This window comes from Terriglobus albidus, assembly GCF_025685425.1.
Classification (GTDB): domain Bacteria; phylum Acidobacteriota; class Terriglobia; order Terriglobales; family Acidobacteriaceae; genus Terriglobus; species Terriglobus albidus.
The window spans coordinates 1-115,343 of record NZ_JAGTAS010000020.1; the positions used below are offsets into that span (position 1 = coordinate 1).

The 115,343-nt window shown below is 59.1% G+C and carries 87 protein-coding genes (1 of these 87 running past the window's edge); 51 read left to right on the plus strand and 36 right to left on the minus strand.

The genetic code is table 11. From position 1 onward, the window contains the following. Positions 1-204: 204 nt before the first annotated feature. The 7 genes from msrA to OHL21_RS01020 form a co-directional block, all read right to left on the minus strand. Entirely contained in the window at positions 205-681 is a 477-nt protein-coding gene (msrA, locus tag OHL21_RS00990) for a peptide-methionine (S)-S-oxide reductase MsrA (protein ID WP_263415380.1), read from the minus strand. 441 nt (positions 682-1,122) lie between these two features. Further along, positions 1,123-2,013, minus strand: a complete 891-nt coding sequence (locus tag OHL21_RS00995) for a pseudouridine synthase (protein WP_263415381.1) — start codon at positions 2,011-2,013, stop codon at positions 1,123-1,125. Between the two features lie 57 nt (positions 2,014-2,070). Further along, a complete protein-coding gene (gene scpB, locus OHL21_RS01000; protein ID WP_263415382.1) occupies positions 2,071-3,345 on the minus strand; it encodes an SMC-Scp complex subunit ScpB in 1,275 nt (424 codons plus the stop codon). A gap of 153 nt (positions 3,346-3,498) precedes the next feature. Further along, on the minus strand, positions 3,499-4,623 hold the full coding sequence (locus OHL21_RS01005; RefSeq protein WP_263415383.1) for a trans-sulfuration enzyme family protein: 1,125 nt from the start codon (positions 4,621-4,623) through the stop codon (positions 3,499-3,501). Continuing rightward, positions 4,620-5,801 carry a trans-sulfuration enzyme family protein gene (locus OHL21_RS01010; RefSeq protein ID WP_263415384.1) on the minus strand — a complete coding sequence of 394 codons (1,182 nt, stop codon included), beginning with the start codon at positions 5,799-5,801 and terminating at the stop codon, positions 4,620-4,622. The genes OHL21_RS01005 and OHL21_RS01010 overlap by 4 nt, the downstream gene beginning before the upstream one ends. 515 nt (positions 5,802-6,316) lie before the next feature. Then, a complete protein-coding gene (locus OHL21_RS01015) occupies positions 6,317-9,388 on the minus strand; it encodes an amidohydrolase family protein (RefSeq protein WP_263415385.1) in 3,072 nt (1,023 codons plus the stop codon). 84 nt (positions 9,389-9,472) lie between these two features. Beyond that, entirely contained in the window at positions 9,473-12,463 is a 2,991-nt protein-coding gene (locus OHL21_RS01020) for a TonB-dependent receptor (RefSeq protein WP_263415386.1), read from the minus strand. Positions 12,464-12,846: 383 nt separating this feature from the next. Between OHL21_RS01020 and OHL21_RS01025 the strand changes: the two genes are divergently transcribed. The 6 genes from OHL21_RS01025 to OHL21_RS01050 all read left to right on the plus strand — a co-directional run bounded on the left by OHL21_RS01025 (position 12,847) and on the right by OHL21_RS01050 (position 19,388). Then, positions 12,847-13,809, plus strand: coding sequence for a LysR family transcriptional regulator (locus tag OHL21_RS01025; RefSeq protein WP_263415387.1), 963 nt, complete (start codon positions 12,847-12,849; stop codon positions 13,807-13,809). 677 nt (positions 13,810-14,486) lie between these two features. Next, positions 14,487-15,440 (plus strand): sulfate adenylyltransferase subunit CysD, encoded by a 954-nt coding sequence (gene cysD, locus OHL21_RS01030; RefSeq protein ID WP_263415388.1) that lies wholly within the window; start codon positions 14,487-14,489, stop codon positions 15,438-15,440. Continuing rightward, positions 15,440-17,017: a sulfate adenylyltransferase subunit CysN gene (gene cysN / locus OHL21_RS01035; RefSeq protein WP_263415389.1), complete on the plus strand. Its 1,578-nt coding sequence runs from the start codon at positions 15,440-15,442 to the stop codon at positions 17,015-17,017. Before cysD ends, cysN begins: the two co-directional genes overlap by 1 nt. Further along, positions 17,014-17,706, plus strand: a complete 693-nt coding sequence (locus OHL21_RS01040; RefSeq protein WP_263415390.1) for a phosphoadenylyl-sulfate reductase — start codon at positions 17,014-17,016, stop codon at positions 17,704-17,706. Before cysN ends, OHL21_RS01040 begins: the two co-directional genes overlap by 4 nt. A 48-nt stretch (positions 17,707-17,754) precedes the next feature. After that, positions 17,755-18,837: an XdhC family protein gene (locus OHL21_RS01045; protein WP_263415391.1), complete on the plus strand. Its 1,083-nt coding sequence runs from the start codon at positions 17,755-17,757 to the stop codon at positions 18,835-18,837. Continuing rightward, complete coding sequence (locus tag OHL21_RS01050; RefSeq protein WP_263415392.1) at positions 18,834-19,388, plus strand: nucleotidyltransferase family protein; 555 nt, start codon at positions 18,834-18,836, stop codon at positions 19,386-19,388. Before OHL21_RS01045 ends, OHL21_RS01050 begins: the two co-directional genes overlap by 4 nt. Before the next feature lie 49 nt (positions 19,389-19,437). Here OHL21_RS01050 and OHL21_RS01055 read toward each other — a convergent pair whose 3' ends face one another. From OHL21_RS01055 to OHL21_RS01080, 6 genes are all read right to left on the minus strand, one after another. After that, complete coding sequence (locus OHL21_RS01055; RefSeq protein ID WP_263415393.1) at positions 19,438-19,905, minus strand: RES family NAD+ phosphorylase; 468 nt, start codon at positions 19,903-19,905, stop codon at positions 19,438-19,440. Positions 19,906-19,907: 2 nt separating this feature from the next. Then, the gene (locus OHL21_RS01060) at positions 19,908-20,330 is read right to left on the minus strand and encodes an antitoxin Xre/MbcA/ParS toxin-binding domain-containing protein (protein WP_263415394.1); all 423 of its coding nucleotides are present in this window, start codon (positions 20,328-20,330) and stop codon (positions 19,908-19,910) included. A gap of 133 nt (positions 20,331-20,463) precedes the next feature. After that, the gene (locus tag OHL21_RS01065) at positions 20,464-21,318 is read right to left on the minus strand and encodes an FAD binding domain-containing protein (protein ID WP_263415395.1); all 855 of its coding nucleotides are present in this window, start codon (positions 21,316-21,318) and stop codon (positions 20,464-20,466) included. A 3-nt stretch (positions 21,319-21,321) separates the two neighbouring features. Further along, the gene (locus tag OHL21_RS01070) at positions 21,322-21,795 is read right to left on the minus strand and encodes a (2Fe-2S)-binding protein (RefSeq protein WP_263415396.1); all 474 of its coding nucleotides are present in this window, start codon (positions 21,793-21,795) and stop codon (positions 21,322-21,324) included. A gap of 62 nt (positions 21,796-21,857) precedes the next feature. Continuing rightward, on the minus strand, positions 21,858-24,173 hold the full coding sequence (locus OHL21_RS01075) for a xanthine dehydrogenase family protein molybdopterin-binding subunit (RefSeq protein ID WP_263415397.1): 2,316 nt from the start codon (positions 24,171-24,173) through the stop codon (positions 21,858-21,860). A 95-nt stretch (positions 24,174-24,268) separates the two neighbouring features. Further along, on the minus strand, positions 24,269-24,769 hold the full coding sequence (locus OHL21_RS01080) for an O-acetyl-ADP-ribose deacetylase (RefSeq protein ID WP_263415398.1): 501 nt from the start codon (positions 24,767-24,769) through the stop codon (positions 24,269-24,271). A gap of 43 nt (positions 24,770-24,812) precedes the next feature. On the opposite strand from OHL21_RS01080, the gene OHL21_RS01085 reads away from it, so the two are divergent. Both OHL21_RS01085 and OHL21_RS01090 read left to right on the plus strand, forming a co-directional pair. Continuing rightward, positions 24,813-25,871 (plus strand): purine nucleoside permease, encoded by a 1,059-nt coding sequence (locus tag OHL21_RS01085; RefSeq protein WP_263415399.1) that lies wholly within the window; start codon positions 24,813-24,815, stop codon positions 25,869-25,871. A 10-nt stretch (positions 25,872-25,881) separates the two neighbouring features. Then, positions 25,882-26,460, plus strand: a complete 579-nt coding sequence (locus OHL21_RS01090) for a hypothetical protein (RefSeq protein ID WP_263415400.1) — start codon at positions 25,882-25,884, stop codon at positions 26,458-26,460. A gap of 323 nt (positions 26,461-26,783) precedes the next feature. Here the strand turns inward: OHL21_RS01090 and OHL21_RS01095 are convergent, their stop codons facing one another. The 4 genes from OHL21_RS01095 to OHL21_RS01110 all read right to left on the minus strand — a co-directional run bounded on the left by OHL21_RS01095 (position 26,784) and on the right by OHL21_RS01110 (position 29,874). After that, a complete protein-coding gene (locus OHL21_RS01095; RefSeq protein WP_147645828.1) occupies positions 26,784-27,416 on the minus strand; it encodes a CDP-alcohol phosphatidyltransferase family protein in 633 nt (210 codons plus the stop codon). Positions 27,417-27,522: 106 nt separating this feature from the next. After that, positions 27,523-27,996, minus strand: coding sequence for a GreA/GreB family elongation factor (locus OHL21_RS01100; RefSeq protein WP_263415401.1), 474 nt, complete (start codon positions 27,994-27,996; stop codon positions 27,523-27,525). Between the two features lie 97 nt (positions 27,997-28,093). Further along, positions 28,094-28,561 (minus strand): Holliday junction resolvase RuvX, encoded by a 468-nt coding sequence (gene ruvX, locus OHL21_RS01105; RefSeq protein ID WP_263415402.1) that lies wholly within the window; start codon positions 28,559-28,561, stop codon positions 28,094-28,096. A gap of 467 nt (positions 28,562-29,028) precedes the next feature. After that, the gene (locus OHL21_RS01110; protein WP_263415403.1) at positions 29,029-29,874 is read right to left on the minus strand and encodes a glycoside hydrolase domain-containing protein; all 846 of its coding nucleotides are present in this window, start codon (positions 29,872-29,874) and stop codon (positions 29,029-29,031) included. A 22-nt stretch (positions 29,875-29,896) separates the two neighbouring features. On the opposite strand from OHL21_RS01110, the gene OHL21_RS01115 reads away from it, so the two are divergent. Further along, positions 29,897-30,427, plus strand: coding sequence for a YfiT family bacillithiol transferase (locus OHL21_RS01115; protein WP_263415404.1), 531 nt, complete (start codon positions 29,897-29,899; stop codon positions 30,425-30,427). Between the two features lie 69 nt (positions 30,428-30,496). On the opposite strand, the gene OHL21_RS01120 is transcribed toward OHL21_RS01115, so the two are convergent. Beyond that, the gene (locus OHL21_RS01120) at positions 30,497-31,540 is read right to left on the minus strand and encodes a hypothetical protein (protein WP_263415405.1); all 1,044 of its coding nucleotides are present in this window, start codon (positions 31,538-31,540) and stop codon (positions 30,497-30,499) included. A gap of 61 nt (positions 31,541-31,601) precedes the next feature. Between OHL21_RS01120 and OHL21_RS01125 the strand changes: the two genes are divergently transcribed. From OHL21_RS01125 to OHL21_RS01135, 3 genes are all read left to right on the plus strand, one after another. Next, on the plus strand, positions 31,602-31,949 hold the full coding sequence (locus OHL21_RS01125; protein WP_263415406.1) for a hypothetical protein: 348 nt from the start codon (positions 31,602-31,604) through the stop codon (positions 31,947-31,949). 73 nt (positions 31,950-32,022) lie between these two features. After that, positions 32,023-34,536 (plus strand): TonB-dependent receptor, encoded by a 2,514-nt coding sequence (locus OHL21_RS01130; protein WP_263415407.1) that lies wholly within the window; start codon positions 32,023-32,025, stop codon positions 34,534-34,536. A gap of 180 nt (positions 34,537-34,716) precedes the next feature. Continuing rightward, positions 34,717-36,369, plus strand: coding sequence for a CTP synthase (locus tag OHL21_RS01135; protein ID WP_263415408.1), 1,653 nt, complete (start codon positions 34,717-34,719; stop codon positions 36,367-36,369). Between the two features lie 274 nt (positions 36,370-36,643). Here OHL21_RS01135 and OHL21_RS01140 read toward each other — a convergent pair whose 3' ends face one another. After that, positions 36,644-37,084 carry a hypothetical protein gene (locus tag OHL21_RS01140; protein WP_263415409.1) on the minus strand — a complete coding sequence of 147 codons (441 nt, stop codon included), beginning with the start codon at positions 37,082-37,084 and terminating at the stop codon, positions 36,644-36,646. Between the two features lie 94 nt (positions 37,085-37,178). Here OHL21_RS01140 and OHL21_RS01145 point away from each other — a divergent pair, with 94 nt between their 5' ends. The 9 genes from OHL21_RS01145 (at position 37,179) to OHL21_RS01185 (ending at position 48,902) form a co-directional block, all read left to right on the plus strand. Next, complete coding sequence (locus OHL21_RS01145) at positions 37,179-37,823, plus strand: DUF4230 domain-containing protein (RefSeq protein WP_263415410.1); 645 nt, start codon at positions 37,179-37,181, stop codon at positions 37,821-37,823. A gap of 422 nt (positions 37,824-38,245) precedes the next feature. Then, positions 38,246-38,572: an ArsR/SmtB family transcription factor gene (locus OHL21_RS01150; protein WP_263415411.1), complete on the plus strand. Its 327-nt coding sequence runs from the start codon at positions 38,246-38,248 to the stop codon at positions 38,570-38,572. Then, positions 38,569-38,997, plus strand: a complete 429-nt coding sequence (locus OHL21_RS01155; protein ID WP_263415412.1) for an SRPBCC family protein — start codon at positions 38,569-38,571, stop codon at positions 38,995-38,997. The genes OHL21_RS01150 and OHL21_RS01155 overlap by 4 nt, the downstream gene beginning before the upstream one ends. Continuing rightward, the gene (locus OHL21_RS01160; protein ID WP_263415413.1) at positions 38,994-39,395 is read left to right on the plus strand and encodes a DoxX family protein; all 402 of its coding nucleotides are present in this window, start codon (positions 38,994-38,996) and stop codon (positions 39,393-39,395) included. Before OHL21_RS01155 ends, OHL21_RS01160 begins: the two co-directional genes overlap by 4 nt. Positions 39,396-39,407: 12 nt before the next feature. Continuing rightward, positions 39,408-40,262, plus strand: a complete 855-nt coding sequence (gene purU / locus OHL21_RS01165) for a formyltetrahydrofolate deformylase (RefSeq protein ID WP_263415414.1) — start codon at positions 39,408-39,410, stop codon at positions 40,260-40,262. A gap of 347 nt (positions 40,263-40,609) precedes the next feature. Further along, positions 40,610-43,738, plus strand: coding sequence for a sensor histidine kinase (locus OHL21_RS01170; protein WP_263415415.1), 3,129 nt, complete (start codon positions 40,610-40,612; stop codon positions 43,736-43,738). Between the two features lie 192 nt (positions 43,739-43,930). Continuing rightward, positions 43,931-45,700 carry a gamma-glutamyltransferase gene (gene ggt, locus OHL21_RS01175; protein ID WP_263415416.1) on the plus strand — a complete coding sequence of 590 codons (1,770 nt, stop codon included), beginning with the start codon at positions 43,931-43,933 and terminating at the stop codon, positions 45,698-45,700. A gap of 236 nt (positions 45,701-45,936) precedes the next feature. Further along, a complete protein-coding gene (locus OHL21_RS01180) occupies positions 45,937-46,263 on the plus strand; it encodes a PadR family transcriptional regulator (RefSeq protein WP_263415417.1) in 327 nt (108 codons plus the stop codon). A 14-nt stretch (positions 46,264-46,277) separates the two neighbouring features. Next, positions 46,278-48,902: an ABC transporter permease gene (locus tag OHL21_RS01185; RefSeq protein ID WP_263415418.1), complete on the plus strand. Its 2,625-nt coding sequence runs from the start codon at positions 46,278-46,280 to the stop codon at positions 48,900-48,902. Positions 48,903-49,053: 151 nt separating this feature from the next. Here the strand turns inward: OHL21_RS01185 and OHL21_RS01190 are convergent, their stop codons facing one another. Further along, the gene (locus OHL21_RS01190; protein WP_263415419.1) at positions 49,054-49,794 is read right to left on the minus strand and encodes a TIGR03435 family protein; all 741 of its coding nucleotides are present in this window, start codon (positions 49,792-49,794) and stop codon (positions 49,054-49,056) included. 65 nt (positions 49,795-49,859) lie between these two features. Here OHL21_RS01190 and OHL21_RS01195 point away from each other — a divergent pair, with 65 nt between their 5' ends. Together OHL21_RS01195 and OHL21_RS01200 are read left to right on the plus strand one after the other, a co-directional pair. Then, positions 49,860-50,825, plus strand: coding sequence for an alpha/beta fold hydrolase (locus OHL21_RS01195; protein ID WP_263415420.1), 966 nt, complete (start codon positions 49,860-49,862; stop codon positions 50,823-50,825). A gap of 154 nt (positions 50,826-50,979) precedes the next feature. Continuing rightward, on the plus strand, positions 50,980-51,945 hold the full coding sequence (locus tag OHL21_RS01200; RefSeq protein ID WP_263415421.1) for an amidohydrolase family protein: 966 nt from the start codon (positions 50,980-50,982) through the stop codon (positions 51,943-51,945). A 4-nt stretch (positions 51,946-51,949) separates the two neighbouring features. Here the strand turns inward: OHL21_RS01200 and OHL21_RS01205 are convergent, their stop codons facing one another. Further along, a complete protein-coding gene (locus OHL21_RS01205) occupies positions 51,950-53,014 on the minus strand; it encodes an arabinan endo-1,5-alpha-L-arabinosidase (protein WP_263415422.1) in 1,065 nt (354 codons plus the stop codon). Positions 53,015-53,178: 164 nt separating this feature from the next. Here OHL21_RS01205 and OHL21_RS01210 point away from each other — a divergent pair, with 164 nt between their 5' ends. Both OHL21_RS01210 and OHL21_RS01215 read left to right on the plus strand, forming a co-directional pair. Next, positions 53,179-53,514: a PadR family transcriptional regulator gene (locus tag OHL21_RS01210; RefSeq protein ID WP_263415423.1), complete on the plus strand. Its 336-nt coding sequence runs from the start codon at positions 53,179-53,181 to the stop codon at positions 53,512-53,514. A gap of 9 nt (positions 53,515-53,523) precedes the next feature. Next, complete coding sequence (locus OHL21_RS01215; protein ID WP_263415424.1) at positions 53,524-56,052, plus strand: ADOP family duplicated permease; 2,529 nt, start codon at positions 53,524-53,526, stop codon at positions 56,050-56,052. Positions 56,053-56,084: 32 nt separating this feature from the next. Here OHL21_RS01215 and OHL21_RS01220 read toward each other — a convergent pair whose 3' ends face one another. Both OHL21_RS01220 and OHL21_RS01225 read right to left on the minus strand, forming a co-directional pair. Next, the gene (locus tag OHL21_RS01220) at positions 56,085-56,918 is read right to left on the minus strand and encodes a maleylpyruvate isomerase N-terminal domain-containing protein (protein ID WP_263415425.1); all 834 of its coding nucleotides are present in this window, start codon (positions 56,916-56,918) and stop codon (positions 56,085-56,087) included. 41 nt (positions 56,919-56,959) lie between these two features. Next, complete coding sequence (locus OHL21_RS01225; protein WP_263415426.1) at positions 56,960-57,604, minus strand: CGNR zinc finger domain-containing protein; 645 nt, start codon at positions 57,602-57,604, stop codon at positions 56,960-56,962. A 114-nt stretch (positions 57,605-57,718) separates the two neighbouring features. On the opposite strand from OHL21_RS01225, the gene OHL21_RS01230 reads away from it, so the two are divergent. The 4 genes from OHL21_RS01230 to OHL21_RS01245 are packed head-to-tail and all read left to right on the plus strand — an operon-like array spanning position 57,719 to position 59,931. Then, positions 57,719-58,567 carry an alpha/beta fold hydrolase gene (locus OHL21_RS01230; protein ID WP_263415427.1) on the plus strand — a complete coding sequence of 283 codons (849 nt, stop codon included), beginning with the start codon at positions 57,719-57,721 and terminating at the stop codon, positions 58,565-58,567. Positions 58,568-58,626: 59 nt separating this feature from the next. Continuing rightward, positions 58,627-59,322 (plus strand): alpha/beta fold hydrolase, encoded by a 696-nt coding sequence (locus tag OHL21_RS01235; protein WP_263415428.1) that lies wholly within the window; start codon positions 58,627-58,629, stop codon positions 59,320-59,322. 10 nt (positions 59,323-59,332) lie between these two features. Further along, positions 59,333-59,599 (plus strand): TMEM175 family protein, encoded by a 267-nt coding sequence (locus OHL21_RS01240; protein ID WP_263415429.1) that lies wholly within the window; start codon positions 59,333-59,335, stop codon positions 59,597-59,599. Then, positions 59,575-59,931: a hypothetical protein gene (locus OHL21_RS01245; protein WP_263415430.1), complete on the plus strand. Its 357-nt coding sequence runs from the start codon at positions 59,575-59,577 to the stop codon at positions 59,929-59,931. The genes OHL21_RS01240 and OHL21_RS01245 overlap by 25 nt, the downstream gene beginning before the upstream one ends. A gap of 672 nt (positions 59,932-60,603) precedes the next feature. Here OHL21_RS01245 and OHL21_RS01250 read toward each other — a convergent pair. After that, positions 60,604-62,148 (minus strand): ankyrin repeat domain-containing protein, encoded by a 1,545-nt coding sequence (locus tag OHL21_RS01250; RefSeq protein WP_263415431.1) that lies wholly within the window; start codon positions 62,146-62,148, stop codon positions 60,604-60,606. A 439-nt stretch (positions 62,149-62,587) separates the two neighbouring features. Here OHL21_RS01250 and OHL21_RS01255 point away from each other — a divergent pair, with 439 nt between their 5' ends. Further along, positions 62,588-64,804, plus strand: a complete 2,217-nt coding sequence (locus OHL21_RS01255; RefSeq protein WP_263415432.1) for a GH92 family glycosyl hydrolase — start codon at positions 62,588-62,590, stop codon at positions 64,802-64,804. A gap of 669 nt (positions 64,805-65,473) precedes the next feature. Here the strand turns inward: OHL21_RS01255 and OHL21_RS01260 are convergent. The 3 genes from OHL21_RS01260 to OHL21_RS01270 are packed head-to-tail and all read right to left on the minus strand — an operon-like array spanning position 65,474 to position 67,681. Continuing rightward, positions 65,474-66,718 carry an RNA polymerase sigma factor gene (locus OHL21_RS01260; protein WP_263415433.1) on the minus strand — a complete coding sequence of 415 codons (1,245 nt, stop codon included), beginning with the start codon at positions 66,716-66,718 and terminating at the stop codon, positions 65,474-65,476. Then, positions 66,715-67,107, minus strand: coding sequence for a YciI family protein (locus OHL21_RS01265; protein WP_263415434.1), 393 nt, complete (start codon positions 67,105-67,107; stop codon positions 66,715-66,717). The genes OHL21_RS01260 and OHL21_RS01265 overlap by 4 nt, the downstream gene beginning before the upstream one ends. Positions 67,108-67,150: 43 nt before the next feature. After that, entirely contained in the window at positions 67,151-67,681 is a 531-nt protein-coding gene (locus OHL21_RS01270; RefSeq protein ID WP_263415435.1) for a VOC family protein, read from the minus strand. Between the two features lie 122 nt (positions 67,682-67,803). Between OHL21_RS01270 and OHL21_RS01275 the strand changes: the two genes are divergently transcribed. Next, positions 67,804-69,663, plus strand: a complete 1,860-nt coding sequence (locus OHL21_RS01275; RefSeq protein WP_263415436.1) for a mechanosensitive ion channel domain-containing protein — start codon at positions 67,804-67,806, stop codon at positions 69,661-69,663. Between the two features lie 303 nt (positions 69,664-69,966). On the opposite strand, the gene OHL21_RS01280 is transcribed toward OHL21_RS01275, so the two are convergent. Both OHL21_RS01280 and OHL21_RS01285 read right to left on the minus strand, forming a co-directional pair. Beyond that, a complete protein-coding gene (locus OHL21_RS01280; RefSeq protein ID WP_263415437.1) occupies positions 69,967-71,973 on the minus strand; it encodes a M3 family metallopeptidase in 2,007 nt (668 codons plus the stop codon). A gap of 472 nt (positions 71,974-72,445) precedes the next feature. Continuing rightward, positions 72,446-73,345: an SDR family oxidoreductase gene (locus tag OHL21_RS01285; protein ID WP_263415438.1), complete on the minus strand. Its 900-nt coding sequence runs from the start codon at positions 73,343-73,345 to the stop codon at positions 72,446-72,448. 92 nt (positions 73,346-73,437) lie between these two features. Here OHL21_RS01285 and OHL21_RS01290 point away from each other — a divergent pair, with 92 nt between their 5' ends. Beyond that, positions 73,438-74,430 carry an AraC family transcriptional regulator gene (locus OHL21_RS01290; protein ID WP_263415439.1) on the plus strand — a complete coding sequence of 331 codons (993 nt, stop codon included), beginning with the start codon at positions 73,438-73,440 and terminating at the stop codon, positions 74,428-74,430. Here OHL21_RS01290 and OHL21_RS01295 read toward each other — a convergent pair whose 3' ends face one another. After that, a complete protein-coding gene (locus OHL21_RS01295) occupies positions 74,431-75,687 on the minus strand; it encodes an MFS transporter (RefSeq protein WP_263415479.1) in 1,257 nt (418 codons plus the stop codon). It lies immediately after the preceding gene. 138 nt (positions 75,688-75,825) lie between these two features. Here OHL21_RS01295 and OHL21_RS01300 point away from each other — a divergent pair, with 138 nt between their 5' ends. The 5 genes from OHL21_RS01300 (at position 75,826) to mtgA (ending at position 82,446) form a co-directional block, all read left to right on the plus strand. After that, on the plus strand, positions 75,826-77,814 hold the full coding sequence (locus OHL21_RS01300; RefSeq protein WP_263415440.1) for a hydantoinase/oxoprolinase family protein: 1,989 nt from the start codon (positions 75,826-75,828) through the stop codon (positions 77,812-77,814). Then, complete coding sequence (locus OHL21_RS01305) at positions 77,811-79,424, plus strand: hydantoinase B/oxoprolinase family protein (RefSeq protein ID WP_263415441.1); 1,614 nt, start codon at positions 77,811-77,813, stop codon at positions 79,422-79,424. Before OHL21_RS01300 ends, OHL21_RS01305 begins: the two co-directional genes overlap by 4 nt. Before the next feature lie 277 nt (positions 79,425-79,701). After that, the gene (locus tag OHL21_RS01310) at positions 79,702-80,991 is read left to right on the plus strand and encodes a DUF2252 domain-containing protein (protein WP_263415442.1); all 1,290 of its coding nucleotides are present in this window, start codon (positions 79,702-79,704) and stop codon (positions 80,989-80,991) included. 45 nt (positions 80,992-81,036) lie between these two features. Beyond that, the gene (locus OHL21_RS01315; protein ID WP_263415443.1) at positions 81,037-81,498 is read left to right on the plus strand and encodes an ankyrin repeat domain-containing protein; all 462 of its coding nucleotides are present in this window, start codon (positions 81,037-81,039) and stop codon (positions 81,496-81,498) included. Between the two features lie 156 nt (positions 81,499-81,654). Then, positions 81,655-82,446: a monofunctional biosynthetic peptidoglycan transglycosylase gene (gene mtgA, locus OHL21_RS01320; RefSeq protein WP_263415444.1), complete on the plus strand. Its 792-nt coding sequence runs from the start codon at positions 81,655-81,657 to the stop codon at positions 82,444-82,446. An 8-nt stretch (positions 82,447-82,454) separates the two neighbouring features. Here mtgA and OHL21_RS01325 read toward each other — a convergent pair whose 3' ends face one another. From OHL21_RS01325 to OHL21_RS01335, 3 genes are all read right to left on the minus strand, one after another. Then, the gene (locus OHL21_RS01325) at positions 82,455-84,473 is read right to left on the minus strand and encodes a hybrid sensor histidine kinase/response regulator (protein WP_263415445.1); all 2,019 of its coding nucleotides are present in this window, start codon (positions 84,471-84,473) and stop codon (positions 82,455-82,457) included. Between the two features lies 1 nt (position 84,474). Continuing rightward, positions 84,475-90,777, minus strand: a complete 6,303-nt coding sequence (locus tag OHL21_RS01330; RefSeq protein ID WP_263415446.1) for a HAMP domain-containing protein — start codon at positions 90,775-90,777, stop codon at positions 84,475-84,477. 171 nt (positions 90,778-90,948) lie between these two features. Next, complete coding sequence (locus OHL21_RS01335) at positions 90,949-91,314, minus strand: hypothetical protein (protein ID WP_263415447.1); 366 nt, start codon at positions 91,312-91,314, stop codon at positions 90,949-90,951. 284 nt (positions 91,315-91,598) lie between these two features. Here OHL21_RS01335 and OHL21_RS01340 point away from each other — a divergent pair, with 284 nt between their 5' ends. From OHL21_RS01340 to OHL21_RS01370, 7 genes are all read left to right on the plus strand, one after another. Continuing rightward, positions 91,599-92,564 carry an alpha/beta fold hydrolase gene (locus OHL21_RS01340; RefSeq protein ID WP_263415448.1) on the plus strand — a complete coding sequence of 322 codons (966 nt, stop codon included), beginning with the start codon at positions 91,599-91,601 and terminating at the stop codon, positions 92,562-92,564. Beyond that, a complete protein-coding gene (locus OHL21_RS01345) occupies positions 92,564-93,808 on the plus strand; it encodes a DUF4331 domain-containing protein (RefSeq protein ID WP_263415449.1) in 1,245 nt (414 codons plus the stop codon). Before OHL21_RS01340 ends, OHL21_RS01345 begins: the two co-directional genes overlap by 1 nt. Beyond that, positions 93,805-94,941: a tetratricopeptide repeat protein gene (locus OHL21_RS01350; RefSeq protein WP_263415450.1), complete on the plus strand. Its 1,137-nt coding sequence runs from the start codon at positions 93,805-93,807 to the stop codon at positions 94,939-94,941. The genes OHL21_RS01345 and OHL21_RS01350 overlap by 4 nt, the downstream gene beginning before the upstream one ends. 81 nt (positions 94,942-95,022) lie before the next feature. Then, on the plus strand, positions 95,023-95,883 hold the full coding sequence (locus tag OHL21_RS01355) for a helix-turn-helix transcriptional regulator (protein WP_263415451.1): 861 nt from the start codon (positions 95,023-95,025) through the stop codon (positions 95,881-95,883). 64 nt (positions 95,884-95,947) lie between these two features. Further along, entirely contained in the window at positions 95,948-96,760 is an 813-nt protein-coding gene (kdsA, locus tag OHL21_RS01360; RefSeq protein WP_263415452.1) for a 3-deoxy-8-phosphooctulonate synthase, read from the plus strand. 352 nt (positions 96,761-97,112) lie between these two features. Beyond that, entirely contained in the window at positions 97,113-98,474 is a 1,362-nt protein-coding gene (locus OHL21_RS01365; RefSeq protein ID WP_263415453.1) for an Nramp family divalent metal transporter, read from the plus strand. 143 nt (positions 98,475-98,617) lie between these two features. Then, on the plus strand, positions 98,618-99,379 hold the full coding sequence (locus OHL21_RS01370; RefSeq protein WP_263415454.1) for an alpha/beta hydrolase: 762 nt from the start codon (positions 98,618-98,620) through the stop codon (positions 99,377-99,379). Positions 99,380-99,779: 400 nt separating this feature from the next. Here the strand turns inward: OHL21_RS01370 and OHL21_RS01375 are convergent, their stop codons facing one another. Next, the gene (locus OHL21_RS01375) at positions 99,780-101,687 is read right to left on the minus strand and encodes a YXWGXW repeat-containing protein (protein ID WP_263415455.1); all 1,908 of its coding nucleotides are present in this window, start codon (positions 101,685-101,687) and stop codon (positions 99,780-99,782) included. Between the two features lie 150 nt (positions 101,688-101,837). Beyond that, positions 101,838-103,460 carry an inorganic phosphate transporter gene (locus tag OHL21_RS01380; protein ID WP_263415456.1) on the minus strand — a complete coding sequence of 541 codons (1,623 nt, stop codon included), beginning with the start codon at positions 103,458-103,460 and terminating at the stop codon, positions 101,838-101,840. Positions 103,461-103,686: 226 nt separating this feature from the next. Between OHL21_RS01380 and OHL21_RS01385 the strand changes: the two genes are divergently transcribed. The 7 genes from OHL21_RS01385 to OHL21_RS01415 all read left to right on the plus strand — a co-directional run bounded on the left by OHL21_RS01385 (position 103,687) and on the right by OHL21_RS01415 (position 114,867). Further along, positions 103,687-104,046 (plus strand): YciI family protein, encoded by a 360-nt coding sequence (locus OHL21_RS01385; RefSeq protein ID WP_263415457.1) that lies wholly within the window; start codon positions 103,687-103,689, stop codon positions 104,044-104,046. A gap of 6 nt (positions 104,047-104,052) precedes the next feature. After that, positions 104,053-105,303 carry an RNA polymerase sigma factor gene (locus OHL21_RS01390; RefSeq protein WP_263415458.1) on the plus strand — a complete coding sequence of 417 codons (1,251 nt, stop codon included), beginning with the start codon at positions 104,053-104,055 and terminating at the stop codon, positions 105,301-105,303. A 349-nt stretch (positions 105,304-105,652) separates the two neighbouring features. After that, positions 105,653-108,448 carry an aconitate hydratase AcnA gene (gene acnA, locus OHL21_RS01395; protein ID WP_263415459.1) on the plus strand — a complete coding sequence of 932 codons (2,796 nt, stop codon included), beginning with the start codon at positions 105,653-105,655 and terminating at the stop codon, positions 108,446-108,448. An 852-nt stretch (positions 108,449-109,300) separates the two neighbouring features. Beyond that, positions 109,301-109,681, plus strand: coding sequence for a hypothetical protein (locus OHL21_RS01400; RefSeq protein ID WP_263415460.1), 381 nt, complete (start codon positions 109,301-109,303; stop codon positions 109,679-109,681). 105 nt (positions 109,682-109,786) lie between these two features. Beyond that, complete coding sequence (locus OHL21_RS01405; RefSeq protein ID WP_263415461.1) at positions 109,787-112,036, plus strand: glycoside hydrolase family 31 protein; 2,250 nt, start codon at positions 109,787-109,789, stop codon at positions 112,034-112,036. 333 nt (positions 112,037-112,369) lie between these two features. Beyond that, positions 112,370-114,067, plus strand: a complete 1,698-nt coding sequence (gene rpoD, locus OHL21_RS01410) for an RNA polymerase sigma factor RpoD (RefSeq protein ID WP_263415480.1) — start codon at positions 112,370-112,372, stop codon at positions 114,065-114,067. Positions 114,068-114,129: 62 nt separating this feature from the next. Next, on the plus strand, positions 114,130-114,867 hold the full coding sequence (locus tag OHL21_RS01415; protein WP_263415462.1) for an endonuclease III domain-containing protein: 738 nt from the start codon (positions 114,130-114,132) through the stop codon (positions 114,865-114,867). Between the two features lie 426 nt (positions 114,868-115,293). On the opposite strand, the gene OHL21_RS01420 is transcribed toward OHL21_RS01415, so the two are convergent. Further along, positions 115,294-115,343, minus strand: partial view of a M16 family metallopeptidase gene (locus OHL21_RS01420; RefSeq protein WP_263415463.1) — the final stretch only. Its footprint extends 2,746 nt past the window's final position; 50 of the gene's 2,796 nt are visible here — the last part of the coding sequence; its start codon lies beyond the right edge, outside the window — the gene reads right to left on this strand; its stop codon occupies positions 115,294-115,296.

Sequence of the window (115,343 nt, forward strand, 5' to 3'; positions counted from 1 at the left end):
AGCGTCGGTCGCTGTGACCGCAGGATGAACGGGTGCCGTCCGCCCGCGGGGGAGACGATGCCTCGTCTCCCCCACCACAACAGTCTCTTACAAACTGCCGCTACCTCAGAGATACAAGGATGACACCCCTAGATAACAAAGAAGAAGGGCCGGTTTCTACCGGCCCTTCTTCGATTCGATGCTTGACTTGAGGGAGGCTGACGCTCAGATGTGACAGGCGACCATGCCGCGCTTTTCGAGATATTTCTGGTGATACTCCTCAGCTTTCCAGAAAGTCTGCGCCGGCTCAACGGATGTCACGATGGGGCGTGGGTAGGTTCCCGAGGCGGACAGGTCGGCGATCTTCGCCTGCGCTGCTTGGGCCTGTTGCTCGGAGTGGGTGAAGATGACAGAACGGTACTGGGTTCCCCAGTCCGGTCCCTGACGGTTCAACTGCGTTGGGTCGTGCAAGGAGAAAAAGGCATCGAGCAGGCGATCATAGCTGATGCGGCTTGGGTCAAAGGTGACCTGAACCACTTCGGCATGGCCTGTCCGGTCCGTGCAGACCTCTTTATACGTTGGATGTTCAAGGGCGCCGCCCTCATAGCCGACTGCTGTTTCTAACACACCGGAGAGCTCATCGAAGCGTGTTTGCACGCCCCAGAAGCACCCGGCACCAAATGTTGCTTTTTCAATTGGCACTGCGGTGTTCCTTTCTACAACTACGAACACGAATAAGATGCCAGCCGAGTATGGTTTGTCATCAACAATCTGATGAAAAATCGAAAGATAGTAACCGGTAGTTCCAGTGTTAACAACAGGTTGCGAGTTGTATGCACACGGGTGTACCCTGCCAGTCATCTGGGCTGCGCCGGACGTTGAAGACGTCCCGCTCTAGAACAATCGTCCGAATTTGAAGACGCTTTAGCCCGAAAGTTTGGTCACATCGAAAAGGCAAAAAACAAGCGAATCCGGGCAAATTCGTTTTTATGAATGATTCGGAATTCGAGGTTATGCCCGCCCACCCTAACTTCGTGAGGGTGGGGCACCCGGGCGGGGAAAGTACGTTAGTTGGGCTCCCGGGCAGGGAAATACATTCGTGGGGCGCCAGGGTAGGGAAAGTACCTCATTAAGCCGCTGGTTTTAGCGCGAGCGGCGTCTGGGGCCTGCCGGCTTGAAGCTGGATCTTGCGCCAGGCTTGCGCTTTGGCTTGGCCGGTTCCTTCAGCTTGGCGGCCTCCGGAAGCACTTTCTTGCGTTCCACCTTGCGGCCCTGGCTGGCACGGCCCAGAGCAGTCACCTCGCCTGGTGTCAGCTCCCGAAACTCCCCTGGCTCGACGTCCAGGACCAGGCCGCCGTAGGCGATACGGCGAATCTTTTCGACGTGGTGGCCTATCTCTTCAAACATCTTGCGGAGCTGGCGGTTGCGTCCTTCGGTCAAGGTGACCGAATACCAGGGATTCTCGCCGCCGCGGGTCAGCGTGATCTCTGCCGGCTGCGTCAGCACACGGTTGCGGCGGTCGCCCTCCTGCAGGCGGCCGCGCTCGATCATGATGCCGCCGCGAAGCTGGTTCAGCGCCTGCTCACTGGGCTGGCCGGAGATCTTCACCAGATATGTCTTCGCCACACCGCTGGAGGCCTTGGAGAGCGCATTGGCCAGCTCACCATCGTTGGTAAGGATCAGCAGGCCCTCGGAGAGGTAATCAAGACGACCGACCGGATATAAACGCTCGCGTGGAGCCTTTGGCGATTTGGCCAGAAGCTCCATGATGGTCGGCCGGCCCTCAGGATCGGAGAGCGTGGTGACGTAGCCGCGGGGCTTGTTCAGGACAAAGTACCGGTGGCGCTCCGGACCGTGCAGCAGCTTACCGTCGACTCGGATGTGGTCGCGTTCGGGGTCGGCCTTGGTGCCGAGTTCGGTGACGATTTCGCCGTTCAGGGTGACACGGCCGGTGAGAATCAATTCTTCCGCGGCGCGCCGCGAGGCGAGCCCAGCCTGGGCAATGATCTTCTGGAGACGTACGGGCTCGCTCATATCCTCCCCATTATCGCCTGTCAGAGCACAAAGAAAGGAATAACCAATTCCATCGGGTTACGCGGTCTCGATGCCGGCAGCGCTCGCCTTCTCCTCAGCCTCGACATCCTCAGGTTCCGCGGCAGAAGCCGGAGCTTCTTCAGCTACCGCAGCTTCCTGAGCCTCCTCTATCTCGGCGGATATTGCGCCTTCGGAGGCTTCCTTCGATTCGGCCTCTGAAGACTCGGGGCTCTTCGGGTCCTCGGCTGTTTCTTCCGCGACGGTCTCTTCCATCGCAGCTTCAGATCCAGGGGCTTCCTGGGATTCGGCCGTCTCTGAAATTTCCGAGACTTCGGAGCCTTCCACGGACTCACCGCTGCCATCGGCCTGCGGCTCGGGGGCGGGAGTTTCCGGCGTTTCCTCGCCTGCACCCTGCGGCTCAACGTCGGGGTTCGGCGTGCCTTCCGGGTTGGGATTCGTGTCCATCGGCAGATCCTCCTGCTCGGCGAGTTCGCCGGCCATCTTCTCGAACTCTTCGATGCTGGGAAGCTCGGAGGTGTCTTTCAGGCCAAAGCGGAGCAGGAACTCCTTCGTGGTCTTGTAGAGGATGGGGCGGCCGATCACCTGCTTGCGGCCGGCCGTGGTGATGAGCTTGCGGGTCATCAGGCCGCCGAGCACGCCGGCGGAGTCAACTCCTCTGATTTCAGAGACTTCCGCGGCCGTCACAGGCTGTTTGTAGGCGATCACCGCCAGCGTCTCAAGCGCGGGAAGAGAGAGCTTCAGCGCCGGCTTCAGGCTCTTGGCGAAGTCGCGGATGAGGTCGTGATACTCGGGCCGGGTGGACATACGGAAGCCGGAGGCAACCTCCGTAATGTAGACGCCACGGTCTTCATAGTTCTCCATCAGGGCGGCGATTTCGGCCTTCAGGAAGTCGCGCAGGCGGCGCTCGCGCTGCTGGGCAAGCTTCTTTTCATCGACCAGCAGAGGCTCGCTCTCGGAGGCAGCGGGCTCGGCCGGAGTCACCGATGCGATCTCCGCAGCTACCTCAGCTTTGCCTTCTTCCTGAGCCTGAGGTGCTTCACTCTCCTCTGCCGCTGCCGGGGCAATCGAAACGCTCTCGGCGTCCTGCGGGGCAACAGCTTCGACAGCCTCCGGAAAGGTCTCGATAGCAGCCTCCCCCGCAGCCGGCGCAGCCGCCTCCTCAGCGATGGGGAGCTCGGGCTGCGCTGCGGCGGCGTCCTGCTCCGCCAGCGCCTGTTCGAGGTCGGGACCGAGAAGAGTGATCAACTGGGCGAGCGTAACCGGCTCTTCCGCAGCGTAGATGATGGCTTCGATCTTGGCTTTAAGGCTCATTTCCTGTCCGTGACAGTGTAAATGGCGGGATTGAGTGGATTTCTTGGTCTTTTATTTGTTCACTACCTACATCGAGGCTGAAAGCGGTGGGAGCAGCGGGCTTCAGCCGCTGGACACCAAGAGTGTAGGTTCTCGAATTCGTCGAAATACCCGTTAGAGGCTTTGCTCGAGGGCAGCGATCAGGTCGTCCGCATCTTCGATCCCGAGGGACAGGCGGAGCAGGTCGTCCGGGATCGAGCGGTCGTGTTCGGCGGGGACGCTGGCGTGCGACATTGCCGCCGGAATGCTGATGGTGGAGTTTACCGAGCCGAAGCTGACAGCGATCTTGAGCAGGTCCGTCTGCTCGGCGATGCGCTTTGCCGCGGCGCGCGAGCCGGCGCGGAAGGTCAGCAACGAACCTGGACCATTCGCCTGGCGGCGCTGCAGCTCGTAGCCGGGATGCGACGGCAGTCCCGGATAGTTCACCTCGGCCACACGTGGGTGCGCTGCAAGAAATTCCGCCACCTTGCGCGCATTCGCCTGCTGCGCGTCGATCCGCAGCTTCAATGTCTTGAGCCCTCGCAACACCAGGTAGCAGTCGAACGGACCCAAGGCCGTTCCCTCAGCGTTCTGCAGAAAGTAGATCTCCTGCGCCAGCTTGTCGTCTTTTACGACGATGACACCGCCGGTGACATCCGAGTGTCCGCAGAGAAACTTTGTCGCCGAGTGCAACACGATATCGGCGCCCAGTGTGAGCGGATTCTGCAGATACGGCGACATCACGGAGCTGTCGACGCAGACCAGAGCTCCATGGCGATGGGCCACCTCAGCAACGGCAGCCAGATCCAGAATGCGCAGCAATGGATTGGTGGGCGTCTCGAGATAGACGAGCTTTGTCCTGGGGGTGATGGCACGGTCCAATGCCGCGAGGTCCTGCGCATCGACAAACTTCACGCTCAGGCCGGCCCGGCCAATCACCTTACCGAAGAGGCGTGACGCTCCGCCGTAGAGATCGTAATCAGCGACGACCTCATCGCCGGCGGAGAGCAGATGCGTCACCGTGGCGATAGCGGCCATGCCGCTGGCAAATGCGAAACCGCGCGTTCCCTGCTCGAGCGCCGCTATCTGGTCTTCCAAGACCTTGCGTGTGGGATTACCGGAGCGGGAGTAATCAAACTTCCCGAAGGCATCCGCCTCCTCCTGCGCAAAGGTCGCCGTCTGGTAGATCGGTGTGGCGGAAGGGCGCAGCGGATCGCCGGGAGCAGCGTCAAACTGAACCAGCTTTGTTCCGAACTTCACTCCTTGCTCCCAAAGACGGCGGCGAAGGCCTGCTCGAAGTCAGCGATGAGATCCTTTGGCGCCTCAAGACCGACCGAGAGGCGGATCAGGCGGTCGGAGATGCCCAATGCCTCGCGGGCTTCGCGCGTAAGATCGCAGTGCGATGCCGTGGCCGGATTGGTTGCAAGCGTCTCCACCGAGCCGAGGCTCTCCGCGCAGGTGCAGAGTTTGAGTGCGTTCATGAAACGCAGTGAATCTTCCGTGCTGGCGTCGAGCTCAAAACTCAGCATGCCGCCGAAGTCCTTCTGCTGCGAGGCTGCCAGTGCCTTCTGCGCGAAGGAGTCGAGACCCGGATAGTTCACCCTGGCAACACGCGGATGCGCTTCTAGCCATGCCGCAATCTGCTTGGCGTGATTGCAGTGCACGGCCAAGCGAGCCGGCAGGGTCTTAATGCCCTGTAACGCCAGCCACGAGTCGAAGGGCGTCTGGATAGAACCGATGGTCTTGCGGACGAGGCGCAGGCGCTCCACCAGCTTTTCATCGTTGGTCGCCAGCGATCCGCCAATGGTGGCATTGTGGCCGTCGATGTATTTCGTCGTCGAGAGCATGGAGACATCCGCGCCCAGCGCGAGGCAGTCCTGCAGCAGCGGCGTGAGGAAGGTATTGTCCACGGCGACGAGGATGTTCTCGTGCTTGTGCGCAACCTCGGAGACACCGCGGATATCGGAGATCTTCAGCGTCGGGTTCGCCGGCGACTCCAGAAAGATGAGCCTTGTGTTCGGTTTGATGGCGGCTTCTACTGGCGCGGCGCTGGAGGTATCGACATAGCTGTACTCGATACCGAAGTTGCCCAGCACCTGGTGGAAGAGGCGCATGGTGCCGCCGTAGATCACATCCGAGAGGATGACGTGATCGCCTGCTTTCAGAATCGCCATACACAGGGTGTGAATGGCTGACATGCCAGACCGGAAACAGAGTGCAGTAGCCGTGTTCTCAATCGCGGCGATGGCCTGCTCCAACGCATTCACCGTAGGGTTCGCGCCACGTGAGTAGCCGTATCCCTTGGTGACGCCGACACTCTCATGGATATAAGTCGCCGTCTGGTGAATGGGAAAAAGGATGGAGTTGGACTGCATCTCGTAGGAGCGATTGGAGTGAATAACGAGTGTAGATGGATCGAAGTCTGGGCGTTCTGACACGGTATGCTCCCTATGTTGATTGAAGCACAAGACGCTTGAATGGGGGTGTAGCGCGGGTTGGATGGGGAAAGACGGGGGTTGAAAGGAAGCAGTTGCCGGTTAACAGTTGCCGGTTGCCAGTTGGGACTGGGCGGACATAGCTGTTGGGGCTAACATGCCAGATCTCGGCGTGACTGAGTGATGGGCGGCCAGCTTGTCTGGGCACCCTCGGCACAGACCGCAGCGGCTGAAGCCGCTTTCTCTTTCCGGTTCGGTACTGCATGGCTGAAGCCATGCCCTTAAGCAAAACGGATCGCGGGCAGCGCGATAGCACTCCTTTCGCAAACAAAAGGAGTGGGTGAGAAGCAGGTCATTCGCTTTGCTCGGGATGACAAGTTCGTGGGCACGCCCTCCCACATCTCGGCCTAGCCGAGATATGGGGCACCCAAATTTGTGGCACTCAGATTGTGGCTCAACGGAAAGGCCGGCGGTTCGCCGGCCTTTCCAACTAGCAGCCAGGAACGAGCAACCAGCAACTATTTCGCTGGGCACATAGTTGCTCCTGTGGTCAGCTTCTCGAAGGGAGCTGCAATCTCCGCCACTGAACGCAGATGTCCGTTGGTCATGACGCACTGCACGTTGGTGACGTCGTTGATATTGGTCAGCGGGTTGCCGTCGACGATGATGAGGTCCGCGAGCTTGCCCTTTTCCAGCGTGCCCAGATCCTTGTCCAGCAAGGCAGCCTTGGCGGCGATGCTGGTCACCGTCTCCAGCGCCTGCCAGGGTTGCAGGCCGTACTTCACCTGGCTGCGCAGATTGAGATGCAATGAGGTGGAGGGCAGGTCCAGCGGTGAGTCGGTTCCACCTATGTACAGGCCCTTGCGATCGAGCACGCCCTTCACCGTGGACTCCTCGCGCATGACGCGGTCTTCGCTAGCCGTTGAAGGATTCTTCACCGCAGCGTTGCGCGCATTGACGAGGCGGTTCTTTTCCCAAGGCGGAGCGATGTTGTAACGGCTGTCATCGGCCATCGCAGGCCAGTTGCCGATGATGGACTGGTTCAGCAGCGTAGAGATAGTCCACATGCCGGACTCGGCCTCGAGCTGCTGCACATCCGAGTAGCTGAAGCCCGTCAGAGAACGGGAGTATGCCCAGCCAGTGCGAGCCGTCGCCGAGACGTGGCTCATGCCGTCGTTGCCGATCGCCACCGCAGGCAGCAGATAGTGCGAGGCCGTCTGCACTCCCATGACGTTATGCGCGAACTCATCGCCTTTCTTCATCCAGCTATAGGGCAGGCGCACATAGAGCTTGAGGAAGTCGAAGTCCAGGGCGTGCAGGCGCTGAAACTCGCGCTGCAACTGCGCTTCGCTGGTGGTTGCGATCATCATCGGGTAGTAGACGCGTTCGCCATCGACGGCCTCACCCGTAGCGAAGAGACGCGGGCCAACGGCAGCGCCGGAGACGAAGGCCTCTTTCTCTTCCACAGCGCGATAGGCATTGTCTGCCATGTCACGGAGCGTGGTGATACCGTAGGCCATCCACAGGCGGCCCATGCGATCGCCGTAGTAGATGGAGTTATCGGAGTTCGGGTGCGCATGGTTCTCCCAGAGGCCGGGCAGCACCGTCGAGTTCGGCGCGTCGATCGCCTTCGCGCCAGCAGGCACGGGCTTTGCGCCATGCGGTGTGACGGAGACCACGCGGTTGCCGGTCACCAGCACGTCAACGTCCGTCCGGACGTCCGGACCGCTTCCCTTCCAGAACCTGGCGGCATGAATCACGGTCGAGCCGGTGGGCTGCTCCGGCGTGTACTTCAGATTGACAGCCACAGGTGTAATGGCTTTGGTCTTGCGATCGATCAGCTTCAGCTTGCCGTTGTTCAGATAGAGAAGCTTTGATCCATCGCCGCTATAGGTTGGCGCATCGGTCACCTCGTTGTTCAGCGGCTCAGCTTTACCTGTCGGGACGCCGTTCTCATCCACCGGCATGGTGTAGAGCACGTCGCTCATGACGAAGGCCATCTCCTTGCCGGTAGGCGAGTAGATAGGCCCATCTTCCGTACGCGTCGTCACCGACTCAAACGGAGCCGGCTTATGCCAGGTCTGCTTCTTGGTCGCGATGTCGACCAGCAGGATATCGCTGGTGCCTTCGCGGAAACGCTTGGTATACGGATGAATCGTCGCAATGGCCAGGGTCTTGCCGTTGGTGGTGAAGCTGGCGCGGCCCGGGAAGAAGGTCGCCGGTGCAACGATCGAGTCCTTGCCGGTGGCGATCTCCGTCAGGTGTGTCGCTCCGGTCTGGTCCTGCGAGGTAAACCACTTGCAATCGGGCGAGAGCGCTGGGAAGATCTGCGCCGTGGTCTTCGAGGGAGACGGGTGCTTCTCTTCACCGGTCTTCGGATCGAGCAGGTAGACGTTCTCCACTCCATCTTTGTCTGAGACGTAAGCGATCCATTTCCCATCAGCCGACCACATCGGCCCCTGCTTGTAGAAGCTATCGCCGGTCAGCGCCTTGGGAACCGGATTGCCAATCGTTAGCAGATAGAGCTGATTCAGCGCAACGAACGCAACCTGCTTGCCATCCGGAGAAAGCGCCGGACCGTAGAGACCGAGCGCCTGGCGCGGCAGCTTTGAGTCGAAGCGGTAGTCCTTCGATTTGAAGATGGGACGGATGGACTTGATGTCAGCGGTAAATGGGATCTCCGTCTCTGTCTTTGCGGAGAGGTCGGTTTTCACCAGCTTGCCGTTGGTGGTGTAGAGCAGCGACGTTGGCGAGATCCACGCTGCCTCAAAGGGAAACGCGTCATCGTATTTGCTGGAAACGGGCTTGCCATCAACGATGAGCTTTGAAGGAAAGAGCGTCTGTCCTGAACCGGAGAAGTAGATATACGCCAGCTTGCCGTCAGGCGAGACCGAAGGTGAATCGATGCGGCCGGACTTTACCTCGACCAGGGTCTTCTTTTCGAGGGTCGAAGGATCAACCTGGATCACCTGGCGGCCGGTCGCAACCCGCAGGCCCGGAATTATCTCTTCATCGACGGCGGAGACATAAACGATCTTGCCATCAGGCGTCCATCCAGGTTCGTACTCGTCGTTCGTTCCGCTGGTGATCTGCTTGGGTTCTCCGCCGTCGATGCCGACGGTCCAGATGTCATAGGAGCCTTTGAAGTCGCGATCAGAGGCAAACGCGATCGTCTTGCCGTCAGGAGAGATGCGCGGCTCGCGGTCGTCGCCGTGGCCGGAGGTCACCTGTTTCAGTCCGGTCCCGTCCGCATTCATCTTCCAGACATGGAAGGTGCCGCCGGCGTACGACTGAAAGACAACGGTCTTGCCGTCGGGCGCAAAGCCCGGATAGGCCGCTTCATCCGTAGGCTGCGTAAGCTGCTTCGCTTTGCCGCCCTCGATGCCCAGAGAAAAGAGCATGCCCTGCAGATCGAGGATGACGGTCTTGCCATCGGGCGAGACCGTCGAGGCCATGTTGGTGCCTTCATGGATGGTGATAGTCCGGTTTTTGGGAGCGGAGGCGGGCTTTGCGGTGGCAGGTTTCGCGGGCTGGGAGAATGCCGGTACCGAGAGAAGCAGAGCAGCGGAGGCGAGAGCAGAGAGACGCATGAACCTTGAAAGCTCCTTCAACGGAAGAACGCAGTGCGTCCCCTTGGGAACGCACTGCGTGGATTTATGTGAGGCGGAAACAGTTTAGAAGCTAATGCGGCCGATGAATTGAAGCTGACGCGGAGCGAACTCCAGGTATCCGCTGCCGCCGGCCGCTGTTGGCGTGCCGTAGGCGGCGGAGTTGGCGTTGGTGTTGTAGCTGTAGGGATTGAAATGATTGAAAAGGTTGAAGACCTCGACAGCGACGATCCCCTTAATCTTTTCGCCTATAGGGAAGGTCTCCTGCAGACGGCTGTCGATGCGCTCGTAGGCGCGGCCGCGGAAGGCGTTGCGGGACATCACCCAGTAGCCGTAGCTCGTGTCGTAGTAGAACTTCGACATCGGAGCATAGACAGAGAGGCAGGGCGCGACGGCGCAGGTGCTGCCTGCCTGGATCGGTGTCGTACCGGCAGCGACTGTGCGGTTGTAGGTCGGAGTGCCGCCGTTTGGTGAAGCTGTACCCGTTGCCGTTGCGAAGGCCATGCCCGAACCGAAGCGGAAGAGTGAGGAGAGCGAGAGACCGTACTTCCACTTGTACTCACCGTTCAGGGTGAGCGAGTGGCGCTGATCGTCGGTGCCGTTGGCCCACTCATCCTTGATGCCTGAGGCAAAGGGCTTGTTCGGATAGTAGAACGGACCTTCCGTCGAGTTCTTGGTCCGTGCCCACGTATAGGCAAGAGCTCCGGTGAATCCTGCGGTCGTGGAGTGCTTGAGGCCGACCTGCAGGCCATCGTAGATGGAACCCGCTCCGCCCGGCGTGAAGAACTGCGAGACCGAGGTGAAGGACTGGTTGCAGACCTGGCGGGTGGTGCTGCTATAGCTGGAGATGGTGTCCACAGCCACCGAGCCGTTACCACAGACGCGGGCAGTGGTGGATGCGAGCGTCGTGTTTGGGTTCAGGTTGCGTTGCGCATTGGTTGGATCGACCAGGAAGTTGCCGTTGAGGCGGATCCAATCGTCGTATGCGCGAGTATGGACGAAATCCACGTTGAGGACGTTCTTCCAGGGCAATTCACGCTGCACACCGAAGGAGAGCTGCAGCGCATAAGGCACCTTGGCATCCTTGGCCAGCGGCTGTACTGCCTGCGAGTACGCTGAGGGATTGGCCGCCGGGTTGCCGCCCTTGAACGGATCGGAGAAGTTGATCGGGCTCGCCGCCGTACCGCTGACTGAAGCCTGAATGGTGGAGACACCGTTGAAGATCTGCTGGTCGATGATCTGGTTTGCGGAGATATCGGCAAAGTAGAGACCTGCGCCGCCACGGATGTTGGTCTTGCCGTCGCCCATCGGATCCCAGGCAAAGCCAACGCGCGGCGCGAAGTTGTTATTGTCGTTCCCCTGTGGCACCAGCAGGCCATTGCTGAGCTTCGGTCCACCGGTGAAGGCGCCGAAGTCGTTGTCGTAACGAATACCGAGGTTCACGGTCAGGCGTGGAAGGATCTTCCAATCATCCTGGAACCAGAAACCGTAGATGGAACGAGGCACGTCGACGGTGAAGTTACCGAAGCCCTTGATGAAGGTTGAAGCACCGCCGCAGACCGAGTTGATCGCCGTGTAGTTCCAGCTCGACGCGTCCGCAGCGCCGTTGGGGAACATGGCGTTGTACTGGGCTGCCGTGATGGAGGCGCTGCAGGGGTTGATGCGCCCGCGCACGTTCTGCTGGAAGTAGCCGCCGTGACCGGTGTAGATGTACTCAGCGCCGAACTTGACCGCGTGCTTGCCCTTCAGCCAGAAGAGATCGTCACGGTAGTCCTGGTTATTCTGGGCGAAGATTTGCGGATAGTTATAGGGGCCGCCGACCGTGATGTTGGAGAAGATGATCTCCATCGACTGGGTGTAGGGCAGGTTCTGCCAACCGAAGTGGTGATAGCCGCCGTGGAGATCGTTCACCAGATTGGGCGTGAGATTCGAGTTCCAGTCGGCGACGAAGCCGTAGCTGGTACGGGTTCCCTGATAGGCGCGCGATGGATCGGCGTTGCCGCTTACGCCCAGGTAGTCGCTCTTGTAGGTAAAGCCATCGCCACGCACGAAGATTCGGTTGGTCGCGTTGATCTGGTAATCGCCACGGCCCAGGTACTCGTTCACACGCAGTGTGTTCGGATGCGAGAACGCGGCGTTCGTGACCAGGTTGGTCGTGGTGGCGGTATCAGGCTTGCGCTCGCCTTCATAGGAGCCGAAGAACCAGAGCTTGTCTTTCTTGATCGGGCCGCCCATGCTGCCGCCGAACTGCTGGTCGCTGAAGGGCAGCACCTTCTTGGCCACAGGGTCCGGAGCATTCAGGGAGTCGTTGCGGAAGTAGCCGAATGCGCCGCCATGGTAGGAGTTCGATCCTGACTTCGACTGCGAGTTCACATAGACACCGGCGGAGCGGCCCAGCGTGGCGTCGAAGCGGTTGGTAATGATCTGGAACTGTGAGATCGCATCCTGGGAGAAGCGGGGCTGACCAAAAGCGGCGCCGGCGGTGTCCTGCGAGACCTGCAGACCGTCCATGGTGATCATGAACTTGCCCGACTCCGATGCGGAGCCGACGGGAACATCCGAGGTGACGGCGTTGATCTTGATGCCTGGTACCAGTGTGGCCAGCGACATGTAGTTGCGGCCGTTGATCGGTACACCCTGAACCTCCTGCGGGGTTACGTTTCCAGCTACGACCGACGAGGTCGTATCGATGGCAACCGATTCGGCCTCGACGACGATTGAGGTCGTTGTGGAGGCGACGGGAAGCTGCAGATCGAGGGTCACGAGCTGACCGACGAGCAGCGTGACCGGTTTCTTAACCGGTGTAAAGCCGGAAGCGGAGGCGGTGATCTCGTAGTCGGCCGCGACCAGCGAGGGAATCAGGTAGATGCCCTCCGCGTTCGTGGTGGCGCGAAACGCAGCACCGCCGACGCGAAGGGCCTCGACGGTGACGCCTGGGATCGCAGCGCCTTGCGTATCCGTGACCTTTCCGGTGAAGCCGGTTTGCTGGGCGCGGCCGACCATGGTGACCACGGAGAGTGCAACAAGGAGAAGCAGGGAGCGAAGGAACATCTTCATGCCAAGTGACCTCACAAAAACAAATTCAGAGAGGACCTCCGCCCCGCGATATCGATAACGGGATATCGCGGAAATGGGCCCTTGTATGTGGTTTCTTTGTGTGCCTGTACTGCTGGGTGGCGGTGACTCAGGGAGCTGATCCGCCGAATGCTGCAAAGGGGCGGAAGGAAGACCATCCCCGGAAACAGCACATTTTCGATCGTGTGTGAGAGCAGCGTAAAAGCGGAGCGGCAGGATGTCTAATCGAAAAATTTTCAGACGTGATTGATAAAAGGAGAATTCATCTTTTATTGACAAGCGGGAAATACGAGGCAACACTAAGACTCAACCGCAACCACAAGCACGACAACCAAAGCAGAAATCTGGACTGGGAGAAGAGGGTTTTGGACTTTCGTATCCGGCAGTTGCAGTGTTTTCTCACCCTGGCCGAAGTGTTGAACTACGGTAAAACCGCACGTTCGCTCTACATCAGCCAGCCGACGCTGACCTTCCAGATCAAGGGTCTGGAGCACGCACTCGGCGTGAAGTTGTTCGAGCGGACACGGCAGCACGTGCGTCTGACCGAGGCCGGTGCGGCTTTCCGTGAATACGCCAAATCTATTCTGGACACGGTTGACTCTGCCCGTGACTGTCTGCAATCGCTGGACTCTCGTCTGCGACTGACCATCGCCTGCGGCCCGGTTGGGCAGTTTGTCCTGTTGCCGAATGTGATCCGCATGCTCGCGGACGAATATCCGACCTTTGAGCTGGAAGTCGTCGAGATGACGACTGAGCAGCAGATGGCGGCGCTACCGGAAGGCAAGGTCGACGCTCTGCTGATGATGCCTGCGCTGCCGATCGAGGGCATCCATTTCGATCCCCTGCGGCAGGAGAAGATGATGGCCGTGGTCAGCGCTGAGAGTCAGTTGGCACGGCAGAGCGCGATCAGCGTGCAGGTCTTCCGCTCGACACCGATCATTGCCTCGCGATTAAAGGATTGCCGCTTCCATCAGCCTGCGCTGCATAGCATGCTGGCGCCCTTCGGCATTACACCGAAGTTCACAGAGAGCCCGCAGTCCTGCTCGGTGCAGTTCGCGTATGCATCCGCAGGCGAAGGAATTGCCATCACGACCGAAGGTATCCGTACCTGCGTGGTGCCTGGAGTGACGATGCTTCCGATGGAAGAAGAACTTCCTCCGGTGACACTCGGACTAGCGTTTCTGGAGAGCAATCTGTCGCCGGCGATGAAGATCTTCCGTAAGGTAGTGCTGGTGGCCAGCCGCAGACTGGCCGCCACGGCGCGCACGTCACGCCTGGCTCCGGTGGTGGTGAAGGAGTTCGCTTCGCGGCGCGAGATGGCTGTTTAGGGGTAAGTCGACGTATTCAGTTTGAGGCTTGTTTGAACCTGAGATAACCCTAGCCCAGCCTAGCGTTGCGAGCGTTCACCCCAACGAACAAGTTCGTTGGGGACCCCGAGGGTGGGGCACCCCGGTAGAGAAAAAGGCAAGCATCGTCGCAAAAGAATTGGCAGGGATGTAATCGCGTTTTGCGGTGTGTCGTCTCTCACCTGCGGGGGGATTTTCGGGGATCTCTGAAGACCTCCTGAGTGGGTGGTGTGTGGCCGTTCGTGGGGGACGAGCGGCCCCCCGCCATACAGCGTTACGGCAGCTTCCCTGTCGCTTCCCTATCCATCCAACAACCTCATTGTGGTTGTCCCATCGCGGCAAATTCCTGCCAGTCATTAATAGCGATTCGACCTACCCGGGAACGTATACCGTGACGGTGAGGGCCATCGATGGCGGCGCCTTGACGAGGCCGGCCTCCTACACCATGACCGTAACCGCTAAGTGGCTGTCAATACGAGCTTTGTGAGCAGACGGGGTGGCCTGGCGTGCCGGTTGCCCCGTCCTTTTTTGCTAGAATAAAGACGTGATGCGCCGCGTCCTTACCGACCGCTGTTGTTGTCTCCTCTAGCGCCCTCTTCCTTCGCGCTCGCGCATCGTTCTCTTGTCCCACATCATCTTTTCTGGAAGTACCGGAGTCTATGAGTACCCTTCTTCCCACTGACGCTACATCGTCCGTCGCCGAGCTTCTGACGCCGCGCAAGATGGACCACCTGCGCGCGTTGGAGGCCGAAAGCATCTTCATCCTGCGTGAGGCCGTCGCCGAGTTCGCACGGCCGGTCATGCTGTATTCCATCGGCAAAGACTCGAGCGTCATGCTGCGGCTGGCGCAAAAGGCCTTTTACCCCGGCAAGATTCCCTTCCCTCTGCTGCACATCGATACGAGTTACAAGTTCCCGGAGATGATCTCCTTCCGCGATAACTACGCGAAGGAGATCGGCGCCGACCTGATCGTGCACCGCAATGAGAAGGCCATTGCCGACGGAGCGAATCCGCACGACCTGGGAACACAGAACTGCTGCGGCCTGCTGAAGACACGTGCTCTGCTGGACGGCCTGGAGGCGGGCGGCTTCGATGCAGCCTTCGGTGGAGCGCGCCGCGATGAAGAGAAGAGCCGCGCCAAGGAACGGGTTTACAGCTTCCGCGATGGCAACGGACAGTGGGATCCGAAGAACCAGCGGCCTGAGCTCTGGCAGATCTACAACTCACGTCTGAGAAAAGGCGAGAGCATTCGCGTCTTCCCGCTCTCGAACTGGACCGAGCTCGACATCTGGCTCTATCTCTACACCGAGCAGATTCCCATCGTGCCGCTCTACTTCGCGCGCGAGCGTGAAGCCGTCATTCGCGCCGGACAGATCACACTCACCTATCCGGAGACGCGCCTGCTGCCTGGAGAAAAGATTGAGACAGTCATGTGCCGCATGCGCTCGCTGGGCTGCATGCCCTGCACCGGAGCAATCCGCAGCGAAGCGGACACCCTTGAAAAGATCATCGCGGAGCTGATCAGCTTCCGCCGCTCGGAGCGCGAGAACCGCGCCATCGATCACGACGAAGAGGGTTCCATGGAGACCAAGAAGCGGGAGGGCTACTTCTAATGGCCACCGCATCCGCAGTTACTGACTTCCGCGCATTTCTGGACTCGCATCTCGACCGCGAGCTGCTGCGCTTTACCACGGCAGGTTCCGTTGATGACGGCAAGAGCACACTCATCGGCCGTCTGCTGCACGATACCAAGAGCGTCTACGAAGACCAGCTCGCCTCTGTCGCCAAGAGCCGCGTTAACCGCGCCGGCAGTGGACGCGTCGATCTTTCGCTGCTGACCGACGGCCTGCGCGCGGAACGTGAACAGGGCATCACCATCGATGTGGCCTACCGCTACTTCGCCACCGCGAAACGCAAGTTCATCATTGCGGACACGCCCGGCCACGAGCAGTACACGCGCAACATGGCTACGGGGGCATCGACGGCTGACGTTGCGATTGTGCTCGTGGATGGAAGCAAGGGAATTCTTCCGCAGTCTCGCCGCCACAGTTTTATCGCGTCACTGCTAGGCATTCCGCACGTCGTCGCCGCAGTGAACAAGATGGATCTTGTGGGCTATGACGAGGCGAAGTTCCGCGCCATCGAAGCCGACTTCCGCACACTGGCAAAACGGCTGGGTCTGCGCAGCGTGCAGATCATCCCCGTCTCGGCTCTGGAGGGCGACAATGTCGTCACCGCGTCGGCCAACATGCCGTGGTACACCGGACCGACGCTGCTCGATTATCTGGAGACTGTGCCGCTGCGCGAGCATGTCGCCGACCAGCCGCTTCGTTTCCCGGTACAGCTCGTCGTTCGCCCTGACCGCACCTTCCGCGGCTTTGCAGGACAGGTGGCCAGCGGTATTGTCCGCGCCGGCCAGCACGTCGTTGCGCTGCCCAGCGGCCGCCGCACCCAGGTGAAGCGCATCGTGACCTGGGATGGCGACCTGAAGGCCGCCGGCCCGGGTGAGAGTGTCACGCTGGAGCTGGCGGACGAGATCGATCTCAGCCGCGGCGAGATGCTGATCTCGCCCGACGCGCACTCCAACTCCGTTCCGACGGTGAGCACTGCCTTCGGGGCGAAGGTAGTGTGGATGCACGAGGAGCCGCTCGAGGTGGGCAAGACCTACCTTCTGAAGCAGACCTCGCGCGTCGTCCGTGCCGAGGTGAAACGCATTTCCTATCGTGTCGATGTCAACTCGCTGGAGCATCTGGACGCCACTGAGTTGAAGATGAACGACATCGCGGAAGTAGAGTTTGAGACCAATCTGCCCCTCTTCTTCGATGCCTATCGCGAGAACCGCGTAACAGGTGCGGCGATCCTGATCGATCCGCTCTCAAACGCGACCGTCGGCGCGCTGATGATCGACCGTGCCGTAAGCACGGCAACGCGCAGCGATCTGCCTGCGCTGCTCGCCGCCGCTCACATCGATCTGGCCGAGCGCCTGCGGGAGATGCTGGCCGCTGCCGGGCATCGTGCGGTGGTGCTGCATGGCTTCTCTCCGGAGGAAGTTCCGGTCGCCGTGCGTGCCCTGCAGCTTGCGGGTGTATTGGCAATCGTCGCCGGAGCAGTCGAAGGCGCCACTGTCCTCAATGCCTCGGACGATGCCGGACTGATTGCCGCCCTGGCGGAGATGGGAGTAACCGTATGAGCGTCGCCCTTCCGGTGGACTACGAATCGTTGAACGCAGAGCAGTTGGCGGAACAGGTCTTCGCTGAGTTTGACGGCGTGCCTGCCTGCTTTACCTGCAGCTTCCAGATCGAGGATATGGTCGTGCTGGATATCCTGCGGAAGATTCAGCCGGAGATCGCGGTCATCTTCCTGGAGACCGGCTATCACTTCTCGGAGACCTATGCCTACCGCGACCAGATGGTGGCGGCCTGGAATCTGAACCTCATCAACGCGCTGCCGGACGAGACTCGCGCAGAGCACGAGGCAAAACGCGGCCTGCTACACATCGTGAATCCGACCGAGTGCTGCAATCTGCGCAAGGTGGGACCTTTGATGAAGTCTCTGGAGCCTTACGGTGTGTGGTTCACCGGCCTGCGCCGCGAGCAGTCGCCGACGCGCGCCAACCTCAAGAAGGTTGAGGATCACCGTACTCCCAATGGCCACCAGTTGAAGAAGATCTCGCTGCTGGCGGACTGGAACTGGGAGCAGGTCACCGCGTACGCCAAGGCCCACGAGATCCCTGAGCTGCCGTTGTACGCCAAGGGATATACCTCCATCGGATGCGAGCCGTGCACCGCAATCTCGAGTGACCCCAACAACGCCCGTGCGGGGCGCTGGGGTGGAAAGAAGCTGGAGTGCGGCATTCACACCTTCAGCGAGAAACAATAGCGCAGGCGCTACACGTTCTCGCACGACTGCGCTAGCATCTCACTACACATGAAAGAGCGCCGAGACATTGTCGCGCTTTCCGGCCAGGCGGGCGGTGGAGTTCTGGTCACGCTGGTGCGCGTGCATGGGTCCAGCTATCGCCGCCCCGGAGCCCGTCTGCTGATTCTGCCGGACGGACGCACCGCGGGCACCATCAGCGGTGGCTGCCTGGAGGCGGAGATCCTGCGCAAAGCGCTCTGGAAGGTGCGTGATGGCGCCGTGATCGAACGCTTCTCCACTGCCTTCGACGACACCGCCGAGATTCCCTATGGCCTGGGTTGTGGCGGCATCGTGGACCTGCTGCTGGAGCCTGTGGACTCCGAGGCCTGTAAGGCTCTTCTAGGCGCAATGGCAGCAGCGCTGCACGGATATCCCTGCGAGGTCGTGACCTGGCTCCCACGTCCCGGCGGCGCCGGACTGAAGCGGTTGATCCGCTCAGCGCGTGGTGAAGAGCTCTTTGCGGACACCAACTTTTCCGGCTGCGACGAAGCTGATCCCGAACACTGTTTTGAAGAGACCCTCGCCGCACCGCAGCGGCTGGTCGTACTGGGAGCCGGGGAAGACGCCCGTCCTGTGGTGCGCATGGCCAACGAACTCGGTTGGAGCGTGATGGTCGCCGATGGCCGGCCTCAGCTCGCGAAACGGGAACGCTTCCCCGGCGCGGAGGCTGTCGAAGTCGCCGAGACACTCGCTGACGTGAAGGTGAGTCGCAACGATGCGGTGATCCTGATGACGCACAGCTACGAGCAGGATCGCCACTGGTTGACGGAACTTCTGCCGCTGGCGCCGAAGTATCTCGGTCTGCTGGGTGCGAGGCATCGTTCAAGCCTGTTGATCGAAGAGGCGGCGCAACGCGCAGGGCTCACTCTGCAGCAGGCCTGTGACCGTGTGCATGCACCGATCGGTCTCGACCTTGGCGGCGATGGTCCGGAAGCAGTCGCGCTCGCCATTCTTGCTGAAGTGCAGGCGGTGTTGCATGAACGTCCCGCCGGCTTACGCCAGCTCACCGCCGAGAAGGTGAGGACCATCATCGACGAAGGTCCGGCGGTCCGCTATGAAGATGTGGTGTGCGCTCTGGATGTGCAGCCATGAAAACCGCGGCTTTGATTCTGGCGGCAGGGGCATCGACACGTCTGGGTCAGCCGAAGCAGCTGGTGCGCCTCGGTGAGGAGACACTGCTCCAACGATCGATCCGCGTCGCCAACGAGGCAGGATGCGAGCCCATCGTTGTCGTCCTGGGAGCCAATAAGGAAGAGATTGAAGCCGTGGTTTCGCTTGGCTCCATCCATGTGGTGCATAACCAGGAGTGGCAGGAAGGCATGGCCTCCTCCATCCGCGCGGGCCTGCGCGACCTTGCTATTGGAATGGCGGAAGGTGTGCTGGTGATGGCCTGTGACCAACCCGGCGTCACGGTAGAACATCTGCGAGCACTGCTCGGCGTGAATGGTCTTGCCTCCAGTGGATACGCGGGACGGCGTGGCGTTCCGGCAGTATTTCCACGTGATTTGTTCTCAGAGCTGATGCATCTGCAGGGAGATGCGGGAGCCAGAGATATTCTGCAGCGCGAGACAGTGACGGTGATTGAGCTTCCAGGTGGCGAGGTGGATATCGATACGCCTGCGGATTTGGAGAAGCTTAACTAGTTTTCTTCTGTTCGTGTCACCTAAGGTGCCCCACCCGGACGGGGATGCTCTATCGCTCCGATGATCTGCCGAATAAACGATGATCCCAATGCACGGGCTCCGGTACTGAAGCAGTAATTCGCGGAAAATCCGGATGGAGAGGATTGATCAGGATGTTGCTCTCTCGGCCTTCCGTCACGACACTCGGCACCCGAAGTACTGCGGTCCGCATTGCGTTGAGCCAGCGATCGCCGGCCGCTCGAGCTTCGGTCAGATCTTCTGCGTCCCAGTACTGTAATTGCGAGGGCAAAATCGTCTGGACACGGAGGGAATCTGGAATCGTAATACGAACTACTCGGTGGTGCTTTGGTGGAATCGAGAGATTCGCATGCACAAGCACCTCGAGCATCGCGCCCGCGTAGCTCTCGGCGGCGTAGATCACGCGCTGTCCTACAGAATTCCAACGGCCGCCATGCAACATAGCACCCGTTCCGTCGTAGATCGGGTGTCTGGAGTCAGCGATTCGATAGGCAAACATCGCTAAACAGGAAGACCGTAAAAAAGCTTATCGAGCAAATCCTCCACACGCCGGGCTCCGAGTTCAGTACGTGCCACTTCAAGTGGAGTCATATCACCGAGCTCCCGGTGAGGTTTATTCATCCACTCGCGAGCCTGTTCACGATCGTCCCACACATACTCTGCCTGTGCCAGGACACGTGCGAGACGCTCAGTGCGCTCGCTTTCATCCACGGAGAGGCGTCGTACACGTCGCTTCCAGGTTGCCGCCGGAACCACCTTGAATTTGTAGGCACTGGCAACGCGCGGATCTTCATAAAGCCGCGCTGAGAGCCTCTCCAAGGACCGCTTTGGGAGCCCTGCCGAAACAGCAGACTCCAGCTCACGGACCGTTCGGATGGACGCGCTGAGACCGAGAATCTCAGCGATCGATTGCGGCTCAACCATACCGGGCACCTCAGGCTCAGTATAGCCCTAAAAAAGGCTCAGATGGAGTACCCATCCAGCAGGGCAGGCGGGGTAAGCGGGTCCTTCGCTTACGCTCAGGATGACAGCTTTATTTAGATAGCCGTAGCGACGATCACAGCGATAGCAAGAACTCATCCAGCAGATTGCATGCGACCGCAATGCGGTACTTTGCTGTCGAGCGAATGTCATCGATCGGCTTGATCTCCGACGCCAACACGGCAGCAGCCTGTGTCCTCAGCTCCGGTGTTATGGCCTTGCCAAGTAATAGTGCTTCGGTCGCATGCAGGCGGACGGGGCGGTCGATCAGGCTTGCTCCCGCGAGGCGAATCTCGCGAACCATCGCTTCATCGATCAACGCGGTCGCCGCAAGCGCAATCTTCGCGATGGCCTGTGCGTTGCGTGTGCCAACCTTGCGGACATACTGGCGGTGTTGCGCGAAACGGCGCGGCAGATGAATCGCGTAGATCAGCTCGCCCGGCTGCAAGACAGTCTTCTTGTAGCCAAGATGGAACTCGTCGTACGGCAGCGTGCGGCGGCCGGTTGCGCTTACCAGCTCGATCGATGCGTCATAGGCGAGAAGCGCCGGCGGATTGTCCGCCGCGGGGGACGCATTTGCGATATTGCCGCCGAGTGTTCCGCGGTTCTGATTGGCGATCGAGCCGGTCCATGATGCAGTCTGCGCAAGCAGGGGAAACTCGCGTGCGATGGCCGCATTGCGGCGGATATCGGTGAAGGTCGCTCCGGCGCCGAGTATGAGCGTTTCAGGCCTCTCTTCGATAAAGCGCAGTTCTTTGAGGCCATCGAGCGAGATGAGCTCGTGCCGTCCAAGCCGGCCAACGCCGAGCGCTACCATCAACTCGGTTCCGCCGGCGATAGGCGTAAGGCGGGGATTCGCCGCGAGTGCCGAGAGCACGGCGTCAAGCGAACCCGGAGCAGTGAGCGTGTAATCGCGAACGTCAGATCGCATGGCTTACTTCCCTGCCTCCGCCAGCTTCGCCGTCTGCTGCACGGCTTCGAAGATACGCATGTAACCGGTGCAGCGACAGAGATTGCCCGAGAGGCCTTCCCGAATCTCATCCAGTGTCGGAGCAGGATGCTTCTCCAGCAGATGGTGCGTCGCCAGGATCATGCCCGGAGTACAGATACCGCACTGCGCTCCTCCCTCTTCCAGAAAGCACTGCTGAATGGGATGAAGATGCGTATGCTCGCCGAGACCTTCGATGGTGGTGACGGTTGCTCCCTGAACCTGCAGCGTGGGTACCAGGCAGGAGTTGACGAGCTCGCCATTCAGTAACACGGAACAGGAGCCGCACTCGCCTTCGCCGCAGCCCTCCTTGGTTCCGGTAAGGTGCAGATGCTCGCGCAGCAGGTCGAGCAGGCGCGTCATCGGAGGCGCATCGACGGTGACCTGGCTGTTGTTGAGAGTGAAGGTGATGGTGCTCATGTGTGATTCCAATTCTGGGAAGCAGATCTCTCCGCTGGGCTATGGTGCTGTATCGCCGAAGGCTAGGGTGTTGTACCGCTAAAGACCGGACCAGCAACCGCAGGCTGCAACTGGGAACTATCGGCGGATATCAATGTCGGATTCGCCAGCTTGTCGAAGATGTCTTCGGGCAAGAGCGGGCAATGGTTGAAGCGAACACCTGTCGCTTCTTCAATCGCATTCAGAATCGCCGGAGCAGGGCCATCCATCGGAAGCTCACCGATGCCCTTCGCTCCAAAGGGTCCGTGAATGCTGGGGACCTCTTCGAAGAGCACATGGATCGGCGGAAGATCGGCGCTGGTGGGCATGATGTAGTTGGTCATCTGGTTGTTGGCCATTACGCCGTCTTTCCAGACGCACTTCTCATAGATGGCATAACCGATGCCCTGCGCGACGCCGCCCTCGACCTGGCCTTTGGCGAGCACGGGGTTCAGCACCTTGCCGACCTCCTGCAGCGCCCAGAAGTTCTTCACCTCGGCCATGTAGGTGCGGGTATCCACCGCGACCTCGGCGACATACACCGCCCAGGCATACGCCGGGTAGGCGTCGCCGTGATACTTATCGTCATCCCAGAAGATATCGTCTGGCGCCTGATACCGTGCGGTGGCGCGCAGCTCGCCATGTTGCTGTTTGTAGGCAAGCGCGGCATGGCAGAACTGTTCCGGCGTGTACGTCTCTTCCAGAAGACCGCTTGCACGCATGCAGGTCAGCAGGTTGTGCGATGCATCCTCCACCAGCTTGCCGACGATCATTGCGGTACGCGACGCGACCGTGGGTCCGCTGTTGGGTACGCGATCTGTATCGGGCTGGGCGATGCGGACATCTTTATAGGAAATGTGCAGCGTCTGCGCCGCTACCTGGCAGAGGATCGTATTCGTGCCCTGTCCGAACTCGGTGGACGAAACCAGAATCTCCGGTTTGCCTTCGTCGTCGACTTCAATCGCCACCAGCGAGTTTAACCGCCGCTCGCCGCTGCCGGTAAATCCGGCGCCATGCATGAAGGTTGCAAAGCCGATGCCGCGCTTGATGGGTGAGGTTGGATTCGTCTTGGCGAACTCTGCGCGCTTGGCGTGATATCCGCTCTCCTCCAGCGCACGTGTCAGCATGCCGTTAAGGTCGATGGGATCTTTGATCAACTGCCCTGTCGCTGTCGTGCCGCCAGGCTGAAGGAAGTTGCGGCGGCGAAGTTCTTCGGGCGTGATGCCCACGGTCTTCGCGATCAGGTCCATGTGGCGTTCGAGACCGAAGATCGACTGCGGCGCGCCGAAGCCGCGGAAGGCTCCATGGGGAGGACAGTTCGTTGCCACCGCCTTGGCGCGGATACGCAGATGCGGCCAGTTGTACGGTCCGGCAGCATGAATGGTGCCGCGCGAGAGCACGACGGGCGACAGCGTTACGTACGCTCCACCATCGATGGCAAACTCAATTTCGCCGCCCAGTAGTTTGCCGTCCTTTGAGACAGCGGTGCGGTGGCGCGTGCGCGAGGGATGGCGCTTGGTGGTCGCCGCCATATCCTCCATGCGGTCGTAGACCATCTTCACCGGCCTGCCGCTCTTCATTGCAAGCAATGCCGCATGGCAGCCGATCACCGAGGGATAGTCTTCCTTGCCGCCGAAGGCTCCGCCGGTCTCCACCTGGATGACACGGCACTTCTGTTCCGGCAGGCCAAACGCGAGCTGCAGCGCGTGATGCAGGTAATACGGACACTGCATCGATCCCCATACCGTGACACCCTGTTCGCTGTACTCCGCGATGACGCCGTTGTTCTCGATGTAGAACTGTTCCTGCGCTCCCGTGGAGTACTCGCCTTCGATGATGTAATCGGCAGTCGCCCACACATCCTCGACGTGGCCTTTCTCCATCAGGTAGGTCTTGAAGACATTGGGCGAGTCACCGGCTTCGCTATTCCAGATCACCGGCGCGTCGGGAGCTTCTGATTCTTCGATGGTAAAGACAGCGGGCAGCGGCTCATACTCGATGGTCACCGCATCGACGGCCTTGCGCAGCAGCGCTTTATCCGGATGTGCCAGGAGTACGATCGGCTCCTCCGGATGGTTCACGATCTCCTGCACCAGGCAAGGATGGTCCTTGAGCAGATGAACGATGGTGTTCTCGCCGGGGATGTCCTTCCAGGTAACGATGGTGAACTCGTCCCATGGAATGCCTTCGCCATAGCGGATGGCGGTAATACGCCCACGTGGAAATTTAGAGCGCACGGTGGCGCCGTGGATCATCTGCGGGAAGTGAAGATCGTCAATGTACTTGGCGTATCCAAGCACTTTGGCTTCGCCTTCATAGCGAAGCGCCGGTGAGCCGACAATGGATTCCTTGGCTGCCATGGTGCAAAAAGTATTCGCATAGCATACGTCGCCCCAGACGATTGCGGAAGTAGGGATTCCGTTAGAGCATTTTCCCTGTTGCTGCGGAAAATGCCCTAGCGCAGCAGCGCGGCGTACGCTTGCTCTGCCTCGTCGCTAAAGGCGACGAAGAGGATGCGATCGAGCAGCGGTGTATGGGCGTGCGCGCGTACGGTAGGCACGGCGATCTCCGCCGCCCGTTCTAATGGGAAACGATAGACCCCGGTCGAGATCGCTGGGAAGGCGATGCTTTGGGCGCCATGCTCCCTCGCCAGGTCGAGGCAACGGTTGTAACAACTTGCAAGCAGGTCGTCTTCGCCGCTGCCGCCTCCGTTCCATACCGGACCAACCGTATGGAAGACCCACTTCGCCGGGAGACGGAAGCCTGATGTTGGCTTGGCGTCACCGGTTTTGCAGCCGCCCAGCAGACGGCAGGCATGCAGCAGATCGGGCCCGGCCGCGCGGTGGATGGCTCCATCGACTCCTCCACCGCCCAGCAGCGAGGAGTTGGCGGCGTTCACAATGGCGTCGACCGCCAGTTTGGTGATGTCTCCGCGGTGGATCTCAAGCGATGCCATACGTCTTCAGATGCTATTCTCGCCGTAACCAGGAGCTATTTTCATGTTGCCGTACCTTCGTCGCGCCGCCGTCTGTCTGCTTTCCTTTGCTGCCCCCATGCTCTGTGCCCAATCGACTCAGAAGCCGTGGCCTATCAAGGCTGTGATTGTTACCACGTTTGAGATCGGTAAGGACGAGGGCGATGTTCCCGGTGAGTTCCAGCTCTGGGTGGAGCGCGAACATCTGACCGAAACGCTCGACTTTCCGGGCGGCATCCATCCCATCCGCACCAACCCGGAGCACACCGTTCTGGGCATCCTGAGCGGTACTACGCTGGTGAACGCCACCACTTCGCTGATGGCGCTGGGCACAGACCCGCGGTTCGACCTCACGCACGCCTATTGGCTGGTGAACGGCATTGCCGGCGTCGATCCGGCAGATGCCGGAATCGGCTCCGCCGCTTGGGCGAACTACGTTGTCAACGACATCTCGCGTTACATCGATCCACGAGAGATGCCGAAGGACTGGCCGACCGGCTACTTCGCTATCGGCGCCCACGAGCCGAATAAGCTGCCGCCCTCCGGCGGCGTGATCCGCGACCGCGTCAATGCCTACAAGCTCAACACCAGGCTGACCGCCTGGGCCTACAACCTCACCAAGGACACGCAGCTTCTGGACTCGCCCGAGGTTGCCGAGTTCCGTAAGGGCTTCACCGGCTATCCCAATGCCCAGAAGCCGCCCATGGTGATGATCGGCGACACCTTCGCCTCTGACAGCTACTGGCACGGCAAGCTGATGACCGACTTTGCCAATGACTGGGTAAAGCTTTTCACTGACGGCCAGGGCAACTTCGTCATGACCGAGATGGAGGATTCCGGCTTCACCGAGGCGATGAAGCGTCTGGATCGCATGAAGCGTGTCGACTACCAGCGGTTGATGGTGCTGCGCACGGGATCGAACTTTTCCATGCCCCGCCCGGGTCATACTGCGATTGAGAGCGTGAACTCGCCCTACATCGGCACCCGGCCGGCGGTTGAGAACGCATGGCGCGTCGGCAGCAGGGTGCTGCATGAGCTGACCTCCAAGTGGGAGACCTACGCGACTCACATCCCCGGGGAATAAGCTGGAGGATGTGAGTCTTACGCATCCGTTCCCCGCAGACTGGCGGGCCCAGGTTCTCGGCGGGCCGCCACTCATCGCTCCAGCGCGGCAATTCATCTATCCCCGTGCGGTTCCGGGCGAAGAAGAGGCGCTTGCGCGTGGCGCCATGTATGTCCTGGTGAAGCCCTCATCCGGTGGCGAGTTCCTGGCGACCTGCGCTCGGGGATTTGCTGATCCCGGCTTACCGTCCGGCATCTGGAGCTGCCCCCGCCCGCAGGAGCTATGCCTGATCGCCGGTGGCTACGCCTGCATTGTGGACACGCTGGCTCCCGAACGGGCCGCTCTGGTACCGCAACGTCCTGTTATCGAAGTAGTGCCTGCCATCGAGGCCGGTCTGCTGCTCTTCGCTGGTTTCCACACCGTGATTGCCTGGGGAGCGAATGGCCTGGCCTGGGAGACCGGAAAGCTAACCTGGGAGGGTCTGACTCTGGGCGCAGTCGACGGGAACATCCTGAACGGGATGGGGTGGGACATGATGGCCGACAAAGAGGTGCCGTTTGAGGTGGACCTTAGGACGGGGAAGCATACGGGTGGTGGGTTTCGCGGGTAGGATTTGCGAAAAGTCAAGCGCTGAAGGCGCGTTCTATACCAGCCTGGGGCAACGCCCCAGGTTTTGGCGCCCCAAAAGATGGTTAAAGGGCTGAAAGCCCGCCCTATATAACAGCCTTCAATCCGAGCTTATCGTTTGTGACGATTGGGAATTATAGATCGGGCTTTCAGCCCTCTTACGTTTCCTTAGCTCCGTACCTGGGGCGTTGCCCCAGGCTGGTATAGGTCGCGCCTTCAGCGCTCAACAAAGAAGGGCTGAAGCCCGCTGCTCCCACCCAATTCCTCAAAAAGGGATCGAGCTTGGTCTTCTTGGCTCGGCTGTCTTTAGGTCGTCGGCTGCAGTTTGCGCCGCTCGGTTTCGAGATAGGTGAACCGGATGCGGTGGATGACCGTGATGGTCGAGAGCACCGCCAGCACCCATAGAGCGGGAGCCATTGTTCCCCAGTGGTTGAACAGGGCGCCAAGGATGATGAGCACGATGCGCTCCGGCCGTTCCATGAAGCCGACCTTGCACTGGCCGATCAGGGCTTCAGCGCGGGCGCGGGTGTAACTGACCATCAGGCTGGCCGTCATGACGAAAGCCGCCAGGAAGACATAGAAGAACCGGTTACCGCGGGCGTAAAAGACCAGCAGCCCGAAGAAGAGCGCCACGTCGGAGTAGCGGTCGATCACGGAGTCGAAGAAGGCTCCGAAGACCGAGACCTGATTGGTCTGCCGGGCGACACGGCCGTCGACCATATCGAAGAGACCTGCACCGATGATCACCAGGCCGGCATAGAGAAACATGCGATCGGCATTGGCCCGGCGCGCGTACCCAAAGAAGAAGGCAGCGACGATGTTGATGATCAAACCGATGAAGGTTAGGGTGTTCGGGGAGATACGGGAGAGCGCCAGACCGTTCACGATCTTCTGCAGCAACCAGCCGCAGGCTCGTCCAAATGCACTTGTCCAGGTCATTGTGGTACCGCTCTCTAGTCTAAATGCCCGCGGGAACTGAGCCAAAATCGGGCCCAGCCGGAACGCGGCTCTCCCACTGGAGAACCGCAGGCAGGTCCGGTTTCTGCTATTCCGACGCTTCGTGAATGGTGGTGAGCTTCAGGATTTCCAGCTCCCGCTTGCCGCTAGGGGTAACCACGGTGGCGATATCGCCGACTTCCTTACCTACCAGAGAGCGGCCGATCGGCGAGGTCGTTGAGATCAGCCCCTTGGCCACGTCCGACTCCTCGCTGGTGACCAGCTTGTAGGTCAGCTCTTCGTCCTTACTGGAATCAAAAACGACTACGGTCGAGCCGAAACCGACCTTGTCGTTGGGAATATTCGCCAGGTTGACCAGCGACAGCTCGGCCATGCGCTTCTTCAATTGGCCGAGGCGGGCGTTTACGAACTCCTGCCGCTGCTTGGCCATGTGATATTCAGCGTTTTCGCTCAGGTCGCCAAGGGCAACCGCCTTCTTGATTTCAGCCGGTAGCTCGGTCGTCAGCTCGTACTCCAACTGCTTGATCTCTTCTTCGAGCCTCTTTTTGATGTGTTCGGGCATTCGCTTCGGGCCTTTGAAATGAAATAAGCGCTTCCCCTCGCGCTGTTGGAACCACGCGAGGGCAGCGCCCGCATGCGGCTAGTCCTTGGAAACCTGATTATACGACGGGTGGCGTTTCGCGGGCGGCCCGGTAAACCTTCTCGGCAAGGTAGCTTTCGAGCAGCACAACAGCCGCCACCTGGTCCAGCACCTCTTTGCGGTTCTGTGTCCCGTAGCCTGCCTGGTTCAGGCGTTCATGTGCCTCGCGCGTCGTCAACCGTTCATCGAAATACACCACGGCGATCCCGGCAGCCTGGGCAACAGCCTCGGCGAACTCCCGTGACGCGAGAGCGCGTTTGCCTTCGGTCCCGTCCATGTTGAGCGGCAGCCCGGCAACGATCTCGGTGACTTCATGCTTGCGGACAAGACGAGCGATGTTCTTTGCGTCGTCTTTCAGCCGGGTGCGGCGCAACGTGAACAGAGGCTCGATCGTCACTCCCAACCGGTCCGTCATAGCCAGGCCGACAAAGGTGTCTCCGATATCGATTGCGAGTGTGCGAGAAAACTGCTGAGTCACTTCTGCCACTCTAATCCTCCAAACGTGTCATTTCGTTCCGCCCGCCGGGGAAAATCTGACGCGTATCTCTCTAAATTTTTCGTGCCGGCTGCCGATAACAAAGTTGAAATCACGTGAAATCAGAGGTTTGCGCTTTGGCCCATTACATGCACCACTATCCCCAAATCCGGCGAAGGAGAATGTTTAGCTGCATGATGCGCAATCCGGCAACGGCCATTTGCCCGAACTGCCGCCAAGGCCATTTCAACCGCCGGGGTACGGAAACGGCCCTGCAACGGTATTTTTGCCAGATCTTCCGGCTGTTTCCGTGGGCGTGTTCTCAGTGTGAGTACACCGTCTACAGCCGGGATCGTGGCCATGTGCGGTATACCCCCAAGGTGGACGGTCTGACCCCAGCGGCAGTCAATGATCGCGTACTGCGACGTGAGCGATCCGACTCCTGGGCGTAATTCCCACCCTTTCAAAACAGATTCGTGTCAGCGCCCTCTGGAAGGATCAGGGGAGTTGCTGACATTTAAATCGAGGTGCACCCCTGGCATCTCCGGAACATAACACTCCCCGTCGCTGGCGTACGTCTTCGCGCAGCTCGCCGTGATGTCCTTCCGTTGTGGCGACTGGGCAAACTGCCACACCGTTGCATTCGGGGTTCCGCTGTCGCTAAGCTTCGGTGCATTCAACACGCATCCAGGCGCGGGCCCGACCGGAGCACAAGCATCCTGCGCCACCCACAGTACGACGTCGTGCAGCTTGAGCTTCTTCACCCAGGTGGAGATATCTTCCGCGGTCGTAATGTGCACGCCTCCGCCCTCATCCACCGGGCGCCCGCTGCAGTATGCGCCGGGTGTATATCCAGCGGCTGCCACCGCCTCAGTCCATCCCAGTGTGTAGGCGCGCTGTTCTTCGAGCAGGCGTCCGCCCTCTTCGAGGTCGAGAAAGATCACCGCACCTGCGGGGAAACCTTCACGCTTCGCGGCTGCAACCGCCGCAATGCCTTCCCGTTTGCCCAGCATCTCAGGCTTAACACCGCGTTTCGCGGCAGCCTTGATCTGCGGATCCAGCTTTCCGTTCCAGAGGATCAGGAAACCGTAGCCCATGCCGCGGATGATCGCGCGCTTGCCCACCCATGTGTTGCCGGTCTCGCCGGGAGGATTGTTAAGCCAGTAGCCGGTGAAGGCGAACCGCGATTTTCCGGCTCGCATGGCGGCGTCTCCGGGATAGTCGTTGCGATCGAAGCCGAGCTTTCCCTGAGCGTGCGCCAGTGTGGAAGCACCCATCGTCAGCGCCAATAGAAACCATCGAAACTTCCGCGAAATCACCTGCATATGCTCATGCTACCGTGAGCGCATGACTACAGCCGTTGCCGATCCGCGTTATCCCATCGGGAAGTTTTCACGTCCCGAAACCATCACGCCCGCGCACCGCAAGGAAGCGATCGCCGAGATTGCCGCACTTCCGGAGAAACTCTCCGCTGCCCTGGCCAAACTGCGCCAAGCACAGCTTGACACGCCTTATCGCGAAGGCGGATGGACAGTACGTCAGCTCGTGCACCACATCGCAGACTCGCACCTGAACGCCATCACCCGGCTGAAGCTGGCACTAACAGAAGAGACGCCCGTGATTCGTCCTTACGACGAAAAGTCCTGGGCGGAGTTGCCGGATAACAGCCTCGATGTCGAGGTCAGCGTCAATCTCCTGAAAGCTCTTCACACCCGCTGGGCCACGGTTCTCGAATCACTCAATGACGCGCAGTGGCAGCGGCTGCTGCAGCATCCGGAACAAACAACGCCATGGACTGTGGAGCACCTGACGTTGATCTACGCATGGCACTCGAAGCACCATGTAGCCCACGTCGAGTTGCTAGTTGCTGGTTCCTAGTTGCTAGTTGTTGCTTGGTTGCTTGGAGCTTCTAACTAGCAACCAGCAACTAGAATCCAGCAACTGCCTTTATTCAATTGGTTTCCGTATCCCCAGCGTCGCCTTCTTCCGTTCCTGCGGCTTAATCGCTTCGCGGTTTTCGGGGGCGTTGGGGTGAACGCCGAAGTCCCACACGCCGAGGTTGATCTCTTTCTCGCTGAGGATTTCCATCAGGGCGTACTCGCCGAAGTCGAGCTGCTCCTTTGGTGTGAGCTTCATCCAGTGACCGCCGGGTAGCATCTCGGCAGTAGTGGGGATCACATCTTCCTGCCGTTTGGTCGTCCCGATCATTGAGATGTTGAAGCTGGAGACGATGCGTACATCACGCCGCACGTCACAACGGACGATGACGTAGGTGCTCTTATCCGATCCACCGGTCGGGGCCTGCTGTTGTTTGGAGCCGTGCGTGTTGACCTCGAAGGCGTTTGAGGGCACGTCGGTGTCATCGTCTCCGACACGGATATACAGTGGGCCGTCCGGTACATGCAGTTGGATGGGCGAGCGTGAGCCCTTCAGCTCCACAACCTGATGTGAGGTGGAGAGCGGGTTGATCACTGCCTTCAGGATGTTGTGCGCCGTCTGCTTATTCAGCTCTCCGGAGGACTGAGCCAGCGGCACCAGCTCAGGCGTGCCATGGAAGGTATCCAAAGCAAGAACCGAAGTGTCTTCGGGCAGACGCAGGTTGGGCGCGACCTCGGGAGTGCGGGCCCGCAGGTCAGCCTCCTCCTTCTGGAGCTCGGGGTCGAGTTGCACCTTATTTTGTGCAGCCTGAGCTGCGCCGGGGGCGTGATCTTTCTGATATCTCTCGGTCGCGTCCCAATCAATCAGGTTGGCGGGGATCTCTTCCTTGACTCCGCCGCGCTCAGCCGAGGTGTAGACCACGTTGCTGCCGGAGATGCGGTAGCTGGTCACTACCTGGTAACTGCCGTCTTTCAGGATGAGACGGGTGCGCTGGGGTCCGTTATAGGGCTGCTGCGCGACAGCAAAATCGGTAAAGCAAGCCAAACCACCGCTCAAGCAGAAGATAAGCGCCAGGGCGCGCGACATTTTCGTACGTAGAAGCGTCTTGAACATAGGCAGCCACACGATTAGACGTATTCGTGTGTGCTTTCGCAACTGTGATACGGTCAGTGCTATGAGCATGCTACGACAGATCAATGCTGGTGAGCGGCGCACGTGGATGCGCTGGGTCGCCGTGTTGTGCATGCTTTTGATTATGGTGGCCAGCACGGTTGAGCTGTGCCATACGCACCCGGATTCGGTGCAGCAGACACGCGATCAGCGCCAGTCTGGGCCCACCGACCATTGCCCGCTGTGCGTGGCCATGCACTCGGCGCTGCCCACTTCCCTGCATGTGACTCCCGAACCTGTAATGCAGGTGGGAACGGTACAGGGACCCGCGATCGATACGCGCCGTCGTCTGTTGTGGGCGCATGGACTCGCCAGCCGTCCTCCTCCCTCCGTGACAACGATCGCTCTGTAGGCGAGGGCTGCCATCGCTCATCTGCGAAGGCTCCCTTACATGGCGTGTTTTTCATCAGAAGACAGGAGTTCCCATGAAGAAGCTTTTTCTGCTCGTCCTGAGCGGAATTGTTCTGCTTTCCGCTCGCGTATACGCCCAGGGTACGGCGGGCAGTGTCAGTGGCGTTGTTACCGATTCCACCGGAGCCGTAATCCCCGGCGCGGTGGTCACCATTACCAACCCGGTGAGCGGTCACGCTCAGACCGCAACGACGGGCAGTGACGGCCGCTACATCGTCAGCAATCTTCCCTTTGGCCGCTACCACACCAGTGCCGCCGCACAGGGATTTCAGCCGCAGGCCTCGGACGTGCAACTGCGCTCGGCAGCGATTGTCTCGCTGGACTTCCATCTGACTGTCTTTGCCGGAAATACGGTTGTGACCGTGGAAGCCGATGCCGAAGACCTGATCAACCGCGATCCGGTTGCCAGCACCGCGATCGACCGCAGCCTCTATGAGAAGCTGCCGACCGAGAGCACGGCCGCTCCGCTCAGCTCGCTGGTCACACTCAGCACACCGGGCATTGCTTCGGACTCGAACGGACTCTTCCATCCGATGGGCGAGCACGCTGACACTACTTACTCCATCGATGGTCAGCCGGTCAGCGACCAGCAGAGCCGCGTCTTCGGCAACCAGCTCAGCCTGAACGCCATTCAGTCCGTCAACGTGATTGATGGTATCCCTCCGGCAGAGTACGGCGATAAGGCGAGCCTGGTGGTACAGACCACGACCCGTTCCGGACTGGACTCCAAGCATCCGACAGGGACCATCTCGGCCAGCTACGGCAGCTTCGGATCGGCAACGCTCTCTGGCTCGGTCGGTATCGGCAGCCAGCACTTCGGCAACTTCGTCAGCCTGGACGGTGTGAACAGCGGCCGTTATCTGGATACGCCGGAGTTCCGTCCGCTGCATGCGCACGGCAACAACCAGAACTTCTTCGACCGCTTTGATTTCAAACCGGACGACCGCGATACCTTCCAGCTCAATCTCTCAGCCTCGCGCTCGTGGTTCCAGACACCGAACCAGTACGACCAGGAGGCCGCCGGACAGGATCAGCGCGCCAAGATCCTGAGCTACAACCTCTCGCCGAGCTGGACTCATGTGCTGAATCCCAGCGCACTATTCAGCGTGAATCCGTACCTGCGTCAGGACAACTTCCACTACTATCCGTCGAATAACGTCTTCAACGATCTGCCGGCAACGCTGTCGCAGTCGCGCCGCCTGCAGAACGCCGGCATCAAGACCGACTTCTCCTGGACCAAAGGCATCAACACGCTGAAGGCAGGCGCCAACTTCTACCATACCTTCCTGCATGAGGGCTTCTCGCTGGGCATCACGGATCCCAGTTATAACGACCCCAGCAGCGACAGCTATAACCCCAATCTGGCTCCCTACGACCTGACCCGGGGTGGATCGTTCTATCGCTTCAATGGCCGTACCGACATCAAGCAGGAGGCCCTCTATGTGCAGGACTCGCTGTTGTGGCGCGGTATCGAGCTGCAGCTTGGAGTCCGCGCGGACAACTATAGCGGCCTGAGCAGCCGGTCGATGGTGCAGCCACGGCTTGGTCTCAGTTACCAGGTCAAGCAGACCAACACGGTGCTGCGCGCCGGTTACGGCAAGCTGTTCCTGACTCCGTATAACGAGAACCTCATCGCCTCCAGCTCGACTGGCGTCGGCGGCCTTTCCAATGGTGTCTTCGCCGCCGAAGCATTGAAGCCCGCCGGCCGCGACCAGTACAACGTCGGCTTCGAGCAGGGCTTTGGCAAGCACCTTGTCGTAAGCGGAGAGTACTTCTGGAAGTACACCGACCGCGACTTCGACTTCAGCGTGCTGTTCAACACACCGCTGGCGTTCCCGATCCAGTGGAAGAAGTCGAAGATCGACGGCTTCGGTATCAAGGTCAACGTCCCGAACGTGAAGGGCTTCTCGGCTTACTCTGTCCTGGGTCACACCCGTTCCCGCTTCTTTGGGCCGGAGGTTGGCGGCATCCTGTTCAACGATCCCAGCGTGACCGATGCTACCGTCTTCCGCATCGATCACGATCAGGCCTTCCAGCAGACCACGCATCTGCAGTGGCAACCGAAGAAGGAAGGCGGATGGGCAGGCCTGACGTGGCGGTATGAGAGCGGCCTGGTCGCCGGCAATGCTCCCTTCGCCACGGACACAACATCGCCGGTGGATCTGACCTTCCTGACCGCCGATCAGCAGCAGCAGATCGCGCTGGCCTGCAACGGCGTACGCGCAACCCTGAATGCGCCGCTCTCGAGCTGTGCGCCCAACTTGCTCTCTTCTCCCCTGGTCTCAATCCCGGCGCCAGGGACAGAGGACGATGACCGCAACCCGCCCCGCATCGCTCCGCGCACCATGTTCGATGCCGGCCTGGGATGGGACAACCTTTTCCATAAAGACCGAATCAAAACGAACATAAGCCTGACAGTTGTGAATTTGACAAACAAGTACGCGTTGTACAACTTTTTGTCGACGTTCAGCGGAACCCATTTTGTTTCGCCACGCACAATCAACGGGCAGGTGTCGTTCAACTTCTAACAGCCCTCCCCCGGTTTCGTTCGAGTTGCCCTCCCCCGGCACCTCAACAACGGTTGGATGACACCACAGCGGCTCCGGAGCGAACCTCCGGAGCCGTTTTTGTGCTCCCGGAAAACAGCTATAATGGATCGTGCACCCCTGTGGAGCCAATCCTGAACAACTGAATATGTGGAGGCGGAGATGTCGGCAAAATACATCTTTGTAACGGGCGGAGTTGTGTCTTCCCTGGGTAAGGGGCTTTCTGCTGCCTCAATCGGCAGCCTGCTGGAGGCGCGTGGTCTTCGGGTCAACCTGATGAAGTTTGACCCCTACCTGAACGTCGACCCCGGCACCATGTCTCCTTTCCAGCACGGCGAGGTCTTTGTGACCGACGACGGAGCCGAGACCGACCTTGACCTGGGCCACTATGAGCGCTTCACCCATGCCCGTCTGTCGCGCGATAACAACCTGACCAGCGGCCGTATCTATGAACAGGTCATCACCAAGGAGCGCCGCGGCGACTACCTGGGCAAGACCGTGCAGGTGATTCCTCACGTCACCAATGAGATCAAAAGCGCCATGCGCAAGGTCGCAGCCGACTGTGACGTCGCCATCGTCGAGATCGGCGGTACGGTCGGCGATATCGAATCGCTGCCCTTCCTCGAAGCCATCCGCCAGATGCGCCAGGATCTTGGCCGCGATAATACCTGCTTCGTCCACGTGACCCTGGTTCCCTGGATTGCCGCCGCACAGGAGCTGAAGACCAAGCCCACGCAGCACTCGGTCAAGGAGATGCTCTCCATCGGTATCCAGCCAGATGTACTGCTCTGCCGCAGCGAACGCAACCTGCCCCGCGACATGAGGTCGAAAATCGCTCTCTTCTGCAATGTGGAGGAAGCTGCGGTCATCGCCGCCCGCGATGTCGAGACCATCTATGAGCTGCCCCTCGCCTTCGCTGCGGAAAAGGCCGATGAACTGATCCTGAAGTATCTGCGCATCGACGCCAAGCCGGCGGACATCTCCAAATGGCAGGACCTGGTACATCGCGCCCACAATCCCAAGGACGAGGTCCACATCGGCATCGTGGGCAAGTACGTGGAGTACGAGGACAGCTACAAGTCACTGAAGGAAGCCCTGATCCATGGAGCCCTGCACCACAACCTGAAGCTGCGCGTGACCTGGATCGAAGCCGAAGGCCTGGAGACCGAAGACGACAGCTACCGTGCGCAGTTGCGGGACTTCGACGGCATCCTGGTGCCCGGCGGCTTCGGCAAGCGCGGCATCGAGGGCATGCTCAATGCCATTCGCTATGCGCGTGAAGAGAAGGTTCCCTACTTCGGTATCTGCCTTGGCATGCAGACCGCTTGCATCGAATATGCTCGCAATGTCTGCGGTCTGGCCGGCGCCAACTCCGGCGAGTTCGATCCTGCGACGCCGCACCGCATCATCTATAAGCTGCGCGAGTTGATCGGCGTGGAAGAGATGGGCGGTACTATGCGCCTGGGCGCGTGGACCTGCGTCATGGAACCGGATTCGCTGGCTGCCAAAGCCTACGGAGCAACAGAGATCAGTGAGCGCCATCGTCATCGTTACGAATTCAATCGTGAGTACGAAGCAGTGCTCACCGGCGGCGGCCTGCGGTTGACTGGAACCACGCCGGATGCGACGTATGTGGAGATCGTTGAGATTCCCACGCATCCATTCTTTATCGGCGTGCAGTTCCATCCTGAGTTCAAATCGAAGCCGCTGGAGCCGCATCCGATCTTCCGCGACTTCGTTGCAGCCAGCTACAAGAACCGCGGGCACAAAGAAGCTCCGCTGACTGCAGGACAGCCCATAGCACTGGCTGAATAGCGAATAAGCAATTCACACAATAGAAAACCATCGTGATGAGCGGTGGTTCTTTATTGCACCCTGTAAACCACGGTGGGAGCAGCGGGCTTCAGCCCGCTGATTTAAGCAGTAAAGAAATTGGGCTTCAGCCCTGGGCTCTTCAATGTCATTCAAAGGCCCAGGGCTAAAAGCCCGATCTGGTTGTTATTTCTAAACCGTGGTCTGAAAGCCCACGGCTCCCACCGCGCTCTTCTCGAGAATTCCGGCCTATTCCCGATACAACAAGGACACGCTCCTAGCGGCCGGTAAAAGCTCCGACCAGATCCACCACATCGGCGATCACGCGGGTGGTCGGGTCATAGGCCACTACATAACCCTCGTAGTAGCCATACCGGTATCCCGGCGGAGGCGGCTGCAGGCCGCTGTAGTAGGCGGGAGGTACAGCCTCCACCACATAAGTGCGGGGAATCGTGTAACCGGCGTAAAAGTTCGGACGACGGCGGTTCTGCCACCGGCGAGCATCGTTTTCGTAGTAGCCACGGAAGTGCTCACGCTCGTCACCACGGAAACGCCAGTCCATCTTTTTAGCCTGGCCCGGTGGGATATTGCCGTCCATCTTCTTGGCTTGACCTGGTGGGATTCCGCCATGCCCCGGCGGAGGCTGACCATGACCTGGCTGAGCAAACGCGGTAGCGGTCGCCGCCGCAAATAAAAGTGCTGCACGGAGAGACTTCAAGGGGGAATACATTTTCTTACCTTCCTTCTTACTATTTTCATTAGATGCAAATTTCTGTTCAAACACCAAGAAAACGAGCATCCAACTTCTTGCCATGGTCGATGAGCGGAAGCGAAGTGGAGGAGCAGGTCGCGTTGTCATAGCGCTGGTCATTGTCTTTCTCATGGGGACGATAGCGACAGTCCTCTATCTGCGGCACGCGGTTACGGGCGTTTCCGGGCGCATCGCCACTCTACTGCTCGGCCGACCGGTGAGCTATGACACTTCAGTACCCGTGGTCATCGAGAAGATCCAGTCGCTGCGGCGGTTGGAAACGGTCTCCTACTCCATGGACACCATCGTCGAAGGGAAACGCAGCAACGATGTGTTGCCCGATCTGCTCTTTGGTGACCGCTTGCTGCTGGTCGTGCACGGGCAGGCAATCGCCGGTGTCGATCTTGCCAAGCTGAAACCTGAAGATGTGAGAGTCGCTAACGGCGCTATTCACGTAGAGTTGCCGGCCTCTGAACTCTTCTCCGCCAATATCGACAACCAGAAGACACGCGTCTATCTGAGAACGACAGGTCTCTTCGTGCCGGCAGATCAGAACCTTGAGACAGAGACCCGCGCCAAAGCCGAGGACCAGTTGAAGCAAGCGGCATTGAAAGACGGCATCCTCGATAATGCCAAGCGCAATGCGCAGGCGACCGTGACCACGATGTTGAATGGGTTAGGATTTACGCGGGTTGATGTAAAGTAGCGATTCGATTCGTCGGAGGCTCCGCAAGAACCCGGAGTATGACCTGATTCGAGCTGCGCTCGAATAGTTCACTCCAGCGAACCAAGTTCGCCGGGGGCCCCGAATATCCCACATCTGCTTGCACCCCAACGAACAAAGTTCGTTGAGGACCCCGCGGCGCAGATATGGGGCACCCAGGCGGAGAAGATGCAGCAACGGTCCCAGGTTTCGGAGCCGTTGAAGATCAGACGGCTGAAGACCCGCTCTATAACTCCCCATGACAACGACATGTTGCATCTGCTGAGAAAGTAAAGGCCGGGCCCAGGTCCCTAAGGGGAGCCGGGGCACCCGGTGCATGGGTTATCGGGAATATGTCGATACGCCACTAGCTTTCATGACTATTCTTCTTGACGAAATCATAACCATTTGGCTATGGTTTTGATGTGAAAGCGGCCCATGCCAATCACGTCTTTCGGGCTCTCGCGGATCCGACTCGCAGGTCGATTTTTGAGGAGCTGAGCCTGCGGGGAGAACAGACCGTTCACGCATTGACTCGCTATGCGGGCGTATCGCAGCCTGCTGTCTCCAAACACCTGACGGTGTTGAAGCGGGCGAAGCTGGTACGGCATCGTCGCGAAGGACGTGAGACGCATTATCGTGCGCAGCCTGATGCGCTGGCGCCGATGGTGGACTGGCTGCACCACTACGGCACCTTCTGGAGCGACAAGTTCGATCGCCTGGAAGCCCTTCTAGAAAGGATGGAACCATGAGCACTTCCACAGAGAATACGCGCACCCTTGTGATCGAGAGAGTCTTTCCCCACACACCGGAGAAGCTGTGGCGGGCGCTCACCGAAAGCCCGCTCGTCGCACAGTGGCTGTTGAAGAACGATTTCGCGCCAACCATTGGACATAAGTTCCAGTTCCGTTCCGAACCGATGCCGCAGTGGGATGGCGTGATCGATTGCGAAGTGCTGGTAGTCGATCCGTTGAAACAGCTCTCGTATAGCTGGAATGCTCTTGGGCTTGAAAGTGTGGTGCTCTTCACCCTCGCGCCAACACAGGGAGGCACGCATCTTCGCATGGAGCACTCCGGCTTCCGTGCCGATCAGCAGACGGCATATAACGGAGCGAACTACGGATGGCAGAAGTTTCTTGGCGGTTTGGAGCGCGTGCTCGCAGGAGAGATGCAATGAAAGCCTCGAAAGCATTCGTCATAGGCTTCTGGATCTCCACGGTGATCTTCGCGTTGCAGATGGGCTTCACCGCGTACGCTCAATTGAAGCTGCCTCAGGTTGCAGAGACCTTCACTCATCTCGGCTTTCCTGGCTACTTCCGGGTCGAGCTCTCATGGGCCAAGTTCGCAGGTTTGGCTGCATTGCTCATCCCGATGGTTCCGGCGCGGCTCAAGGAGTGGGCCTACGCCGGATTCGCCATCACGCTCGTCTCGGCATTGATCGCTCATCTCGCCGTCGGCGATGGAGCCGCAGCATGGAGCTGGTCGGTAGGAACCGGTGTACTGTGGGCTGTGTCCTACTTTTTCTTTCGCCGGCTGCAGCGCGACGCCGTCCTTTCTGCGGTAAGAGGTGTGTAAGATACACCTGCGATGACGAAAGCTGTTCTTCTGCTCGAATGCCCTGACCGCAAGGGCCTGGTTGCGGCCATCATGAACTTTCTCGTGTCGGAATACGACGCGAATATTCTTCATGCCGGCCAGCACCAGGATGCGGAGCTCGCGCGTTTCTTCATGCGCATCGAGTTCGAGTGCGCCAGCGAGCTGATTCACGAACGCGTTTTCGCCGAGCGCTTCCGCAAGATCGCGGATGAATACAACATGCGGTGGCAGCTTGCTGAAAGTGATGTCAAACTGCGCGTCTGTCTCTTCGTCTCGCAGCACCTGCACTGCCTTGCCGACCTGTTGCAGCGCTACCAGGCCGGCGAGCTCGAGTGTGAGATCGCACTGATCATCGGCAATCACCCCGACGGCGGAAAGCTGGCGAGCTTCTATGGCGTGCCCTTCGTTCATCTGCCAATCGATCGCGAAAATAAGTCGCAGGTGGAGCAGGAGCAGCAACGCCTGCTTGCAGAACATCGCATCGATCTGGTGGTGCTGGCGCGCTACATGCAGATCCTGTCACCGGAGTTTGTCGCAAAATGGCCGGCGCGCATCATCAACGTGCATCATTCGTTCCTGCCCGCCTTTATCGGAGCGAAGCCTTATCACGCAGCCTTCAATCGCGGAGTGAAGCTGATCGGCGCAACGAGCCACTATGTCACCAGCGATCTGGATGAAGGACCCATCATCGAACAGGATGTCGTCCGAGTCACCCAGGGAGATACCATCCCTGACCTCGTCCGCAAGGGCCGCGATCTGGAACGTATTGTTCTCTCCCGCGCCGTCCGCTGGCATCTGGAGCACAGGATTCTCTACTACGGGAACAAGACTGTGATCTTTGATTAGATTCGAGCGTAGCTCGAATGGAGGTGGGAGCCGAGTGCTTTGGCGCGCGGTTTTACTGGATAAAGAGAGGTCGGGCTTTAGCCCTGGGTCCTTTCCTAACGGACTAGAGGAGGCCCAGGGCTAAAGCCCGATTATTTTTATGTCTTTATCAGCGGGCTGAAGCCCGCCGAACACCCCAGCCAGCAAGCTGGCCGGGGACCCCGCTGCTCCCACCCAGCACGACCGCTGTCGTTCGGCGAAAACTGTTCTAATGTTTTTGCCGAGGAACCATGAAGTTGCCGGATCAATTACAACTTCGTTTGCCTTCGAGGAGATCGCATCGGGGGCGAAGATCATGGCTTTGCCTCATGGTCTTGTTTCTCTGTATCCCGCTATACGGGATCGATCGTGACCGCACGGTCGCGCAGCTTCATCACACAGGCTGGACTTACATCGAAGGAGCGCCGGGCCAGGTGCGCGCGTTGGCCCAGACTACCGATGGTTATCTGTGGCTGGGAACCGCAACCGGCCTTTTCCGTTACGACGGCATTCAATTCGAAGCCTACAAGCCGCCATCCGGTCAGGCCTTTCCGCAACGCAATGTGGTCTCTCTTCTCGCCACTCCAGATGGCGGATTATGGGTGGGTTATTGGTATGGAGGAGTCAGCTTCATCAAGAACGGAAGCGTCACCGACTATGGAAAGCCTGACGGACTTCCTGCGAATCAGGTGCTGGCGTTTACACGCGACCGGCAAGGTGTGATCTGGCTTGCGGCGGGGAAGGATGGACTTGCCCGGCTGGAAGGTTCGCGCTGGAAAAAGGTCGGAATGGATATGGGGTTCTCCGGCCCTGCTAATACCGTTTTTACAAGTCGCGACGGTACCGTTTGGGTGGGAACACCGACCAGCGTCGCTTATCTCGTCGAGGGAGCAAGCCAGTTCCAACTCGCCGCGCAGGGCTTGTTTCGTGTCAGAAACTTTGCTGAAGCCTCTGACGGCACATTGTGGATGGCAGAAACGGGCTATGGCGTGCGGCCTGTTCCGTTGCCCGGAAAGAACAGCGGCAAGCGGGGACCGGCCGTCCTTGTAGGATCACAGGCAATTACATTTGACCATCAGGGAAGCCTTTGGATTACCAGTCTGGGCAATGGAATCCGCCGCGTTCCGTACCCGGATCACCTTCGTCGGCCTAAGGTCGAAGGGCCATCTGCATGGCAGTTCCACGATCCTGATGTGGAGGAGTTCACCCCGCAGGACGGCCTGACAAGCGATTACGTGTCTTGCGTGTTGGAAGACCGCGAGGGCGACCTTTGGGTTGGCACCAGTGGGGGCCTGGATCGCTTCCGGCAGAGCCCCGTTGTCTCAATCACGGTTCAGCCCGTTGCGAATCAAGGTGCTCTTCCGATTCCATCGTTGCAATCGTTCACAACCAGCGCGGTGGCTGCGGGAGATAAGGGTGCGCTTTGGGCTGCAGGGATCGGGCCGCAGGTTCTGGTGAAGATTCAGGATGGCAAGATCGTCACACAGCTCCGCGACCGGTACATTGATTCCATCTATCGCGCTCCAAACGGCGCTGTGTGGCTGGCAACTCCGTGGTCGATCTTCCGCCTCTCCAGGGAACATGCAGCTGATCCGATGCAGGGAGCCGTAGCGTACAGCTATGACGCCACCGTGCCTGTGGGACAAGGACAGGCACTGCATCGGCTTCATCTGCCAACTACAGACGGTATCGGTGTGAACCTGCAATCGCGCGTCAAGGCGATGACCCAGGACCGGTCGGGTCGGCTGTGGGTATCGATGGAGTCAGGGACCTTTCGACTGGAGAGGTCTGGATGGACCAGTCTTGAAAATCTTGGAGGCCCGCGCGGTACCGCGACCGCTGAGTTCACTGATTCCCAGGGGCGTATCTGGTTCGGATTCGCTAACACCATCGCGATGCTGGATCGAGATGGGGTAAGAACCTATTCCAGAAAAGACGGTATCCAGGTGGGCACTATCACGTCGATCCAGGGCAAAGGATCGACGATCTGGATCGGCGGCGAGTTCGGTCTGGAGTTCTGGGAGGGCAACCGGTTTCAACCTGTAAGTCCAGCAGACGGAAGCACCTTCGGCGGTGTCTCTGGAATCCTCACCGATTCTGATGACGGGCTATGGTTCGCCGAGCAACGGGGAGTAATTCACATTCGCGAAGCTCAGTTGCGACAACCGAAATCCGGCAAAGTGGAGTTCGAGAGTTTTGGTTTGCTGGATGGCTTCACTGCTGCACTGAGGGGATCCCTTGCCTCACCATCCGCCGCGCAAACAACCGATGGCCACCTTTGGTTCGCGACCACAAAGGGCCTGGCCTGGATCGACCCCAGGCGCGTTGTTCGGAATACAGTGCCTCCGCCGGTATTGATTGAGTCCGTTCTTGCGAATGGCAGGAGATACGAGAGCTCCGCATCTTTCAAGCTGCCACCCCGGACGAGAAATTTGCAGATCGTCTATACGGCTACAAGTCTCACCATTCCCGAACGCGTTCGCTTTCGCTACAAGCTCGAAGGCCAGGATAAGGATTGGCAAGACGTAGGAACTCGCCGGGAGGCGTTCTACACCAACCTCGATCCGGGCACCTATCGATTCCGCGTGATTGCATGCAACAACGATGGAGTCTGGAATGAAGCCGGATCGACGCTGGACTTTGCTGTAACGCCGGCATTCGATCAGACGTTATGGTTCAGACTTCTATGCGTCATCGTTCTGGCTGGATGCCTGTGGTTGCTCTACCTGCGACGGCTGAGGCAAGCAACAGCCCATGTCCGGGAGCGGCTTGGGGCACGACTGGAAGAGCGAGTGCGCATCGCACGTGAGCTGCACGACACCCTGCTGCAGGGCTTTCAGGGTCTCTTATTGCGGTTTGATGCCGTGAAGAAGGCAATCCCTCAAGACCACCCTGCACGCAGCCAGATGGAGAGCGTGCTCGACCGCGCCGACGAAGTTCTGCATGAAGGGCGAGAACGTGTCCGCGATCTTCGCCATGATGAGATCTCGGCGAATGAGCTGCCTGACAAGTTGGCGGCAGCCGGAGAGGAGTTTAGAAAAGGCCATGCAATCGGATTCAGCTTGAGCGTGATCGGAACGCAACAGCCGCTTGATGCCACAGTCGGTGACGAAGTGGTGAGGATAGGACAGGAGGCATTGGCGAATGCGTTCCGGCATTCCAAAGCATCAAAGATCGAAGTTGAAATCACATATGATCCCAGCCGGGTAAGGCTGAGGGTTCGCGATGACGGCATGGGGATCAGTCAGGATGTCCTGCTTCGTGGCCGGGACGGCCATTGGGGACTGATTGGAATGCGCGAGCGAACCCAGAAGATCGGCGGACAACTGAAGATCTGGAGCCAGGAAAGTGCAGGCACAGAGATTGAGCTCACGATTCCGGCGGCGATTGCATATCCACTTTCGCACAAGACGGTACGTTGGCACTGGGTTAAGCGTCTTCTCAGTCCGGGGGGCTAGAGCATTTTCTCTGTAGGTGTAGCGCAGGGATTCTCATCTATGGGCGTTTTTCCGCAAAGAAAACGCCGCTGCACTCCTCTTCCGGGATGCCCAGCAACAGGGGAAATGCTCTAAGACAATCGACATATTCGCCTTAGAGCATTTTCCTGTAGGTGTAGAGTAGTGCATCCTCGCTGCAAGGTTCTGGCTATCATGTCTCTTCATCCTCTGCGTTCCGGCATTCTTTTACTCTGTCTGACATCTGCCATGCAGGCACAGTTTGGCTCCGCACCGGCCGGCGGCACTCAGACGCCCGATGCAGCCGGCGGATCTATTCGTGACTCCCGCCAGCATCCTGCTGAACCTTCCCGCGACAACGCATTCTCCATGACGATTAATCGTTACGGCATCGCGGCCACATTACAGACACTTGCGTCGCAGGCCAGCGCCACGATCCTTGCCCGAGGAGGTAATGCCGTCGATGCGGCGATCGCAGCGAATGCGGCGGTGGGTGTGATTGAGCCGATGATGAACGGCATCGGAGGAGATCTCTTCGCCATCGTCTGGGATCCGAAGGAAAAGAAGATGTACGCCCTGAACGCGAGCGGCTGGTCTGCCAAGGACGAGACCATCGATGCCATGAAGGCGCGTGGCGTGACCACGATGGACGGCACCAGCATCTATGCCGTCACCGTTCCCGGCGCCGTAGCCGGATGGGCGGCGCTGCATGCGAAGTTCGGCAAGCTGCCGCTTGCGGTAGATCTCGCACCTGCTATTGCTCTGGCTGAGAACGGCTTTCCCGTCACCGAGACCGACTCCGCCACGTGGGCGCAGTACGGCATGCCCTTCAAGGACCGCGCAGCCTTTGCCTCCATCTATCTTCCCAAGGGAACCTATCCGCGCGAGGGAGAGATCTTCCGCAATCCGGATCTGGCCAACAGTCTTCGTCTGATTGCGAAGAATGGGGCCGATGCCTTCTACCGCGGCCCTATTGCTGATGCGATTGTGAAACTCTCCGACCAGAACAACGGCTTTCTCACCAAAGCTGATTTCGCGGAATACAAAGCGGAATGGGTCGAGCCTATCTCGACGACCTATCACGGCTGGCGTGTCTACGAAACTCCGCCGAATACCCAGGGCGTCGCCGCTCTCTCGATGCTCAACGTCATGGAGCTCTATCCACTGCGCGATTGGGGGCATGACTCGGCGAAGACCCTGCACATAGAAATGGAAGCCAAGGCGCTTGCCTATGCCGACATGCTTCACTACGTTGGCGATCCGAATACGGATGACATTCCTACGAAGAAGCTCATCTCGAAGGAACTTGCCAAAGAACGCGCCCAGGGCATCACCGATAAAGCCAACTGCAAGGTGCTTCCGTCGGACCGCAAGGCGCAGCTCGACAAGCTGCAATCGGACACGACTTACCTCGCCACCGTCGATCGCGATGGCATGGTGGTCTCATTCATTCAATCGGATGCCGGCAGCTTCGGCTCGGGCCTGGTCGCGGAGCATACCGGCTTTGTGCTGCATAACCGTGCCGGCGGCTTCTACATGCAGCCCGGTCAGCCCAACTCACTGGCCGGGCACAAACGCCCGCTGCACACCATCATTCCAGCCATGATGCAGAAGGACGGTAAGACCATCGGCTTCGGCATCATGTCAGGCTTTAACCAAGCCCAGGCTCATGCGCAGTTCGTTGCCAATGTGGTGGACTTCGGCATGAACATCCAGGCGGCGATGGATGCTGCCCGCTTCAACAAAGGCAACTCCGGCTGCACTGTAAGCATTGAGGATGGTTATCCGCATGAGGTGCTGGAGCAGCTCGCCTCGCAGGGACACCAGATTATCCTGGTGCCGCGCTACTCGCAGGTGATGGGACGCGGCAATGCCGTGATGCGCGACGCGACACGCGACGTAAACTTCGGCGCGACCGATCCGCGGGCAGATGGGCAGGCCACTCCGGAGCAGCCGCCCTTCTAGAGCATTTTCACTGTTGCTGGGTATCCCGGAAAAGGCGTGCAGCGGCGTTTTCATTGCGGAAAACGCCCATAGATGCGGATCCTCTGGGTACACCTGCAGTGAAAATGCTCTAATTCCCGGTTAGGTGTGCGATCGACATGATCGATGACAGGGAACTTTGACTCCCGAGATGGTCTTTGCTTGACACCCCTAAACATCTAGGCTAACTTTGATGCCAAGTTGTTTAGGGGTACATCGTGGCGAAAAACGATTTACAGGGAACACTGGATCTGCTGGTCTTGAAGACTCTCTCGCAGAAAGGCGAGTGCCATGGCTACGGCATTGTGCTTCATATTCAACAGGCGTCTGACGATCTGCTGCGTGTGGAAGAGGGCTCTTTGTATCCTGCACTGCACCGGATGGAACAGCGTGGATGGATCTCTTCGGACTGGGCGCTTACAGAGACGAAACGGAAAGCAAAGTATTACAAGCTGACCTCTGCCGGCAGAAAGAAACTCGTGGAAGTCGAGAAGGATTTCGAGCACCTGGTAAAAGGTGTTCGCGCAATTTTGCGTTATGCCTAGGAGGAGAGATGTCGATGTTCCGTCGCATTTTCAACCTTTTCTCTCGATCGCACATGGAGCGCGAGATCGATGCTGAACTTCGTTCGCATATCGAGATGCGCATCGAAGACAACATCGCTTCCGGAATGTCGCCCGACGAGGCTCGCCGCGATGCTCATCTACGCTTTGGCAATCTGATCAGCACGAAAGAACACGTAACTCATGCAGATGCGACTCTAACGCTCTACAGCATCTGGCTCGATATACGATTTGGGCGCCGTCAGTTGCGCAAAAATTTCGGCTTCTCCTGCACGGCCATCCTCGTATTGTCGCTGGGTATGTGCGCAAGTGTCGCCCTTTTTGCTTTCGTTGACGCCGTACTGATCAGACCGTTGCCCTACCAGAGTTCATCACGGCTGGTTGCTTTATTTGAGAGCACTCCCCTTGGATCGCGCTTCCATCTCTCGTATCTGGACTATCTGGACTGGAAGAAGCAGAACAAAGTCTTTGAGTCGCTGGAGGCATATGACAAAGTCTATTTTGCTCTGAATACCGCCACGGAAACGCAGCTTGTCGATGGCGCCACCGTAAGTGCAGGCTTCTTTCGAACGTTAGGTGTCACCCCAGTGATTGGGCGTGATTTCCGTGAAGGCGAAGATACTCCGAGCGTGCCGCGCACAGTGATGCTGAGCTATGCCGCATGGCAGAGCCGGTATGGGGGACGGCAGGATGTGTTGGAGCGCACGCTGACGATAGAGGGAGTTCCATATGTTGTCATCGGCGTGCTGCCGCGTGAGTTTCACTTTGCACCTGCGGGGCCGGCCGAGTTCTGGACATCGCTTCACGAATCCTCTAATCCGAACAATCGCGGAAATCATGGACTCCTGGCGATTGCTCGTCTGAAGAACAACGTGTCGGTCGAGTCAGCGGCCTCGGACATGACCTCGATTACTCAGCAGCTTGCAAAACAGTACCCAGACTCCGATGAGGGACGCGGCGCAACCGTGCTGCCGCTGACCGAAGTCATTGTGGGCAGGCTTCGGCCGGTACTATGGCTGCTTTTGTGCGGGGCAACCTTGCTGCTCCTGATTGCATGCGTGAATGTCTCAGGCCTGATTCTGGTCCGTTCCGAAAATCGCCGTCATGAGACAGCGGTTCGCGCCGCGCTGGGTGCGTCACGCATGCGGCTCATACGTCAGTTTGCGACGGAAGGGGTCATCCTCGCCGCGGCCGGCAGCCTGCTCGGCATATCGGCGACATATGGAGCCATTAGTCTGCTGTTGCAACTCGTACCGGTTAACATGCTGCGGGAGATGCCCTATCTACAGCATCTTGGGCTGACTCCCCACGTGCTTCTGTTCGCGGCACTCGTTGGCCTGGTGATGGCAACCCTATTCTCGCTCACCCCCATTCTTTGTCTATCGTTGTCAGACATGCGGGCCGGTTTGGTGGAGAGCGGCCGCTCCGGTGCAAAGACAGCCTGGAAGCATCTTGGAGCAAATCTTGTGGTGCTGGAGCTCTGCACCGCAATGGTGCTGCTGGCAGGAGCGGGTTTGCTAGGCAAAAGCTTCTATCGGCTGCTGCACGCTGATATCGGCATAGAGCCGGATCATCTGGCAATGATGCGGCTCAGAGCGCCACACTCCCGCTATCCAAAGGATGAACAGATCGTTGCCCTGGCGCAGCGCTTCATGGATGAAGCCGGCCGCTTACCCGGCGTACAGTCGGTTGCCGTTGCCCATCAGATCCCTGCGGCCGACATCGCTGGAGGGAATACGACCTTCGAGATCATCGGAAGGCCGCAGCATGGCAGCACCAATGAATCGAGCGGCCGCCAGGTAAGCGCGAACTACTTCAACACGATGCAAGCGCGGCTGGCACGTGGACGCTACTTTGCTCAGACAGACGATGCTTCGAAGTCTCGTGTCATGATTGTGAACCAGGCCTTCGCGCGGAAATTCTTCCCTGGAGAGGACGCGATTGGAAAGCACATCCGCTACGATGCATCGACGCCACCAATCGAGATCGTCGGCATCGTTAACGACATCAAAGAGGGTCCGCTGGATACAGAGGTACAGCCTGTACTCTACACGCCGTTCAGCCAGGAACCGGACAATGCCTTCTACGTCATCCTCAGAACTGCTCATGCTCCTCAGGAGCTGTTGCAGCCGCTGGAAAGAACAGCTCACAGCATCGATCCCAATATTCTGACCTTTGGCCCGGAAACCATGGACGACCGGATCAGCCACTTACAGTCGACCTATCTGCATCGCTCCTCCGCCTGCCTCATAGGCGGCTTCGCCGGGGCGGCGCTGCTGCTGGGTGTAGTGGGCTTATATGGAGTGATCGCGTATTCAGTGAGCCAGCGGACCAAAGAGATTGGAGTACGCATGGCGCTCGGAGCGCAGCGTCATGCTGTCTACCGGCTGATTCTGAAAGAGGCTGGACGGCTCGCGGCTATTGGTATCAGCACGGGAATTCTCTGCTCGGTAGCAACTGCAAGCCTGATACGTAATCTCCTGTTCGGCACGCAGCCGTGGGATGCGGCTACTCTTGCCGGAGTGTCAATTCTGCTGGCAACCGCAGCGCTTCTTGCCAGCTACATTCCCGCACGACGTGCGGCCTCAGTAAACCCAGTGGAGGCTTTACGCGCAGAATAGAACATTTTCCCTGTAGGTTGGTCCAGAGCATCCGCATCTATGGGCGTTTTCCGCAAAGAAAACGCCACTGCACTCCTCTTCCGGGATACCCAGCAACAGGGAAAATGCTCTAGAACTGTGCACACAAGCATCCCGCGGCACACCATACCTTCTAGTTCTCGGTCGGTGTGCGATCGACGCGATCGATGACGAGAAACTCGACAGGTACGTTTTGCGGTTCCAGCTTCAGGCCCAGTGTCTTCTGAATCGCGGTGAAGATAGAAGGAAGGCCGTCGTCGGCTGATGATATGTTCGACGCAAAATCGAGCTTGATGTCGTAGCCGCCGCTGAGTCCCGTTTTATCGATGACAGGGCGCCCAGCAGGATGTTGCAGCATACCTGCGAGGTACGGCATGGACCAGTCGAGTCCATTCAGTTGCTTGTCCGTAACGCTTATACGATATCCAGGAAATTTCGCCCCCTTGGTCGGCTCAAGTCTGGGGCCGTCTTTCGCAACCACGAGCGCATAGCCGGGCATCTGCCTGGTCTCAGTGTGAGTGACAAGATGAAACCGCTCCTGCAGTAGAGACTGAAGCAGGGGTCTGAGCTCTTCGCGGCTGAGAGCAATGTTGCCGGAGGGCCGGGCGTCTACATCGAAGTGCGTTGCCCCTAGCCACGATGGCTTGTTGGCGATCTGATTCGCGTCGATGCCGTAGGCCAGAACTATTAACCATTGCAGAGATAAGTTGTGCGCCGTGAACTTGCCCGTACCGGGCGGGCTCCACGAGCCATCAAGCTCGCTTCCCGTTGATTCCCGAATGGATGCAACATCAAACGAAGGATGCGATTGAGCGGAACAGACAGTTCCCACAACAAGGGCGAGCAAGAGAACGGTCAGTGCCTTGGCAGACATATAAAGTTGATTGGGCCTATGATGCTTCCTGATAGCAGGACTATGTCAAGAGATAACGGTGAAGCATGATGAAATTCCCCTACTCGCTGTTCGCCGGGATAATTTTCCTGCTGCCACTGCCCTGCGGGGCACAGATGGCGCCGCTTGATCCCGTACCAACCGGTGAGATGGTCGACCTTGGCGGGCGGCGGATCCATTTGAACTGTGTCGGAACAGGTTCGCCCACGATAGTGATCGAAAGTGGCGGCGGCAGCTTCGCGGTCGAGTGGACGCTGGTGCAGAGAGCAGTAGCAACGCGTTACCGCATCTGCGCATATGACCGGGCTGGGTATGCATGGAGCGAAGGAGGAGCTGTCGATGAAGGCATCGAGCAGACGGTGGACGACCTTCATCTGCTTTTGCAGAAAGGCCGCATCAGGACACCGGTCGTTGTCGTTTGCCAATCGCTCGGATGTATCTACGCTCGTGCCTATCAACGACGATTCCCCGAACAGGTTGCCGGATTTGTCTTTGTCGATGGCTCCCATGACGAGGGCATTTCGCTTGTGCTGCACGGTACAAGAACGCCCATCAGTCTTCTATCACACGAAGATCTGCCGCAGGCCTATGAGGAATACCGGAGATCGCTGCCGCCATTGAAAGCCGGCGGAGCCTCGGCTGCTCCCTTCGACCGTCTTCCGCCGGACATTCAAACAACCAGGCACTGGGCGTTTATGAAGATGTTGGATGAGATCGGGTGGCTTCCTAATAGCGCTGTAGCCGCTGAGTCCTGGAGAGAAGAGTTTGCTGCCTTGAGGTCGCAACGACTCAGCGAACCCCATCCGCTTGGAGACCTTCCATTGGTTGTGTTGGAGCGGTCAAAGAACCCTGATCCAGTCTGGCATACCCAGCAGGTGCAGCTTGCCGCTCTCTCCTCCAGGGGACAATTGATTCGCGCGGAAAACAGCGGACACATGATCCATCTGGAAAGACCGGACCTGGTGGCCGAAGCTATCCACCGTGTCGTCTCCCAGCTCCGAGAAAAGCATTGATTTGCCAGGCCTGTGGTCACGCTTCTCACGAAATCCAGCTTCTCCTTCCGTATACTGGGTCGGCCATTCGACTATGGCTTCTGTTCCTTCTGATACCGTCGGGTAGCTTCTTTATCCCATGTGATTGCTATAGAGCGCCACAGGCCTGAAATATATGTCACACCTCCGCATCGTCCTGCTGATCTTCTTCACCACGACCCTCTGTGCTGCCCAAAGCACACCTCTGATCGACTATCACCAGCACTTGCTCAGTCCTGATGTGGCAAAGCTGATTGGAGAATCCAGGACCTTTGCCGCAAGCGATCTCATCGCAGAGATGGATCGTGCGGGTCTGCGGAAGGCCGTCGTTCTCTCACTCGCATATCAGTTCGGAAATCCGAATCGCCCTCCCGTACAGGATGAGTATGCCAGGGTGAAAGCGGAGAATGACTGGACCGCAGAGCAGGTCAAGCAATACCCGCAGAGGCTCGTGGGTGTCTGCGGCGTTGATCCGCTCCGTGAATATGCGATGGCTGAAATCGAGCGATGCGCCGCGGACCCTTATCTCAGAACTGGGATAAAGCTTCACTTTGGAAACTCCGATGTCGATCTCGACAATCCGGCTCACGTCGCTATGCTCCGCAAGGCCTTCCAGACGGCCGACCGGCATCGCATGGCGATCATTGTTCACATGCATGCGAACGTGACGCATCATCGGCCCTACGGGAAGAAAGAAGCTGAGGCCTTTCTAAACCAACTGCTGCCGGCAGCGCCACACAGCGTGGTGCAGATTGCTCATCTTGCTGGGAGCGGAGGATGGGACGATCCTGCGAGCGATGAGGCGCTTTCAGTCTTTCTTCTTGCAATGGCGCAGCACGATCGACGCGTCGCGCACATCTACTTCGATATCTCTGGTGTAGCCGGCCTGGGCGATGCATGGGAAGGGAACAAGGAAGAGATCGCGTTGAGAATCCGGCAGGTTGGCGTGCGTCGCGTTCTGTTTGGAAGCGATGGCGCATGGACAGGCTTTACTCCGGTAAAGGCTATTGCTGCATATCGTCAGCTCCCGCTGACGAAGGATGAGATGTCCGTGATCGACAACAACCTTGCTCCTTACATGAAAGCGAGCAAGGGCCATTGAAGTTCTAATGGATTACCGGCCAGCCATCGACCCAGCTCACCTCTTTGATCCAAAGCGTGGCGCGGCCGCCTTCAGTGATCTTCTGCCCATGGAAGACGATCATCGTCTTACCGGTCCCAGGATCGTCATAGACCGTTCCACCGCCCACACCGACCCATTGCCCGCTTCCCTCCAGGATCACGGTAGAACCGCCGTCCATCATGAGTGTGCCATCTTTGGCGAGGAAGGGGCCGTTGGGGCTCTTTGATCGTCCGACAGCCATCTTGTAGTTGTTGGTGGTGATGTCGGCGTTGCAGCAGCGATCGATGGAGACAAACAGATAGTACCAACCGTCATGCCAAAGCTGTGAGGAGCCTTCGATGGGATGCACCGCAACCCATGGACGTGCCGCCATCTCATGAACCTGGCCGGGCTTCAACATGCCGGTGGCGGGATCGATCTCACGCTGGCGGATGCCGTCCCAGTAACTGCCGTAACTAAGCCAGACACGGTCACCATCGACAAGGACGTTTGGATCGAGATCGTTGATCTCTGCCCCGGCAAAGGACTCCGTGACCATGCCGCGGTCGACCCAGTGATAGCGAGGGTCCTGCGCATCGAGTGTAACGTTCGTTGCCAGCCCAATGACCGTGCGGGTCGTATTCACGATGGAGGCAGAGTAGTAGACGTGATATTCGCCGTTGAAGTAGGAGATATCCGGAGCCCAGATCTCGGTGAGTCCTGGAAGCTTTGCATGCAGCCACTCGGGCACCGCGGGAAAGACACTGCCGCAGTAACGCCAGACAGCTCGATCGCTGGAGCATAGAAACGGGAGCGAACCATTCCATGCGCCGGCGGCGTCGGTAACAAAAAGGTAGTAGGTTCCGCCGGCATAGATCACGCTGGGATCGCGTACCGGAGCGATATCACCGCTCACCGAGGTCTGGCCGGAGGCAATCGCCGGCTGGTCGCCATACGAAAGCGGATTCGTCGCGATGCCGGAGGCACGGACACCTGAGCCGCAGCTTGCAAGCAAGGCAGAAAACACACTGAGGGCGCAAAGGGCCAGGACCCTTCGGAGGGGAGACATAACAACACCTGCAAAAAACGCTGTACTCCGATTATCACTGATCACAGGACGCACATGTGCGTCAAAACTGTGACTCAGCCTGGTATGCGGTTCCAGGATGGGAAAAACGCAAAAAGCGAAAGGACTTGACATCTTCCGGCCATAGGCATAGATAATCTATGCCTATGGAATCTATCTCTAAACAGTCGATGCCTTCCGGCGCTCTCGCAATGTTGATCCTGCGTGTACTGAGGGCGGGGCCGCTCCACGGATATGCCATCGCCCAGAAGATTCATGTGCTCTCCAACGAAGTGCTGGAGGTGGAGGAGGGCTCTCTCTATCCGGCGCTGCAGAAGATCCTGCTCAAGGGTTGGGTGAGCGCGGAGTGGGGCATCTCGGAGACGAGCCGGAAGGTGCGTTTCTACAAGCTGACGGCGGCGGGCCGCAAACAGTTGGAAGCAGAGCTTCGGGACTATGACCGGGTCACCGAGGCGATCAAGGCGATTCTGCGGACGGCATAGGGGACGAGTATGGGCGAGCTTTGGCGGAGACTCTGGTACCTGCTGCATCGCAGGCAGATGCAGCGCGAGCTGCAGGACGAGATGGCCTTTCATCGCGAGATGCTGGAACGCGGCGGCACGCCGCGCAGACGCTTCGGCAATGAAACCCGGCTGCAGGAACAGGCCCATGAAACCTGGGGATGGACGTGGATCGAAAGGCTGGCACAGGACCTGCGCTACGGCATGCGAACGCTGATGCGGTCGCCGGCGTTTTCCATCGCCGCAGTGCTGGTGCTTGCCGTAGGTATCGGTGTCAACGTCGCCGCCTTCGGCCTGTTCAATATGTTTGTCCTGAAGCCGCTGCCGGTCCGCGATCCTGATACGCTGGTCCGGCTGCAGCGAAGCGCTCCCGGCACTTTTTCTTCCTCGGTTCCCTATCCCTCGATTGCGTTCTATCGCGATCACGCGAAGACGCTGCATGCGGTGATCGCCAGCACGGACCGCGATGTGATCCTTGAGCGGGAAAACCTACCGGCTCGTACGCGGTTTGTGACGAGCAATTTATTTCACGAATTGGGAGCGGAGACCGGACTGGGGCGCGTATTCGATCCTGCGCTCGACGACCGCAAAGATGCTCCTCCTGTCGTAATGCTGAGCCACACCTTCTGGGAACAGCGCTATGACAGTGATCCTACTGTCGTAGGCCGTGTCGTGCATCTGAACCACAAACCGGCGACGGTGATAGGCGTAGCTCCGCGTAACTTCAGCGGTCTGGGACTGCCACATGAGCCTGCATTCTGGGCGCCGCTCGTGCAGCAACCCTACTTCGTGGAGGGCAGCACTGTCCTAACCGATACCTCTCTTGGCGGACTGGTCGATATGTGGGCTCGGCTGGAAAAGGGAGTCTCACCGAAGATGGCCGAGCAGGAGCTGCTTGCGCTAACCAATGAGCTCCGCAGGCAATCGCCGAACTCTGTGTGGGACAACGAGAGGCTGGTCAGCGAACCCGGAGGATATCTGCAGGCGGTGCGGAAGGATGATGTACCGATGCTGATGCTGGTCGCGACACTGGTGCTGCTTATCCTTACTGTCGCGTGCAGTAATCTTGGCGGCTTGATGCTGGCGCGCGGTGTAACCCGCTCGCACGAGATATCCATTCGCTTTGCTCTGGGTGCAAGCCGGCGGCGCATTGTGCGGCAACTCCTGACAGAAAGTCTACTGCTGGCAGCTATGGCAGCACTGGCTGGACTCGGTATGGGATACGTGTGCCTGCGCGTCTTCCTCTCGCGAGTGAATGCTCCGCCGTGGCTCAATCCTGCTCCGGATTGGAGAGTCGTGCTCTTCGCCGGAGGTGTGGGACTCATTGCCGCTGTGGTCTTCGGTCTGGCTCCGGCGCTGCAACTCACGGCGAAACGCAGAAGGGGAACGCGATCGAGACAGATCCTGGTAACGGCGCAGATTGCGGCAAGCTGTGTGCTGCTGATCGTTGCCGGTCTTCTGGTGCGTGCCCTGCATTTCGCAGTCTCGAGCGACGCCGGGTATGACCATGAACACATTCTGGTCGTGGATCCTGACCTCGCGGCCCACGGATATTCAGCGACGACGGCGAGAAGCTATCTGGACACAGCACAGACAAGAGTGCGGCAACTGCCTGGAGTGATCTCTGTTGGCCTGACGTCCATGGCCCCGCTGGGCCATAAGAATGTGACCTCGCTTGGGGGATACCCCTTCGGAATCTATGTCAGCCGCGTGGAGCCTGGCTTCTTCAGCACCATGGGCATCGCACGCCTCAGCGGACGCGACGTGCAGCGGGAGGACAAGAACGAGATCGTTGTCAGCGAGTCGCTGGCCCGGCGCATGTGGCCGGGACAGAGCCCTCTCGGCAAGCAGTTCCTTCTCGACCCGTCGAATGCACTCTCAGAGAAGCTCACCGTGGTAGGCGTTGTGGCCAATGCCCGCACGATGTCGATGCATGATCCCGATGCGACAGAGCTCTATCAGATGAGTGACGACGCATCACTGCCGCACATGGTGCTGCTGGTACGTACTCAGGGAAAGCCTGAGGATCTTGCAACCGCGGTGCGGACGGTAACCTCCAGCATCGATAGCGGTCTCTTCCCTACAGTCCGTCGCTTGAGCGAGTCATTCCAGGACGAGGTCGGGACAGTCGAGAAGGGCGCCTTGATCGCGAGCCTGATGGGAGCCTCTGCCGTGTTGCTGGCCGCCGTAGGCCTGCTTGGGCTGGTCGCGTATGCCGTCTCCCAAAAGACGCGGGAGATTGCGGTTCGCCTGGCGCTCGGAGCGAAGAGGACCCATGTGATCAGAGCCATGCTGCGGCAGTTTGTGGGGCCTGTAGCGGTTGGCCTGGTCGGCGGCGCAGGACTGGCCGCCGCTGCTTCGCAACTGCTGCGACGCATTCTGTATGGGGTGAGCGGCCTCGATCCCGCGGCCTATCTTGGTGCAATCGGATTGCTGACCATCATCATCGCATTTGCAGCATGGCTGCCGGCACGCAGGGCTCTTGCAGTTGATGCGATGCGGGTCTTGCGACACGAATAGGATGGTCCACCGGCGAATGCGGGGAGAGGTGCTCACCCCACAATAGCAACGTGACCAAGAACACCTTCTGCCAGCGTCTCATCGCCGTCGATTGCGATCTGCGACTTGGCCACATCGCGATCGATCCCCTTGGTGAAGAGCATCCATGCGATCTCCTCCGGTACCGTAATGCTGCACGCGATCTGCGAAGGCATCTCCCGAAGAAAATGCCAGCGATGCTCCTCTCGCGAGAGCACCCAGCGTCCGCCACACTCTCCTGAGATCTCAAGCAGGAGATTGGTTCCAGGAGACGCATCCACATGCCGATAGGCGAATGGAAGCCCGCGAATGAAGCAATCCAGCACAGGATGATAGAGCTCTCGCGTTAGAATTCCCGGCCTGCCCGTTGCCAGACGGATCTGCTGCTGGTGGTGCCAACGCTCCGTCAACTCTCGTGCCGTATCGAACCAGTTCGCTGAGATTTCTTCTCCGGCCCAACTGACATTGAAGGTCGCCTGGGCAAACGGGTCGAGCGACTCATGAAAGTCCGCCGACTGCTCGCAGGCGGTCTCCATCAACTCAATCAATATTGACGGACTGAGCCTCCGAAAGACGGATACGCCCTCATCGTTCAGCCGATTGACCAGAGAGACGACCTCCCGCGGCGTCTGCGGAATCTGCTTCTCCACAAACCATGTGTCGCGCACCATGGAGAGTTTCCGCAAGGCGGTATCCAGAAGATGAGCGGCAACATCACGCACCTCCCACCGCGGCGATACGGTGCGGTATCCCCATTCTTCTGCGGTGAGAGAGCTCAACAGACGCAGCAGTTCGCGATCGACCTTTCGCAGAAGGGGAGCGCAAAGGATCGGTTCGTACCCTTCCAAGCGGCGGTGCGTTTCCATCGCGTCATACTACCAAAAGATCTTCAGGCCGATTGTTGCTCCGAATCGCGGCCGCGTTTTCTACGTTGATAGGCCGCAACTTTGATCTTGTTGCCGCAGATATTCATGCTGCACCAGCGGCGTGATCCCTTCTTGCTGGTATCGAAGAAGTGAACGATGCACGATTCGCATTGACGGATACGCGAGGTCTCAGTCTCGGCCAGAAGATCAGCGGCTCCATCAATGATAGGCGCCCATAGATCCCCAGGTTCGGCAGGGTCAAAGAAAGTCTCGCGCACGACACCACCATCACGCCTGCGAAGCGCGGTGTGAAGAGGATATTGCAGCAGCCGCGCATTGACGTCTTTCAGGAAGTCGTCGGACGGAGCCGAGCCGGCTTCCATGCGTACGACCGCATCTCTTAGGCGCTCGCGGAAGGCGATGAGATCTTTCCGGAAGGCTTCCGCTTCTGAGGATTGCCGCCAGCTACGCAGAAGCGACTTTGTCTTCGGAGAAGTCACGGTACCGGACGCAATAAGCCACCGCTCCAGGGCATACACGTCCGGCAGAAGCTCGGTCGGGCCGTTTGCCAGGATCGGTTTCGTGTTGAGGAAGTCCAGGATGGGCCGGTTGGCGACGAACAAAAAGCCATCGACCCATTCGCCGGCATCTGGAGAAACAGTACGCATGGCTCTCCCTTCCAAAATATCGCAATAATTTATAACACCGTTATTGACAGTTTTATCGGTGTTAAATAATCTGAGTTCGTTCCGCTGGAAAGCGGGCCAAAAGGAGGAAACATTATGACCACGTTTCAACACGCCGATGTCCGCGGCCTGAAGGTCTTCTACCGGGAGGCTGGCTCTGCCTCTTCCCCAACCATCGTGTTGCTGCATGGCTTTCCCAGCTCGTCGCATATGTTTCGCGACCTGATCCCGAAGCTCGCGGAGAAGTTCCATGTCATCGCTCCGGATTACATCGGCTTCGGCTACAGCGATATGCCCTCGGTGAAAGAGTTCGAGTACACCTTCGACCGGCTTGCTGACTACACTGAGGAGCTTCTCTTCGGCGTTCTGGGATTGAAGAAGTTCAGCATTTACGTGCAGGACTATGGTGCGCCGGTTGGCTATCGCATCGCTTATAGACACCTCGAAGCCATTGAAGGCATCGTTGTGCAGAACGGCAATGCCTATATTGAGGGCATCGGACCGGGCTTCGACGCAATGAAGCCGTTCTGGGCAGACCGCAATGCGGAGACGGAGAAGCCGGTCCGCGGACTGCTTACCAAAGAAATGACCGTCTTCCAGTACACACACGGCGTGAAGGATCTCTCCCGCATCAATCCCGACTCCTACACCGTTGATCAGTTCTTCCTCGATCGTCCCGGCAATGACGCTATCCAGCTAAGCCTGTTTCACAACTATCAGTCGAACCTGACCCACTACGACGAATGGCATGAGTTCTTCCGCGGCCGGCAGCCAAAGATGCTGATCGTGTGGGGCAAAAACGATCCGTTCTTCACCGTCGAAGGCGCAAAGGCTTATCTGCGCGACATCCCAGCAGCCCAACTGCACCTTCTCGATACCGGCCACTTCGCGCTGGAAGATTCGGTTGACTTCATCGCGCAAGAGATCACAAAGGTTCTCGGCTGAGCTAAACCCGACCTGACTTCACTCGTCGTTACAAGACAAAAGGAAAGAGGAGATACACCATGTCGTACACAAAAGATGCCACCATCGTTCTGGTTCACGGTGCGTGGGCCGACGGATCAAGCTGGGAGCTCGTTATTCGCAAACTGCAGCAGCAGGGTTGGAATGTTGTCACCGCGCCCTTACCCCTTACCTCACTCAGTGATGATGCCGCTGCCCTTCGCCGCACTATCGAGCGAACCGAAGGCCCCATCATTCTTGCAGGACACGCCTATGCGGGAGCTGTCATTGGAACCGCGCATGAAGAACGCGTCAAAGCGCTGGTCTACATTGCTGCGTTGGCGCCCGACGAAGGAGAGACCGTTGCCCAGGTCTTCTATCGCGATGAACCTCATCCTGACGCGCCGAAGCTCGCGCCCGATGCCGACGGCTTCATCTGGATGCCGGATACCGGCTTTGAACAGGCCTTTGCGCAGAACGCCACCGACGAACAGATCGCCGTTACCCGGGCTGTACAACGCCCGATTGAACTGAAGAGCATTCAGGAACCGGTGGCCGCTCCCGCATGGAAGTCCAAACCGTCGTGGTATCTCATCGCGGAAGACGACCGCATGATCAACCGCAAGACACAACGTTTCATGGCGGAACGCATGAATGCCATGATGGAGTCCTTCGCTGTGGATCACACGCCGCTGCTGACCGCACCAGAGAAGGTCGTGGACATCATTCTGGAAGCCGCACAGTCGACGCTGGCTTGAGGAGGTTCCCATGCTGGACAGGAAGACGACATCGGAACGTCTGGCAACATTTTCTGACGGAGTCTTCGCCGTCATCATCACCATCATGGTGCTGGATCTGAAACCACCGGAGGAGCCGACGCTGCATGCGCTGGCTCCTCTCTGGCCGCTGCTGCTGAGTTATGCGGTCAGCTATCTGTTCATCGCGATCATCTGGGTCAACCATCATCACCTTTTCCGCTTTGCCCGCATCGCAACGCCGGAGCTGATCTGGTGGAACTTCGCACACTCTTCATGATCTCGCTGGTGCCTGTTACCACCCGATGGATGGCCGGCTCCCGCTTAGCGGCAGCTCCGGTCTTTATCTATGCACTGGTCTTCGTGTTGGTCGAGATCGCCTACATCGCCTTCGAGCGGACAGCATTCTCGCAGGCGACCGAGATGGATATTCCTCCGCGGATGCGGCGCGTCGCGAAGATTCGCTCGTATATCGCGCTCTGCATCTTCGCTACGGCGGCAGCCATCTCTTTCTCGTCGCCGGTCTGGGGATTGAGCCTGGTGTGCTGTGTCCTGCTGATCTATCTAAGCCCTCGGACGCCGGAACTGTTTCATAGATTCCTGCATCGCTAAGAACAGTGTCGCGGTTGTTATGAGCGAGGCTTAGGGTTATGGTTTTTTGTTTGTCATTTCGGAGCGCTCGGGTCCCCGGCCAGCGTTGCTGGCTGGGGTGAAGAGTAGCGGAGAAATCTGCTTTTCTACCGATGCTTCTACCCGCGCAAAGGCGGAAAAGCAGATCCCTACCCGCCCCAATCAGCAGAGCTGGTCGGGGACCCCATTTCGGATGACAAAAAACTATCGCGCGAATCGCGATAACCTACGCTAAGCCCCAGCGAACAAGTTCGCCGGGGGTCCCACCCTTCGCTGTGCGAAGAATGGGGCAACGGGTGTATTGGCTCAGTAGATTTGTCGATACATGTAGCAACCACGGCGTATCGACAAATTCCAGTTGATCTGACAGAGGATGACTGAAACTGGTGGGAGCAGCGGGGTCCCCATCCAGCCTTGCTGGATGGGGTGTTCAGCGGGCTTCAGCCCTGGGCCTCCTCTGTACGCGAAGAAAAAGCCCATTTCATATCGAGCCGATATACCGTGGGCTGAAAGTCCACGCCTTTACCCCAGCCAGCAACGCTGGCCGGGGACCCCGATGCTCCCACCGAATCGAGCTTCGCTCGAACATTCCACCCTTCGCTATGCGAAGAATGGGGCAACGGATGTATTGGCTCGCCGGATTCGTCGATACATCTAGCCTTTCGTTTTATGTTGTTCAAGGATCTCCAGCACCTCCGGAGTAGCTTCGAGCGGCCGTTCCGGTTTAGGAACCTGCGCACCCGCGGCGAGCAGCGCCCGTGTTACCTCGGGATAGTCTCCCTTTTCGCGGTGCCAGCTATTCAAGGAGCCGTGGAGTGCCCAGGCAAGCGGGCTGCCGCCGTGTTCGGTCTCAAAGATATTCACCACGGCATGGTGGCGTAACAATGCATTGACCATCTCGAGATTCCCATGCCATGCGGCGTAGTGCAGGGCGGTCTGGTTGTTCTCAAGGGTAGCGGTTGCCGGCCATCCGCCGGCAACCAATAGCTCGATGGCACGTGCATTGTTACGCAATGCTGTTCCCACGATGCGGCGGGCGGCGTTGGGAGAGAGTTTCTGAAACAGGTTGGGATGCTCGGAAAGGATGCTCTGAACGCGAGCTCCTTCTCCGATCTCGGCTGCATTGATGAGGCGAAGCCACGCGGGGCTGCGCTGCATAAGCAGCTCGAAGACCTCGGTGTGTCCGAACTCATGCGCGATCATGTGCGGTGACTTCGTCATCCCGAAGCCGTAGAAATAGATCGATCCCCCGGAGTGCAGATTCTGCTTGGGAAAATAACGTTCACTGACCGTGGTGCGGATAGTTTCAGGGTCATGATTGAGAATGCGCTCCACCAGCGACAGATCCCCGATGGCCGATGCCATAAGGATGTCGGTCTTTGCTCCGAATTCGATCAGGAAACGGACGATATCGTGCCGATAGGGTTCGCGCCATTCCAACATCTGGCGCGTGCAGGCCATGTACTGGGCCGCGGTGGACTCATGATCGATGTCGCGTGCATCGATCTCCGCGCCACGATGAACCAGAAGCGAGGCGATCTCATAGGTCGCCGCAAAGTGCAGCGGAAGTTGTCCGTCCCCTCCACGGGCATGAACCAGCTTCGGATCAACAGCCAGCAGCTCGCGGACGCGATCGATCATGCCCAGCCTCGCGGCGGCGTGGATGTCCACCGTCGCTCCGCGTGAGATGAGATACGTGGCAAGCTCACTGTTGGCGAGGTCAAGCACACCGAAGCTGCCCGCCCACCAGCGTGTTCGCGCATTGACATCGGCTCCGGCATCGAGCAGCGCATCGATCATCTCGCGATTGTTGCGCTGCACCGCAGCAACGATTGCAGGGGTATCGAAGCTGTAGTCCGGCAAAGGCTCGTTGATCGTCGACCTGAGCGAAGGATGACGCGTTACAACTTCGCGTACGAGTGCTGCCTGATCGGACTTGATGGCGGCTGAGAGCGCCTTCATGGGGTCTTCCGAGCTGAGTTCGACGTGGAGCTTTAGTGCAGGCCAGGTATCGAAGCCGTACTCGCGGGCGATGACATGGAGCGCGTCGGCGAGCTTTGGTTTCGGTGAGGTAACGCCCCAGGCAGTGAAACGAGCGGTCGCGGATGAGTCCGCGGCCTGCGATTGCTGCAGCAGCATACGTGCCTGGTTCTTGAGGTGTTCGAGGTTAGGGCGCGCGGGAAGTTCGCGGATAGACATAACTCACTCCTTCTTATAGGCCCGCGATCCGCTTCGTCGGGCGAGAAGAGAGTGGGTTGTGAGATCACGCAAAAGCAAAGGTGGGATAATCCCTTTCCGCGGACGGGGTGCACCCTTGGTGTGCGTTACGAGTGTAGCAGTATTTGGGTGATCCAAGGCCGACCGAAAGTGCACAGGGCCGCCAGGGATTTAAGCCGAAGAATAGATTGGGTGGGAGCAGCGGGCTTCAGCCCGCTGATTGAAACCATAAGACGACGCCTCTAAGCCCTGGGCCTTCTCCTGGAATCGAAATAAAGGCCCAGGGCTAAAAGCCCAGCTTTTCTTGTATCCAGTAAACCGCGGGCTGAAAGCCCGCGGCTCCCACCGGTCCCTTGCTTCGCCCAGGATGACGCACATGATTGATGCGGGCGGACTATATGATGATCAGGCACTTGATAACATGAGGTTTCCCGTGGCATTGCCGATCTCCGCAAAGCTTCTGTCTCGCATCACCTGCCTGTCCGCTCTTTTCATTGCGGCTGTTTCGGTGCAGGCACAGGTGGAGTATGTCGATCCGACCATCGGTAATGTCGGCATCTTGCTTGTACCGACTCGGCCTGCCGTCTACTTGCCCAACAGCATGGTGCGTATGTATCCGTTACGGTCGGATGCAATGGATGACCGTATTCATTCCTTTCCGCTGACGATCAGCTCGCATCGCATCAGCGAGCTATTCAGCATCATGCCCGGCGATGGTTCTGCTGCTGCCTACGACCAGGAGACGACTACACCGTATTACTATTCCGCCCGATTCCGGACATCGGGTATCGTCACGGAGTTCACGGCGACTGAGCGCTGCGGCTACTTCCGCTTTACCTTCCCTTCCGGTAAAGCCGGCTTAATACTGGCTAACCGCATTGCAGGGACACTCGCCGTCCACGGCGGCAACCTGGTCGAGGGCGAGGAGCGCTTCGATGGGATGAAGGCGTATGTGTATGGCGAGTTCAGTAAGCCGGTGACCGCGACCTCTTATGAGGTGAGCAGCAAACAGAGCCTCGCTATTGCAGCCAAGGCCGGCACGCTCGAGTTCCGCTACGGCATCTCGTTCATCAGCGTGGAGCAAGCGAAGAAGAACCTGCAGCATGAGATTCCGTCGGCGAACTTCGAAGGCATCAAGTCTGCCGGCAAAGCTCACTGGAATCAAACACTGGGACGTATCGCAGTCGAGGGCGGGACTGAGGCACAAAAGAAGGTGTTCTATACCGCGCTCTATCGCAGTTCAGAGCGAATGATCAATATCACCGAAGACGGCCAATATTACAGCGGCTTTGATCACAAGGTTCATACCGACAACCGTCCGTTCTACGTCGATAACTGGCTGTGGGATACCTTCCGCGCGCTGGAGCCGTTGCAGACCATCCTGAATCCGGAGATGGAAGCGGACAAGCTGCAGTCCTATGTGCGGATGTATCAACAGAGCGGCATCATGCCGACCTTCGCTATCCTTACCGGTCCGTATGCGTGCATGAATGGCAACCACTCCGCTCCGTGGTTTGCAGATGCATGGTTCAAAGGTGTGCGCAACTTCGATTTGCCGACCGCCTATGAAGGCATTCGCAAACGATCGCTGGAGACCACGCTGCTTCCCTGGCGGCTGGGACCGAAGACATCGCTCGACGACTTTTATGCAGAGCACGGCTATATGCCGGCGCTGCGGCCTGGCGAAACTGAAACTGTCGCACAGGTGCATCCCTTCGAGAAACGTCAGCCGGTGCCGGTCACATTAGGTAACAGCTTCGATGACTGGGCTATCGCACAGCTTGCGCGTGAGTTGAAGAAGCCGCAGGACGAAGCGCTCTTTCTAAAGCGCGCGGTAAACTACCGGAACCTCTTCCGCGCCGACAAGTCGCTGATGTGGCCAAAAGATGATGCCGGAAACTGGATTGAGCCGATGGATCCAAAATTCGGCGGCGGTATGGGTGGACGTGATTTCTATGACGAGAACAACGCTTACACCTATACCTGGGATGTTGCTCATGACTATGCCGGCCTGATCTCTCTGATGGGAGGCATGCAGAAGGCTGAAGCAAATCTCGACCAGCTATTCCGCGAACCGCTGGGACGATCGAAGTACGAGTTTCAGGCAAAGTTCCCTGACTCCACCTCGATGGTGGGACAGTTCTCTATGGGCAACGAACCCAGCTTCGCGATTCCCTATATCTACGATCGTCTGGGAGCTCCGTGGAAGACGCAGGAGAGGGTGCGCATGCTGCTCGATGCCTTCTTTACCGATACATTGCAAGGCATTCCGGGCGATGAGGATGGTGGTGGCATGAGCGCTTTTGTCGTCTTCTCGATGCTGGGCTTTTATCCGGTCACGCCCACGGTGCCCACCTACGACATCGCCAGTCCGGTCTTTGAGAAGACGACGATTCATCTGCAGAACGGCAAGGACTTCGTAATCGTTGCGAAGGGCGCGTCGAAGCGGAACAAGTATGTGCAGGCGATCAAGCTGAATGGAAAGCCGCTGGATCATGTCTGGTTTCGCCACACCGATCTGACGCAAGGAGGCACGCTGGAGCTGACGATGGGAGATACGCCAAACACGCAGCTTGGTGCGAAGCCGGAGACATTTCCTCCGAATTCGATGGATGTGCGCCCGGAGATGTACCGGTAGAGCCTTATTCAGGTGGGAGCAGCGGGCTTCACAGGCTGCGGAAAAACTCCGTATGAGGGTTTATTCGGGTCAAATTGGGGGATAGAAAATCATCACCCAATGTCCACCGATCGCGTATAGGCATTCTGATGCGATCGACTTTTCGCGCTTCTTTGACGAATTGAAATTTCCGCAGCATGTGAAGCCACGCGGACGCTTCCAGTTCGCGCATAGCGCGAATGTATTGCTTAAGGGGACGGCTTCAGCCGTCCCGTATCGGAATCCGAAAGTGGGCGGCTTTAGCCGCTGAGGGCAAGATTCGTGTATCGACAAATCTGTCTTTGCTGCAGAGCTATCGGGCGAGCCTTCAGCCATTTTCGTCGTTCAACGTAGCAAGAGACTTATGGTCAATATGCTCTAATCTTGACCTCAGCGGCTAAAGCCGCGCCTCTTTTTGGGCTTTGGGACGGCATGGCTGAAGCCATGCCCTTAAGCAAGACATTCGCGCTGATGCGCGAACGGGTGGGAGCCGTGGACCTTAGTCTACGGTTTACCGTCTCCAAAGAGCTGGCCTCAAGCCCACGCCTTTACCCAGCCAGCAAAGCTGGCCGGGGACCCCGATAAATCACCCTGACGAACTTTGTTCGTTGGGGCGAGTAGCGATGGATGGGCACCCAATTTAATTTTTCTTTAGATCCGTTCGCACAAGCGAGCGGCCTGTGTCTGTAGATACTGCTGCTCCGGCAGGCTGGTCGTGCGCGTAGCCGCCAGGCGGTAATGAGCGATAGCGGTTTTGTAGTCTCCGGCCATCTCAAACAAGTGAGCGCGTGCGGCATCGAGGCGATGATGCCTGGCGATGCGTTCGTCGGCATCGAAAGCTCGCAGTAGCTCCAGACCTTTCGTCGGCCCGTAGACCATGGCGGCAGCGATGGCATGATTCAACGCGACCATTGGATTATCGGAGATACGTTTCATCAGCTCATAGAGCGCCAGGATCTGCGGCCAGTCCGTATCTTCCGCTCGCGAGGCTTCGTCATGCAGCGCGGCGATGGCCGCCTGAAGCTGATAGGCGCCGACTGCACCTCGAGAGATCGCCGTTTGCAGCAGTGTGGTCCCTTCGGCGATCTCGGCCTGTTTCCATAGCCGCCGGTCCTGACGATCGAGGGGGATCAGTTCTCCACCTGCTCCGGTTCGTGCATCGCGGCGCGCATGCGTCAACAGCATCAGAGCGAGCAGGCCTTCCACTTCAGGGTTCTCCGGCATCAGAGCATGGAGTGATCGTATAAGGCGGATCGCCTCCTGCGAGAGCTCAATGCGCTGCGCCGACGGGCCGGTGCTGGCGACGTAGCCCTCATTGAAGACGAGATAGAGGATCTGCAGTACCGCGGCAAGCCGTTCGCGCTGCTCCGTGCCTTCCGGCATGTGGAAACGCGAGCCTGCAGCCTTGATGGCCGCCTTGGCCCGGCTGATGCGTTGCGCCATCGTCGCCTCGGGCACGAGGAAAGCATGGGCTATCTGCGCTGTCGTCAGGCCACCAACTGCCCTGAGCGTTAACGCAATGGCCGATGCCGGTGTCAATGATGGATGGCAGCAGAGAAAGAAGAGTGCGAGGGTATCGTCAGGATCCGCATCCGTAACATCCTGACGGAGCGCTTCGAGGGCGACCTCCTGTTCACGCTCTCTGCGCGCGATCTCGCTGCGGATGACATCGAGCATGCGTCGCGAGGCCACGCGGATAAGCCACCCGCGCGGGTTCTCCGGAACACCCGTCTGCGGCCATTGCAGTGCCGCGGCGATCAAGGCCTCCTGCACGGCGTCTTCCGCGGCAGCAAAGTCGCGGTAGCGGCGAGCGATAATGCTCAGCACCTGCGGCGCAAGATCGCGCAACAGGTGCTGAGAACGCTCGTCAAGCTCTGAGCTGGCGCCGGGACTCACAGGTCGCCGGCCTTACGGGTCATGATCTGCCGTACCTCGATAGGCATAGCGGTTGCTCCGCCCCCCGGGGCCGGTCCGGCGGAGAGCTTCGCAGCAATCTCATAGGCTCGCTCCGGGCTTTCAACATCGACGATCCAGTAGCCGAGCAGAAACTCTTTGGATTCGGGAAAGACACCATCCGTAACCGGCATCCCATCTTTGCCGGCTGTCACGATGAGCGCCTGCTCAGGGCCTGCAAGAGCCTCCGTCGCGACAAACTCTCCGCTTTCGGTGAGCTCCTGGTTCAGGCGATGCAGGAAGGCGAAGTGTTTCTCCACATCGGCCCTGGGCCACTGACGATACGAATTCACCCCTGCCTTGTTGCTGGTCATCAACAAAATGTAGTTCATGTACGTTGCTCCTCAAGTCTCTTTTTTGTTGTGAGATATGTTGCTACTTGCCGGTGACAAACATCCAGCGGACACCGAATCGGTCATTAAGAGCTCCGTAGGCGCCGTAGAACTGCTGTTGCAGTGGATCGGTGATCTCGGCTCCATCAGAGAGTTTGTGGAAGAGGGCCGTCAGGGCCTCCAACGTTCCGCCGCTGACATAAAGACAGGTCATATTGCCGCGCGCCATCTTCCTGTCGGGATGCAGCCAGTCCGAAGCTGAGATTTCAAGCAGGTCACTTCGCAGGTTGGCGTTGAGAACCTTTTCCTGGTGTGCAGCGGGCATATGGTCCTTCACTGGCGAGTCCTTCACCTTGAGGACTTTCAGTTCGCCGCCCAGGCAGGAACGGTAGAACTCCATTGCCTGCAGGCAGTTGCCGTCGAAGAGAAGATATGGGGTCAAGGTGGTTCGCTGTGTATCGTAGGTGCGCATGGTTGAACTTACCTCCGACTGAGATGGAGCCGCGACCAGGGCGGCGGCAGAGGCCGCGGTGGCGACGAAGCGGCGGCGTGTGACTGAGTTGGTGCGAGACATGGCTGACTTTCTCCTTTCACGCGATAGTCGGAGCCAGGGGCCGCTTTTCGACATCGCTGTGAAAAATTTTTACGGCCAGACAGACACCACCGGTCTTAATCAAAACCTGTGAGAATACAGGCATGACAACGCATCCCCATGCGCCCGCACCCGCCCCCACAACACGGCGGAGTGTTTTCGGACGCACAAAACTGGTGCTGCTTCTGGCTTTAGTGGCACTGCTGGTCTTCTTCCTGGTCGTCTCCTGGACGACCCGCGATTCCATGGCGCATCTTCCGTTCCTGAAAGGCCACGGCAAGGCACGGGTGCTGGCTGACCAGGACACGCTTGTGGACACGCGGCCGTGGCAGACGGCACAAGCCCTGGCGCCGCTGGCAGTGACCGCGGAAGAGGTGGAATATGCGCGCCAGGCGGAGAAGCTGGCTGACCATGAGGTTGACCAGGCCTTTGCCTCCGCGTTGCGGCTGGCCAGTGCGCAGGCGCAGCATCGTTCTCTTTCCGGGGAGGCGCTGGAGCTTTCGCAAAAGGTAAAAGAGCTGCAGGCGCTGGTGAAGCAGGACCAGGCAGCGGTGCAGGCGTTGACGCCTTCGGGCTCGCCGGCTGCCACCGGAGCGGCACAGGCCGCTGCAAACTCTGACGACCTGGAGATCGCCAAGGCGCAGCTCGGACTCGATACGGATCAGCTTGCCGATGCGCAGCAGGACCTGGCGCGTGCGGTGGGCGATCAACGCAGCCGGATCCAGGAAGAGCTCACCGAGCGCGAAGCAGCGGTAAAAAAGTTTGAGAGCGAATCGCACACTAACACCCAGACAGCGGTTCTCTCCGCGGGACAATATGGCACCCTCGCTGGACGCATCCGTGCATGGCTGAGTCAGCGCAGCCGCTATCAGTTGATTCAGGAGGCTTTGCAACAGGCGAATGCCGATATCGCCGCGCTGACAGCCCAACACAATGCGTTGGAGGCAAAGGCAAACGCAGCCAGTAACGGCGCTGGCGGCGGCGATCATGCCTCGCGGCTCGCCAGCCTGAAGGAGCGCGCCGCCGAGCGGCAGATCCTGAGCATCTTTGACGATCGCATCCAGACACAGCAGCAGCTCGCCGATGTCTACCGTAAGTGGAGCGATCAGGTATTGCTGCAGCATCGGATCGTGCTGCATCTTCTGCTGCAATCGCTGGCAGTGATTGTGGCGCTCATGGTCTGCGTGATCCTGATGGATACGCTGATTCTGAAGTTGCTGGAGCGCCCCGGACTGGATCGCAGGCGCAAGCAGACGCTGCAGACGATTCTGCAATTGGGCGTCCAGGTTATGGGTATTCTGCTGGTCCTGCTGGTGGTCTTTGGAACTCCTCGGCAGATGTCCACCATTCTTGGCCTGGTGACCGCAGGACTTACTGTCGTACTGCAGGACTTCATCCTCGCCTTCTTCGGCTGGTTTGTGCTGATGGGTAGAAACGGCATCCGCGTCGGCGACTGGGTAGAGATCAATGGAGTCGGCGGTGAGGTGATCGAGATCAACCTTTTCCGCACGACGATGCTCGAAACCGGCAACTGGACGGCGAAGGGCCATCCCACCGGTCGCCGCGTGACCTTCATCAACAGCTTCGCTATTCGCGGCCAGTACTTCAACTTCTCCACTACGGGACAGTGGATGTGGGATGAGATCTCCGTGAGCATTCCTGCATCGGACGACACCTACGCCGTGGTGGAGGAGATTCACAACGTCATCCTGCAGGAGACGGAGAAGAGCGCCCGGCTGGCTGAAGAAGAGTGGAGACGCAGCACACGGCAGTATGGCTTGAGCCAGTTCAGTGCCGACCCAGCGATCAATCTGCGCCCCTCGGGTGCAGGGATCGATCTGGTGATCCGCTATATTACGCGGGCCTCAGAACGCTTCGAGACGCGAAATCGCCTGTACCAACGGGTGATCGATGTGATGCATAAGCCGGCTGCATTGGCGGCGCATACGGAGAAGCGGAGGTAGACGAGTTACCTGTTTGTTTTGTCATCCTAAGCCAAGCCCCGGCCAGCTTTACTGGCTAGGCGGCAAAGTACGCTTTTCCTTTTTTGTCATTTCGCAGCGACCGGAGGAAGCGGAGAAATCTGCTTCTCTACCCAAGAACCTTTCGAAGGAAAAAGAAAAGCAGATCCCTGCGGGATGACAACAAAAACAGGTTCGAGCTCCGCTCGAATGCCCACATAAGCTTCGCGTATGTGGGGCACCCGGTATGTGTGACGCAGGAGATTGTCGGTACCCGATACATCATTCAATGATTCAATCCTTCACTTATTCAGTTACTCCGGCGTTGATCCACTTCTTCGTCGCTTCGTACTGCTGCGGACGTCCGAGGAAGTTCTTCACCAACGTGTTCGCGCTTGCTGTTCCACCGGGTTCCAATATTGTTTTGCGGTAGCGCATCGCTGCCGGGCCATCGAGCAGGTTCTTGGGATCGAACTGTCCGAAGAAGTCCAGTGCGATGACTTTGCTGAGCTGGTAGGTGTAGTAGTTCGAAGAGTAGCTGATCAGGTGTGTGAACGTGGCATACATGCGCACATCGGGTGAACCGGCATAGGGCGAGTATTTCGCCTGTGCGGTGTACCAGAGCTTGTCGACGTCGACATCTTTGGCCGGCAGGTGGAACATCTCCAGCGCATAGGTACAGAACTGTAGCTGGCGCTCGACGGCCGTACCGCGACCGAACTGGTCGGCGCGGATCATGCCGTCGAAGAGCTGTTGCGGCATCAGCTCGCCGGTCTTGTAGTGCCTGGCAAAGGTATCGAGGACGGCCTTGGAAGCAAAGAACTCTTCCAGCATCTGCGAGGGCGCTTCGACGAAGTCCCATTCAATCGAAAAGGCGCCGGTGCCTGCCCACTGCTGCCGGTTGCCGAAGATGCCGTGCAGCATGTGGCCGAACTCGTGGAAGAAGGTCACCACATCGGCATACTGCATCAGTCCGGGATCGGTCGCGGTCGGCTCCGGAAAGTTCGCATTCAGGCGAGCCTCAGGAAGAGCGATTCCCTTCTTACCCTGTACGACGGTGCCGGCGTTGAACCACTTGTTCTTACCGGCACGCGGATGCATATCCAGATAGATGATGCCGATCTTCTGACGATCGGGAGTGGAGCGGTCAAAGACGTCGAAGGCCTTAACCGACGGATGCCAGAGTGCAGCGTCCTTTACCTGCACGAACTCGATATGGAACATGCGGACGGCGGTATCGAGCACACCCCTCTCTACCGCTTCATAGGGGAAGTAGGCGCGCACAGCCTGCGAGTCGAAGTTGAAGTTTGCGCGGCGGAAGAGCTCACCGAAGTAGGAGGCGGAGTAGTCGGGGATCTGGGTAAGGCCAGGTTCCTGCTTTTGTGCAAAGGCGAGAAGCTGGGCGTACTCCTTGTCCATGGCGGGACGGGCGGCCTTATCGAGCTCGTCGATCAACGACTGAATGTTGGCGGGTGTGCCGATCATCTTGTCGGCGCTGGCTAATTGCGCCCAGCTCTTCATGCCGATCCACTGAGCGATCTCTTCGCGCAGGGCGATGACCTGCAGCAGAAGATCCTTGTTGGCCGGATAGCAGCGGCCCATGTAAGTGAGGTAGAGCTGCTTCCGCAGAGCGGCTGATTTGGCGTAAGTGATGACCGGCCGGTAGTCGGGCTCGTCGGTGGTGATCGTAACCATGCCATGCTCGTCAGGCTGATGACGGGCGATGTAGTCGGCAGGCAGACCATCGAGCTCGTCTGCTTTGACTTTGATGCTGGCGGTACCTTCGGCGATATTGCGGTTGAACTGGAGGGCCGCGGCGGTGAGCTTGTCACGCAGGTCACGAATCTTCGCGCGGGTTGCTTCATCCTTATCGACACCAGCAAGGCGATACCCCTGCAGCTCGCGTTCGAGATAGTGCTTCGTCTCGGCATCGAGGCCGTCAGCCTTGATGGCTACGAGCGCGTCGTAGAGCTTGCGGTTGAGAGAGATCTCCGCACTGACGGCAGAGACACGCCGCAGCTCGGTCTGCGCGACATCGCGCAGCTCCTTTACCGGGGAGGCGTTGTTCAACAGCGACGGCCCCATGCTCGCTGTGGAGAGCGCGCGGCCCATCTCATCAAAAGGCGCCAGGGTGTTCTCGATCGTACGCGCTCCCTGGACTTCGACGATCTGTTTTTCCAGCCGCGCCACATCATCGAGATGACGCTGCACCCAGGCCGTGACACCGGCGGGATCAGGATTGCCGATCCAGACATGCAGCGGATCGTTGGCGGGTGTTTCGGCGATGACGGGGGCGGCGGTAAGTGTACTCATCAGCAATCCTGCAACGAGAAGTTTGCGCACAAGGGATGTGCTCCAATTCGATCTGGATTGGGATGAGGATAACGCACTGAGAGACGGTGGGAGCAGCGGGCTGAATGCGCCCATTCTTTATTGAGCAAGAAAGATGTTTTGAGCGCTGAAAGCGCGCTCTATATCAGCCTGGGGCAACGCCCCAGGTATGGAGGTAGCGAAACGATAAGAGGGCTGAAAGCCCGATCTATAACCCCCAATCGTCACAAGCGAAACGGTTCCTGAAACCGTTGTATGCCTACCAAAACGATAAGGTCTGATTGAAGGCTCTTATATAGGGCGGGTCTTCAGCCCTTTAACATCTTGTGGGTACCAAAACCTGGGGCGTTGCCCCAGGCTGGTATAGGTCGTGCCTTCAGCGCTCATCGCAGACGCGATGGATGGGACACCCAGAGTTTGGGCTCCGAAACTTGGACATCCCCCGGGGACTAGTTCAGACTTCGACATACCTCATCTTCTTCAGATCTTCGATCAGGCTTGGCCCAATCGGCTTCCATCCCAACGCCTGTTGTGTCCATGCACTCGAGGCCGGCATATCCAATCCGGCGAAGATGGCGAGCCAACCAAAGTGTTCTGCGGCCTGCTCCTGTGAGATGGAGATCACCGGGACGTTCAGGCCCTGGCCGACGACCTCGGCGATCTCGCGCATGGAGACACCCTCTTCCGCAACAGCGTTGTAGCGTTTGCCTGCTTCGCCCTTCTCCAGCACCAGGCGGTACAACTCCGCTGCGGCAAACCGGGGCACGGCGGGCCAGCGATTACGTCCCTCGCCGATGTAAGGGGAGACGCCCTTCTCGCGTGCGATCTGGATGGCGTAGCTTACGAGGCCCTGCTTCTCGGTGTCGTGCACCTGGGGCAGACGAACGATCATGGTACGGACACCGCGTTCCCCCGCCGCTGCTACGGCCTCTTCGGTGGCGCCACGGGGAATGATCTTCGAGCTCACCGGAGGATCGGTCTCCAGGCCAATGTCGCCGTTTCCGCCATGGCCCGCTACGCCGGTGCCGGAGGTGACGATCAGCGGGCGGTCGGAGCCGGCGAGCACCTCGCCCAGCGTCTGGATGACCTGACGGTCGTTTTCGCAGTTCGCCGCGAACCGGGAGAAGTCGTGGTTGAAGGCGGTGTGAATGACAGCGTCCGCATTGGCTGCTCCCTGGCGCAGGCTGTCCAGGTCTTCGAGGTCGCCGCGATGCACCTCTGCGCCTGCCTGGCGGAGCTGTTCTGCGCCAACCTCAGAACGTGTAAGACCGAGAACCTGATGGCCTGCCCGAATAAGCTCTGGAACGATCGCCGAACCGATGAATCCTGTTGCACCCGTAAGGAAAACCCGCATCGATACTCACCTCTACGAAGACGATAGGAGATGTGCGACATACGATCTATGCTTGAGAATCCGTAATACCTTCGCAAGCGTCCAATACAGCTATGGATCCCCTCTCGGCCGTGTTGTCGTTGCTGAAGCCGCGCAGCTATACCTCCGGCGGCATGGATATGGGCGGCGACTGGTCGATCCAGTTTGGACCCCATGACGGCATCAAGTGCTACGCCGTGGTCTCCGGCGAGTGCTGGCTTGCGGTGGATGGCGTTCCTGACCCGGTGCGTGTCTTCGCCGGCGACTGTTACCTGCTGCCCTCAGGCCGTCGCTTCCGGATGGCGAGCGATCTCTCGCTGCCGCCGGTTGAGGCGCAGACCATCTTTCGTTTTCCGCTGAACGGCGCCATTGCAACCTACAACGGTGGAGGCGCATGCTTCGGGCTGGGCGGCCACTTTGCCCTTTCGGGCGATAGCAGCATGCTGCTGAAGGTGCTGCCGCCGATTGTGCATCTGTCCAGAGAATCAGATCGCGCGGCGATGCGATGGTGCCTGGAACGAATGATGCAGGAGTTACGCGATCCGCAGCCGGGTGGATATCTGATCGCGCAGCAGCTCACATACATGATGCTGGTGCAGGCGCTGCGCCTGCATCTGGCGGAACAGGCAAACGGCAATGTCGGCTGGCTGTTTGCGCTGGCGGATAAACAGATCAGTGCGGCGATGAGCTGCATTCATAACGAGCCTGCGCGGCGATGGACGCTGCAGATGCTGGCCGAAGAGGCGGGCATGTCGCGGTCGAGCTTTGCCGTGAAGTTCAAGGAGACGGTTGGTTCTTCTCCGATGGAGTACGTGACACGGTGGCGCATGCTCTTGGCTGCCGATAAGCTTTCGAACTCTTCGGATTCCATCTCTGCGATTGCGTTGTCGCTGGGGTATGAGTCTGAGAGCGCGTTTAGTACGGCATTCAAGCGGGAGAAGGGGTGTTCGCCGCGACAGTATGTGCGTGAGTGTGATGTGACTCGGCTTTCGGAAACGAAAAACGGTTCGAGCGTAGCTCGAATGCCCATGTCCCCTGGGGACATGGGGCACCCGGTGCATGGGTGATCAAGAGACGACCGCTTGCGGTTGCACCTCTTCCTGGCTGATCTTTGCCCAGTCCTGCTTCAGGAACAGCGCAATGGCAGCAGCGAGGAGAAAGGCCGCAGATGTAATCGAAAGGCCGAAACCAAACCCGCGTTGCTGTGCGACACGGCCCACGGTGAAGGGTGCAACAGCACTTGCGATGCGGCCGAGGTTGTAGGCGAAGCCCATCGCGCGTCCGCGTAGCGCCGTGGGAAAGGCTTCGCTGGAGATGACGGAGAAGCCGCTGAAGAAGCCCGTGCCCCAGAAGCCGACGACGGGGCCAAGCAGCAACAGGGCCGTCGGTGTCTGCACCACTGCATAGAGCGGCACAATCAGCGCAGCCATCAGCAGAAAAGTGACGTAGACCGGCTTGCGGCCGAAGCGGTCTGCCAGCGGGCCGAAGCTGACGTAGCCGAGAAACGTGCCGAGCTGCATCACGATGGTGAACGTAGACGTATGCAACACATCGAGACCGTGACCGCCTTTGCTTACCGGCGCAGAGAGAAACGATGGAGCCCAGGAGAAGAGCCCCCACCAGGCGAAGAGGCTCGCGGCGTTCATACCGGTGATGACCAAGGTGCGTGGAGCGAGCTTCCCGCGGAAGAGTGCCCCGGCAGATACGTTGGTCGCAGGCGTCCAGTGTTCCGGCTCCTTCACCTTACGGCGGATCCAGATCGTGATCAACGCGGGAAACAGGCCTGCGAGAAAGACGGCACGCCAGCCGAAGTGCGGCATGATGAGCGCGACAACTCCAGCGGCCAGGGCGTAGCCGATGGCCCATGCGCTCTGGACCAACGCCAGGGCCTTGGCCCGGTGCTGCTGCGGCCAGGTCTCTGCAACCAGGGCGGCGCCCGCAGCCCACTCGCCGCCCATACCGATGCCGAGTAAAAACCGGCAGAGCGCGAGTTGCGGAATTGTATGCACAAAGGCGCAGAGCCCGGTGCAGACGGTATAGATCAGAATCGACAGCGAGAGAGCACGCGTGCGACCCAGGCGATCAGCAACGAAACCGAAGCCGATTCCCCCAGCTGCGGCAGAAAGCAGCGTGAAGCTCATAATCAGTCCGGCGGTGGCGGAGCTCATACCAAGGTCTTTCTGCGCCGCGGGAATGACCATTGAGTAGAGCATGACGTCCATGCTGTCGAGCATCCAGCCAAGGGCCGCAGCCAACAGGGCGTTACGCCGCGCCGGTTGCCTGGCCAGGGACCAGAAGGCTGGGTTGTCGACCAAGCTGTCCATCACGTGCGCCCCTGTGTGTGGGTGAGCATGATCGTATGCGAGAGCAGCGCTGTCGGCAAGATGTAACCGTCCGTGCCGTCAGCCGCTGGTATTGCAGAGACGGCACGCATATGATTCCTTCCAAATGGAGCACTTTCTTTGCGCATAGCGATCGACAGCGGCGGCACCTTTACCGATTGTGTGTATCTTGCCGGCGGTGAGGTGCGGGTTCTGAAGTTGTTTTCGACTCCGGCCGATCCCAGCCGTGCCGTGCTGGATGCGGTGAAGCAGGTGACGACGAGCCCCGTGGTTCCAGAGGTGCGTCACGGCACTACCGTCGGAACCAACGCCATGCTGGAACGCAAAGGCGCGCGAGTTGCATTTGTCACCACCGCTGGTTTTGAAGACACCATTGCGATCGGCCGCCAGGCGCGCACCAGCCTCTACGACTGGTTCCGCTCTCCACTGCCTTCCGTGGTTCCGAAAGAGCTTCGTTTCGGTGTGGATGAACGCGTCACTGCCGAAGGTCTTGTATTGCGTGCGCCCTCGGAAGATTCGCTGCGGCAGCTTGCAATGGCAATTCAGAACAGCGGGGCGGAAGCGATTGCGATCTCATTGCTCTTCTCATTTGCCAATCCTGTAAACGAGACCCGGGTGGCCGAAGCACTGAAGCCTTTGGGGCTCCCCATCTCGATCTCGCACCGGATTCTGCCGGAGTTCCGCGAATATGAGCGCGGAAGCACCATCGTGACCAACGCCTATCTGTCCCCGAAAGTAAGCACCTATCTTCATCGTCTGGAGACTGAGATCGACGCAGCAATCTCCGGCGGCAGCGTACAGGTGATGCAGTCTTCGGGCGGCATTATCACGGCTGCGATCGCCGCCGAGGAGCCGGTGCGCACAGTACTCTCCGGACCGGCGGGTGGCGTCATGGGGGCGTACCGGCTGGCGCGCTTGGCCGGCTTCGATAAGATCATCGCCTTCGACATGGGTGGAACCTCCACGGATGTCTCGCTGATCGATGCCGCCGAAGGAGGGCCACGCACCACCAGCGATGCCGTGATCTCTGAGATGCCGGTAAGCGTTCCGATGCTCGACATTCATACGGTAGGCGCAGGCGGTGGGTCCATCGCACGCTTCGATGCCGGTGGAGCGTTGCATGTCGGGCCGGAGTCCGCGGGTGCTGTTCCAGGGCCAATCTGCTACGGACGCGGAACCCTGCCGACCGTCACCGATGCCAACCTGGCGCTGGGGCGGCTTGATCCTGATCTCTTTCTCGGTGGCAAGGTGCGGCTGGATGACACGCGTGCGCTGCAGTGGATGGAAGAGGCACGCGGCGGGCTTGCCAGCGTGGAACAGTTTACTGCTGGCATCGTCCTGCTGGCAGAGACGGCGATGGAGAAAGCGATTCGTGTGATCTCGATTGAGCGTGGCTATGATCCGCGCGAGTTTACGCTGGTGAGCTTTGGCGGGGCCGGTCCGCTGCACGCCTGTTCGATGGCGCGTTCACTGCAGATTCCGCGCGTGCTGGTGCCGCGCCTACCCGGGGCGTTGTCTGCACTGGGGATTCTTCTTGCAGACACGGTCCGCGACTACAGCCGCACCGTGATGCTGCCGGCAGCTAATGAGGAGATGCTTACAATCCAACTGCAGGAGCTCGAAGCACAAGCGACTGAAGAGTTGCAGCGGCAGGGGCTTCCCCGCGAAGCGGAATACTCCGCCGAACGGTCTATCGATCTACGCTATGTTGGCCAGGGCTATGAGCTGAACGTTCCCTACGGCGCGAACCACCTCGCGGAGTTTCATTCTCTCCATCGCAAACGCTATGGCTATGCCAGTGCTGAGACTCCGGTGCAGGCAGTGAATGTGCGCGTCCGTGTCACGATCTGCGCCGCTCCAGTGGATCTACCGAAGTCAAACATGATTCCCGGCAATGGATCGCAGGCCGTACTGAAGACACGCCCGATCTATTTTAACGGAACGTGGAGAGAGAGCAATGTCTACCAGCGGGAGCAGCTCAAGCCGGGCGATCGATTCGCAGGCCCTGCCCTAATCGCGGAGTACAGCGCCACCACCGTGGTGCCGCCCGGATGCATCGTCGAGGTCGACGCCTTCGGCAACTTAGTGATCGAGGTATACCCCGCATGAGCGCGATGCAAGCTTCACAACCGCAGACAGCGGCAGCCATCGATCCGATTGAGCTGGCGGTTTTTAAAAGCGCGACGCATTCCATCGCCGAAGAGATGGGCGCGGCGTTGCGGCGAACCTCCTTCTCGCCGAACATCAAGGAGCGGCGCGACTACTCCTGCGCGGTCTTCGACAGCATGGGCCAGGTCATCGCCATGGGTGACCACATGCCGGTGCATCTGGGATCGATGCCCATGTCCGTCAAAGCGGTGATAGAGAGCATGACACTGCGTCCCGGCGATATCGCCATGCTGAACGATCCGTATGCCGGCGGAACCCATCTTCCGGATATCACCCTCGTGCTGGCCGTCTTCGCGGCCATCGATGCAGAAGCTCCGTTGATGTATATCGCCGTGCGCGCGCATCATGCGGATGTGGGCGGACTGTATCCCGGATCGATGGGTCTGTGCCGTGAGATCTACCAGGAGGGTCTGCGTATTCCTCCGGTGCTGATCGTCGACGGCGGCGAGATCAATCACGCGATCCTGCAGCTTGTGTTACACAACGTGCGTACTCCCGAGGAGCGCAAAGGTGATCTCCTTTCACAGATCGGCGCCTGCCGCGTGGGCGAGCTGCGCCTGCTGGAACTGATCGCGAAGCACGGAGCCGAACGCGTATGCCGGCTTTCGGCAGCACTGCTCGACTACTCCGAGCGCCTGATGCGGGCGCAGTTCGCACAGTGCGCCAGTGGAAGCTATACGGCCGAAGACTTTATGGATAGTGATGGCTTCGACGAGACGCCGCTGCCCATACGCGTCACCATCACGCTCGACAACGAAACACAGACAGCGAAGGTCAGCTTCAAAGGCTGTCATCCGCAGGTGAGGAGCAGCATCAACGCGGTCTATGCCGTCACTTATTCGGCTGTGTACTACGTGCTGCGCTGCCTGCTGCCGGAAGATGCTCCGGCGACCGCCGGCCTGATGCGGCCGGTCATCGTCGAAACAGAACGCGGCAGCATCGTCGACGCGGTACTTCCCGCCCCTGTTGCAGGCGGCAACGTGGAGACCTCGCAGCGCATTGTGGATGTGCTGCTGCGGGCTCTGGCAAAGGCGATGCCTGATCGCATTCCGGCCGCCAGCTCCGGGACGATGAACAACCTTACTATCGGTGGCGTCGATCACCGCACAGGCAAGCCCTTCGCGTACTACGAGACCATCGCCGGAGGCATGGGCGCGCGACCCACGGCAGACGGCATCTCCGGCATTCACACCCACATGACCAACTCGCTGAACACGCCGGTCGAGGCGCTGGAGTATGCCTATCCCTTCCGCGTCATCCACTACGGCTACCGGGCTCATTCCGGCGGCGAAGGACAGTATCGCGGCGGCGATGGCATTGTGCGTGAGATTGAGCTGCTCGCACCGAGCACCATTACGCTGCTTACCGAGCGCCGTAAGTTTGCACCCTATGGGTTGCAGGGAGGTGCAGATGGAAAACGAGGAGTTTCCTATCTTCGTAGTGGAGAGACTGAAGAAGAGCTGCCGGCCAAATGCAGCATCCAGGCAAAGGCCGGTGACCGCATTCGCGTGGAGACGCCGGGTGGAGGCGGATGGGGTAAGCGATATTAAAAATTCACTATCAAAGCGATCCGTTCCAAAGGGTGGGAGCAGCGGGCTTCAGCCCGCTGAGTTAGGCCTAATAACACGTTGGGCTTTAGCCCTGGGCTTTCTGCTCAACAGAGCAAAAGGCCCAAGGCTAAAGCCCGTTCTTTCTAGAGCGAATAACGGTGGGCTGAAGCCCACCTCTCCCACCCATTCACTCGCTCCAATGTTCCATTCACGCTATCCGAGAATCGGTAACAAAACTGAATAACCCGGCCAACACTCCGCTAGACTAGCGAACACCATGAAGAAAGACGCAACCCGCGCAGTCCAACGCGGAGCACGGCACCGCAAATCCGTTGCCCGTACCGAACTCGGTCACTGGGACGCCGCACAGCGCACCTCTGATCCCCACAAACTGCTGGCCAAGGCGATGCGTGGACGCATCGTCACATTGCTTCCGCTCAAGAACGAGCGCATGGCTGGTTCTGCGTTCGCCTTCTTCCGAGGCGCTGCACCCATCATGGCGTACGATCTCTCACTTGGACCGCGCACCTCCATCGTGTCTCAGCTCTGCGGCGATGCTCACCTGCAGAACCTCGGCGCCTATGAAGGTGACGATGGACGCCTCATCTTCGATATCAACGACTTCGACGAGACCATTCACGGGCCCTTCGAATGGGACATCAAACGCATGACCACCAGTATTCTGCTCGCGGGAGACGATGCCGGGGTCCACAAAACAGGATGCCATAGCGCCGCCGATGTCTTTCTGGCCAGCTACTGCGGGCTGATGGAACATCTTGCCCGTCTGCCGGTGTTGGACGCCGCACGCTTCCAGGTACATCGGCTGCAAGCGGTATCGTCCATCTCTGAGATCCTGCGCAAGGCCGAACGCGCCACGCCTCTGCATACGCGCGAGCATCTTACGGAAGAGACAACAGACGGTCGGGCCTTTCGAAACCTGCCGCCGGCGCTGCATCGCGTCAAAGGAGAGCGGAAGCGGGCTGTACTCGCCTCTCTGCGCCGCTATCGCGAATCACTGCAGCCGGAGCGCCAGCACTTCCTTGCCCGTTATAAGCCGGTCGATGTTGCCTTCAAGGTTGTCGGCACCGGCTCGGTCGGCATGCGTGATTATGTGATCTATATGGAAGGCAATGGCGCCGACGATCCTCTTTTCCTGCAGATCAAGGAAGAGACCGGCTCTGTGTATGCGCCGTATCTTCCTGCCAAAACCGTCACCGCGACAAACCAGGGACAGCGTGTAGTCAATGGACACCGCGCCATGCAACTGCAGAGCGACCCGATGCTGGGGTATACCCGATTCGAAGGCCGAGATTACCTTGTCCGCCAGCTCAACGATCACAAGGCCACACTCGATGTCACACATCTGGATGGAACCGCCTTACAGCAGTATGCGGAGGTCTGTGGCGAGCTGTTGGCCCGCGGTCATGCGCGTTCAGGAGATCCGGGACTGATCCAGGGATACATCGGCAAAGGCAAGCGCTTCCGTGAAGCCATGCTGGAGTTCGCGCATGCCTACGCGGCGCAGAGCAGAGATGACTGGCAGAAGTTCAAAGCAGGTTTGGCGTAACCGATTGCATCGCAGTACCATGCTGTCGCAATCATGGAGGAGCCCATGGGAAGCTTTGACGATCTGCTGGAAGCAGCGAAGCGCGGAGATGAGGACGAGGTCAGAACGATCGTGAGTCACCATCCGGAGCTCCTGCATCAACGAGACGAACGCGGAGCGACCGTCCTGCATCACGCCGCATTCGGCGGTCATCACGCGATCGCGGAGTTTCTAGTTCATCAGGGAGCAGAGATCAACGCCCGCGACGCCGAGTTCGGAGCCACACCCGCTGGCTGGGCCATTGAGTATCTTCGCGAAATGGGCGGCTTTCTCGCCATCGAGCTGGACGATCTCGCCTTCGCCATCGAGAGACGAGACGCGATATGGGTTGCGCGCCTTATCAGGAGATTCCCGGCACTTCGTCGGGCCAATAACTCTGAGGGAACGCCACTCTCGCAGTTGGCGGAACAAACAGGAGATCCGCGGATAACCCGATTGTTTCAGCGGACAGAACACACAGATGAGTGAATCCGGGATTCCGCATGACTGGATCCGCAAGCTTGGCCATCTTGCTGCCTTTGAACGGCTGCTCTTGGCAGTCCTATTTGCGAAATATTTGTCAAGGCACATCGATAAATTCTCGCTGCGGAACCATAGAGCGGGCCTTCAGCCCTTTGATCATCCATGGGATTCGTGACCTGGGGCGTTGCCCCAGGCTGGTATGGGGCGCACCTTGGTGCTTTGACAGCGGGCGCTATGATGCTGACAGTGGCTCCCACGTCAGACATACAGCCCAGGCTGCGGACTAGCAGACCTTCTGTCCTGCGTCTTCTTCGCTGGTTTGGTCTCGCCATCGTACTTCTCTGGCTGCTTGCAGCGTTATCGCTGGCAGCGCTGCGATGGATCGATCCACCGACCACCATGGTCCAGATGCAGCGAAGGGTACAGTCATGGACAAGTAGCGCGCCGTATAACAAGCGTTACAAGTTCGTTCCGCTCAGCCAGATCTCGCCCGACCTGCAACATGCCGTGGTTGCAGCCGAGGATGCACGCTTCTATCAGCATCATGGCTTCGATTGGCATGAGATCCAGACCGCAGCCAAAGAAGACATCGAGGGCGAACGCACGCGGGGCGCTTCCACCATTACACAGCAATTGGTGAAGAACCTGTTCTTTGGAACAGGGCGCTCTGTGATCCGCAAGATGGCAGAGGCGACGCTGGTACCGGTGGCTGAACTGGCGCTAGGCAAGCAGCGCATTCTGGAGCTTTATCTCAACGTGGTGGAATGGGGTCCGGGAATCTACGGCGCAGATGCGGTCTGCCGCACAGACTACAGGACCTCGGCTCGCGGCATCAGCCGTGCGCAGGCGGCGCGGCTGGCCGCGCTTCTTCCCGCGCCACTGAAACGAAAGCCCGAGCGTATGAACAGCTACAGTGGAATCATCCTGAGACGAATGGTGCAGATGGGCTGGTAGCTGAGAGCTCAGATCTGCGTGGCTTTATGCGTGGAGAGGAAGATCCGGAAACAGGTGGCCGTTCCCTTTTCTCCGAAGTGGCTTCGGAAGGTAAGTGTGCCATCATGCTTTTCGACGATGCCGCGGCTGATCCACAGGCCAAGACCAGTGCCCTTGGTTGACTTGGTAGTGTAGAAGGGCTCGAAAAGGCGCCGTGCATCTTCGGGCCGTATGCCGCAGCCGCTATCCGTAATGCTGACCACGATGCCCGGCAGGTATTCGCCACGGCGGATGGCATTCCTGACCCGGATGCGGAGACGCCCTCCCTGAGGCATGGCCTGAATCGCATTGGCAATCAGGTTCATGAAGACCTGTTTCAGCTCGCCCGGGAAGCCGTGCACTTCGCCCGTTACCTTGTACTGCGTCTCCAGCCGGATGTTATTCGCGACCAGGTTGGCATGCTGCAACTCAAGGACGTCTTTCACGAGATCGCTGAGATGTAGCGGCACGGCGATCTGCGACTCGCGATAGAAGCTGAGTGTCTGCTTCGTGATGTGGGACACACGCGCCAGTTCCTGCTCAGCGAGCTGGGCGTAGTAACGTGCCTCCTGATCAAGCGAAGGATGGTTCTGCAGCAGGAAGAAAGCGTTGGTAATGGCCGCGAGGGGATTATTGATCTCGTGAGCGACAATGCCCGCGAGCTTACCCATGGCGGCCAGGCGGTCGTTACGGCGCAGAGCCTCTTCCGCCTGGAGTTGCGCAGTGATATCACGATTGATCTCGAGCACCATTCCACCGCTCACCGTGAGTGCCTGGCGGCTGGCGACGACGACTTCGCGTCCATCCTTGCAGCGGTGCACCAGATCTCCATCCCAGCGTCTGGCTGTCCTGAGCGTCTCCCGCATATGCTCAAGGCTGACGGGCCATCTGGTCGCAAGGAAGGTATGAGCGTTCTGCCCGACGGCCTCCTCACGGCTCCAGCCGTAGAGCGCTTCGGCGCCTGCATTCCAGAATCGGATGACACCCAGCCAATCCCGCACCATGATGGCTTCAGAGGCAAGCTCCAGCAACTCGGCGCGCTCACGGAGGATCTCTTCCATGCGTTTCTGTTCGGTGATATCGAAGAACGCGCCCACCGCACCACGAACTTCCCCGGCCTCATCGAAGACAGGAGAGGCGCTCGCCAGCATGGATTTCACAGAGCTGCCGTTGCGATGCAGCTCCAGCTCAGTGAGCCCCGTGGGCTGCATGGTGCGCAACGAGGTCCGCACCGGCATCTCCTCCGGATCCAGTTGCCTGCCGTGCTGATAGGCGGTGTAACCGGCGGTTGCGAAGGCCTGATCGATCGGCTTGTCCACTCCCCCAAGACTCAAAATCTCACGCAGAGCGGCGTTGGTTGTGATCTCGTTGCCCTCGGGGGTATGGGCTACGGCGACGCCGACCGGCAGTACCTTCATGATGGACTCCAGCTCGGCGACCCGCTCCTGGAGCTGCGCATTGAGCAACCGCAGCGCCTGACTGCGTTCGGCGACGCGTGCCTCCAGCTCGCGGTTCAACTGCTGCAGTTGGCGCGTAGTACGGTGCAACTCGGCAAAGACGCTAACCTTTGCCCGCAGGACGTCGGGAACCACCGGCACCGAGATGTAGTCCACGGCACCGCTCTGGTACGCACGGATGCGATCGACATCGGTAAGGTGAACGGCGGAGACGAAGATGATGGGCGTCTTCTGGAAACGCGGATGCTGCCGCATCATATCGGCGAGTTCGAAGCCGTCCATCTCCGGCATGCTCACGTCCAGAAGAACCACGGCAACGTCGAGCTTCAAAAGGCAGTCCAGGGCTTCGCGCGCAGACGTCGCTTTGACCAGAGTCTCCCCCAGGTCGCGCAGAATGACCTCATAGCTGAGCAGCTTTCCGGGCTGGTCGTCCACCATAAGAATGGTGACCGGCGTCTTTGCTGTCTGCGGCTGAGCCTGCACTGGAACCTCTGCCGGAAGTGACACCTCCGGGATGGTTTTTGGAGCATCGATTTGAGCGGCAACGTTCATATCAGCGATGAAGCCACGTTCTTAGTCCGGAAAGCAGTTGGTCCGTGTTGACCGGCTTCGCCATGTAATCGGAAGCTCCGGCTTCGAGACATTTCTCACGATCTCCCTTCATCGCCTTGGCGGTCAGAGCAATGATCGGCAGCCGATGGAACTCAGGATTCTGCCGGATCACCTGCATGGTCTCGTAACCATCCATCTCCGGCATCATGATATCCATCAGAACGATGGATATGTCAGGTGTTTTTGCAAGTGTTTCAATGGCTTCGCGCCCGGTTCCGGCGGTAAGCACCACCATACCCCGCCGCTCAAGCACACTGCTGAGCGCGAAGATATTCCGGACGTCGTCATCCACCACCAGAACCTTGGTCCCGACCAGCGCCTCATCGGACTGATGCAGGCGGTCGAGCATACGCTGCTTCTCCACCGGCAAGTCGCTGACGACACGATGCAGGAAGAGGGCGGTCTCGTCGAGCAGGCGCTCGGGGGACTCGACGTCTTTGACGACAACGCTGCGGGCGAGCGTATGCAGACGTACATCCTCTTCCGGAGAAAGGTCCTTTCCGGTGAAGACCACGACAGGAAGCTCGTGCAGTCTCTCGTCCTCATGAATCTTCTCGAGGACCTCGAAACCGGTCATATCCGGAAGGCGAAGGTCAAGAACAACGCAATCGAAGTTGTCCCGTTCGAGAGCGGCAAGGGCGGAGGCTCCGCTGTCGGTAATCTCCACATCAATGTCGTCGTGCCCCAGCAGTGCACAGATGCTGGTCTGCTCAGCCGGGTTGTCTTCGACGATCAGCAGCTTCTTCCTGCGGGGCGTTGAAAATTCCTTGATACGTGAGATGGCGTGGGCCAAGCCTTCGGCGGTGGTGGGCTTGGTGACATAGGAAAATGCACCACGCGACAGGCCATGATGCCAGTCCTCGTCTTGGGTAAGCATCTGTACCGGAATGTGGCGGGTAAGAGGGTCCTGCTTCAGATGGTTCAGGACTGCCCAACCCAACATGTCCGGAAGGAAGACATCAAGGGAGACGGCGGTGGGACGAAATTCGCGAGCGAAGGCCAGCGCCTCTGACCCGCGCATCGCAACCAACACCTTGAAGCCCTTGTCGCGCGCCATATCGCACAGAATGCGCGCAAAGTGGGGATCGTCCTCCACAATAAGCAGCGTGGGATCGCCAGGCTCGACATTCCCGCGATCATCTTCCACGCGATCGACAATCTGCTCCGCTGCCGTAGCAGGAAGTGTGAGATTGACCGAATAGTGGGTAGCCTGCGAGCGTTCAGGATACGAGATAACAGTGGCTGTCGGACCGACATAGGTCTGCGGGATATAGAGGGTGAAGGTGCTGCCTTCGCGGGGGACGCTGCGAAGCTGAATCTCGCCGCCAAGCAGGCTTGCGAGCTCACGGCTGATGGCCAGGCCGAGTCCGGTGCCGCCGTACTTACGGCTGGTGCCGGCATCCGCCTGCTGGAAGGCTTCAAAGATGATGCGTTGCTTCTCCTGCGGAATGCCGATACCGGTGTCCGTTACCTCAAAGGCAATGACATTGCCGGCGCCGTTGAGGATAGGGTGCCCGTCGCTCCATCCGGAGGTAACCGGGAAGACCTTGAGCTTCACGCTTCCCTTCTCCGTGAACTTGAACGCATTGGAGAGCAGGTTCTTCAACACCTGCTGCAGACGTTTGGAGTCTGTAACCAGGCTGCGCGGCAGACGGGAATCAGCATCGATGTCGAAGCTGAGCCGACGATTCTCTGCCTCATGGCGGAAGGGCCGCGCCAGCGATTCGAGCAGCGTGCCAAAGAAGAGCTCTTCGGCTTCGACGGAGACCGTTCCGGACTCGATCTTCGAGAGATCGAGGATATCGCTGATCAGATTCAGCAGATCCGTTCCCGCTCCGTGAATCGTGCGTGCAAACTCCACTTGCTTCGGTGTGAGATTGCCATCGGGGTTGTCGGTTAACTGTTGACCAAGCACGAGAATGCTGTTCAGCGGCGTGCGCAGCTCGTGCGACATGTTCGCCAGGAACTCTGACTTGTACTTCGAGGTCAGCGCCAACTCCTTGGCCTTGTCTTCCAGAGCGCGGCGAGCCTGCTCGATCTCCTGGTTCTTGCGTTCCACTTCCGCGTTCTGTTCGGCAAGCTGCTGCGCCTTCTGCGCAAGCTGCTCGTTGGTGGTCTGCAGCTCGGTCTGCTGGGTCTGCAGCTCGGTTGCAAGCTGCTGCGACTGTTTCAGCAGGCCTTCCGTCTGCATCGTCGCCTCAATACTGTTCAGCACGATGCCGATGCTCGATGTGAGCTGTTCGAGGAAGGCCATGTGCGAGGCAGTGAAGTAGTGCAGCGTGCCCAGCTCGATGACCGCCTTCACGCGGCCTTCGAAGAGCACCGGCAGAACGATCACGTTACGCGGCACGGCTTCAAACAGACCGGAGCGGATTGGCAACGTTCCTGGCGGAAGGTCTTGGACCAGTAGACGGCGCTTCTCAAGCGCGCACTGACCGATAAGTCCCTCACCAAGAAAAATGCGTTCCTGATGGGCTTCCGGCGTACTGGAGTACGCCGAGAGAAGCACCAGCGTACGCGTGTTTTCTTCATCCATCTGATAGATGAGCCCCTGCTGCGCGGCCACCAGCGGAACCAGCTCAGAGAGCAGCAAGCGGCCTACGGTTGCAAGATCACGCTGGCCCTGCAGCATGCCGGTAAAGCGGGCCAGGTTCGTCTTCAGCCAGTCCTGCTCGTTGTTCCGGTCGGTGGTGAGACGAAGGTTATCAATCATCGTATTGATGTTGTCCTTCAGCTCGGCCACCTCACCACGTGCTTCCACCTGGATCGACCGGGTGAGGTCACCCTTGGTCACGGCGGTGGCTACCTCTGCGATGGCACGCACCTGGTTAGTAAGGTTGTCGGCCAACAGGTTCACGTTACCGGTGAGATCTTTCCATGTTCCGGCAGCACCAGGCACGTTGGCCTGGCCACCGAGACGGCCTTCTACACCAACCTCACGCGCGACTGTGGTGACCTGATCGGCAAAGATGGCAAGTGTGCCGGTCATGTTGTTGATGGTCTCGGCCAGCGCGGCCACTTCGCCCTTGGCGTTTACCGTCAGCTTCTGCGTCAGGTCACCGTTGGCGACGGCCGTTACCACCTTCACAATGCCGCGCACCTGTTCGGTGAGGTTGTAGGCCATAACGTTGACGTTATCGGTAAGATCCTTCCACGTACCGGCAACGCCCTGCACCTCGGCCTGGCCGCCCAGCTTACCGTCCGTACCCACTTCGCGGGCGACGCGCGTGACTTCGCCGGCGAAGGCGTTGAGCTGATCCACCATGGTGTTGATGGTGTTCTTCAGCTCGAGAATTTCGCCCTTCACGTCTACCGTGATCTTGCGCGAGAGGTCGCCGCGGGCAACGGCCGTCGTCACTTCGGCGATGTTACGCACCTGACCGGTGAGGTTGCCGGCCATGGCGTTTACTGAATCCGTAAGATCCTTCCAGGTACCGGCAACACCTGGCACGTTCGCTTGACCGCCCAGACGGCCTTCGGTGCCGACCTCACGCGCCACACGTGTTACTTCGGCGGCGAACGAGCGGAGCTGCTCGACCATGGTGTTCAGGGTCTCTTTGAGCTGCAGAATCTCACCGCGTACGTCCACGGTGATCTTCTTCGAGAGATCGCCCGTTGCGATGGCCGTTGCGACTTCGGCGATATTACGCACCTGGCCCGTCAGGTTCGAAGCCATGAAGTTGACGTTGTCGGTAAGATCCTTCCACGTGCCGGCAACACCCGGCACCTCGGCCTGACCGCCCAGCTTGCCGTCCGTACCGACTTCACGGGCAACGCGCGTCACTTCGGCGGCGAAGGCGTTGAGCTGGTCCACCATCGTGTTGATGGTGTTCTTCAGCTCCAGGATTTCGCCCTTCACGTCTACGGTGATCTTGCGGGAGAGGTCGCCACGGGCAACCGCCGTCGTCACTTCGGCGATGTTACGTACCTGGCCGGTGAGATTACCGGCCATCGAGTTCACCGAATCGGTAAGATCCTTCCAGGTGCCGGCAACACCGGGCACATTGGCCTGGCCACCAAGACGGCCTTCCGTACCGACCTCACGCGCCACGCGGGTGACTTCGCCGGCGAAGGCGTTGAGCTGGTCCACCATCGTGTTGATGGTCTCTTTCAGCAGCAGGATCTCGCCGCGCACGTCCACCGTAATCTTCTTCGACAAGTCGCCGTTCGCGATAGCTGTCGAAACCTCAGCGATGTTACGCACCTGGCCCGTGAGGTTCGAGGCCATGGAGTTTACCGAGTCGGTAAGATCCTTCCACGTGCCGGCCACACCAGGCACCTCAGCCTGACCGCCCAGCTTGCCGTCCGTACCCACTTCGCGGGCGACGCGCGTCACCTCGGAAGCGAAGGAGCGGAGCTGGTCCACCATGGTGTTCAGCGTCTCTTTCAACTGCAGGATCTCGCCGCGTACATCCACGGTGATCTTGCGGGAGAGATCGCCGCGAGCCACAGCGGTTGCGACTTCGGCGATGTTACGCACCTGGCCCGTGAGATTTGAGGCCATGAAGTTGACGTTATCGGTAAGATCCTTCCAGGTGCCGGCAACACCGGGCACAGCGGCCTGTCCACCAAGCTTGCCTTCCGTACCCACTTCGCGGGCGACACGCGTTACTTCGCCGGCGAAAGCGTTGAGCTGATCCACCATCGTGTTGATGGTGTTCTTCAGCTCGAGAATCTCGCCCTTCACGTCTACCGTGATCTTGCGGGAGAGGTCGCCGCCGGCCACAGCCGTTGTGACTTCAGCGATATTACGCACCTGAGCCGTCAGGTTACCGGCCATGGAGTTTACTGAGTCGGTAAGGTCCTTCCAGGTTCCGGCCACACCCGGCACTTCGGCCTGGCCGCCCAGCTTACCGTCGGTGCCGACTTCGCGGGCGACGCGCGTCACTTCGCCGGCAAACCGGTTGAGCTGGTCGACCATCGTGTTGAGGGTCTCTTTCAGCTGCAGGATCTCGCCGCGCACGTCGACCGTGATCTTGCGGGAGAGGTCACCGTTCGCGATCGCCGTAGCAACCTCGGCGATGTTACGGACCTGGCCCGTGAGGTTCGAGGCCATGAAGTTGACGTTATCGGTGAGATCTTTCCAGGTTCCGCCGACACCGGGCACCTGCGCCTGGCCGCCCAGCTTGCCTTCGGTACCGACTTCGCGCGCAACACGCGTTACTTCGCCGGCGAAGGCGTTGAGCTGGTCCACCATGGTGTTGATGGTGTCTTTGAGCTCGAGGATCTCGCCCTTCACGTCTACCGTGATCTTGCGCGAGAGGTCGCCACGGGCAACGGCTGTCGTTACCTCTGCGATATTACGGACCTGGGCCGTCAGGTTGCCGGCCATGGCGTTCACTGAGTCGGTAAGGTCCTTCCAGGTTCCGGCCACGCCAGGCACCACTGCCTGACCGCCCAGCTTACCGTCTGTACCGACTTCACGAGCGACGCGCGTCACTTCAGAGGCGAAGGAGCGCAACTGATCGACCATCGTGTTGATGGCCTCTTTCAACTGCAGAATCTCACCACGTACGTCGACCGTAATCTTGCGGGAGAGATCACCGCTGGCTACAGCCGTTGCCACCTCGGCAATGTTACGGACCTGGCCGGTCAGGTTACTGGCCATGGAGTTTACCGAATCGGTAAGGTCCTTCCAGGTTCCGGCCACGCCGGGCACCTGTGCCTGGCCGCCCAGCTTTCCGTCTGTACCGACCTCGCGGGCGACACGTGTCACCTCGGAGGTAAAGACGCTGAGCTGCTGAATCATCGTATTGACGATGTTGGCCGAGCGCAGGAACTCGCCCTCGAGAGGACGGCCGTCCACGTCAAGCCGTACGGTCTGCGTCAGGTTGCCCTGGGCCACAGCGCCGATCGCCCGGGTGACCTCTACGGTAGGACGCAGCAGATCTTCGACCAGCGTATTAACGCTGGCCTCCATCTCTCCCCAGGAACCGCGACGTTCCTGAAAGCGCGTCCGTTCGCGGGTTCGTCCCTCTTTACCGACAGCCTGGCCGACACGTTTCAACTCACCCGCCATCTGCTGGTTGGCGGCGACAATGTCGTTGAAGGAATCTGCGACCTTACCTTCAATTCCTGTCCAGTGGTTGGGAAGGCGCACCGAGAAGTCGCCATCGCGCATACGGCGCAAGGCGTCCAGAACGATCGCAATGTCAAACTGGGATCGATCCGCGGCAGAGAGTTCAACAGTTGCTACAGAAGATGCAAGATCAGTCTTGGCTGACTTGCTGACAACTCGTTTCACGCATCACCCTCACTCAGGTGGTTGAGCGCTTGTTGCTCACTACCAGAATTAATTAAATGAAACTAGGCAAACGGTCAGATGCACGATGCGTCAGGAGTGGTTGCTTCGTAATAGGGCACCGTCTCAGACCGTGTTTATACACATACTACGAGCGAGCCCCGACCTCCACCATTACTTTTGGTAATGGGCGAGCGTATTGTGCAGAATACAGCGGTGCACGCTGCCATTGACTCCGGCGGTATGCTCCGGGGTAAGTTCCGAGGGGGTATGAACAACAATCCGGACCTCGCTCAGCCGAGCCGGAGAGGTCAGCTTCTCGAAGGAGATCTCCACCTCCGTACCCTTGTGGGGCAGCCCCTTCCCCGTCATAGAGGCCACCGCAGAAGGCTGCGCGCGTGCCGGGTAGAGGCCCGGGGGGGGCGAACTCCGAGGGGAACGCACATCCCAAGCCGTAACGGCGTACCTTGTGCCATCCACGCTTCCAGAACCGCCGGGATCGAGCATTTTTCCTGTAGGTGTGGAGTAGGGCTTCCGCATTTATGGGCGTTTTCCGCAATAAAGACGCCGCTGAACTCCGCTTCCGGGATACCCAGGCGACGGGGAAAATTCTCTAATCTCTTCCCTCTGTTACATCTCCTTCACATACAGGAAGAGCAATGACCGGTTGAAAAGGATTCATTTTGCCTCTGGGATATTCCCCTACCGCACAAATAGATCTTCCACCGGAGCGATAAAAAAAATCGCTAAAGATTCTGACAGCGCCTCCCTTTCCTGCAGTGGCCTACTAAGGTTCGGTTCTTCAACAAAGGGAGTTGTCCTTCATGCATCGTCGAGATTTCCTTCGCCTCAGCAGCGCCGCCGCAGCGTATGTAGCCACATGCCCAATCTCTTTCGGCCAGAGCTCTAAACCTTTTGCAGAACTCAGTGCGGCTGACTTCCATGCCACACGCCGGTTCGTCACCACATCGCAGGGCCGTATTGCCCACCTCGACCTCGGGAAGGGGCCTGCCGCCCTTTTTCTGCATGGCTTTCCACTGAACAGCTATCAATGGCGCGGCGTCCTTCCGCAGCTCGCGAAGACACATCGTTGCATCGCTCCAGACTTCCTCGGGCTCGGCTACACCGAAGTTGCCGAAGGCCAGGAGGTCACACCCCAGGCCCAGGTCGCGATGCTTGCCGAGTTACTGGATACGCTCTCCATTGCAGATGTTGATATTGTCGCCAACGACAGCGGAGGCGCGGTCGCCCAGCTCTTTTCCGTTCGCTATCCGCGGCGGGTCAAGAGTCTTTTGTTGACCAATTGCGATGCCGAGCCTGACAGTCCACCTCAGGCCGTTGCTCCCGTCATTGAGCTTGGCCGTAAGGGAAGGTTTGCCGACGAGTGGCTGGCGCCGTGGGTGGTGGACAAGCCGCTTGCCCGTTCTGAAGCCGGGCTTGGAGGCATGTGCTATGCCAACCCTCAACATCCGGGTGATGAAGCTATCGATATCTATCTCGCACCGCTCGTCAAGTCCGAGAAGCGGAAGAAGTTGACCAATGCCTACGCCGCCGCGCTCGCGCCCAACCCGCTGGCGGGTATCAGCGCCAAACTCAAAGCATCTTCCGTCGCGACGCGAGTCCTGTGGGGCACAGGCGACACTATCTTCTCGCAGAAGAGTCCTCAGTACTTCCATGCCACCGTTGGCAACTCGCTTGGATACCGTCTTGTGCCTGGAGCAAAGCTCTTCTTCCCCGAAGAGATGCCCTCCCTCATCGTTGAAGAAGCCGAGTTCGTATGGAGCCTGTGATGAACTTCTGCAGATATACGGCCTCTTGCCTTCTGCTTGCGGTTGCAATGGCAGGTCTCTTCTCCGTTGCAACCGCGCTCGCCTCCGATCATCTGGATACACCGACCGTCATCAAAGACCCCGCGGCGGATATCGGCGATCTCTATGCCTGGATGTCTCCCGACGGCAGGCGATTGAATCTGGTGATGGACATCGTTGCCCACAAATTTTCCGACAGGCTGCAATACGTCTTTCACATCGACAGCGGAAGCCGCTTTGGAGCCACTTCTGCAAGCGCCGTCGTCGTCTGTTCGTTCGATGTTGCCAATAACATCGAATGCTGGACGGACAGGGCGGATCATGTTCAGGGAAACGCGGATGTCGAAACCGGCATTGAAAGCGAAGCCCATAGCTTCACGGTCTTTGCGGGCCTGCGGGACGATCCGTTCTTCAACAACGTCAAGGGGACACGGGCCGCATACGATGTGGCAAAGGCGGCCCTGCAACACGGAACCTCCGTGGACGGTGCGGGCTGTCCTCGTTTCGACGCATCCACTTCACAGGCCATTCTCGGTACGTGGCGCCGCACCGGAGGTGGTCCGGCATCAAACTTCCTCGCCGGCTGGAAGACTTCGGCACTGGTTGTCTCCATCGATGTCGATACCGTTGCGCGCGGAGGCAAGCTGCTGGCCGTATGGGGATCCGTACACCGGATCCCACATTCTGGAAAGAGCAGACGTGCGGGTGTGCCAACACTTGGCGAACAGATCGAGCGCACCGCCCGTCCTCTGATCAAGAACGCTCTCGTCGGCAGTCCGCTGGCGCCGGAAACAATCAGCGACCGCCGGAAAGAGGCCTATAACCGCGTCTCACGCTCAGGATGGCCGCGGTTCACGCGGGACATCGCGGCGACGCTTGGCCTCTACGACAGCTTCGATGGAGAGTGCGGGAACCAGTGGCTGGCGAATGCTCACGCGGCGCCTGCGCAGCGCTATAAGCCCCTCGCGGCCTTGCTTGCGGACGATCGCATCTGGGTCAACAGCGCATCCGGTGTATGCACACAGTTTCTTGCTGTCGAATTCAACGCCCTTCATCGTTCTGACGCTTTGCCGAACGACTGCGGCGGCAGAACGCCCAACTATGACGCGAACAATGTCTTTCGCTCGCTCCTGACGCTTGGCCGTATCAGCGGTGTCGATGATGGCGTGCTGCACGATGACAAGCAACACTCCACCAGTACCTTCCCCTTTCTGGCGAAACCATGAATAGACTCGGATTTTCTCTTATCAGCATTGTGATCGGCCTCGCTCTGCAAGTATCCGCCGCAGGTGAAAACCGCGCGGATACTGCACGGGAAACCACTGCCGGTGTTATTGCCATCGCGAACCTTGACGCGCAGATCGCGCAGGTTGGGAACTCATTGGGTGCAGAAGATCTGCTGCTTGCCAGGGCGCGTTTTCTAGCGGATTACGATGCGCTGGAGCGTGCTTCCGCTCTCACGGAGCTCCAGCAACCCGTTACCGCACAAGCGCTGTTGCAGCGAGCACGCACGCGGGCTGCGCTACACCGGTTCAGCGATGCACTTCACGATGTCGAGTCCGCGGAGGCGGAAGGAGCCGATCGTGGCCAGACAGTACCGCTGCGAGCTTCCATCCTGATCGCAACCGGCAGCGCAGACAAAGTAAGCCTGTCGCTCGAAGCCGAGGCCAGACAGCATCCCGGGCTTGCCTCGCGCACCATGCTCGCTACGGCATATGCGATGCTTGGCCGAGTGCGTGAAGCCGATCAGCTCTATGCCGCAGCTCTGGCCGATCTGCATACCACGCTTCCGTTTCCCTATGCGTGGATCTGTTTTGCACGCGCATTGATGTGGGCGGATCAGGGTCAGGATCTACGGCGGGCGGAGGCGTTCTATCGGCAGGCGCTCGGCTACCTTCCCGAATTTGCAGCAGCCAACATCAATCTTGCAGAGATCGAAGCAACTCGCGGCGAGACACAGTCTGCCATCGAGCGGCTAGAGGGCGTTATCAAAGTCAGCGATGAACCGGAAGCTTATGCTTTACTGGGTTCGCTGCATCTGCGAGCCGCCCATCCGGAACAAGGCCGGCGAGAGATTGAGCATGCCCGACAGCGCTTCGAGCTGTTGCTAGGTCATGCGCCGCTGGCATTTGCCGATCATGCCGCCGAATTCTATCTCGGCGCCGGGCATGACGCGGAACGCGCCTGGGAGCTTGCTTTGCAGAACCTTCACAATCGCGAGACTGATCGTTCCGTTGCCCTCGCCGTCAAGGCAGCTCTGGTCTGCGGCAGGCAGAAAGAAGCCGAGACACTGCTCTGGACACATGGGCCTTCTGTGGGGATCTATCTTCAGAGCCTCGACCGTACTCTGCCCCGCTGATAACCCGCGCTCGCGGCTCGCACATCGAAGAAAAACGCGCATCTGCCGGTGGTATGCTTCATGGTGCCAGACTCCAGAGCCGTGCCACCCAAGAGCCACGACAAATCGGAAACACCGGAACTTTCGGTCGATCTTCTGCTGCACTCCCCCAGTATTTCGGTGCGCGACATCTATTGCGCCGGTACCTGCAAGGGACACAGCCCGGAAGAGCACGCGACCGCAACCGAGCTTGTTTTTCCGTATCGCGGCACTTACGTTCGTCACGTCGGACGGGATCAGTCCGTTGCCGAAGCGAATCAGGTACTGCTCTTCAACCGTGGCGAGGGCTATCGCGTCAGTCACCCCGTCGAAGGTGGAGACGCCAGCCTGTCTTTGTTTCTCTCTCCATCGTTATTAGCAGAGCTTTCACCGGTGTCGCTTCTGGTGGACCGCTCCGAGCCGACGTATAAGACGCAACGGCTTCGTGTCGATACCCGCACTCAATCTCTGCTCGCGACGTTGCGGCACCGGCTGCGCCAGGGAGTTGCCGCCCCGATGGAAGCCGAGACGCTCGCTCTGGCGCTCGTGGAACATACTCTTGGGCCTCGTGTGGCCCACACCGCTGGCGGCAGTTCAGGCCGCCAGCGTCTGGTTGACCGCGCCAAGCTGGCTATAGCAAGCGACCTTGGACGGCGCTGGACACTTGCGGATGCTGCCGCTGAAGTTCGTTGTTCGCCAGTCTATCTTACGCAGGTCTTTCAACAGGTGGAGGGCATTCCGCTCTATCGCTATCAGCTACGGCTGCGGCTCGCGCGTGCGCTCGACCTTCTGGAAAAGTATGAGGATCTCACCCAGCTCAGCCTGGATCTTGGCTTCTCCAGTCACAGCCACTTCAGCGCCGCCTTCCGCGAGACCTACGGCAAATCTCCATCTGCCTTCAAACAATCGGCTCTGGGCCGCTGACCGACCGCTTCCGTCATTGGCGGCACCGAATTCCGCCGATACTTGTGTTCCAATCCTAAGAAGTATGAGTTCCTTTGATCTCTCTGGAGTTCGAGTGGGCGGCGGCAAGCTCTTTCTGATCGCAGGCCCCTGTGTGATCGAGAGCGAGACCCACGTCCGCAAGATGGCGGATGCGATTCAACGCATTACCTCCGATCTCGGCGTTCCCTATATCTTCAAGGCCAGCTACGACAAGGCCAACCGCACCTCTATCAAGAGCTTTCGCGGACCCGGCCTGGCGGAGGGCTGCCGCATCCTGAAGGCTGTGCGCGAAGCCCATGGTCTGCCCGTGCTGACGGACGTGCATACGCCACAGGACTGTGCTCCGGTGGCAGAAGCTGTCGATGTGCTGCAGATTCCCGCCTTTCTCTGCCGCCAGACCGATCTGCTGATCGCCGCAGCCGAGACTGGACGGGCTATCAATGTGAAGAAGGGCCAGTTCGTCGCTCCGCAGGACATGCGCCACGCCGCGGAGAAGATCCGCGAGAGCGGCAATGAGCGCGTTTTCCTGACCGAACGCGGCGCCAGCTTCGGTTACAACAACCTCGTTGTCGATATGCGCTCTTTGCCCATCATGCGCGGTTTTGCGCCGGTAGTCTTCGACGGAACTCACTCGGTGCAGACGCCCTCGGCTGCTAATGGCGTCAGCGGCGGTCAGCCGGAATTCATCCCCGTGCTCGCCCGTGCGGCGGTCGCCGCAGGTATCGACGGCATCTTCCTGGAGGTCCACGACGACCCGCCGAACGCCAAGAGCGACGGCGCCAATGCATTGCATCTGAATCATTTGAAGCGGGTACTGGAACAGTTGCTGGCGGTGCATCAGGCAGTGCAGATGTAGGACTGGCAATAACTTCGTTGTCCGGAACAGGCCCAGAGAATGGGTTAAAACTGGTGGGAACAGCGGGGTCCCCGGCCAGCTTGCTGGCTGGGGTGGTCAGCGGGCTTCAGCTCGCTGGTAAAAGTTAAAAAGTAATCGGGTAAGCCCTGGGTTTCTCCCGGATCAGAAAGGCCCGAATTTCCCACCATCGCTCCGCGATGGATGGGGCACCCAGCGCGTGGGCTCTGTCGGATTTTCGATATCTCCACATTCTGTTATCAGGAAACAAAAGAGCGGATCCCTGCGGGATGACAAACAAAAACATCTCGATGCTAGAATTAGGCTAGCCTAAATTAGGCACACCTAAGAATCCGTGATTGAAACCCAGGCCAAATCGCAGACGCCAGCTACCGAAGCGACCTCGCACGGCCGCTTCCGCCTGCTGCCGGAGCTGAAGCGCAGCGAGCTGTGGACGTACTTTGGTCCAGCGTTCGTGGCATCGGTCGCCTACATCGATCCCGGCAACTTCGCCACCAACATCGATGGCGGAACCCGCTACGGCTATCGTCTGCTCTGGGTCCTGCTGTGGTCGAATGCCATGGCCATCCTGATCCAGTACCTGTCGGCCAAGCTGGGCATCGTTACCGGACTTACCCTCCCCCAGAACTGCCGCAAGGTCTACGCGCGCGGCACCAACATCTTCCTGTGGGTCGCGGCGGAGATCGCCGCTTTGGCGACTGACCTGGCAGAGTTTCTGGGCGCGGCCCTGGGTTTCTATCTGCTCTTCGGACCGGCGCTGCTGGAACATGGCTGGTCGCGCACCGGCGTGATGTTTGCCGCAGCGATGCTCACCACGATCTGTGTCTTCCTGATCCTTGCGCTCGACCTTGCCGGCTTCCGCTTCCTGGAATGGGGCATCATGGCGTTCGTCGGTGTGATCGGCATCTGCTACGCCATCGAGATCTTTCTGGTGCATCCGGACTGGAAGCTTGCTGCCTTCCACGCGCTTATCCCATCGTTTGATCGCACAGATCTGCATGGCAGCATCTACGTCGCGGTGGGCATGCTGGGTGCTACCGTGATGCCACATGTGGTTTATCTGCATTCCGCCCTGGTGCAGCCCCGCATCAAGCAGGCGACCCATCGCTCAGGCCTTCCCGGAAGACACTTCCGGTCGCGCTATCTGCGTTTCGAGCTGGTCGACGTCTTCGTCGCCATGAACGGCGCCTGGCTGATCAACTCGGCCATGATCATCATGGCTGCGGGAGCCTTTGCCAGCTTCGCCGCGCGTGGCCTGGCGCCGGTAGCCAGCATCGAAGATGCGCACCATACGCTTGGTCCGCTGCTCGGCGGTATCTCAGCGACGGTCTTCGCCGTGGCCCTGCTTTGCTCCGGCCTTTCTTCGTCGACGGTCGGAGTCATGGCAGGTCAGGTGGTGCTGGAAGGCTTCCTCAACGTCAAGTTCTCCATCTTCCTGCGCCGCTTTCTTACCATTATTCCGGCGCTGGTGGTCATCGGTCTCGGCCTCGATCCGCTGAAGATCCTGATCCTCTCTCAGGTAGTACTGAGCTTCGCTCTTCCCTTTGCTCTGATTCCGCTGCTTCTACTCACCAGCCGCCGCGATGTGATGGATAGCTTTGCCAACAGTAAACGGACGAAGTACACCGGCTGGCTGATCGTAACGATCATCGTCAGTCTGAACGTGCTGCTGTTGTGGCAGACATTTGTTCGCTAGAGCATTTGTCCTGTGGGTGTAGCGTAGGGTTTCCGCATCTATGGGCGTTTTCCGCAATGAAAACGCCGTTGCACTCCTCTTCCGCGATACCCGGCAACAGGAAAAATGCTCTAAACATAAGGCACTGCCGCTAAGCTGGAGTCATGCTGGAAACGCGTGTCACGTTTGCAAACGGCCGCAGCCACACCCTCGTCGGCGACCTCGTCATTGCCAGTTCCACCCACGCCGTTATCCTCTCGCATGGCTTCGCGAGTGACCGCAACGGACGCGGACGTCTACCTGCGCTGGCTGATGCACTGAATGCCGCGGGCATTTCCACGCTGCGTTATGACTTTGCCGGATGCGGAGAGTCGGACGATGACACACTCACACCCGAAGGCCTGCGCGACGATCTCCGCTCCGCAATCCGTTTTCTACAGCAGCAGGGATTCACACACATCGGACTCTATGGGCACTCGCTTGGTGGAACCATCTCACTGTGGTCGTTCACGCCGGAGATCAAGGCGCTTGCCGCTACCGGAGCAGCAACCGGGCCGGTGCATTACAACTTCGACGAGTTCTTCCCGCAGACTGCGGTCAACAAGCTGCGCCGCACCGGCATCATGCCTGTGCCGTCAAGGTCAGAGCTCAGACCTGTCGTGCTCGCCTCACATGTACTGATGGATAGCTTCAGCACGTTCTCTTCGGAAGAGCTCTTGAGTCCCATCACGGTTCCGGTTCTGCTGATTCACGGTGGAGGAGACGATGAGGAACGCATGCTTGCGGCCACTTCACACGAGGGGATTCATCGTCTTCCAGAGGGATCGGTACTGGAGGTGTTTCCTGAGGCTCCACATGACATGCATGCTATTTGGCCTGACGTCACCGAGAAGCTGGTGAGTTGGTTTCGAGAGCATCTTGGCTAGTACTTCATTGTCACCGGAAGCTGAAGTCATCCCTTTAAATAAAGCACGGCATTCTTGACTTGCCGTGCTACCAAAGAGTATCGACAGATTGCGCTGGAGCTCTATAGAACGGGCCTTCAGCCCTTCCTCGTTCAATGTCCCCGAGACCTAGGGCTTCGCCCTAGGCTGGTATAGAACGCGCCTTCAGCGCTTTTAGCGATGGCATCTTTGTTTGTCATCTCTCAGAGTGGCGGAGAGATCTGCTTCTTCCGTGCCCGGGTGCCCCACCCTCGCAACGCTAGGGTGGGTTCGGATAACCCATAATTCCTAACAAATTTTATCGATATGCATCGCACGGTTATTTTCGCAATAACAAAACGAAAGGGGAGGCTTTGGCCTCCCCTTTTCTAGGGTGTATTCACTACCGTCCGTGGCCGTGTTCGCCACCACGCGGCTGGTCAGGACGTCCACCTCCCTGTGGCGGGCGTGGGACCTCCATTCGCTGCTGCGGTTGTTGCTGGCGCTGCTGCATCTGCTGCTGACGCTGTTGATCCATCTGCTGACGCTGCTGCTGTTGCATCTGTTGTTGGCGTTGCTGCTCCTGCATACGCTGTTGCTGCTGCATTTGCTGTTGCTGCATCTGCCGCTGCTGGTCAGCCTGGCGTTGCTGCATCATTTGCTGCTGACGCTCCTGCATCTGCTGCGAACGCTGCTGGTTCTGCATCTCCTGCTGACGTTGCTGTTGCATTTGTTGTTGGCGCTGCTGATCCATCTGCTGTCGTTGTTGCATCTGGCGTTGCTGATCAGCCTGACGCTGCTGCTGTTCCTGCATCTGTTGTTGCTGGCGCTGCTGCATCTGCTCCTGTTGACGCTGTTGCATCATCTGCTGCTGGCGCTGCTGCTCCTGCATCCGTTGATCTTGCATCCGCTGCTGGTCGAAACCGCCGCGGTTGATATTCTGCGGGTTCTGGGGAGCGCTCTGGCCAGGAGGCACCAGACCAGGATCCCGTCCGAAACCGCCGCGCACTGCCTGATTCTGCGGTTGTTGATTGGGTTGCTGCTGTTGCGTCTGTTGACGCTGTTGCATCATCTGCTGCTGGCGCTGCTGCTCCTGCATACGTTGATCTTGCATCCGCTGCTGGTCAAAACCGCCACGATTAATGTTCTGCGGAGCCTGGTTAGCACCCTGTCCCGGAGCTACCAGGCCGGGGTTCCGTCCGAAGCCGCCGCGCACCGCCTGACTCTGCGGCTGCTGGTTCGGCTGCTGCTGATGCGGTTGCATCTGTTGCTGCTGTTGCTGACGCTGTTGCACCATCTGCTGGCGTGCCGCCCACTGCGGATTCACCGCATTCGGAGCCAGACGCTGGAAGCCGCGATCCGCCTGCAGCGGACGATTCACCGCGGCAACCTGTGGGCGTCCATGATTGGCCGCGAAGAACGCGTTGCGGTTCTGCATCGCCTCACGCTGCACCACGAGCTGCTGAGTCATCGGGCGGACGTGCTGCTCGCGGAAGGCGAAGCGTTCCTGCGGAGCTGGGGGACGATTAATACCACCACGCCCACCGTAGTACGCCACGCGTGTGTTGTTGATGTAGGTATTGTTGATGACCGTGATGTTGCGCTGATAGACGTACGTCACGTGCGGAGGAACACGGTTGCACACGCGGTTGTAGTAAAAGTGCGGTCCGTTCCAGTAACCGCCCTGATAACCGAAACCGATGTAGCCGAAGCCATAGTTAATACCGCCGTAGAAACCAATGTGCGGTCCCCAGTAGCCACGGTGATAGCGATAGTGGCCGCCATACCAGCCCCAGTAGCCGGGGGTCCAGAGCGCGCCTACATACGGCGGATACACCCACGCACCCGGCACCCAGTAGTAGCCCGTATCGGCGTAGTACCAATAACCAGGAGTCCAGATGTAGTCAGGTCCGGGCGCTTCAGGCTGCTCATACTCCGGTAGCGGAGGTGGCGGGTTGTCGGCGACGACTTCGTCGAGCGCATCCGCGCCCTGCTGATAGGTGTCCTCGTCATACTGCCCCTGATTGGGATCCTGATATTGGCCGTTCGGATCCTGATTTGCATATTGTGTATTGGAATCCTGATAGGCCGGCTGCGCCTGCGTCTGGGCAGGCTGATAGGTCTGCGCGGTAGGCTGACCACCCTGGTAGGTCTGTGCCTGAGTTACAGCCTCATTCTGCTGGCTATTTCCCTGGATGGGCACCTGGGCCAGGTTGGAGTCGGCAGGATTTCCCGCTCCCGGCTCCTGCAGCGCCGCCTGTACGCTGCTACCCCTGCAGCCGGCCAGCGGCAATGCCAAAAACGCCGCCATCACACTGATTCTGAGAGCATTTCCATTCCCACCCATAGGTCACCTCTTCACACCGGATCTTTCTCTCCGCCCGGCTGATACCTATAGATAGACACGCCCCCGCTCGCACGCGTTGCCGCATCTTTTTGTTGCAAACGGGGTTGCAGAGGTTTACTTCACGAAGAGACGGAGCGCGTAGTAGATACCGCCCGCAATACACGCTGCGGCAGGCAGCGTGAAGAGCCAGGCCAGCAGAATGTTGCGGATGGTCTGCATGCGCAGGCCGCTTCCGTTCGCCAGCATGGTTCCGGCCACGCCTGAGCTCAGCACGTGGGTTGTACTCACCGGCAGATGGAAGCGGTCCGCGGCGATGATGGTAGCCGCCGCAACAATCTCCGCCGAGGCGCCCTGCGCGTAGGTGAGATGCTCCTTACCGATGCGCTCACCCACCGTGATGACGATACGCCGCCAGCCGACCATGGTTCCCAGGCCGAGCGCGAGAGCCACCGCCACCTTGACCCACACCGGAATGAACTTGGTCGCGTGATCGAGATGATCTTCGTAGTTCTTCAGAGTGTCTTTGTCGGCCGCGGTGAAGGGCGGAACACCCTTTTCGACATTCGATTTGGCGAGCAGGCGCAGGGTCTCGCTCTCAATATACATATCGTTGCGAACATTGCGCTGCTGATCGTCCGGAACATCAGAGAGCTGATGATGCGGGGCGACCTGATGGGTGATCTCATCGGCCATACGCCGCGCCGCCGGAATGACGTCGGGCACCAGCTCCTTGGAGCGGATGTATGCCGTCAGCACTGTCCTGGCGTCGTTCACCTCGATGCCCTGCGGAGCGTAATGCTGGAAGACACGCGCGGCCGATTCGCTGACCGCGACGAAGTCCTGAGTTTGCGAGAAGCCGAGAGCGTGGTTTAGCGCATAGGCCGTGGGAACCGTGCCGATCAGGATCAGCATGATGAGTCCCATGCCCTTCTGACCGTCGTTCGATCCGTGCCCGAAGCTGACGCCGGTGCAGGTAAGGATGAGCAGGACGCGAATCCAGAACGGAGGGGGCTCATTGCCGACCGGCGCCTCGTAGAGCTGCTGGTCCTTCACCACCTGCTTCAGGATGATGAGCATCAGCGCCGCGAACGAGAAACCGGCGATGGGAGAGATAAAGAGCGCGCGGAAGACATTGCCCACCTGGCCCCAATCCACGCCGCTGGCGCCGTTGGCGCCATTCATCAACTGGTTGGCGATACCAACGCCAATCATCGATCCGATCAGAGTGTGCGAACTGGACGCCGGGAGTCCCAACGCCCAGGTGCCCAGGTTCCAGGCAATGGCCGCAAGCAGCAGAGCGAAGACCGCGGCAAATCCCGCTCCGGAACCGGCTTTAAGAATGATTTCGATGGGAAGCAGCGAGAGAACCGCGAAAGCGACGCCGCCCGAGGAGGTAAGCACTCCGATCAGGTTCCAGATGCCGGACCAGATCACGGCAACATGCGGATCGAGCGAATGCGTATAGATGACAGTGGCTACGGCATTGGCCGTGTCGTGAAAGCCGTTGACGAACTCAAAGCCAAGGGCGATCAGGAGAGCGAGGCCGAGCAGAATATACGGCCATCCGCTGAGATTGTGAACCCGGCTCAGGTCGTTGGCGACATGAACCCCGGCATACACAATTCCCGCCAAAATAATGGCGCCGAAGACACCGAAGCTCTTCTTGCCTGGGGTGCGTTTGAGTTTGGCCTGTAAAGCAGCGGATTGACTAACGCCTTCTTTGACGGCTACCGTCACACATACACTCCGGCGCGCTCGCCTTGGACAAGCCGCCTCATGGGATAGTACCAATCCCGGCACTGCCGAAGGCTACGTGATTGTTACAGAGATGTTAAAAACGGGAGTGGTTGCACCATTCCTAGTGAAATCCAAAAAATTCCTCTCATCTTTTCCTCATACCCTGTCGATCTGTCTTCGGCCTGTTCGATTAACCCGCAGACAGGCAAATGGAGGCCTGGAACCCATGCAATATCTACTGCTAATCTACGACAACGAAGCCAAGCTCAACGCTCTGCCCCCGGCGCAACTTGTTGATATGTATGCCGAATACGGCGCCCTGACACAGTCGCTGAAGAACTCCGGCCACTTTCTGGCGGGCCGGCAGCTCCATCCCGTGGCGCAGGCAACCACGGTCCGGGTTAAGGATGGTAAGCAGTCGGTCACCGACGGCCCGTTTGCGGAGACAAAGGAACAGCTCGGCGGCTTTTATATGGTGGAAGCGGCCGATCTGGATGAGGCCGTCGCCATCGCAGCGCGCATCCCCTCGGCCCGTACCGGATCGATCGAGGTCCGTCCTATCGTCGAACGTAAGGACCAAAACTAAGCCATTATGCCGTTACCAACGGAAACCGGGCAGGCCAGCTTCGAGACCATCTATCGCGAAGAGGCCGCCCGGGTCCTGGCTACCCTGATTCGCCTGCTCGGCAGCTTCGATCTGGCCGAAGAGGTGACCCAGGAGGCCTTCACCATCGCCCTCCAGCAGTGGCCAATCGAGGGACTGCCGGCCAATCCGCGAGCCTGGCTCATCTCGACCGCGCGGCACAAGGCGCTTGACCTGATCCGCCGCCGTGCAAACTTTGCAGACAAACAAACCGAGCTGGTCCACTTCCTGCAGTCTTGCGAGCATGAGCCGCCTGCCCAGGAGACGGCGATGCTTGAAGCAGAGCAGCCGATCGAAGACGATCTGCTGCGTCTGATCTTCACCTGCTGCCACCCAGCGCTCCCGCAGGAAGCTCAGGTTGCCCTGACTCTGCGGACGCTCTGCTCCTTAGGTACGGAACAGATCGCCCGCGCCTTTCTGGTACCGGTCGCCACCATGCAGCAGCGCATCGTCCGCGCCAAACAGAAGATCCGCGACGCCGGTATTCCCTACCGTGTCCCCTCACGTGAGGATCTGCCGCAGCGGATCGCGGCTGTCGCTCTGACCATCTACCTGGTCTTCAATGAGGGCTACACCCACAACAACCGGGAGTTTGCCGCAGAGGCCATCCGCCTTGCCCGGCTGCTGCACCGGCTTATGCCCTCCGAGGCCGAGCTCACCGGCTTGCTGGCCCTGATCCTGCTGCAGGACTCACGTGCGGCCGCCCGCCTGTCAGCCGAAGGGGACATCATCCTTCTGGAGGAGCAGGACCGCAGCCTGTGGAACCGAACACAGATCGAGGAGGGTCTGATGCTGGTAGAAGAAGCGCTCCGACAAGGACTACCCGGCCCCTATGCGCTGCAATCGGCTATCGCTGCGCTCCACGCACAGGCGCAAACTGCCTCAGCCACCGACTGGCCGCAGATTGCAGCGCTCTATACCCTGCTCTATCGCCAGCAGCCCACACCCATCATCGAACTCAATCGTGCAGCCGCCATTGCCATGGCCTATGGAGAAGAGGCAGGGCTCAAGCTGTTGGCTGAGATCGAACAACGCGGTGACCTGAAGTGTTATGGCCACTTCTATGCGGCGAAGGGTGAACTGTTGCGGCGGCTCAACCGAAGCGACGAAGCGATTGCCGCATATGAACGCGCACTCGGCCTGGCGTGCTCAAACCAGGAACAACGGTTTCTGAGGAAACGCATCGCCAGCTTGAGATAAGCATCGAGATAACCAGAAGCCTCTATCTTCTATGGTTCGCACGCATTCGTTGCCCCACCCTTCGCGGTAAACCGCGAAGAATGAGGCAACAGTTCTTCGGCTCCACTGAATTCCGCATCCCCGGGTCATTCCCTTCTGAAAGTTGGCGGAGCTACAATAATCGCCATGCGCAGCCCCTTCATCCTGAAGCGGTTTCGCCGCGGTAAACACGACCGCGGCCGCATCCTCCTGTAACCCTCCTTTTCTTGTAGATTTGTTACGCTTCCTACGCCTGCAGATCGTCCCCCTTGGACCGTGCGATCTGCGGAAAACCGCGCCCTTTCGAGGCGCACCTTGAGGACCCGATACCATGAGCACCGTCAATAGCTTTGGCGCAAAAGCCACACTGACCGCAGGCGGCAAGAGCTACACCTACTACCGCCTTGACGCACTGCACACCGTCCAGCTCACTCGACTTCCGTTCTCGCTGAAGATCCTGCTTGAGAACCTGCTCCGCCGCGAAGATGGCGTCTCCGTCACCGCCGACGATATTAACTTCCTGGTCAACTGGGACTGCTCTGCTGAGCCCAGCCGCGAAATCGCTTACATGCCCGCCCGCGTCCTGATGCAGGATTTCACCGGCGTGCCCGCCGTCGTCGATCTGGCCGCGATGCGCGACGCCATGAAGGCCCTCGGCGGAGATCCGCAGAAGATCAACCCGCTGCAGCCGGCGGAGCTGGTGATCGATCACTCCGTCCAGGTGGACGAATACGGCACGGCCAACGCCTATGAGCTGAACTCGCTGCTCGAGTTCCAGCGCAACCGCGAGCGCTATGCCTTTCTGAAGTGGGGCCAGACCGCCTTCCGCAACTTCTCCGCCGTGCCTCCGGGCATGGGTATCTGCCACCAGGTGAATCTGGAGTACCTGGCTCGCGTCGTCTTCACCACGGACGACAACGTCGCCTATCCCGACACGCTGGTCGGCACTGACTCACACACCACCATGGTGAACGGTCTGGGCGTTCTGGGCTGGGGCGTAGGCGGTATTGAAGCTGAGGCTGCCATGCTGGGCCAGCCTGTCTCCATGCTGGTGCCCCAGGTTGTCGGCTTCCGCCTGACCGGCAAGCTGAAGCAGGGCGCCACTGCCACCGACCTGGTTCTGACCGTCACCGAGATGCTGCGCAAGCACGGCGTCGTCGGCAAGTTCGTCGAGTTCTACGGACCCGGCATCAGCGCTCTGCCGCTGGCTGACCGCGCCACCATCGCCAACATGGCGCCTGAGTACGGCGCGACGTGCGGCATCTTCCCGGTCGACGCCGAGACCCTGAATTATCTGCGCCTGACCGGCCGCAGCCAGGAGCAGATCGCTCTGGTCGAGGCCTACTACAAGGCGCAGGGCATGTTCCACACCGCCAATGCCAAGGAAGCCACGTACTCCTCCACGCTGCACCTCGATCTCGGTACGGTAGAACCCTCCGTCGCCGGACCGAAGCGTCCTCAGGATCGTGTGTCGCTCTCCCGCACCGCCGAGAGCTTCAAGTCGCAGCTCCCGTCGCTCTTCGGTCCCAATGGCCACAAGGGCAACGATCGCCAGATCGTTCGCTGGCAGGGTGAGGGCGGCCATCCTTCAGTCGATGACTCTGACGAGAGCAAGGCCACGCCCGAACCGGGCAAGGCTGAGCCGATCGCAAGCATCAAGGATCGCCTGGGTGTGGATGTCGACAAATATCTCCACCACGGGTCTATTGTCATTGCGGCGATCACCTCGTGCACCAACACCTCGAACCCCAGCGTGATGCTGGCGGCAGGCCTGCTGGCGAAGAAGGCGGTTGAGAAGGGACTTTCCACGCCGCCGTGGGTGAAGACCTCGCTCGCTCCCGGATCGCGCGTCGTCACCGATTACTACGAGAAGGCCGGCCTGACTCCGTATCTGGACAAGCTGCGCTTCAACACCGTCGGCTATGGCTGCACCACCTGCATCGGCAACTCGGGCGCGCTGCCCACCGATGTCACCAAAGCGATTGAAGATCACGGCCTGGTCGCGGTCTCTGTGCTCTCCGGAAACCGTAACTTCGAAGGCCGTATCAACTCCGATGTGCGCGCCAACTACCTGATGTCGCCGCCGCTGGTTGTTGCTTATGCACTGGCTGGCCGCATCGACTTCGACTTCGACAACGAGCCGCTGGGTAAAGGCAAAGATGGTCTGCCGATCTATCTGACTGACATCTGGCCGTCACAGGAAGAAGTGGCTGCGACCGTTGCAAGCTCCATCGACAGCAGTATGTTCCACAAGGAGTACTCGACGGTCTCCAAAGGTGACGTCAACTGGCAGAACCTGAAGTTCCCCTCGGGCGACACCTACGGGTGGGAGGCTGACTCCACCTACATCCGCCAGGCGCCATACTTCGACAACATGCCGGCAACGCCGGAACCGGTCACCGACATCGCTGGAGCTCGCGTTCTTGCTGTGCTTGGCGACTCCATTACCACGGACCACATCTCACCTGCAGGCTCCATCAAGCTGAACAGCCCTGCCGGAAAGTACCTCACCAGCAACGGTGTGAAACCGGCCGACTTCAACAGCTATGGCTCACGCCGCGGTAATCACGAGGTGATGGTGCGCGGCACCTTCGCCAACGTTCGCCTGAAGAACAAGCTGGCTCCCGGAACGGAAGGCGGCGTGACTCGTCTTCTGCCCGAGGGCGAACAGATGTCGATCTACGATGCCTCGGTCACCTATGCGGAGCGCGGTACGCCATTGGCCATCCTCGCGGGCAAGGAGTACGGCTCCGGCTCCTCGCGTGATTGGGCTGCCAAGGGCACGCGTCTGCTGGGCGTACGCTTCGTACTCGCTGAGAGCTACGAGCGTATCCACCGTTCGAACCTGGTGGGTATGGGCATTCTTCCGTTGCAGTTCCTGCAAGGACAGTGCGTCGAGTCGCTCGGCCTGACTGGCGAGGAGGTCTATGACATCCCCGGCCTGAAAACAATGCTCGACTCGAAGTTCGCCGACGGCAAGGTGATAACGGTGCATGCCAAGGCCGCGGATGGCTCCGTCAAGAACATCCAGGCGCAGGTTCGCATCGATACACCGCAGGAGATCCTCTACTACCAGCACGGCGGCATTCTGCAATACGTGCTGCGCCAGCTTGCAGGTAAGGCATAACAAACCAAGACATAACAAGCAAAGAGGCCCGGAATCGTCCGGGCCTTTTTGCTTTTTACGACCATCGACAAATTCATTTTGTAAGGAATTCCGGGGTATTCCCTGCCACCGTAGGGCATCGACAAATTCAGTTGATCTGATACAGAATGACTGAAAGTGGTGGGAGCAGCGGGCTTGAGCCCGCTGATAAAGGCGTAAAAGTAGACGGGCTTTTAGCCCTGGGACTTCTCTGTCTGTGAGGAAAAGCCCAGGGCTTAAAGCCCATTTCTATATTGAGCCGATAGACCGTGGGCTGAAAGCCCACGGCTCCCACCGGTTCGAGCTTCGCTCGAACATCCACCATCGCGTATCGGGGTCCCCGACGAACTTCGTTCGTTGCGGCCATTTGCGATGGATGGGTCACCCAGAGTATGCCTATCTGGAATTTGTCGATACGCCCTAGCGTTGCAAGGGTGGGCACCCAGCCTGGGAGACTCATTTAAAAGCAGATTTCTCCGCTACAAACAGAGTGTGTGATGGTTCTAAGCGCTGAAGGCGCGCTCTATACCAGCCTGGGGCAACGCCCCAGGTCTCGGTCACATTGAACGACAAAGGGCTGAAGGCCCGCTCTATATTCGGATCGTCTGTTCAAGATTTCAGACCATCTGTTGAAGCTGCTCGGTGTTGTGTGAAAGCACTCACAAACAGAGACACGCAGAAATCCTTTGCTGCAACGATGCATCCTCAAACTCTCGCGATCCAAATATTTTGAGAACGTACCCGCACTTCAACCCATCTTTCTCTCAGCAACTCTCCACTCTAACATGGGTATTCACAAGTGCCCGCGATGTACATCGGGTGGAGGAAAAGAAGATGATTATCAAACGCTTTGCAGGACTTACTCTCGCGGCTGTGATGATGACGGCTACCTTTGCCGCTCCAGCCATTGCACAAGGCCCGCCGCCTCCACCTCCGGGATATGGATCTGGATATGGACTTGCATATGGATGGGATGCGCCTCCTCGTGAGTTTCAGGAGATGCAACGTCAGGGATTTCATGACGGCATCTATGGGGCGCAGAAAGATTTTGAGAATCACCGCCGGCCGACTCCGAACAATCGGGACGAATATCGTCGTCCTCCGGTGAGCTGGCGTGATCGCAACGCATATCGCATGGGCTTTGAACGCGGCTATCGCGTTGGCTGGGATCACATTATGAATCGCGGCGGTGGTTACGGCTTCTTTGGCCGCTAACCGGACCAGCACATCACGCGTTATTGCGAACCAGATAGAATGGCCTGCATCGCTCAATAAAGCATGCAGGCCGTTCTGTTTTAACCGCTCCTGGAGTGACTTCGCGTGACCTCTCTTCGCAGACTTCTTCCAATCCTCGTTCTCTCTGCATCCGCACTGGCACAGAACCAGCGCGTTGCCGACCAGCGTGTCGGCGAAGCTCCGGTAGATGGCTTTGATCGCCGTGGCACGAATTCTGTTGCGTTGGCGATTCCCGGTCTGCGGCCCGGGCCTACAGCAATCGATATCAAGGATCTCGTCCTGCATGACTTTACTTTTGAAGGTTCTCCTGTTGCAGCATCGAAGCTTCATCTGAAGCAGTTGAGTGAAGGTGTTTATGAGATCACCTCTACGGCATACGCAGTCGGTGACTGGGAGTTTCAGGTTCATGATGGCGCTGCCGGATACTACGGTCTCGGTGAGCACTACAACACGCTGAATCACACGCACGAAGTCATTCGCAATCTGTCGCAGGACAATGCATACAGCAAAGGCGCAGGCACCTATAAGCCGATTCCCTTCTATCTCTCAACCACCGGTTACGGCCTGTGGGTCGACACCACTGCCGAAGCTGTCTTCGATATGAACGCTGCAGACCGCTATGAGGTGAACGTCTCTGTTCCCGCCGAGAGGCTGCGCATCGTGTTGTTCACCGGTCCGGAGTTTCCAAAGATCCTCGATCGCTTCACCGCACTTGTGGGGCGCACCATTGTTCCGCCGTACTGGGCCTTTGCTCCCTGGGTCGGACGTGACTACCACCGTAACGACGCCGATGTGCGCGAAGATGTGGACAAGACACGCGCTCTCGGCCTGCCTGCCAGCGTCGAGCTGATCGATTCGCCGTGGTCCACCGGATATAACAGCTACGAGTTCAATCCGAAGCAGTTCTCTGACATCAGCGGCACGATCAAGTACGTCCATGACAATGGCTTCAAGCTGGTGCTGTGGCACACACCATGGATCAACAACAAGACGAAGACGCCGGGCGAAGCCGGCTTTGCTGACAAGCTCGATATCGAGAGCTCCAACTATAAAGAGGCCGCCGCAGGCGGCTACTTCGTCAAGAACGAAGACGGCACCCCGTATGTGGGGACGTGGTGGAAGGGCGAAGGCTCCATCATCGACTTCACCAGCCCGGCAGCGAAGGAGTGGTGGCAGAACCAGGTCCGCAAGGTCATCAAGCTTGGGGCTGACGGCTTCAAGGATGACGATGCCGAGGGCAACTTCATCGGTCCCGTGAAGTTCGCCGATGGTACCGATCAGCGGCTGATGCGCAATCGCTTCGCCGTGCTCTACAACAACGCGATGGAAGAGTTGATCCAGAAGGACCTGAAGGGCAACGGGGTTCTCTTCGCGCGCAGCGCGACTGTCGGCAACCACAATATCGCCATGCTCTGGGGCGGTGATAACGAGGGCAACTTCTCCGAAGAGGACGGGCTGCCGACCATCGTGACCGCTGGGTTGGGCGCCGGACTAAGCGGCATGGCGATGTGGACCGCTGACCTTGGGGGCTATTTCGGCGGCGCCGAACCCGATCCGGTGAACTTCATGCGCTGGACGCAGGTCGCTGCCTTCTCTCCCGCGATGGAGGTCCTGAACACCAGGAATCGCGGACCCTGGAGCTATGGCGACGAGGCGCTGAAGAACTACCGTAAGTACGCCGTGCTGCACATGAGCCTCTTCCCCTACCGCTACGCCGCCGCGCAGCAGGCCAACAAAACCGGCATGCCGCTGATGCGCGCCCTGGTGCTGAACTACCAGGACGACAAACAGGCCCGCGAGACCAGGGACGAGTACCTCTTCGGAGACGATTTCCTCGTGGCTCCGGTTCTCCACGAGGGAACGCAGCGGCCGGTTTACCTGCCTGCGGGCGACTGGGTGAACTACTGGACCGGAGCACAGGCCACCGGCGGCAAGACGCTCGTCGCCGATGCGCCGATGGACGTGCTACCCCTCTATGTCCGCGCTGGAGCGGTCATCGCGAAGATCCCAGAAGACGTCATGACGCTGGTGCCCTCGGAAGAGTCGGACAATAAGACCGTAAAGACCCTGGACGATCGCCGTATTTATGAGTTGATTCAGCCATTTACGGGATCGGCAACCAAAACCATGGAGGACTTTGAGGGTCGCACTCTCACCCGCGATGCCGCCTCGCTGAAGATCAAGGGGAGGGCTGCCAAGGTGACCGTCCGCTGGAAGTTCGGCCGGGTACGTTCCGTCACCGTAAACGGATCGCCGGTAAAACTCCTGACCGACTCTGCCGGACCCTACGTGGAGCTGAGCCACAGGGACCAATCCACCATTGAATGGAAATAATACCCATATTTTCCTCAGCTTCCAGGGGCGACACTTCTTCGCCCTGCGGCATCCCTGTGTAGAGCCGAGACCGGGGGACGGAAATGAGTCCTGAGAGCGCTTTAGAGCGTCTAAAGAATGTGGTATCCTGTGGTTCGCTGGGATTCTGCGCCCATACTATGCCCTCGCCCACTGCGGAATAGAGGAGCTGTGGCCCAGGCGGTCTAAACCGCTACTCCGTTTTCCAGCCCCAGTAACAACCCCGGGATACGTGTCGACGATGAACGCCGAACACGAAAATATTTTCACCCCACGATTCAACGTGGGAAGGGATGCATTGTGGCTAACGAGGAAATGGATAATTTCGGAGAGACAGCGATAGACCAGGACAGCCTGGACAAGCTGATCGATGCCGGTAAAGAGAAGGGCTACCTCACCTACGGCGAGGCGAACGACCTGATTCCTGGCGACATGACCAATCCAGATGATCTGGATGACCTGCTGACGACCATCAATACGCAGGGTATCGATGTTCTGTCGCCTGATGCAAAGTTCGACAAGCGCGACGCCTACGACCTGGACTCCGAGGATGAGGACGTTGAGCTTGACCTGACCCCGGGACAGCTTGAGAAGACCAACGACCCTGTGCGCATGTACCTGCGCGAGATGGGTACGGTTCCGTTGCTCACCCGTGAGGGCGAGGTTGAGATCGCCAAGCGCATTGAACGTGGCCAGTTGCGCGTCATGAAGGCCATCTCGCGCTCGCCGATCGTCATTCGCGAGATTCTTGCTCTGGGCGACGATCTGAAGCGCGGCGTGCGCAACATCAAGGAAGTTGTCACCTTCGACGAAGAAGAGCTGACCGAAGAGATTCTGATGTCGCGCGTCAAGGCGACCGTCAAGAAGATCGACGCTATCTCGAATCACCAGAAGAAGGCCGAGGAGTACACGGCCAAGCTGGCCGACGGCAAACTGAAGTCGGCGAAGGACCAGCGCAAGCACCGCTGGCTGGTCGGCCGCGAGCGTGTGAAGGCGACGCGCATCGTGCGCGAGCTCAAGTACACCAACTCCGAGAAGAAGCGCCTGCTCGACAAGGTCAACAAGACCGTCGACTCCATGCGCACGCTTGAGCGCCAGATCAAGTCGCTGGACCAGAAGTTCGATGCCTCGCGCTCGGAAGAGCTGAAGAAGGAGTACCGCCGCCAGCAGAAGAACTGCCGCGTGGATCTGGAGCGCCTGGAGAACGAAGCCGGCCTTACCATCGATGAGCTGAAGCGCACGCAGCGCGAGATGATCCAGGGCGACATGGACGCGGAGAAGGCAAAGCGCGAGCTGATCGAAGCCAACCTTCGTCTCGTGGTCTCCATCGCGAAGAAGTACACCAATCGCGGTCTGCAGTTCCTCGATCTGATTCAGGAAGGCAACATCGGCCTGATGAAGGCCGTCGATAAGTTCGAGTACCGCCGCGGTTACAAGTTCTCGACCTACGCCACCTGGTGGATTCGTCAGGCCATCACCCGCGCCATCGCGGACCAGGCCCGCACCATCCGTATCCCGGTGCACATGATCGAGACCATCAACAAGCTGATCCGCACCAGCCGTCAGCTTGTGCAGGAGCTCGGCCGCGAACCCAGCTCGGAAGAGATCGCGAAGCGTATGGATATCCCGGTCGCGAAGGTCCGTAAGGTCCTGAAGATCGCGCAGGAGCCCATCTCGCTGGAGACACCGATCGGTGAAGAGGAAGATTCGCACCTTGGCGACTTCATCGAAGACCGCATGGCAGTCTCGCCGTCCGACGCCGTGATCTCGGTGAACCTGAAGGAGTACACCTCGCAGGTACTGCGCACGCTGACTCCGCGCGAAGAGCGTGTGATCAAGATGCGCTTCGGCCTCGAAGACGGCTCCGAGCATACGCTCGAAGAAGTGGGCCAGAGCTTCCAGGTCACCCGCGAGCGCATCCGCCAGATCGAAGCCAAGGCCCTGCGCAAGCTGCGTCATCCCAGCCGCAGCCGCAAGCTGCGCGCCTTCGTCGATGGCGTGAAAGAAATCTAACTCGCTGCGAGTTAGCATAGAAACAAAGGCCGCGATTTGCTCGCGGCCTTTGTACTGCTCAAATGTCCTCTCTGTTCGAACCCACACCGCCGGATATCCTGCCCGAGCTTCATCAGCGGCTGCTTGCTTTCTACGGCAAGCCGGCTCCGCGCGATGTGTGGGATCCGCTGACACAGTTGATCTACTCGCTGCTCTCTGCCCGTACCAAGACCGAAGTGTCGCTGCAGATCATCCGCGATCTGCGCAACCGCTTCGACGGCTGGCAAGGTGACTGGACACGTTTGCGCGATGCCTCCATCGCAGAGATCGAGGAGGTCATTCGACCGGTAACGCACTATGAGAAGAAGTCGCACCAGTTGAAGGAAACACTTCGGCAGATCAGCGACCGTATCGGCGTGCTGCGGCTGGAGCCGTTGGGACGGTATCGCACCGAAAAGATCCGCGCCTGGATCGAGCAGCTCCCGGGTGTCGGCGTGAAGACCTCCGCGGCTGTGGTCAACTTCACCACACTGCGACGCCGCGCTCTATGCATCGACGGCCACCATCAACGGATTGCGCAGCGGCTGGGCCTGAGCTCGCCTAAAGCCGATGCGCGCCAGGTGGAAGCGGACCTGATGGCACTGGTACCCGAGGACTGGACGCCTGAGATGCTGGACGAAGATCACTCGCTCTTCAAACTGCATGGACAGACGCTGTGCACAAAGAATGAGCTGCGCTGCGGCAGGTGTCCGCTGCTCGACGTATGCCCAACGGGCAAGCAAAGGGCCACGCCGAAGCGTGGCCTTTATCCACTCGATTAACATTAGTGCTCCGAGTCATTAATTCTTCAAATAAAGGGTTGATCTACAGAGCCTAGAGCATAACTGAACCAGGTGGGAGCAGCGGGCTTCAGCCCGCTGATAAAGATGCAAAAGTAAATGGGCTTTAGCCCTGGGCTTTTTCCTAATTGACAAAAGAGGCCAGGGCTAAAGCCCGTTTTTTTATAGAGCCAACGAACGCGGGCTGAAGCCCGCGTCTCCCACCCGATTCGAGCTTTGCTCGAATCGTCCACCCCCGACGAACCAAGTTCGTCGGGCTCGGATACGAAATGGATGGGCTAACCCTCAGGACGCTAGAGCATTTTCCTGTTGCTGGGTATCCCAGAAGGAGCGTGCATCTATGGCGTTTGCACTGCGGAAACGCCATAGATGCAGAAGCCCTACTGTACACCTACAAGAAAAATGACACTACTGTTTCGGTGTTGCGTCGACCGTCCACTCTTCGATCGGCGCGAGCT

What these genes read in the sequence shown, in the direction of transcription:
- OHL21_RS01305 (WP_263415441.1), top strand. Translation starts at nt 77,811, where the DNA reads ATGAGCGCGATGCAAGCTTCACAACCGCAGACAGCGGCAGCCATCGAT.
- OHL21_RS01415 (WP_263415462.1), top strand. Translation starts at nt 114,130, where the DNA reads ATGTCCTCTCTGTTCGAACCCACACCGCCGGATATCCTGCCCGAGCTT.
- OHL21_RS01335 (WP_263415447.1), bottom strand. Translation starts at nt 91,314, where the DNA reads ATGCGGAAGCCCTACTCCACACCTACAGGAAAAATGCTCGATCCCGGC.
- OHL21_RS01055 (WP_263415393.1), bottom strand. Translation starts at nt 19,905, where the DNA reads ATGTTTGCCTATCGAATCGCTGACTCCAGACACCCGATCTACGACGGA.
- OHL21_RS01390 (WP_263415458.1), top strand. Translation starts at nt 104,053, where the DNA reads ATGCCGTTACCAACGGAAACCGGGCAGGCCAGCTTCGAGACCATCTAT.
- acnA (WP_263415459.1), top strand. Translation starts at nt 105,653, where the DNA reads ATGAGCACCGTCAATAGCTTTGGCGCAAAAGCCACACTGACCGCAGGC.
- OHL21_RS01255 (WP_263415432.1), top strand. Translation starts at nt 62,588, where the DNA reads ATGAGGTTTCCCGTGGCATTGCCGATCTCCGCAAAGCTTCTGTCTCGC.
- OHL21_RS01065 (WP_263415395.1), bottom strand. Translation starts at nt 21,318, where the DNA reads ATGCGATCTGACGTTCGCGATTACACGCTCACTGCTCCGGGTTCGCTT.
- OHL21_RS01100 (WP_263415401.1), bottom strand. Translation starts at nt 27,996, where the DNA reads ATGCCCGAACACATCAAAAAGAGGCTCGAAGAAGAGATCAAGCAGTTG.
- OHL21_RS01170 (WP_263415415.1), top strand. Translation starts at nt 40,610, where the DNA reads ATGGTCTTGTTTCTCTGTATCCCGCTATACGGGATCGATCGTGACCGC.
- OHL21_RS01280 (WP_263415437.1), bottom strand. Translation starts at nt 71,973, where the DNA reads ATGAGTACACTTACCGCCGCCCCCGTCATCGCCGAAACACCCGCCAAC.
- OHL21_RS01040 (WP_263415390.1), top strand. Translation starts at nt 17,014, where the DNA reads ATGAGCGTCGCCCTTCCGGTGGACTACGAATCGTTGAACGCAGAGCAG.
- purU (WP_263415414.1), top strand. Translation starts at nt 39,408, where the DNA reads ATGACGAAAGCTGTTCTTCTGCTCGAATGCCCTGACCGCAAGGGCCTG.
- OHL21_RS01070 (WP_263415396.1), bottom strand. Translation starts at nt 21,795, where the DNA reads ATGAGCACCATCACCTTCACTCTCAACAACAGCCAGGTCACCGTCGAT.
- OHL21_RS00995 (WP_263415381.1), bottom strand. Translation starts at nt 2,013, where the DNA reads ATGAGCGAGCCCGTACGTCTCCAGAAGATCATTGCCCAGGCTGGGCTC.
- OHL21_RS01375 (WP_263415455.1), bottom strand. Translation starts at nt 101,687, where the DNA reads ATGGCGGCGTTTTTGGCATTGCCGCTGGCCGGCTGCAGGGGTAGCAGC.
- OHL21_RS01275 (WP_263415436.1), top strand. Translation starts at nt 67,804, where the DNA reads ATGACAACGCATCCCCATGCGCCCGCACCCGCCCCCACAACACGGCGG.
- OHL21_RS01125 (WP_263415406.1), top strand. Translation starts at nt 31,602, where the DNA reads ATGAGCATGCTACGACAGATCAATGCTGGTGAGCGGCGCACGTGGATG.
- scpB (WP_263415382.1), bottom strand. Translation starts at nt 3,345, where the DNA reads ATGAGCCTTAAAGCCAAGATCGAAGCCATCATCTACGCTGCGGAAGAG.
- OHL21_RS01370 (WP_263415454.1), top strand. Translation starts at nt 98,618, where the DNA reads ATGCTGGAAACGCGTGTCACGTTTGCAAACGGCCGCAGCCACACCCTC.
- OHL21_RS01210 (WP_263415423.1), top strand. Translation starts at nt 53,179, where the DNA reads ATGGAATCTATCTCTAAACAGTCGATGCCTTCCGGCGCTCTCGCAATG.
- OHL21_RS01295 (WP_263415479.1), bottom strand. Translation starts at nt 75,687, where the DNA reads ATGGACAGCTTGGTCGACAACCCAGCCTTCTGGTCCCTGGCCAGGCAA.
- OHL21_RS01315 (WP_263415443.1), top strand. Translation starts at nt 81,037, where the DNA reads ATGGGAAGCTTTGACGATCTGCTGGAAGCAGCGAAGCGCGGAGATGAG.
- cysN (WP_263415389.1), top strand. Translation starts at nt 15,440, where the DNA reads ATGGCCACCGCATCCGCAGTTACTGACTTCCGCGCATTTCTGGACTCG.
- ggt (WP_263415416.1), top strand. Translation starts at nt 43,931, where the DNA reads ATGTCTCTTCATCCTCTGCGTTCCGGCATTCTTTTACTCTGTCTGACA.
- OHL21_RS01155 (WP_263415412.1), top strand. Translation starts at nt 38,569, where the DNA reads ATGAGCACTTCCACAGAGAATACGCGCACCCTTGTGATCGAGAGAGTC.
- OHL21_RS01215 (WP_263415424.1), top strand. Translation starts at nt 53,524, where the DNA reads ATGGGCGAGCTTTGGCGGAGACTCTGGTACCTGCTGCATCGCAGGCAG.
- OHL21_RS01185 (WP_263415418.1), top strand. Translation starts at nt 46,278, where the DNA reads ATGTTCCGTCGCATTTTCAACCTTTTCTCTCGATCGCACATGGAGCGC.
- cysD (WP_263415388.1), top strand. Translation starts at nt 14,487, where the DNA reads ATGAGTACCCTTCTTCCCACTGACGCTACATCGTCCGTCGCCGAGCTT.
- OHL21_RS01290 (WP_263415439.1), top strand. Translation starts at nt 73,438, where the DNA reads ATGGATCCCCTCTCGGCCGTGTTGTCGTTGCTGAAGCCGCGCAGCTAT.
- OHL21_RS01120 (WP_263415405.1), bottom strand. Translation starts at nt 31,540, where the DNA reads ATGTTCAAGACGCTTCTACGTACGAAAATGTCGCGCGCCCTGGCGCTT.
- rpoD (WP_263415480.1), top strand. Translation starts at nt 112,370, where the DNA reads ATGGATAATTTCGGAGAGACAGCGATAGACCAGGACAGCCTGGACAAG.
- OHL21_RS01095 (WP_147645828.1), bottom strand. Translation starts at nt 27,416, where the DNA reads ATGACCTGGACAAGTGCATTTGGACGAGCCTGCGGCTGGTTGCTGCAG.
- OHL21_RS01085 (WP_263415399.1), top strand. Translation starts at nt 24,813, where the DNA reads ATGTTGCCGTACCTTCGTCGCGCCGCCGTCTGTCTGCTTTCCTTTGCT.
- OHL21_RS01385 (WP_263415457.1), top strand. Translation starts at nt 103,687, where the DNA reads ATGCAATATCTACTGCTAATCTACGACAACGAAGCCAAGCTCAACGCT.
- OHL21_RS01060 (WP_263415394.1), bottom strand. Translation starts at nt 20,330, where the DNA reads ATGGTTGAGCCGCAATCGATCGCTGAGATTCTCGGTCTCAGCGCGTCC.
- OHL21_RS01235 (WP_263415428.1), top strand. Translation starts at nt 58,627, where the DNA reads ATGTCGTACACAAAAGATGCCACCATCGTTCTGGTTCACGGTGCGTGG.
- OHL21_RS01160 (WP_263415413.1), top strand. Translation starts at nt 38,994, where the DNA reads ATGAAAGCCTCGAAAGCATTCGTCATAGGCTTCTGGATCTCCACGGTG.
- OHL21_RS01015 (WP_263415385.1), bottom strand. Translation starts at nt 9,388, where the DNA reads ATGCGTCTCTCTGCTCTCGCCTCCGCTGCTCTGCTTCTCTCGGTACCG.
- OHL21_RS01230 (WP_263415427.1), top strand. Translation starts at nt 57,719, where the DNA reads ATGACCACGTTTCAACACGCCGATGTCCGCGGCCTGAAGGTCTTCTAC.
- OHL21_RS01240 (WP_263415429.1), top strand. Translation starts at nt 59,333, where the DNA reads ATGCTGGACAGGAAGACGACATCGGAACGTCTGGCAACATTTTCTGAC.
- OHL21_RS01195 (WP_263415420.1), top strand. Translation starts at nt 49,860, where the DNA reads ATGATGAAATTCCCCTACTCGCTGTTCGCCGGGATAATTTTCCTGCTG.
- mtgA (WP_263415444.1), top strand. Translation starts at nt 81,655, where the DNA reads ATGGGATTCGTGACCTGGGGCGTTGCCCCAGGCTGGTATGGGGCGCAC.
- OHL21_RS01190 (WP_263415419.1), bottom strand. Translation starts at nt 49,794, where the DNA reads ATGTCTGCCAAGGCACTGACCGTTCTCTTGCTCGCCCTTGTTGTGGGA.
- OHL21_RS01310 (WP_263415442.1), top strand. Translation starts at nt 79,702, where the DNA reads ATGAAGAAAGACGCAACCCGCGCAGTCCAACGCGGAGCACGGCACCGC.
- OHL21_RS01145 (WP_263415410.1), top strand. Translation starts at nt 37,179, where the DNA reads ATGGTCGATGAGCGGAAGCGAAGTGGAGGAGCAGGTCGCGTTGTCATA.
- OHL21_RS01345 (WP_263415449.1), top strand. Translation starts at nt 92,564, where the DNA reads ATGAACTTCTGCAGATATACGGCCTCTTGCCTTCTGCTTGCGGTTGCA.
- OHL21_RS01130 (WP_263415407.1), top strand. Translation starts at nt 32,023, where the DNA reads ATGAAGAAGCTTTTTCTGCTCGTCCTGAGCGGAATTGTTCTGCTTTCC.
- OHL21_RS01350 (WP_263415450.1), top strand. Translation starts at nt 93,805, where the DNA reads ATGAATAGACTCGGATTTTCTCTTATCAGCATTGTGATCGGCCTCGCT.
- OHL21_RS01225 (WP_263415426.1), bottom strand. Translation starts at nt 57,604, where the DNA reads ATGCGTACTGTTTCTCCAGATGCCGGCGAATGGGTCGATGGCTTTTTG.
- OHL21_RS01270 (WP_263415435.1), bottom strand. Translation starts at nt 67,681, where the DNA reads ATGTCTCGCACCAACTCAGTCACACGCCGCCGCTTCGTCGCCACCGCG.
- OHL21_RS01050 (WP_263415392.1), top strand. Translation starts at nt 18,834, where the DNA reads ATGAAAACCGCGGCTTTGATTCTGGCGGCAGGGGCATCGACACGTCTG.
- OHL21_RS01285 (WP_263415438.1), bottom strand. Translation starts at nt 73,345, where the DNA reads ATGCGGGTTTTCCTTACGGGTGCAACAGGATTCATCGGTTCGGCGATC.
- OHL21_RS01110 (WP_263415403.1), bottom strand. Translation starts at nt 29,874, where the DNA reads ATGCAGGTGATTTCGCGGAAGTTTCGATGGTTTCTATTGGCGCTGACG.
- OHL21_RS01045 (WP_263415391.1), top strand. Translation starts at nt 17,755, where the DNA reads ATGAAAGAGCGCCGAGACATTGTCGCGCTTTCCGGCCAGGCGGGCGGT.
- OHL21_RS01135 (WP_263415408.1), top strand. Translation starts at nt 34,717, where the DNA reads ATGTCGGCAAAATACATCTTTGTAACGGGCGGAGTTGTGTCTTCCCTG.
- OHL21_RS01080 (WP_263415398.1), bottom strand. Translation starts at nt 24,769, where the DNA reads ATGGCATCGCTTGAGATCCACCGCGGAGACATCACCAAACTGGCGGTC.
- kdsA (WP_263415452.1), top strand. Translation starts at nt 95,948, where the DNA reads ATGAGTTCCTTTGATCTCTCTGGAGTTCGAGTGGGCGGCGGCAAGCTC.
- OHL21_RS01400 (WP_263415460.1), top strand. Translation starts at nt 109,301, where the DNA reads ATGATTATCAAACGCTTTGCAGGACTTACTCTCGCGGCTGTGATGATG.
- OHL21_RS01265 (WP_263415434.1), bottom strand. Translation starts at nt 67,107, where the DNA reads ATGAACTACATTTTGTTGATGACCAGCAACAAGGCAGGGGTGAATTCG.
- OHL21_RS01250 (WP_263415431.1), bottom strand. Translation starts at nt 62,148, where the DNA reads ATGTCTATCCGCGAACTTCCCGCGCGCCCTAACCTCGAACACCTCAAG.
- OHL21_RS01115 (WP_263415404.1), top strand. Translation starts at nt 29,897, where the DNA reads ATGACTACAGCCGTTGCCGATCCGCGTTATCCCATCGGGAAGTTTTCA.
- OHL21_RS01020 (WP_263415386.1), bottom strand. Translation starts at nt 12,463, where the DNA reads ATGAAGATGTTCCTTCGCTCCCTGCTTCTCCTTGTTGCACTCTCCGTG.
- OHL21_RS01200 (WP_263415421.1), top strand. Translation starts at nt 50,980, where the DNA reads ATGTCACACCTCCGCATCGTCCTGCTGATCTTCTTCACCACGACCCTC.
- OHL21_RS01340 (WP_263415448.1), top strand. Translation starts at nt 91,599, where the DNA reads ATGCATCGTCGAGATTTCCTTCGCCTCAGCAGCGCCGCCGCAGCGTAT.
- OHL21_RS01075 (WP_263415397.1), bottom strand. Translation starts at nt 24,173, where the DNA reads ATGGCAGCCAAGGAATCCATTGTCGGCTCACCGGCGCTTCGCTATGAA.
- OHL21_RS01325 (WP_263415445.1), bottom strand. Translation starts at nt 84,473, where the DNA reads ATGAACGTTGCCGCTCAAATCGATGCTCCAAAAACCATCCCGGAGGTG.
- OHL21_RS01205 (WP_263415422.1), bottom strand. Translation starts at nt 53,014, where the DNA reads ATGTCTCCCCTCCGAAGGGTCCTGGCCCTTTGCGCCCTCAGTGTGTTT.